Source organism: Nocardia barduliensis (assembly GCF_013315795.1).
GTDB lineage: Bacteria > Actinomycetota > Actinomycetes > Mycobacteriales > Mycobacteriaceae > Nocardia > Nocardia barduliensis.
In genome coordinates this window covers 1-110,640 of record NZ_JABLTE010000010.1, presented here as the reverse complement: position 1 = coordinate 110,640, position 110,640 = coordinate 1, and the positions used below count along the sequence as shown (strand labels likewise).

Below are 110,640 nucleotides of genomic sequence, written 5' to 3'. Positions count from 1 at the left end.
CTCCGGTGGCGACGCCCCGTGGACCAGGGACACGGGCACGATCATCTTCTCCGCCACCAAAGGTATCGCCGCCACCGTCGTGCACCGCCTCGCCGACCGCGGCCTGCTCGACTATTCCGCCCCGGTCTCCGAGTACTGGCCGGAATTCGGCTTCAACGGCAAGCGCAAGATCACGGTGCGTCAGCTGCTGACCCATCGGGCGGGGCTGTCCGCGCTGGCACCCATCGCCACCGGCGGACTGGCCGACGTGCTCGACCACGAGCTCATGGAGCAGCGGTTGGCCGCGGCGAAGCCCGACCGCCTGCTCGGCGTGCCCACCTACCACGCGTTGACCTTCGGCTGGCTGATCGGCGGCCTGACTCGCGCGATCACCGGCATCGGCCTGAGCGAACTGATCCGCACCGAGGTGGCCGAGCCGCTCGGCATCGAGGGCCTGCACCTGGGCAGGCCGCCCGCCGACGCGCCGATCACCTACGCGCCGCTGGCGGGCACCCAGCTGAGCATGCTGGGCAAGCCGCTGGGCGCCGCGGTGCTGGGTCGCAGCCACCGGATTCCCGGCGCGCTCGGCGCGGCCACGCGCTGCCTGTTCCTGCCCGGTCTGGAAGCCATTCTGGAGGGCGTCAGCCCGCCGATCCTGGACACCGAGCTCGGCGCGGGCAACGGTGTGTGCACCGCGCCCGCCCTGGCCCAGATGTACGGCGTTCTCGCCAATGACGGCATGGTGGCCGACCGCAGGTATCTCGGCGGCCACACCATGAAGGCACTGCGCCGCGTCGAGACCTATCAGCCCGATCGCGCGCTGTTCTACCTGCCGATGATGTGGCGGCTGGGCTACCACTCCCTGCCGATGCCGGGCGCCCACGCCGGGTTCGGGCACATCGGCCTCGGCGGCTCCTTCGGCTGGGCCGAACCCCGGCTCGGCCTGTCGGTCGGATTCGTGCACAACCGGCTGTCGGCCGCTCAGCTCAGCTACGACCAGTCGGCGGCGTTCTGGCTGCTGCCGCTGATGCTGAACTGCCTGCGCGCGAACCGGCGCCGGGTACCGGCCACGGCCACGCCCAAGGCCGCCTGACGCGGGGAACCGGCTTCAGATCTAGTCACACTAGATTCTCAAGCGATGCTATGGTCGGTCTATGACGACCCAGGCGCGACGAGAACGGGAACGTGCCGAACGGCACCGGCTGATCATCGACACCGCTCGGGAGCTGGCCGAGTCGCAGGGCTGGGACGCGGTGACCGTGCGCAGGCTGGCGGAGCGGATCGAATACAGCCAGCCTGTGCTGTATTCGCACTTCGCGGGCAAGGACGAGATCGTCACGGCGGTCGCCGAGGAAGGCATCGCGGAGATGGCCGCGTGGAGCCGCGCGGCGCTGGAGTCCGCGGGCGGCGAGCCGCGCGCGGCATTGGCGGCGGTGGCGCGGTCCTATCTCGACTTCGCGACCGCGCGGCCCGCGCTCTACGACGCGATGTTCCTGATGAAGGTGAACCTCGCGTTCGGCGAGAATGCCTCGCAGCCGCTGCGGGACGCGTTCGCCGTCATGTTCGCCGCCTTCTCGCCGTTCGCGGGCGAGCACGATCCGGAGACCTTCACCGAGGTCGGCTGGAGCGCCCTGCACGGGCTGGCGACCCTGGATCGCGGTGGACGGCTGCGGCCGGCTCAGCGGGACGCCCGCCTGGCGGTGTTGATCGACCAGTGGACCAGGTAGGCCGAAGATCTGCCAGCAGTGGGTGACCGGTTCGCTCGCGACTGCGTCTGCTCGGCCGAACGGGCAGGTGCGGCTTGCTGATCCGAGTGCGATCCCGCGGTGGCGGTCTGAATCTAGCAAAGCTAGACAAGATAGCGGACGACTGCTACCTTTGCTCTAGTTGCTAACAATGCTAGAAATTCGGGAATGGAGCCGAAATGCTCGTTGTCACCGGCCAGATCATCGCCGCCGCCGCGGTTCTCTCCAATGCCGTCGTCTACGGCACCGACGTCTGCGGGGCGGTGATCACCCGGTCCGTGTACCGCAAGCTCGATGACGCGACCGTGACCATGAGTGCGGGATGGGGGCACTACTACGGCGACAGGCGCATGCCGATCGTCGGTGTGGGCGGGGTGGTCACCGCGGTGCTCACACTGCTGATCGCACTGTGGGCCGGGCAGATCGGTGCCGCTGTCGCGGCCGGGGTCACGGTGGCGGCGCTGCTGACTTGGCTCGCCTTCTACGTCCGCGTCGCCAAGCCGATCAATTCCCGGCAGACGGCCGCCGCGCAAAGCGGCATCATTCCGGCTGATGCCCGTGCGTTGCAGGACAAGTGGGACAGCATTCTGAAGTACCGGGTCACCCTCCAGTTCATCGCCATTGCCGGACTGTGCGCCGCACTCATCCTGTTCTGATCAGGCGGTGCCGCGCGTGCCTCGGTGGTCGGCGCACCAGCAGAAACAGGCGCTCGCTTCTCTCGACAACCTCCGGCGATCGCCGGGGACACACCTGATACCGAAGTCACCCAGGAGTAGCTGACATGACCTTCACCAGCAACGAACAGAAGTTTCTCGCCGAGGCCGGGATCGGCCGGCTGGCCACGGTGTCGCCCGACGGCGTTGTGCAGAACAACCCGACCAGCTATCGGGTGAACGCCGACGGCACGATCGACATCGGGGGCATGCGGATGCGTGCCAGTCGAAAGTACCGCAATGTCGAGGCGGGCAGCCGGGTCTCGTTCGTCGTCGACCAACAGGTTTCCATGGAGCCGTACGTGATTCGCGGCATCGAGGTACGCGGCACGGCCGAGGCGCTCGAGGACGAGGAGCCACCGTTCCCACCCCAGGAACGCGCGGTCATCCGCATTCACCCCGAACGGATCATCTCCTGGGGAATCGACGGCGGATCCTTCGACTTCACCAGTCGCCGCGCCGAGTAGCGCGGAGATCCGGTGCAGCTCAGGAGCCCGACCCGGTTCGAGGCGCGAGAATCCGGCTGGGGTCAGGAGCCCGAGCCGGTCCGACACGCGAGAATCCACGAGGTCAGGAGTCCGGGGCTGCTGGCGCACCGGAGATCCGGACTCAGGTCAGGTAGCGGTACGCCGGGGAATCCGGCTCGAGGCGCTCGCACTGGATCGGGGAATGCCGCATGCGTTCCAGCAGCGGGCCCAGCCCGTCCGGCGCGCCGAGTTCGATGCCGACCAGCGCCGCGCCCGTCTCCCGATTGTTGCGCTTGACGTACTCGAACAGCGTGATGTCGTCGTCGGGGCCGAGCACCTCGTTGAGGAAACGGCGCAGCGCGCCGGGTTCCTGCGGGAAATCCACCAGGAAATAGTGCTTGAGGCCGCGATGGACCAGGGAGCGCTCGATGATCTCGCCGTAGCGCGACACGTCGTTGTTGCCGCCGGACACCAGGCACACCACCGTCGAACCCGGCTCCACGGTGATCTCCGCGAGCGCCGTGGTGGTGAGCGCGCCCGCGGGCTCGGCGATGATGCCCTCGTTCTGGTACAGATCGAGCATGGTCGTGCAGATCGCGCCCTCGTCCACCTGCATCATCTGGAACGCGCCAGCACCCCGGGGAGATTCGGTGGTGGTGAGCAACGGCAGCGAGGCGTGCGAGACCACCCGCCCGCCGAATCCGGACACCGCGGCATACGGCACGGCGCCGATCCGGCGCACCGCGGCGCCGTCCACGAACGGGTCGATCTCCGGCAGCGTCACCGGACCGCCCGCCACCAGGGCCGCGGTCATCGAGGCCGCGCCAGCGGGCTCCACGCCGAGGATGGCGGTGCGCGGGGACCGCGTGCGGAAGTAGGTGCCGATCCCGGCCAGGCAGCCGCCACCGCCCACCGGCACGATCACCAAGTCGGGCGTGGTGTCGAGCTGCTCCAGGATCTCCGCGGCGATGGTGCCCTGACCGGCCGCGGTGCGCGCGTCGTCGAACGGCGGGACCATGGTCGCGCCGGTGCGCTCGACGTCGCCCGTGGCCGCCGCGGCGGCGGCGTCGTAGGTCTCGCCGACCGCGATCAGCTCGACGAACTCGCCGCCGTGCACCCGGATGCGGTCGCGCTTCTGCTTCGGAGTGGTGGTCGGCACGTAGATGCGGCCTTTGATCCCCATCGCCTGACAGGCGAACGCGACGCCCTGCGCGTGGTTGCCCGCGCTGGCCGCGACCACGCCCGCGGCGCGTTCGTCCTCGGTCAGCTGCACCACCAGGTTGTAGGCGCCGCGCAGCTTGTAGGAGCGGACCGCGCTGAGATCCTCGCGCTTGAGGTAGACGTTCGCCCCGGTCAGTCTGGACAGCCGCTCGCTGCGCTGTAGCGGGGTCGGATCGATGACGTCGGCAATTCGCTTGGCGGCAGCATCGATCTCGTCCGCGGTGAGCGCGGGACGAGAAGCGGACAGTGCGTCGAGGACCTCGAGCGGATTGGACACCCGAAATATGCTGCCACCTGCCGCGGCGGCGAGCTGCGGCGGGTGGCGGTGACACGCGGGCCACCTGCGTAGGAGCTACCTCGGGGTGAGGACGAAGACCGGGATCTGTCGGTCGGTCCTGGTCTGGTAGTCCGCGTAATCCGGCCACACCTGGACGGCGCGCTCCCACCATCGCGCCTTCTCCTCGCCGAAGACCTCGCGCGCGGTGTAGTCCTTGTTGACCGTGCCGTCACGCAACTCGACGTGCGGCTCGGCCTTGATGTTGTAGTACCAGACCGGATGCTTCGGCGCGCCGCCCAGCGAGGCGACCACCGCGTATTCGCCGTTGTGCTCCACCCGCATCAGCGGCGTCTTGCGCAGCTTGCCGGACTTCGCGCCTTTGGTGGTGAGCAGGATGATGGGCTTGCCCTGCAAGGTCGTTCCCTGGGTGCCGCCGGAGTTCTCGTACTCCTCGGCTTGCTCGCGGGCCCAGTCGGATGTGCTCGGTTCGTATTCACCTGTCAGTGGCATGTCTGCGGCAACACCCTGCCGATCCGCTGTGTTCCCGGCGACAAAAAGTTCGCTGGCCCGAACTTACGATTCCGACTACCCTGAGGAGATGGCAGTGGTCCATCCCCCGGCTCGCAGCGCCACCATCGACATCGCGGGCAGCGCGTGGCCGGTCTACAAGCTCGACGCACTGCTCGTCGGGCTGGCAACCTGCCTCGTCCTGGCCCTGATCACGGGGTCGCTGCAGTTCGCGGTGCTCGTCGCGGCCGCGCTCGCCGCGGCGCGCTGGCTGATCGGGTTCGGCTTCGTGCGGCGCGCTGATCCGGGCCGGCGGCGCGCGTAGCGATCCGGGGTTGCCAGCCGCACTAGGTCGCGCTGCCGTATGCGATTACCCGCATCCTGTTCGTGTAGTCGGCGTCGAAGTGCCCCGCTCGGTGCGTCGACTCGCGTATTTCAGCCGGGCCATTAACGCTGTCCGGTCTGTTCGGCGATGAATCGAGTAGTCGAATACGCGGGTTTCGGTGGGATACCAGCGGGAGGATCAGCGCATGAAACGCCTGGTTGTATGTTGTGACGGCACCTGGAAGGCCGAGTCGAGCGACACGGTCTCGAACATCGTCAAGATCGCGCAGACGATCCGGTTCGACGCGCCGGGACCGGCGGGGGAGACGATCCAGCAGTGGGTCACCTACGTCTCCGGTCCGGGCGCCCGCGGCTTCATCAGCGATCGTCTGATGGGCGGCGCGTTCGGACTCGGACTCGAGGCGAACCTGTCCTCCGCGTACTGGCACCTGGCCCTGAACTGGGAAAAGGGCGACGAGATCTACATCTTCGGCTTCAGTCGCGGCGCCTTCACCGCGCGCAGCCTGGCCGGTCTGATCAGCCGTATCGGGATCATGACCCCGGAAGCGATGATCGCGGGCAAGTACCCGGAGGCCCTGCGGATCTACCGCCAGCGCCCGCCCGCGCCGACGCCGGAGAACCCGGACCCGGCCGAGCCCGAGCAGTGGCGGGAGTTCCGCCGCAAGAACTGCCGGCGAGCGAAGATCGATTTCCTCGGCGTGTTCGACACCGTGGGCGCGCTGGGCGTGCCGGGCGTCACCTCGCTGCGGCACCGGTTCCACGACGTCAAACTCTCCCGCCACGTGCACTGCGCCCGCCAAGCGCTGGCCATCGACGAGCGGCGGCGCAACTTCGAACCGTCCGTGTGGGAGGTGCCGGTCGAACCGACCGTGAAGTACCGCCGTGGGTTCGAGCGGGTCAAGCAGGTGTGGTTCCCCGGCGTGCACAGCGACATCGGCGGCGGCTACGCCGAATGCGGCCTGTCCGACGCGACGTTGCAGTGGATGGTGCGCGAGGCGGAGTCGGTCGGGCTGGCCTTCGATCGCGATCGGCTGGCCAAGCTGTCCGAACGCTGCGACACCACGAACGGGGACCACATGCGGCTGCACGATTCGCTGAGCATCGGCTACCGCATCCTGAACGTGGTTCGCACCCTGCGCAATCCGCGCAGCCCCCGCTTCCACTGGGATTCCTGGCGCCGGGTGTCCACGCCCACCGACCAAGGGGTCCGGTTGGCCTCCAGCACGCAGGACGCGCTGGACTACCATCCCGCGAACCTGCGGCGCTGGCGCGAGGAACTCGGCGGCGTGCTCCCCGAGGACACGTTCGAGCAGGTCCGCGGTGTGTTCGCCAAAGAGCTCGTGCGAGCGCCGGCGATGGCCGACGCGCCCGCGCTCGAGCTGTCAGCGCACCAGTAGCGCGACGGGCAGCCGGGCGAACATCTTCTCCAGCCTGGCCCGGCCCTGGAAGGTGTGGCCGGTCAGCCGGTCGGTCCAGCTACCCGCGGGCAGGTCGAGGAACGTGTCGCCCCATCCGGTCTCGGCCAGGCCCACGCTGTGGCGGGTGGCGGCGACGATGACCTCGGGCGCCTCGCCGGTGCGGCCGCGCGCGTAGGACACCACCTTGGCCGCGTGGTCGCCGGTGGCGAACAGCGGCCGGTAGGCGCCGCCGACGAAGCAGTCGGGACGTTCGCGGCGCAACCACAGCGCGTAGGCGACGATCCACATCTTCGCCGCGCCGGTGGTGTCCAGCGCCGGTGTGCCGGTGAGCGATTGCAGCATGCCCGCGCGGGCGGCGAAATCCACCGGCCTGCGATTGTCGGGGTCGACGAGAGAGTCCTCCCACAGCTCGCAGCCCTGGTAGACGTCCGGGATGCCCGGACCACACAGTTGCAGGAGTTTCTGCGACAGCGCGTCCGACCACGCGTGCGGCGCCAGCTCGTGCACCAGGTCGCCGAGTTCGGAGCCCACCGGCCCGTCGATCACCGTGTCCAGCCACGCGTGCACGGCGGCCTCGAATTCGGTGTCGGGCTCCTCCCAGGAAGTCTTGGTGTTCGCCTCCCGCATCGCTTTCTCGGCGAACGCGTGCAGGCGCTCGCGCAGACCCGGCACCGACGCGGCCGGTCGGCCGTCCGCGGGCCACACACCGAACATGTTCTGTAGCAGGAACAGGGCCGTCGCGCCGTCCGGCGCCGGAGCGGTCTCCAACCAGGAGTCGACATTGCGCGCCCAGGTCTCCGCGGCCTGGGACAGCACGCCGATGCGGGCGCGCACGTCCTCGCCGCGCTTGGTGTCGTGCGTGGACAGCGTCGTCATGGTCGCGGGCCAGAGCTGCGCGCGCTGGCTGTTGGACAGGTGGAACTCGTTGAGCGAGTGGCCGAACCGCGCCGGATTGCCGCCCACCTCCTGCAACGAGACCAGCCGCGCGGCCTGATAGAACATGGTGTCCTCGACCGCCTTCGCGGTCACCGCGCCGCAGACCTGGCTGAAGCGCACCGCCGCGGGTCCGTCGGCGGCCAGCGCCGCGACCAGCACCGCCAGCGGCGCGGTGAGCTCGCTGTTGCGCTTCTCCACCTCGGCGATCACCGCGCCCGCCATCCCGGCCAGCGGCGCGTAGTCGGCCCGGTACACCGGCATGAACGCCAGCACCTCGATGGTGGCGTTGGTCAGCGCCATGGTGTCGAAACTCTCGGCGTTCGCGTCCTGTTTGATCGCGGCCACCAGCCGCCGGACCTCCGGCGCCAGCACGCTTTCCGCGACCGCGCGCTTGATCCGGTGCTCGGTCTCGCCGATCCAGGCCCGGTCGCTGCCGTGCCCGGCGACCCGACGCGACAGCTCGGTGAGCGCGTGTTCGCCACGCGGATCGATCAGCACGCCGCCGAAGTCGGCCAGTGCCTCGTAACCGGTGGTGCCGTCGATCGGCAGCGTCGCGTCCAGCGGCTCCCGGTTGGCCAGGATCTTCTCCACCAGCAGCAGCCGGTGCGGGCCGATCAGCCTGCGCAGCCGGACGAGGTAGCCCGCGGGATCGGACAGGCCGTCCGGGTGATCGACCCGCACACCGTCGATCAGGTCGTGCTCGCACCACGCGGCCAGTTCGCGGTGGGTGACATCGAAGACCTCGGTGTTCTCCTGCCGTATCCCGGCCAGGCTGCTGACGGCGAAGAAACGCCGGTAGGTGCACAGCCCGGCCTTCCAGCTCACCAAGCGGTAGTGCTGCTTGTCATGGATGCGCAGCGCGTTGTCCCCGTCGGTGCCAGGCGCGATCGGGAAACGCAGGTCGTGCAGCGCGAGCATGGGTTCGGCGCCGGAGCGGTCGACGGTCAGGGCGGCCGGGTCGTTCTCGCTCTGCAGCACCGGCAGCGCCAGGCGGCCGCCCGCGCCGTTGCCCGGGCTCCAGTCGATGTCGAAGTACGGCGCGAACCTCGACTCCTGGCCGTTCCGCAGGACGTCCCACCACCAGGCGTTCTGCCGCGGATCGGCGACCCCGACGTGGTTGGGCACCAGGTCGACGATCAGTCCCATGCCGCGGCTGCGCACCTCGTCGGCGAGGGCCTTGAGCCCGAGCGGCCCGCCGAGCGCGGCGGAGACCGTGGTCGGATCGGTGACGTCGTATCCGTGCGTCGAGCCGTGCGCCGCGGTCAGGATCGGCGAGAGGTACAGGTGGGAGATGCCCAGCTGCTGGAGGTATTCCGCGATGGCGCGCGCTTCGGCGAAGGTCAGCGCGTCCGGGCGCAGCTGTAGCCGGTAGGTGCTGCGGATCGTGGTCTGGCGGGCGGGCTTGCGTCGGAGGGACACCGGGTCGGTCACGTGTATCTCGGAGGAGTCGGGTGCGTTCATCGGCATTCGGGTCAGGTGGCCTGGCGGAGGACGAGGAGACAGCGAGCTTCGACGGTGACGCTCGCGCCACCGGCGTAACCGGCGTCGGCCAGGCCGGTCGGCGCCGAGCAATCCAGTGCCACCGACCATTCCGTGCCGTCGCCGGTGCGGGGTAGCACGAAGTCGATAGCCGCGTCGTGGGCGTTGAAACACAGCAGGAACGAATCGTCGGTGATCCGCTCGCCGCGCGGTCCCGGCTCCGGAATCGCCTCGCCGTTGAGGTACACCGCCAGCGACTTGCCGAACCCGCTGTCCCAGTCCGCTTCGGTCATCTCATCGCCGGAAGGGGTGAGCCAGGCGATCTCGCGGGCGTCCTGCGCGGAACGGATCGGGCCGCGCGCCAGGAAGCGGCGGCGCCGGAATACCGGGTGCTCGGTGCGCAACGCGATCACCGCGCGGGTGAATTCGAGCAGATCGGCGTTCTCTTCGCGCAGCGACCAGTCCATCCAGGCCAGCGGCGAGTCCTGGCAGTAGACGTTGTTGTTGCCGTGCTGGGTACGGCCCATCTCGTCACCGTGCGCGAGCATCGGCACACCCTGGCTGAGCATCAGTGTCGCCAGCAGGTTGCGGCTCTGGCGGGCGCGCAGCGCGAGGATCTCCGGGTCGTCGGTCGGCCCTTCGACACCGCAGTTCCACGAGCGGTTCCAGCTCTCGCCGTCCCGGTTGTCCTCGCCGTTGGCCTCGTTGTGCTTCTCGTTGTAGGACACCAGGTCCCGCAGGGTGAACCCGTCGTGCGCGGTGACGAAGTTGATGCTCGCGCTCGGCCTGCGCCCGGTGGCCTCGTACAGGTCGGAGGAGCCGGTGAGCCGAGAAGCGAACTCGCCGAGGGTCGCCGGTTCGCCGCGCCAGTAATCGCGTACGGTGTCGCGGAACTGGCCGTTCCATTCCGTCCACAGGCCGGGGAAATTTCCCACCTGGTAGCCGCCCTCGCCGACGTCCCACGGTTCGGCGATCAGCTTGACCTGGCTCACCACCGGATCCTGCTGCACCAGGTCGAAGAACGTCGACAGCCGGTCCACGTCGTGCAGTTCCCGCGCCAGCGTCGCGGCCAGATCGAAACGGAATCCGTCGACGTGCATCTCCAGGATCCAGTACCGCAGCGAGTCCATGATCAGCTGCAAGGTGTGCGGATGGCGCACGTTCAGGCTGTTGCCGGTGCCCGTGTAATCCATGTAGAGGGAGGGATCGTCGTCGACCAAGCGGTAGTAGGCGGCGTTGTCGATGCCGCGGAAGCCGATCGTGGGGCCGCGGTGGTTGCCCTCGGCGGTGTGGTTGTAGACCACGTCGAGGATCACCTCGATGCCCTCGGCGTGCAGCGCGCGCACCATCGCCTTGAATTCGGTGACCGCCGATCCGGCGCGGTCCATCGCCGCGTACCCGTTGTGCGGCGCGAGGTAGCCGAAGCTGTTGTAGCCCCAGTAGTTCCGCAGCCCTTGGTCGAGCAGCACGCGGTCGTGCAGGAATTGGTGCACCGGCATCAGCTCGATCGCGGTGACACCCAATCCCTTCAGATGCTCGACGATCGCCGGGTGCGCGATGCCGGAGTAGGTGCCGCGCAATTCCTCCGGCACCTCGGGGTGGGTCATCGTCATGCCCTTGACGTGCGCCTCGTAGATGACGGTCTCGTGGTAGGGCCGGTTCGGCGCGCGGTCGGTGCCCCAGTCGAAGTAGGGGTTGATCACCACGCCGGTCATGGTGTGGCCGAGTGAGTCCAGTCCGTAGGTGTGCAGCGAGGGGTGCGCGTCGAAATTGCCGTCGAAGGCTTTGCCGTACGGGTCGAGCAGCAACTTGCTCGGGTCGCAGCGCAATCCGCGATCGGGGTCGTAGGGGCCGTGCACCCGGAATCCGTAGCGCTGACCAGGGTCGACCGCGGGAAGGTACGCATGCCAGACATAGCCGTCCACCTCGTCGAGCGCGATCCGGGTCTCGGCGCCGTCGCCGTCGACGAGGCAGAGCTCGACCGCGTCGGCAACCTCCGAGAACACCGAGAAATTCGTGCCAGCGCCGTCGTAGGTGGCCCCGAGGGGATAGGCGGTGCCGGGCCAGACACCCAGTGGTGTCGCGTCGCCGGGCGCTGCGTCGGGCTGAGCCATGGCAACGACAGTAGCGGCAGCCCGGCCTGCGGCGGTGCGGGTGGTTGTGACCGAGTTGATCAGGCGAGGTCGGAGCGGTTTTCCAGCCAGCGGCGGCGGTAGCCGAGAAGTACCGCGGCGCGCGCGAGACCGCCGAGCACAGCCCGTTGCAGGAAGGCCGGGACACCCGCCAGATAACCGTCTTGATAGTCCCAGAGCAGCGCGAGGGCGAGCGGATCACGGGGTACCCCCGCCGCGGTGGTCTTTCCCGCGCGATCCAGGTTGTGCCAGAGCCGGAACATGTCCCAATGCCGCAGCGGCGGCCGGATCTCGTGATCGATCACGGTCCCGGGGAGCACGCTGTGGAACTCGTGCACCGTGCCCGCCTGCGCCCGCACCGTGTCGCCGGGATGGGCGACGATCTCCGCGCCGTCGATCCGGAATCGGAGCTGTCCCTGACGCACCGTCCACCGCTCGGTGAGCACCGGGTGCCAATGCGGGCCTGCCTGGCGCCCGGCTTGCGGTAATACGTGCTCCAACCGCAGGTAGGGGCCGTGTTCGTCGGCGCTCTGCGCGATAAGGGTGACACGGTGCCCGTTGCGGAAGGTGAGAGTGCGTGCTGGCATCTCTCAGATATAAAGGTAACCTTCGTATTGTGTCAATGGGAGAACCGACGCTGCTGAAGTTGCTCAGCCAGGCCACCGCCGCTTACGAACGCGCGCTGAACGACGAGTTGCGCGCGCGGCTGGACGAACAGTTGCGGCCGGCGCACTACGCGGTGTTTCGCTACTTGGACCCGAACGGATCGCGGATCACCGAGCTGGCGGAAGCGGCCGGGATGACACAGCAGTCGATGGGGGAGCTGGTCACACACCTGGAGCGCCGTGGGTTGGTGGTGCGCCAGGTGGACCCGGCCGACCGCCGGGCGCGCACGGTGATGCTGACGGAGGCCGGGCGCGCGGCGCTGGAAGTGGCGGCGGAGCGCATCCGAGACATCGAGCGGACGGTGGAGCGCGCGGTGGGGCAGCGCACGCTCGCGGAGTTGCGCGCGACGCTCGGGCAGGTGGGTGCGGCATTGACCGAGCGGGTGCACGGCGGGTGAGCGAAGTCGTCGCCGGGAGAATGGTTCAGTCGCCGGGGGTCAGGGCGCGCCGCCAGGTCTGGCCGACCAGGTCGTGGCCCCAGCTGTGATGCGGGCTCTGCTCGACCAGTTCGAATCCGGCGCGCTGGTAGACGCGCCGCGCGGCGGTGAGCACGTCGTTGGTCCACAGCACGATCTCGCGGTATCCCGCCGCGGTGGCGAAGCGCAGGCATTCGTCCACCAGCGCCGCGCCGACGCCGAGGCCGCGGGCGGTGGGTTCGACCAGCAGTAACCGCAGGCGCGCGGTGGTGTCGTCCTCCCGGACGCAGAAGACGCTGCCCACGGGGCGTCCGTCGGCCTCCGCGATCCAGGCGCGCTCGCGCTGCTCGTCACGGGAAGTCAGGTAGTCCGCCACAATCCGCACGATCAGCTCCTCGTAGGTGGCGTCCCAGCCGTATTCGTCGCCGTAGAGTTCCGCGTGCCGTTGGATCACCCAGCCGTACTCGCCGGGGCGGGGCGCGCGCACGACGAACGCGGGCGCGTCGGCGGGCTGGTCCAGGATCTGCTGGATGGTCCGCATCGCGGTGAGCAGCCGCGCCCGGGTCGCGGGCGGCCGCGCGTCGAGCAGCGCGCCGACCTCGTCGCTGGAGCGCTGGTCGAGCGTCGCGAAGACCTCCCTGCCGCGGTCGGTCAGCCGGACCTCCTGCCGGCGGCCGTCGCTGCCGGAGCGATTGCGCCGCACCAGACCGGACTGTTCGAACCGGGCCAGGATGCGGCTGAGGTAGCCAGCGTCCAGCTCGAGGGCATGCCGCAGGGCGACCACCTCGGTCGCGTCGGCGGCCGCCAGCTCGAACAGGACGCGCGCTTCGGTGAGCGAGTACCGGCTGTCGTGTAGTCCCTCCCGCAGCACGCCGATCACCCGGGTGTAGTGGCGGTTGAATTCGCGGACGGCGGCGATATCGGCGGCGGCAACGGTCACGGGCGGCTCCAATCTTTGACTTTGTCAAAGAATATCCGCCGGTGCGATCGTCCGGGCCCGGAACGCCGAACTGTTCAGGGCGATCTGCGGGACCCGCAGCTCGAGTGCTAACTTGAACGGCGTTCAAGCCGCCCCGGCGGGCCGGGGCCGTGACGCGAGGATTCCTGTGGCACTGACCCCCGACGAGATCACCGCCCTCGACGCCGAGCATGTCTGGCATCCCTACGGCGGCTTTCCCGCGACGACCGAACCGCTGGTGGTGGCCGGCGCCACGGGGACCAGGCTCACCCTGGCCGACGGGCGCGAACTGGTCGACGGCATGAGCTCCTGGTGGGCGGCCATCCACGGCTACCGGCATCCGGCGCTCGACGCCGCGCTGGTCGCCCAGTCGCGGCGGATGAGTCACGTGATGTTCGGCGGGCTCACCCACGAGCCCGCGGCGCGGCTGGCCGAACTGCTGGTCGAATCGACTCCTGCCGGGCTGGACAAGGTGTTCCTGTGCGACTCCGGCTCGGTGTCGGTCGAGGTCGCCGTGAAGATGTGCCTGCAATACTGGCGTTCGGTGGGCAAGCCGCAGAAGCGGCGGCTGCTCACCTGGCGCGGCGGGTATCACGGCGACACGTTCACGCCGATGAGCGTGTGCGACCCCGACGGCGGCATGCACTCGCTGTGGACCGACGTGCTGGCGAACCAGGTGTTCGCCCCGGTGCCGCCGAGCGAGTACCGGCCGGAGTACGTCGCGGAACTGGGGAGCATCGTCGCCGCGCACGCGGGTGAACTCGCGGCGGTCATCGTGGAGCCGGTCGTCCAAGGCGCGGGCGGGATGCGCTGGCACCACCCCGGCTATCTGACCGACCTGCGCAGGCTGTGCGACGAACACGGCGTGCTGCTGGTCTTCGACGAGATCGCGACCGGATTCGGCCGCACCGGAACGCTTTTCGCGGCCGAACAGGCCGGGGTGAGTCCGGACGTGATGTGTGTCGGCAAAGCGCTGACCGGCGGCTATCTCACCCTCGCCGCCGCGCTGTGCACCGCGCGGATCGCCGAGACGATCAGCGCGGCGCACGGCGGGCTCATGCACGGGCCGACGTTCATGGGCAACCCGCTGGCCTGCGCGGTGGCCGTCGCGTCCATCGAGCTGCTGCGCTCGCGCGACTGGCGCGGCGAAGTGACCCGCATTGAGTCGGAGTTGACGGCGGGCCTGGACGCGGTGCGCGGTCTGCCGGGCGTGGTCGAGGCGCGGGTGCTCGGGGCGATCGGCGTGATCGAGCTGGACCGTCCGGTGGACATGCGCGCCGCGACCGACGCCGCCGTCGCGGCGGGGGTGTGGCTGCGTCCGTTCCGCAACTTGGTGTACACCATGCCGCCGTTCGTCAGCACCTCCGGCGACATCGCGACGATCACCGCGGGGATGCGCGCCGCGGTGGCCGCGCAGGCCGATCGCTGACCGGTCAGGCGATCCACGGCGGGACGATGGTGCCGTCGCTGTCCGGCCGTCCGGCTCGGGCGCCCGCCGGTGCGGTCACGATGGCGGTGAAGCCGCCGCCGGTGCGCACCTGCCGCAGGACGTTCGGCGGGAGGATCACCGTATCCCCTTCGGCGGCAGACACTTCCGTGCCGTCGACGGCGATGTCGATCTGCCCGGCGAGCACGGTCCAGATCTGTTCGGCGTCGATGAAGTGCAGCGGACCGGTGGTGTCGGCGGGCACGTCGACCCGCCACAGCGCGAGTCCGGAACCGCCCTGGGTGGGCGAGGCGAGCGTGGTCATGACACCGCCGGGGGTTTCGGTGCGGCGGGTGTCGGAGTGCCGGATGACGGTCATGGGGCTACCACCTCTAGAATGGACAACATGGTTGTCCATATAGTCAACGAGGTTGTCCATCATGTCAAGTGACGCGGGCGGCTACGAGTTGCCGCTGCGCATGCTGCTCGGCTTCCGCGCCGTGGTGGACGAGGTGCACGCCGAACTGGCCGAGCACGGTCATGCCGAGCTGCGCCCCCTGCACGGCTTCGTCTTTCAGGCGGTCGGCCGGTGCGGTGGCCCCCACGGCTGCACGGCCGCCGACCTCGGGCGCGCGCTCGGCGTCTCGAAACAGGCCGCGGGCAAGCACATCGAGGCACTGGAGCGGCTGGGCTATCTGCGCCGGGGGCACGATCCGACCGACGCGCGGCGCAAGGTCTACACGCTGACCGGTCGCGCCGAAGACGTGCTGACCCGGTCGGCGCGCGCCTTCGACCGCATCCACGCTCGCTGGGCGGATCTGCTCGGCGCCGACCGGCTCGCCGAGCTGGAGCGCGACCTGCGCGTGCTCACGCCGGGTGAAGTGTTCCGGCTCGATACGCCGAATTGGTTCAACGGTCCGTGAGCCGGCCGGGCGAGCGGCGCGTGTCGGCCTCCGGACGGTCGCTGTCGGACATGATCTCCCAGACGCGGAAGAGGCAGTGGTAATCGTCCGACCAGCCGCGCACCATCAGCATGTAGGTGTCGCCGTCGCGCAGGACGATGCGGCGGCCGCGCAGTTTGGGATGCTCCGGAGTGTAGGTGGGCAGCACGCCGGCCAGCTTCGCCAGTGCCTGTGCGCGCGTGCCGACCACCTCCGCGAGAATCCGGGGTGACCAGCGCTTGTGCTCCCCCGAGCCCGTAGTTTCCTCGACGACTATCGCCCACCGCGGCATCCGGCCGTGTTCCTCCCCGGTGAAGCTTTGTCACCGCAGGCCGGTGACACCACCAACGATGGCTCAACGGTACCAGCGGGCCGGTGGGCGGGTGCATTGAACGGTGTTCAAGTATGCTGCGGAGCTGTGACTACCGATCCGTTGAGCTGGTTGGACGAGCGCGCGACCGCGCGGGTGGCCGCAGGACTGCGCCGTGAGCTGCGCCCGCGCGCCGCGCAGTCCGCCTCGATCGATCTCGCCTCCAACGACTACCTGGGTCTGGTGCGCCACCCCGAGGTGATCGAGGGCGCGATCGAGGCGGTGCGCCGGTGGGGCGCGGGATCGACCGGGTCGCGCCTGGTCACCGGCACCACCGCCGAGCACGAGCTGCTGGAAGCCGAGCTGGCCGAATTCGTCGGCGCCGAGGCCGGACTCGTGTTCGCCTCCGGGTACGCGGCCAACCTCGGCGCGGTGACCGCCCTCGCCGGGCGCGGCTCGCTCGTGGTCTCCGACGCGGGCAGCCACGCGTCGCTGGTGGACGCCTGCCGGCTCTCCCGCGCCCGGGTGGAGGTCGCGCCGCACCGCGACGTCGCGGCGGTGGACCGGCTGCTGTCGCAACGCACCGAGGAACGGGCGCTGGTGCTGACCGATTCGGTGTTCAGCGCCGACGGCGATCTCGCGCCGCTGACCGAACTGCACCGGGTGACCAGGGCCAACGCGGCGGTGCTCGTGGTGGACGAGGCGCACGGGCTCGGCGTGCGCGGCGCGGGCGGGCGCGGGCTGGTGCACGAGTCGGGCCTGGCCGGGGCGCCGGACCTGGTGATCACCGCGACGCTGTCGAAATCCCTTGCCGCGCAGGGCGGAGTGGTGCTGGCCAGTGCGCGGGTGCGCGCGCACCTGATCGACGCCGCGCGCACGTTCATCTTCGACACCGGGCTCGCGCCCGCCGCCGTCGGCGCCGCGCGGGCCGCGTTGCGCCTGTTGCGCTCCGAACCCGAGCTGGCCGGGCGGGTGCTCGAGCGCGCCGCCGACATCGCGCGGATGGCCGGAGTGCCCGCGCCGCCTTCGGCGGTGGTCTCGGTCGTGCTCGGCCCGGCGCAGGTGGCCTTCGACGCCGCGCAGGCGTGCCGGGCGCGGGGACTGGACGTGGGCTGCTTCCGTCCGCCGACGGTTCCGGAGGGCACCTCGCGCCTGCGGCTGACCGCGCGGGCGAACCTCACCGCGGCCGAACTCGACGCCATCGCAACGGTGCTGGGTGAGGTCCTGGCCGAGGCGCGAGGCGCGGTGCCCGCATGAGCGTCCTGCTGATCACCGGAACCTCCACCGACGTCGGCAAGACCGTCGTCACCGCCGCCGTGGCCGCCGTGGCGCTGGCCGGGGGGCATTCGGTGGCGGTGTGCAAGCCGGGCCAAACCGGTGTCGCGGTCGGCGAACCCGGTGACCTCGCGGAGATACAGCGCCTGTCCGGCGTCGCCCGGACGGTCGAACTCGCCCGCTACCCGGACCCGTTGGCGCCCGACACCGCCGCCCGCCGCGCGGGCCTGCCGGAGCTGACGCTCGCCGAAACCGCCGCCGCCGTCGACGCCCTGGCGGACGCCGACCTCGTTCTGGTCGAGGGCGCGGGCGGATTGCTGGTGCGCCTGGGCGATTTCACCTTGCTCGACCTCGCCCAGAAACTCGGCGCGCCCGTCCTGGTGGTCACCGCCGCCGGGCTGGGAACGCTCAACCACACGGAATTGACCACCCGCACACTGCAAGCCGCGGAAGTGCGGTGCGCGGGCCTGGTGATCGGCGCGTGGCCCGCCGCGCCGGACCTCGCCGCCGAGTGCAACCGCACCGATCTGCCGCGCGTCACCGGCGTCGACTTGGTGGGCTCGGTGCCGGAAGGCGCGGGCGGCTGGGATCGTGCGCGGTTCACCGCCGCCGCTCAGGGCTGGTTCGATCCCGCCTGGTCACCTTTATCCTGACGAGCCGGGCCACCGGCCGAACCGCGGTCGGGCACGGACGACGAGCCCACCGGCGCGGGCAAGCCCACCGGCACGAGGAAGGTCATCGCGCACAGTGACACCCGCCACGGCCGGTTCGCTCGGCTCGTCCAAGACGAGCAGGGGGTACAGCTCAGCGAGTTCGAGACCGCCGACCCCGCGGTGACCGGCGAGCAAACCACCACCCGCACCCTTCACGCCGCCGAGACCGGCACCGACGTCGACGCGATGCACGACGGGCTATCGGACGTGACAGCGCCCGAGGACAACGAACCGGGCCTGCGGATATCGCCGACCGGGCTAGCGGCCATGGCCCAGGCGGCACGCTGATCGGTAGCGGGTTCATGGCGACCATCCGCGGCCGTGCCTACAGTGGGATGGATGTCGCCGATGGACGCCCGGCACCCGTCCACCGTCTCCGACTGGGACGACGCGCGACGCCGAGCTCGGCTGCGGGACACGAGCCCGGGGCACGGGTGGAAGACGTTGCGCCGCACCAAGGTGACGCTGCTTCGGGTAGCCGCACTGCTGCTGGCCGGACTCGTGCTGTTCGCGCAGTACTGGAGATACGATGTCGCGCCGGAACAGGCGCGGCTGGCGCGCACCGAGCCGGCCATCCTGCCCGTCGCCCCGCCACTGGACCAGCAGAACTGGGACACCGTCGTGGTGGACCTGGTCGGCCTCGGTGGGCTCGACGCCAGGGAAACCGCCACCGCGCTGCCCGCCCTGCGCAGGATGGGCATGGTGTGGGCGATCCGCTACGACAACCAAGGTCTCGATACGAAGGTGATCGCCGACCTCGTCGTCCGCGCCGCCGAGCTGTCCGGGCTGCGCAATATCGTGCTCGTCGGGCACAGCATGGGCGGTGTGATCGCGCTCGAGGTGGCCGAGCACATCCATCGCGACAGCGACCGGCGGTTGGTCGGGGTGGTGCTGGACTGCACGCCGGTGGACCTGAACGCGGTGCGCCCGGAGAGCCGCGGCCGCGGCCAGGACATGCTGCGCTGGATGGGCTGGCTGCCCGGCGCCAGGGAGAGCCGCGCGCTGCGGCTGGCCGTGGAGACCTACGCCCGCCGCGACCAGTTCCTCGATCGCGGCGCCGGGCTGCCCGGTATCCGGTTCGGCAAGCTGGGCGCGGTGCTGGCGCAGGTGATGCGGGAGAAGATCGTCTCGCGCGACGCCGCGAGCAACGGACTGATCGAGTCGCAATTCACCGCCATCGTGGCCGGTGGCGCGGCGGACGATCTGCGCACCCTGGCCCATCCGGTGGCCGGGAAACCACGCCCCGCCATCGTTTTCATCCGGCCGCGCGACGCGAGCGCCGACCGCGTGGTCGACGTCGAGTACTCCCACCGGGCGCTGATCGAGCGGTCCGGCGGAGTGGAGGGCACGCTGCTGGTGGTGCTCGCGCGAAACACCGGCCACGCCAACCCGATGCAGCGCCCCCGGGAGTACAACACGGTGATCGAGCAGCAGATTCTGCCGTTCGTGCAGCGCTATCAGCAGCAGGTCCGCTCGATGACGGTGGCCGCGCCGTCCCGGTGACGGGGTTCGAACCAGGCTGAGACAAACCGTATCCCGGTGGGTCGGGACTTGCTTGAATTCGCCTATGTTCCGACCCAGTACGTTCCGGTCCGGCCTCCGCGGCCGCACGACCGCCGCATTGCTCGCCGTGGCAACCGTTGCGACTCTCGGACTCACCGGCTGCGCGAAGGACGACGAGCCGGTCGGTCGCACCGCCGACGGACCACTGCCGACCGAGATTCCCGCCGGAACCACCCTGGTGGCGGCCGACCAGTCCGAGCGCCTGCAGTCCGTGCTGCGCCTCTCCGGTGAACTCGACAAACTCCCGTTCAAGGTGGAGTTCGCCAACTTCGTCGGCGGGCCCGCCATCCTGGAGGCGTTCCGCGCGGGCGCCGCCGACGTCGCCCAGGTCGGCGACGTCCCGCCGATCCACGCGCTGGTGGCCGGGCAGGACGTGCCGATCGTCGCGGCCTACCAGACCAGCACCACCGCCCTGAAGCTCGCGGTGGCGCCGGGCAGATCGGTGCCGAAGCTGGCGGATCTGAAGGGCAAGAAGATCGCCTACGCCGAGGGCACGGCCCAGCAGGCGGCCGTGCTGCGCGCCATCGACAAGGCCGGGCTCACCACCTCCGACGTGCAGTTGATCCGGCTGCAACTGGCCGAATTCCCCGACGCGGTGCGCACCGGACAGGTCGATGTCGCGCCGCTGATCGAACCGAACGTCACCCGGTTCCTGCGCACGCCGGGCACCTCGCTGGTGCCGGACACCGAGACCGCGGGGATCTATGGCGGCCTCGCCTACCTCTACGCCCGCCGCGCCGTGGTGCAGGACCCGGCCAAGGCCGCGGCCACCCGCGCGTTGGTCGGCGCGTTCGTGCGGGCCTACCAGTGGGCCAACACCCACCCGGAGGAGTGGGCGCGCCGGTACTACGTGGAGAACCAGAAGGTCAGCGCCGATGACGCGAAGCGCATCGTGGACTCGCTGGGCGCCTACGACTTCCCGCATCTGGACCAGCAGCTCATCGACCGTCAGCAGGCCACCATCGACGCCATCGCCGAGGCAGGCGAACTGCCGAAGAAGGTGCGGGCGGCCGACGGCTTCGACCTGCGCTTCGACGCCGCGGTCACCGAGGCCGTCACCGCGAGCGGCGCGTCGTTCGAGCCGAAGGCACGCTGATGGCGACGCTCGACGCCGCGGTGCTGCGCCGCATCGGCCTCGGCCGTTCCGCACCGGAGCCGGTACTGGCCAGGCGTAGACCGGCCCGGCCGCGCCTTGGTCCGGGCCGCCCGATCCCGTTCGGCATCGCGCTGGGGCCGACGTTGCTGATCGCCGCGTGGGTGGCCGGGTCGGCCTCGGGCGCCCTGGATCCGGAAACCCTCCCCGCGCCATGGACGGTCGCCGAGACCGCCGGTGACCTGCTCGCCGACGGCCGTTTGCAGAGCAACCTGCTGACCTCGGTGCAGCGCGCCGGGATCGGGCTCGGGCTCGGTGTCGCGATCGGCTTGGTGCTCGCGCTGCTGGCCGGGCTGAGCCGGATCGGCGAAGCCCTGGTGGACGGGCCGATCCAGATCAAGCGCGCCATTCCGACGCTCGCGCTGATCCCGCTGTTCATCGTGTGGTTCGGCATCGGCGAGGAAATGAAGCTGCTGGTGATCACCACCAGCGTGGCCGTGCCGATCTACTTGAACACGCACGCGCACCTGCGCAGCGTGGACGCCAGATACGTGGAACTCGCCCAGACGGTGGGGCTGTCGCGATGGGGATTCGTCCGGCGGATCGCGCTGCCCGGATCGCTGCCCGGCTTCTGCACCGGCCTGCGGCTCGCGGTCACCATCTCGTGGCTTGCGCTGGTCGTGGTGGAGCAGGTCAACGCCACCAGCGGCATCGGGTATCTGATGACCCAGGCCCGCACTTACGGCCAGATCGACATCATCGTGGTCGGCCTGGTGATCTACGGCCTGCTCGGCCTGTTCGGCGACATCCTGGTGCGCGCCGCGGAAAGAAAGGCGCTGTCATGGCGGCAGACACTCGCGGACTGAACGTCGTGCGCGCCCGGCGGCTGCGCCGCGGCTTCGGCGACCGGGTCGTGCTGCGCAACCTCGACCTCGACATCGCCCGCGGCGAATTCGTCGCGCTGCTCGGCCGCAGCGGTTCGGGCAAGAGCACGCTGCTGCGGGCGCTGGCCGAATTGGACTACGACGTGCCGGGATCCGGTGAACTGAGCGTGCCCGCCGAGCGCTCGGTGGTGTTCCAGGACTCCCGGCTGCTGCCCTGGGTACGCGTGCTGGAGAACGTGACGCTCGGCCTCGGCGGTTCGGACGCGGCCGGTCGCGGTCGCGCGGCGCTGGCCGAGGTCGGGCTCGCCGGACGGGAGCGAGCCTGGCCCAAGGAGCTTTCCGGCGGCGAGCAACAGCGGGTGGCCCTGGCGCGTTCGCTGGTCCGCGAGCCCGAACTGCTGCTGGCCGACGAGCCGTTCGGCGCGCTGGACGCGCTGACCCGGATCAAGATGCACGCGCTGCTGGAGGACCTGTGCGCGAAGCACCGGCCCGCCGTCCTGCTGGTGACCCACGACGTGGACGAGGCGGTGCTGCTCGCCGACCGCGTCCTGGTGCTCGACGACGGGCGCGTCGCGGTGGACCAGCGCATCGATGTGGAACGTCCCCGCCGCCATGGCGACCCCGCGCTCCTGCGGCACCGATCCCTGCTGCTGGCCAGCCTGGGCGTCGAGGTCGCGGACGCACCCACCGACGAGAAGAAAGCCTCATGACCGCACCGCGTCAACTCAGTCTCAACGCCTTCATCTATCCCTCCGGCCACCACGAGGCCGCCTGGCGGCATCCGTGGAGCAGCCCGGAGCGGATCTACGACGTCGCCTACTACCAGGAGATCGGCCGCACCGCCGAAGCCGCCAAGCTGGACGCGGTGTTCTTCGCCGACGGCCCGGCCCTGCGTACCAACGTCGAGCACAACGCGGCCTCCGGCCTGGAGCCCATCACCCTGCTCACCGCGATCGCCACGGCCACGACGCATCTCGGCCTCATCGCCACCGCGTCGACCACCTACTACGAGCCCTACAACCTGGCGAGGCTGTTCTCCACGCTGGACCACATCTCCGGCGGCCGCGCGGGCTGGAACATCGTCACCACCGGCACCGATCTCGCCGCGGCGAACTTCGGCCTGGACAAGCATCCCGACCACGCCGAACGCTACGCGCGGGCCAGGGAATTCGTCGACGCCGTGATCGCGCTGTGGGACAGCTGGGAGGACGACGCCATCGTCCTGGACCAGGCCTCGGGCGTGTACGCCGACCCGGAGAAGATCCACCCGATCGACTTCGCGGGCGAGTACCTGCGGGTGCGCGGGCCGTTCAACGCGCCGCGCACGCCGCAGGGCTACCCCGTGCTGGTGCAGGCGGGCGCGTCGAACGACGGCCGGGCTTTCGCGGGCAGGTACGCCGAGGCGATTTTCACCGCGCATCAGCGGCTCAGCGACGCGCAGGCCTTCTACGCCGACATCAAACAGCGGGCGCGCGGATTCGGACGCGATCCCGAGCACGTCAAGATCCTGCCCGGGATCAGCCCGTTCATCGCCGACACCGAGGCGGCGGCCAAGCGGCTGGAACGGGAATTCAACGAACTCACCGTGCCGGAATACGGATTGGCACAGCTGGAGGGCATCGTCGGCATCAGTCTGCGGCACCTGCCGCTGGACGAGCCGATCCCGGTCGAATTGTTCGACGCGGCAGGCGATGTCACCGACAACGGGCAGAGCCGGTTGCAGGTCGTGGCGGGCATCGTGCAGCGGGAACGGCCGACCGTGCGCGGCTTGCTGCACCGCCTCGCCGGTGCGCGCGGGCACCGGGTGTTCGCCGGAGCCCCCGAGCAGGTCGCCGACACCATCGAGGAATGGTTCCGCAGCGGCGCCGCCGACGGCTTCAACGTGATGCCGCCGTACTACCCGGGCGGACTGGAGGTGTTCACCGAGACGGTCGTCCCGATCCTGCAGGAGCGCGGCCTGTTCCGCACCGAGTACACCGGCACCACCCTGCGCGACCACTTCGGCCTGCCCCGCCCGGCCGGCCGTTGCGCCCAGCAGCCCGCATTGACCCGGTGAGCGGCGCCGCCGAGACCGACTGTCGCACCGGATAGCGGATCGGGTCAGCGGACGCCGGTGCCGAGCAGGTGGCGCACGCCCGCGACGAACAGTTGCAGACCGAAGTCGAATCGGGCGGTGGCGTCCGGGGTTTCGATCAGCGGCGACGCGTCGTCGGGCAGGGCGCCCGCCGAATCCATCTGCATCCTGGACTGTTCGTCCACGGTCTCACCGAGGACGTAGTAGAGCAGGGTGAACGCCGCCAGTTCGGCTTCTCGGCGCGGCATGCCCGCGCGAATCGTCGCGCTCACCAACCGTTCTCGGCCCTTGCTCGTGGTCAGCCGGGAAGCGTAGGTGGCCGAGACCAATTCGGCGCCGTCGCGATAGGCCAGCAGGCAGTCGCGCAGCCGGTGGGCCAATTCGGCGATCTGCCCGGACCATTCCTCGGCCTGGATCGGGTCTTCCATGGGCGCGAGGATCTTGTCCGCCACCGCGCCCAGCAGCGCCTGCTTGTTGGGGAAGTGCCAGTACAGCGCGCCGGGCTGGACCTGGAGCGAGCCGGCCAGCCTGCGCATGGTGAGGTCGGCAAGGCCGTATCGGTCGAGAATCGCGATGGCGCCGTCGACCACGTCCGCCCGGTGCAGCTGCACTCGATGTCCTTCCCGTCGTGCTTTGACTCACTCTTACCGCTACCCTAGCCTGAACACCGTTCAAGTTGCACGGCCACCTCGGCCGGAAGAAGGGATTCGCGCAGTGACCCAGGCACCGGTAGACACCGGCATTCTGTCGATCGCCCGCGAGCAGGTGCTCGAGCGCGGCGAGGGGCTGAACCAGGAGCAGACCCTCGAGGTGCTACGCCTCGGCGACGACCGGCTGGAGGAGTTGCTCGCCCTGGCCCACGAGGTGCGCATGAAGTGGTGCGGCCCCGAAGTCGAGGTCGAGGGCATCATCAGCCTGAAAACCGGTGGCTGCCCCGAGGACTGCCACTTCTGCTCCCAGTCGGGCCTGTTCCAGTCCCCCGTGCGCGCCGCGTGGCTGGACATCCCGAGCCTGGTCGAGGCCGCCAAGCAGACCGCGAAGACCGGCGCCACCGAGTTCTGCATCGTGGCCGCCGTGCGCGGCCCGGACGAGCGCCTGATGGCCCAGGTGGCCGCGGGCGTCGAGGCGATCCGCAACGAGGTCGACATCCAGGTCGCCTGCTCGCTGGGCATGCTCACCCAGGAGCAGGTCGACCAGCTGGCCGCCATGGGCGTGCACCGCTACAACCACAACCTGGAGACCTCCCGCTCCTACTTCCCCAACGTGGTCACCACGCACAGCTGGGAAGAGCGCTGGGACACCCTGCGCATGGTCCGCGAAGCGGGCATGGAGGTCTGCTGCGGCGGCATCCTCGGCATGGGCGAGACGCTGGAGCAGCGCGCCGAGTTCGCGGCGAACCTGGCCGAACTCGAACCCGACGAGGTTCCGCTGAACTTCCTCAACCCGCGGCCGGGCACCCCGTTCGGCGACCTCGAGGTGCTGCCTGCCGCCGACGCGTTGCGCGCCGTCGCCGCGTTCCGGCTCGCGCTGCCGCGCACCATGCTGCGGTTCGCGGGCGGCCGCGAGATCACGCTGGGTGATCTGGGCGCCAAGCAGGGCATCCTGGGCGGCATCAACGCCGTCATCGTGGGCAACTACCTGACCACCCTCGGCCGCCCGGCCGAACAGGACCTGGATCTGCTCGGCGAGCTGAAGATGCCGATCAAGGCGCTCAACGAAACACTCTGACCGGCTCGGTTGCGACGATGAGGCAGGCGAGCATGGGTACTGTCATGAACATGGACGAGCGCTACAACCCGTTCACCGGCAAGCGAATCGTGCCGGGCCTCGACGACGCGGTCCCGGCCGCCGCCGCGCTCGGCCTGGAGCCGCCGCGATTCTGCGAACAGTGCGGCCGCCGCATGATCGTGCAGGTGAGCCCGGACGGCTGGTGGGCCAAGTGCTCCCGCCACGGCGTCATCGACTCGGCCGAACTGGAGCGCCGCTAGTGGCCTGGCCGTCCCGGGACGAGGTGCGGGCGGTGGCGCTGGCCGCCGTCGCCGTGGTGGTGGTCAGCGCGATCGCAGGCGCCGGATGGGGCCTGCTCTCGCCGACCGAACGGCTGCTGGTGGTCGAGCCGGGGCGCGGAGTCGCGTTGACCGGTGAGAGCGCGCATCAGTTCGACGCGCTGGCGCTGTTCGTGCTCGTGGGGGCGGTGCTCGGGCTGCTCTCGGCGCTGGCCGTCTGGCGGTGGCGGTCGGCGCGCGGGCCGCTGCTGCAACTCGGCTTGCTGTTCGGCTCCGTCGTGGGCGCGGTGGTGATGGCGGGCGCGGGGGAGCAGGTCGCCGCATGGCTGCATCCGCGTCCGCACGATCCGCCGGTCGGGCAGATCGTCGCGTTGCCGATCGAGCTGGGCAGTTCGCTCGCGCTGATCGTGCAGCCGCTGTTCGCCTCGTTCGTCATGCTGTTCCTCGCCGCGCTCAGTACGTCGGAGGATCTCGGCAGCGGCCGCGGCACCGCCCGGCGCGACGAAGCGGCGTTCGACACCCAGGGCTCCTTCGCGCCCTACGGTGCGGCTGCGAGCGGGGGAGAGCTGCCCTATCGTGGCTACGAGCCTGCCGCGGAAGGGTATTCGGTGCCCGAATACCGCCAACGGCGCTGACGCGCCTGCGCGGCCGGAAGGCATCCCGAACCACCCCGTGGTCGGGAAACGCGGAGCGCGGGAAGGAATGGGACGTGGCCTTTGTGGGTGGCGGTCCGGTCGTCGAAGAACTCGACGCCAAGTTCTGGCGGGTGACCGAACCGCTCGTCTATCGCGGCGCGACCGAGGAATTCGTGGTTCCCGCCGGTTTCCGTACCGATTTCGCCTCGGTGCCGCGCGCACTGGTCTGGCTGATTCCCCGGTACGGCGTCTACACCCGCGCCGCGATCCTGCACGACTATTTGCTCAGCTCGGACGCGGTCAGTGTGGCCGACGCCGACGGCATCTTCCGCCGGAGCCTGCACGAACTCGGGGTGTCCCTGCCACGGCGCTGGATGATGTGGGCGGCCGTGCGCGCGGCCCACCGGTTGCGCGGCGCGAGTGCGGGCGAGATCGCCCTGTTCGTCGTCGTCGCCGTCCCCTCGGTGCTCTTCCTGGCCGTCCCCGTGACCGTGGTGACGGTGTTCCTCGTGCTGTTCTGGCTGGTGGAACTGATCTTCTGGGCCGGATCGCGACTAGCGCGGCGAACCGATGCCCCGCCGCCCGACCCGCAGATGAAGACCGCCTGACCGGTCCCGCCGGAGGGCGCAATGGTGTGCCGTCGATACCGATTTCCCGACGGCGATCGGCCACGTAGCGTTTGGGGTATGGCGGAGCTGGTTCTGGGGCCGGTGTTGCGGCACGTCGACGCGACCTCGGCGACCGTCTGGGTGGAAACCGATGGCGCGTGCGAGGTAGACGTTCTGGGGCGGCGCGCTCGTACGTTCCAGGTGGGGGAGCAGCACTTCGCGCTGGTCTCGATCGACGGACTGGAACCCGGCGCATCGATTCCCTACCGGGTACGGCTGGACGGGACGCCCGTGTGGCCCGAGCCGGGATCCGATCTGCCGCCCTGCCGGATTCGCACGCGGCCGGTCGAGAAAATCCTGTTCGGATCGTGCCGGGCGGCCAAGGCCACGCCCGGCGTGCTGGACGCCGACAAGCTGGGGGTGGACGCGCTGGACGCGTACGCCCTGCGCATGATGCGCTCGCCCGAGCGGGAATGGCCGGACGCACTGCTGCTGCTCGGTGACCAGGTCTACGCCGACGAGCCGACACCGCGGATGGCGGAGTGGCTGGCGCGGCGGCGCGGTGGGCAGGAGCCGCGCGGCGAGGTCGTGTCGTTCCGCGAGTACGCCGAGCTCTACCACGAGTCCTGGGCGGACCCGGAGATCCGCTGGCTGATGTCGACCGTGCCCACGTCGATGATCTTCGACGACCACGATGTGCGCGACGACTGGAACACCTCGCGCGCTTGGCGCGAGCAGATGGCGGCGAAGCCGTGGTGGCGCAGCCGCGTCCGCGCCGGGCTCGCGTCCTACTGGGTGTACCAGCACATCGGCAATCTCGGCCCGGACGAGTTGGCGCGTGACCCGCTCTACCGACAGGTCACCGAGGCGGGCGAGGACGTGCAGGAACTGCTGGAGGATTTCGCCGAGCAGGCCGACAAGGAGGTCGACGGCCGCAAACCCGCGCGCTGGAGCTACCGCCGCGACTTCGGCCGGATCCGGCTGCTGGTGATCGACACCCGTGGCGGCAGAATCCTGGACGGGCAGCGGCTGATGGTCGGGCCGGAGGAATTCGACTGGATCGAGCGCAACGCCGAGGGCGACTTCGACCACCTGTTGATCGGATCGTCGCTGCCGTGGCTGATGCCGCCCGCGCTGAGCCACTTCCAATCGCTCAACGAGCGCGCGGCCGATCTGCCGGGATGGCGCGGTCGGCTCGGCGAGAAAGTCAGGCAGGCAGCGGATCTGGAGCACTGGCCCGCGTTCCGCGCGTCCTTCGAACGGTTGGCGCGGCTGATCCATCGGCTGGGCAGTGCGCCCGGCGCACCCGGCACGATCTGCGTGCTGTCCGGGGACGTGCACCACAGCTACGTCGCCGACGCCACCTACCCGCGGCCGACGAAATCCCGTGTGTTGCAACTGGTGTGCTCGCCCGTGCACAACGAACCGCCCAAGCTGTTCCATCCGGCGTTCGCGTTGTCGTGGGCGGCGCCGGTCGCGTCGGCGCTGCGCCGGCTCGCGGATCGGCGGGGGATCTCACCCGATCCGGTCCGATGGCGCAAGATCAGCGGCCCGCATTTCGGCAACTCGATCGCCTCCCTCGTCGTCCAGGGGCGCTCCGCCCGGTTCACGCTGGAGACCGCCCGGCCAGGAGAGGGGCTGGTCGAGGTAGCCGATCTGGTGCTCGACGGAGCGCCATGAGTCCGGCCCGGACACGCAAAAGCCCCGCACCGTCATGGTGCGGGGCTCCTACCTGACTACGTCGATCAGATCGCGCGGACGTCCTGAGCCTGCGGGCCCTTCTGTCCTTGGCCGATCTCGAACTCCACGCGCTGCCCCTCTTCAAGGGACTTGAATCCCGAGCCGGACACGGCGGAGTAATGAACGAAGACGTCGGCGCCGCCACCGTCTTGCGCGATGAAGCCGAAGCCCTTTTCGCTGTTAAACCACTTCACACTGCCTTGAGCCATTGCTTTACTTCAATCTTTTCTGTAGATGAGCCAGGTCGAATCACATTGATAACCCGATCTCAGTGGTCCAGCCTGCCATGGATCGGCCCTCGCCGATACCGCTCACCCCTGTTTGTGAGCCAACCGACACGAGCCTTCCCCGTCGATCACGCAGCGTGACCCGCTCGATCGGGCCCTGACGGCGGCCGACGCGCTTACTCCGGCGGTTGCGGGCCGCCGGTGGACCGAGCCGTGATGCCGGCCTGCGATGCACGGACGACATCGAGATTGTCCCTCGGTGTGAACGCGGCGTATCCGACCCGCCGTCGAGCAAGCCGCGGCGGCGACCTCCGCTGGCGTCCGCGCGAAAACAAGTGGAGGCGGGACGGTGGCGGGGATATGGTGAGCGGCCGAAGCAGCCGAGCACGTGTCGAAAGGAGGCCGGCGATGCATCGAGATCGAGCGGTGGCCGAGGCGCCTCCTGCTGCGCGAGACCGCGCGGATCTGGCGGCCTGGCGGCGGCGGGATGCCTTGCGGCGCAGCAACTCCGCGCGCCCGATACCGAGCAAGCGGCAGTATCGCCGCCGCTCCAAGCATCGTAAAGCGGACACCGCCTACTGACCCCGCCGCCGCAGCCGTGCCGCGGGCTCCCGGGTTCGTCTCGCGCGTCAGCGGCATTCGCCGACGGTGCGGAGGCGAGTGGTGGGGTCCGCCCCTGCGCTGGAGGTTCAGGAAGGGCCGGGCGGGCGCAGCGCCGCGAATTCGTCGGTCACTCGCAGGCCGGAGTCGGTGAAGCGGTAGACCGCCGCGGGGCGGCCGCCCGCGCGGCCCGGGGCGGCGGTGGCTCCGGTGGGCGTGATCACCTTGCGGCGGGAGAGAACGCGCTGGAGATTCGTCGTGTCGACGTCGTATCCGAGTGCCGCGCAGTAGATTTCGCGCAAGGTGGACATGGTGAACCGGTCCGGCGCGAGGGCGAAGGCGATATTGGTGTAGGACAGCTTCGCGGCCAGGCGGGTGCGCGCGTGATCGACCACCGTGCGGTGATCGAAGGACATGTCCGGCAGCGCCGAGACCGGATGCCAGGCGGTGTCCGAGGGCAGCCGCGGGTCGGCGGTCAACGGCACCAGGCCGAGGTAGGCCGAGGCGATGCGCCGGGGGCTCGGCACCCGGTCGGGAGCGCTGAACACCGAGAGCTGTTCCAGATGGCTCAGCTCGCGCACGTCCACCTTCTCGGCGAGCTGGCGGCGCGCGGAGGTGTCGAGGTCCTCGTCGTCGCGCAGCCGGCCGCCGGGGAGCGACCAGGTGCCCTTCTGCGGGTCGAGCGCGCGTTCCCACAGCAACACCGCCAGTTCGGTCCGCTGGTCGGGCGGGCAACGCCGCAGCATCCCTTCTTTCGGGTCCGCTGCGCCCTGACCTGCGCCGATGGCCTTCGGGAAGCGGCGAACCTGGAACACCGCGGTGAGCGATTCGTGGATGGTGCTACTATGGGCCACGTTTTCGATTGTAAGTCGAAAACCTGGTTTGGTGCGAATCGGCGCGTGGCCGGCCGCACGAGGAAGGGAGCCATCCATGGCGACGACGGGTGCGAAACTGGCGCCCCCGCTGATGGGGCAGGTGTTCGACGGGCCCTCCGGGTTCGCGGGTGTCGAGGCATCGCCGGAGTGGGCACAGGAAGTCAAGCGGTTGGCCCGGGAGCGCAACGCGACGATTCTGGCGCACAACTATCAGTTGCCCGCGATCCAGGACGTGGCCGACCACGTCGGCGATTCGCTGGCGCTGTCGCGGATCGCGGCCGAGGCGCCCGAGGACACCATCGTGTTCTGCGGCGTGCACTTCATGGCCGAGACCGCCAAGATCCTGAGCCCGGCGAAAACCGTGCTCATCCCGGATCAGCGCGCCGGATGCTCGCTCGCCGACTCGATCACGGCCGACGAACTGCGCGCCTGGAAGGCCGAGCACCCCGACGCGGTGGTCGTGTCCTACGTGAACACCACCGCCGAGGTGAAGGCGCTCACCGACATCTGCTGCACGTCGTCCAACGCGGTCGACGTGGTGGCCTCGATCGACCAGGACCGCGAGGTACTGTTCCTGCCCGACCAGTTCCTCGGCGCGCACGTCAAGCGGGTCACCGGCCGGGCGAACATGCACATCTGGGCCGGTGAGTGCCACGTGCACGCGGGCATCAACGGCGACGAGCTGACCGAGCAGGCGCGCACGCACCCCGACGCGGAACTGTTCGTGCACCCGGAATGCGGCTGCGCCACCTCGGCGCTGTACCTGGCGGGCGAGGGCGCGTTCCCGGCCGACCGGGTGCACATCCTGTCGACCGGCGGCATGATCGACGCGGCCAAGGCGGCGAAGTCGAATCAGGTGCTGGTGGCCACCGAGGTCGGCATGCTGCACCAGTTGCGCAAGGCCGCCCCCGGCATCGACTTCCAGGCCGTCAACGACCGGGCGTCGTGCAAGTACATGAAGATGATCACCCCGGCGGCGCTGCTGCGCTGCCTGGTCGAAGGCCGCGACGAAGTGCACGTCGATCCGGAGACCGCCGCACTCGGCCGTAATTCGGTGCAGCGGATGATCGCGATCGGCAACCCCGGCGGCGGTGAATGAGTTCGACCCCACCGGGTCGTCCTCCGGCGGAGCGCGGTGTCACCAGCGGCAGCGCTGAGCACCGCGCTCGCGCCGGGAGCACCGACGCCAGCGCGAGACAGGGAGGCGCGGGCCGATGACATCCCGGATTTCGATCGACTGGGAGGCCGAGGCCGACTTGGTCGTGATCGGCGGCGGCGTCGCCGGCTTGACCGCGGCGCGCACCGCGTCACTGCACGGGCTGCGGGTGCTCACGCTCAGCAAAGGCGGGCCCACCGACACGTCAACCCAGTACGCCCAAGGCGGCATCGCCGTGGTGGCGCCGCACGGTGACTCGGTGCAATCGCACGTGCACGACACGGTGGAGGCGGGCGCCGGACTGTGCGACGTGGCGGCCGTGCGCTCCATCGTCGAGGGCGGGCAGGCCGCGGTGGCCGCGCTGACCGACCTGGGCGCGGTGTTCGACCTCGGCCGCGACGGCCAGATCTCGCGGACCCGCGAGGGCGGGCACAGCACCCGCCGGATCATCCACGCCGGTGGCGACGCCACGGGCGCGGAGGTGCAGCGAGCGCTGAACGAGGCCGGTCTGCCGGTGCTGTTCGGCGCCGCGGCCGGTGAGATCGTCACCGGGCCGAACGGTGTGCGGGGCGTGGTCGCGGTGTCGGACAAGGGATTCGGCGTCGTCCACGCACCCGCCGTACTCCTGGCCACCGGTGGGCTCGGCCAGTTGTACGCGCTGAGCACCAATCCGCCGGGCGCCACCGCGGACGGCGTCGCGCTCGGGTTGCGGGCCGGAGCGTCAGTCGCCGATCTCGAGTTCGTGCAGTTCCACCCGACCGTGCTCTACACCCCGGGCGGCGTCGGGCGCAGGCCGCTGATCAGCGAAGCGGTGCGCGGCGAAGGCGCGACGCTGGTGGACACCGCGGGCGATCCGGTGACCGCGGGAGTGCATCCGCGCGGCGACCTCGCACCTCGTGACGTGGTCTCCCGTGCCATCGCCGCGCGCATGCGGGCGCTCGGCGCCGAGCACGTCTACCTCGACGCGCGCTCGATCGACGGCTTCTGGCAACGTTTTCCGACGATCACCGCCTCGTGTCTGGCGGCGGGCATCGACCCGCGCACGGATCTGATCCCGGTCGCACCGGCCGCGCACTACCAGTGCGGGGGCGTGGTCACCGACACCCACGGCCGTACCGGAGTGCCCGGCTTGTACGCGGCCGGTGAGGTCGCGCGCACCGGTCTGCACGGGGCGAACCGGCTGGCTTCCAACAGCCTGCTGGAGGGACTGGTGGTCGGCGAGCGGGCCGGGGCCGCCGCCGTCGAGCGACTCGGTGAGCGGGCCGGGGTGAGCGAGATTCCCGCTCGCGCCGCCGAATACGCCCCCCGTGACGTGGTGCAGGCGCTGATGACGACGCACGCGTCGGTGGTCCGCGACCGCGCCGGTCTGGCCGAAGCGCTCAAGCGGCTCGACGACGTGGTCACCCGGCGCGACACGCGCACCGCCGCCGCCCACCCGATCGCCGGAATCGAGGACGCCGCGCTCACCCTCGCGGCACGCACCCTGCTGCTGGCCGCGCTCGCCCGCACCGAGAGCCGCGGCTGCCACACCCGGTCGGATCACCCGGACGCCGTGCGCGAACTCCGCCACAGTCTTCCGATCCGGCTGAACGACGACGGCGTCCCCGAGTACGCCCCCATCTCCTGACCACAGCGCCGAGCAGGGCCGCCGTCCACCGGCCCCGCTCGGCGAGAGAGGAACACTTCGATGGCTTTGGATGCCGCCCTTGATCGCGACGAGGTGCTGCGGCTCATCCGCGCGGCGCTGGCGGAGGACCTGCGTTACGGGCCGGACGTCACCACGATGGCCACCGTGCCCGCCGACGCGGTGATCAAGGCGTCGGTGGTCGCGCGGGAGCCGGGGACCGTCGCCGGGCTCGACGCCGGATTGCTGGTGCTCGACGAGGTGATCGGCGCGAACGGCTACGAGCTCACCGATCGCGTGGCCGACGGCACCCGGGTGTCGCCGGGGCAGTCCGTGCTGGGCCTGATCGCCCCGACCCGGGACCTGCTGACCGCGGAGCGCACCATGCTCAACCTGGTGTGCCATCTGTCCGGCATCGCCACGGCGACCGCCGCCTGGGTGGACGCCGTGGCGGGCACCCACTGCCGCATCCGGGACAGTCGCAAGACACTGCCCGGACTGCGCGCGCTGCAGAAATACGCCGTGCGCGTCGGCGGCGGTGTCAACCACCGCATGGGTCTCGGTGACGCCGCGCTGATCAAGGACAACCACGTGGTCGCCGCGGGGTCGGTGGTCGAGGCGCTGCGCGCGGTCCGCGCCGCCGCTCCCGACATCGCCTGCGAGGTCGAGGTCGACAGCCTCGAACAGCTCGACGCCGTGCTGGCCGAGGACGTGGAACTCGTCCTGCTGGACAACTTCCCGCTCTGGCAGACGCAGGCGGCCGTGCAGCGCCGCGATGCCGCGTCCCCGCGGACGAAACTGGAGTCCTCCGGCGGCCTGCGCCTCGACGTCGCCGCCGACTACGCCCGCACCGGCGTCGACTACCTCGCGGTGGGCGCCCTCACCCACTCGGTCCGGGTGCTCGACCTCGGGCTGGACATGTAGTCAGCCTGCGCGCACCATCGTGCGCTGGTGCACCCGGCGGCCGCGGTAGCGCAGGCCGGGAACCAGGGGTTCGGCGCCGTGGGCGGTGAAGCCCATGCGCTCGAAGAACCGGACCGCGCGGACGTTCTCGACCAGTGTCTGCAAATGGCAGCCGGGTGATCCGGCTTCGGCCAGCCGCTCGAACCAGCGGACCATCAGCCGATCGGCGGCGCCGGTGCCCCTGGCCCGCGGCGCGACATTGATATGCAGGTGGCTCGGCCAGCGCTCGTCGCGGAAATCACCCGCCGTCGGGGCCCGGCGGATCCCCGCACCGGCGGCGTCGGCGATGCTGCGTGCGAAGAACCCGGCCGAGGCGCGGCGGAACACCAGGTGATAGCGGCGGATCGCCTGATCGATCCGCTCGCTCTCGCTGGGGAAGGCCGCGCTGTTCACGCAGCCCGTCAGGTACCCGACCAGCTCGCCCTCGGCCTCCGCGACGAACAGCGACTCCGGTTCCAGATCCATATACGGTTCCAGGTAGACAGCCGCCTCCGACGCCGCATGCCCCCACAGCGACTCGGTCGGCGAATCCGCCCCGGCCCGAACGAACAAGTCGCGCAGAGCGGGCCGATCCCCCTCCGCGAACCCGCGAATCTCCATGGCCCACAAGCTACCCGGTGCGGGCGGGTCGCACGCGCGCTCGATCAGGCGGTGAGTTCGCGTTCCAGGGGGGTGCGGAACCGGGGAATGGCGCGGACTTCGCCGAACCATTCGGTGGTTCGCTGCGCTTGCGCGGTGATCAGCGCTTCGGCGTCCGCGCCCACGTCTTCGAGGAGGCGGTAGACGATCTCGCCGTCTTTGCGCTGTGCCCAGCCGCCGACGATTCGTCCGTCCCACCAGACGGTGGGGCCGATGTTGCCGTTGCGATCGAACAACTTCGGGGCGTGCGGACCGAGGTACCACTCGCGGGCCTGCCAGCCCATCGGCGTCGGATCGAGAGCGGGGAGCAAAGCCGCCCAGGGCTCCGGGGCGGCGACCGGCTCCACGTCGTCGGCCAGCAGTACGCCGGTCACGCCGTTCAGGTCGACCTCGACCAGATCGAGCGCGCCGAGCGCCGCGCGCACTTCGCCGAGCGTCCACCCGGTCCACCACTTCACGTCGGACACCGGCGCGGGACCGAACGCGCGCAACCAGAGGCGGACCAGCTCGGCGCGCGCTTCGGCGGCGGGAAGGGCGGGAAGGCCGCCGGGCAACCACGATTCGACCGGCGACCAGGTGTACTGACTGCTGGCCCAGCTGCCGTTCGGCCGTCCGCGCACGATGCGGCCTTCGCATCCGAGCGTCACCAGCACCCAGGTGGTGATGTTCGTCGGCTTCGAGTACGCCTTGTCCGGCGCGGTGTTCACCTGGGTGCGCAACCGGGGGACGTCCTTGCTCAGCTGCGCGCCGGTCGCCGCGCCGCGGGCCAGCAGCGCTTTGTGGGTCTCCGCTTCCACCTCGGCCCACCAGCCCGGCGTGTCGCCGTCCCCGATGCCGGCCTGCGCCAGATATTTGCCATAGGTGCGCCGTTGCTTGTGGGCCAGCGCGTCCGCGCACGAGGCTTGCAGAACCGGGACCAGCTCGACCGGCACGACGAACATGGTGCGGCGCATGGCGAGCATCCGCAGCAGCGAACGGTCCTCGTAGAGCGCCTGTTCGACATCCGAGGGCCGCAGGTTCTCGGCGCGGGCCGCGACCGAGAGGAACACGGTCGCCGGATCGGTCGCGTGCAGGGCCACCATCGAGCGGGCGATGTCGGCGACCCGCCCGGACCGCTCCGGCGCGGCCAAACGGTGCCGCACCGCGAGCCGAGCGCGCCGCTCGGCGGCATCAATCGAACGCATAGGCGAATCGTAGCGGTCACCGCCGGGGCTCAGAGGCCGAAGCGCTCCGGCGCCAAGCGCAGCGTCCGGCAGGCGTCCCGAACGGCTTCGACCGCCGCGGGACCGCCCACGCCGGACGCGCTGCCGGTCAGGATGCCGATCCGGATCACCGCGTCCGCTTCCACCGGCTTGCCCCCGGCCTTGGCGATCTGCCGCAGCACGTGGGCGCAGCCGTGAACCGGGTGGTTCGCCAGCCGATTGCAGTTGTCCTCGAACAGGGCGCGCAAGTCGTCGACCGGGAAATTCCGCAGGACCGGGTCGGTGGTGACGAGTTCGGCGACGGTGGCGCGGTCGGCCGCCTGGGTCGCGCCGTCGCCCATGGCGACCAGCGCGCACAGGGCGACGGCCGCGTCGCGGAACGACCCGCCGCGCAGAGCGTTCCGCTCGGCCAGCAATTGGGCGCGCCATGTCGCGGCGTTCTCCGCCAGCGTGCTGATCAGGGTCGCGTCGGGAGTGAGGCGGGGTACGTAGGCCATGGCGGACTCCATGAGAAGACGTCCGAACGCGCGGACCCGTGCCGTCCGGACTCGAAATGAATACTCGGACCGTAACAGGGCCCGCACGCCGGGTCCTGCCCCCAAAAATCGGGATCGGTCCTCCGGTCTCCCGGCCGCGCGCCAGGCCGGGCACGTGACATCATCCGAGGATGCGACGGGCGTATCCGATACTCGTACTGTGCTGCGCGCTGGTCGGCGCGCTCGTGACGGGCGGGGTTGCCGCGCCGCGGGTTTCGGCCGATCCGGCGTGCGCCGGCGGTGTGGCGGTGCGCCCGGTCTCGCTGACCGTGGACGGTGAGGAGGCGACCGGGCGGGTGTACGAACCGTACCGATGCGCCGCGGGCGACACGCCCGCCGAAGCGCTCGTGGTCGCGGTGCACGGGCACGACGGGTCGTCGGCGGATTTCGCCGGCTACCTCGACTCGATCGCGCGGCGCACCGCCACCCCGATCCTGGCGATGGATCTGCGTTCCGCGCAGAGTGTGTGGCGCACCGGAGAGTGGAATCTGTGGGCGGGCTGGCGCGACATCGTCGCCGCGACCGCCTGGTACCGGGCCGCCAACCCGGCGATCGCCCGCACGGTGCTGTGGGGCTGGAGCCAGGGCGGCATCACCAGCGGTCTCGCGGTGGCGCACGGTCCGCGCGGGATGTTCGACTACTGGGTCGACAACTACGGCCCCGCCGACGATTTCACGATGTGGCTGGGCGCGGCGGCGGTGGATCCGGCGCTGCCCGCGCAGATCGAGCGCGACGCGGGTGGTTGCCCGCCCACCGCCTGTCCACTGGCCTACGTCGAACGCTCGCCCGCCCTGCTGGCCGCCCGGATGGACGTCCGACGCGCGTTTCTCGTCCACGGCACCGCCGACGACGTGGTGCCCTATGCCACCAGCGTCGAGATGCGCGCGGGCCTGCGCGCCGCGGGACGGCCCACCTCGATGTACACCGTCGTCACCGGGCGCGACCTGAACGGACGGGTGGTGCCGGGCGACCACAGCGTCGGCCCGGCCTTCTTCGAGGGCGGTTGCGTCGTCGAACGCCTGCTGCTCGGCGCGGAACCGGTCGACGGCCCGGACCGCGACTACCTGGTCGACGTCGCGCACGGCGTCGTCGCCGCACCGCCGGCCCCACCGGGCGCGAAGTGCGCGGCCTGAGCAGGGGGCGGGAACACGATCGTGGTCGCGCGCGGTTGACCGAGGAAACCGACGACGAAGCGAGGACGCGATGAGCAAGCCGGCCGACCCGGCCTACCACTGGAACGGTGCCGAACTCGACCTGGACGCCTATCTGGCCCGGATCGGTTTCGACGGCGAGCGCGCCCCCACCCTCCGGACGCTGCGCGAGCTGGTGCGCGCGCACACCACCGCAATCCCGTTCGAGAACCTGGAGATCATCCTGGGCCGGTCGATTCCCTTGGATCTGCCGAGCTTGCAGGACAAACTCGTCCGCCGCAAGCGCGGCGGTTACTGCTACGAGAACGTCGGGCTGTTCGCGGCCGCGCTGGAGCGGCTCGGATTCGGCGTCACCGGCCTCAGCGCGCGCGTGAGCATGGGCGCGGGCACGGCACTGCGTCCGGCCACCCACGCTCTGCTGCGCGTGACCACCGCCGACGACGATCGGGTCTGGCTGGCCGACGTCGGCTTCGGGGCCGGACCGCTCGCCCCGTTCGAACTGTCCGCCGAGACCGGTGAATTCGCCGCGGGCGAGTGGAAGTTCCGGCTGGAGAGCACGCGCGGTGAACTGGATTCCGAACTGTGGGTGCTGCACCAGTTCGGCCGCGACGGGTGGGTCGACCGGCACAGTTTCACCCTGAATCCGCAGTACCGCATCGACTACGCGGTCGGCAACCACTTCGTGTCGACCTCGCCGCGATCCCCGTTCACCACCCGGCCGTACGCGCAGCGCTTCCGCCCCGACGTGCACCACGTGCTGGACGGCGCCACGCTGATCACCGAGTACCCCGACGGCACGAGCGATACCCGGGAACTGGAACCCGCCGAGTTGCCCAAGGTCCTCGCCGAGGTGTTCGACATCGAGCTCGCCGACGCCGACGCCGCCGCACTGGCGGAGGCCGCGTGGTCGCGCGAGTGACCTGATGCTCCGCGCGGCGCCGTCGCGGCCGGATAGGGTCGTCGGCGTGCGTACCAACCGGAAGTCCCTCGTCCTGTTCGCCGCACCGATGCTCGTGCTCGCCGCCTGCTCGTCCGGACCCGACCAGCCCGACACCGTCGCCGGACAGTTCGCCGAGGCGCTCAACCGCGACGACATCGCCGCGGCGGCCGCGCTCACCGACAACCCGGCCGCGGCCGCGGAAACCCTCGGCACGCTCTACGAAGGGCTCGGCAAGGACGTGCTCTTCGAGGTCCGCTCGGCCGAGGAGAACGGTTTCGCGCTGGCGGCCACCTGGAAGCTGGGCGCGGACGGCAAGTCCGAGTGGACCTACACCACCGAAGGCGCCGCGCGCGACGACGGAACGGGGTGGCGGGTGAAGTGGGATCCCGCCACGGTCGCCCCCGGGCTGGCCGCGGGACCGCTGAGCTACAGCAGGGTCTATCCGAAACCGGCCCGCATCCTCGACTCCGCCGGTGGCGAACTGATGACCGAGCAGATCGTCACGCTGGTGAACGTCGGCGCCGACGCCGATATCGCCGCCGTCGCGGACCTGCTCGGTCCGCTCGCGCCCGGTCTCACCGTGCCGTCGCTGCAAGCGGAACTGGCCGCAGCGCAAGGGAAACCGATCACCGCCATCACCCTGCGCGAGACGGATCTCGCCCCGATCCGAGATCGCCTGAGCGCGCTGCCCGGCGTCACCCTGGCGCCGCAGACCCGGTTGCTGACCACCGACAAGGCCCTGGCGGCGCCGACCCTGTCCGGTCTGGCCGAGCTGTGGCAGGAATCCGCCGACGCGAACGCGGGGTGGGCGGTGCGCGCCCAGACGCCGGAGGGCACCCAGCGCGTCGCCGGGACGGACCCGAAACCCACCGCCGACATCGCGACCACGCTCGACCTCGGCTTGCAGCGTGCCGCGGAGGCCGCGCTCGCACCGGTCGCCCAGCCCGCCGCGATCGTCGCCCTGCGGCCCTCGACCGGCGAGGTCGTCACGATCGCGCAGAACGCCGCCGCCGACGCGCAGGGCCCGATCGCGCTGACCGGGCTCTACCCGCCGGGTTCGACGTTCAAGACGGTCACCGTCTCCGCCGCGTTGCAGGCGGGGACGGTGACGCCCGACACCGTGCTGCCCTGCCCCGGCACCGCGAACATCGAAGGCCGCCGCATCCCCAACGACCACAACTTCGATCTGGGCTCGGTCCCGCTGCACACTGCGTTCGCCCGTTCCTGCAACACCACCATGGGCGCCCTCGCCGTGCAATTGCCCGCCGACGCCTTGACGAAAGCGGCCGCACAACTCGGACTCGGGATCGACTACGTCACACCGGGCCTGACAACTGTCACCGGGAAGGTGCCGCCGGCCGACACCTCCGCGCTGCGGGTGGAGTCGGCGATCGGTCAAGGGCAGGTGACAGCGTCACCGTTCGGCATGGCCCTGGTCGCCGCCTCCATCGCCCGTGGCGCCGCGCCCGCGCCCACCCTCGTCGCGGGCAAGCCGGGCACCAAGGACCGCACTGCCGACGCGTTGCCGCCGCAGGTCGATGACCAGCTGAAAGCCATGATGCGCGAGACGATCACCGACGGCACCGCGACGCAATTGCGCGACCTGCCAGGGCTGCTCGGCAAGACCGGCACCGCGGAGTACATCGATGACACGCACGCCCACGGCTGGTTCGTCGGCATCGACGGTGACCTGGCATTTGCCGTGTTCATCAGCGACGCGAGCAGTTCGGCGCCCGCGGTGGAGGCCGCGGGCCGGATGCTGCGTGCCCGTGGATAGTCCGTTTCGGGCGATTCCGGCCCGCCGTGCGGCCCGGCTGGCGCGTGCGAGCCTCCGGGAGCCCGCTACACTCATCCCCGGGACCGCGTGAGTAATCAATATGCGGGATGTCACGATTTCGAGAAGGTTCGGAGTAGGCGCCATCGATACCGGTCAGTTGATCGCGGAGCATTACCGCCTGGTCGAGCGGATTGGTAGCGGCGGCACGGGCGTGGTCTGGCGTGCCGTCGACGAACGCCTCCAGCGCTCCGTGGCCGTCAAGCAGATCCACATCCAGCCGAGCCTGCCGGAGGCCGAGCGCGTCGTGGTGCGCCAGCGCGCGATCCGAGAGGCGCGCAACGCGGCCCGATTCCAGCATCCGAACGCGATCGTCGTGTTCGACATCACCGAGCACGAGGGCGATCCCTGCCTGGTGATGGAGTACCTGAAGTCCAAGAGCCTCGCCGCGGTGATCGGCGCCCAGGGCACCTTGCCGCTGACCCAGGTCGCCCGGATCGGCGAGCAGGTCGCCTCGGCGCTGATCGCCGCGCACCAGGCGGGCATCGTGCACCGTGACGTGAAACCGGGCAACATCCTGCTCGACGATCACGGAACGGTGAAGATCACCGACTTCGGCATCTCCCGCGCGACCGGCGACGTCACGCTCACCGAGACCGGGCTGATCTGCGGCACCGCCGCCTACCTGGCACCCGAGGTCGCCCGCGGCTCCGATCCCACTCCGGCGTCCGACGTGTTCGCGCTGGGCGCCACGCTGTTCCACGCGCTGGAGGGCGAACCGCCCTACGGCGCGGGCTCCAATCCGCTCGCGGTGCTCTACGCCGCCGCCAACGGCCAGCTGAGCGAACCGCGCAACGCGGGCCCCGCGACCGATTTCCTGCTCGACCTGCTCAGCCCGGAGCCGTCCGAGCGCCCGAGCATGCGGGCGGCGCGCGATCATCTCGCCGCGTTCGCCGATGCCGGTCCCGCGCCGGTGGCCGTGGGGTTCGTGCCCGCCAGCGAAGCGTTCGCGCGGCCGCGAGCGGGCGAATCGGAATCGGCGACCCGCGCGCTGCGGCCCTCGGCGATGGCCTCGGCGCCTTACACGCCCACCGAGCGTCAGCCGCGTCCCCGCCCCGCGCCCGCGCGGCCGGTCCACCAGGACACCGCGGCGCATCCCCGCACCATGTCGCAGCCGCGCCCGGCGCAGAGGCAAGCAGCGGCAGGCAAGCGCCGCGCGGTGCTGATCGGCGCGGTGGTCGGGGCGATCGCGGCCGTGTCGGCGCTGTTGATCAGCGCGTTCAGCCAGTCCGGCTCGGATTCGCCGAGTCCGCAGGCCAGCCCGCCGTCGGTGAGTGCGACCACGAAGGCCGGGACCACCTCGACCGCCGCGGCCCAACTCGGCCAGACCCCCAGCTCGGGAGAGCGGGTCGACATCGGGGCGGCGGGTCAGCTGGTGGAGCAGTTCTACACCAACCCGTCGGGATCGTGGTCGCTGCTGACACCGGCCGCGCAGCAGGCATACGGCGGCGAACAGGGTTTCCGTCAGTACTGGGGCGCCAGGACCATCGACGACTTCAACACGATCGAGGCGGCGAAGCGGACCAACAACGACGACGGCTCGGTCGACATGCGACTGGCCAGCATCACCGTCGAGGGCCAGACCAAGAGCATGACGCTGCGCGTGATCAGCTCCGGTGGGCGTCTGCTCATCGACAGCGACACCAAGTAACCCCGTCGGAAGGGCACATCCGCCGGGTAGCCGCTGCTTCCGCTCAGGTCCTCGGGCGAGACCGGCGCCACACCGCAGGTGCGCTGAGCAGCGCCTCGGCGGCCTGACCTGGGCGAGCGCGGCGCGGCAGCGGCCCGGCCGCCCGGACCACGCGGATAACGGCTGGTGTTCGCCCATTAGGCTGGGAGCTGCAACTTTCCCGTTGCGGAATCCGCTGGAGACAAGGACCGACACCACATGACAACCCGCATCGAGCTCGCCCGCGTCGATCTGCGCGGTCGTACTCCCTCCGTCGCCGAGCTGCGCGCCGCGCTGCCGCGTGGGGGAGTCGACGTGGACTCGGTGCTGCATCAGGTGCGGCCGGTGGTGGAGGCGATCCGCGATCATGGGGTGTCGGCGGCCCTGGAATTCAGCGAGCGCTTCGACGGCGTGATCCCGCCGACGGTGCGGGTGCCCGCGGCCGAGCTGGAAGCCGCACTGGAGCGCCTCGACCCCGCGGTGCGCGCGGCGCTGGAGGAATCCATCGCCAGGGCGCGCACGGTGCACGCCGATCAGCGGCGCACCGACAAGACCACCGAGGTGGTGCCGGGCGGCACGGTCACCGAGCGCTGGGTGCCCGTCGAGCGGGTCGGCCTGTACGTGCCGGGCGGAAACGCCGTCTACCCGTCCAGCGTCGTGATGAACGTGGTGCCCGCGCAGACCGCGGGTGTCGGCTCGCTGGTGGTGGCCTCGCCGCCGCAGGCGCGGTTCGGTGGGCTGCCGCACCCGACCATCCTGGCCGCCGCCCGGCTGCTCGAAGTCGACGAGGTGTGGGCGGTCGGCGGTGCGCAGGGCATCGCGCTGCTGTCCTACGGCGGCGTCGACACCGACGGCGCGCAGCTGGAGCCGGTCGACCTGATCACCGGGCCGGGCAACATCTACGTCACCGCGGCGAAGCGGCTGTGCCGCGGCCTGGTCGGCATCGACGCCGAGGCCGGGCCCACCGAGATCGCCATCCTCGCCGACGCGACCGCCGACCCGGTGCACGTCGCCGCCGACCTGATCAGCCAGGCCGAGCACGACGTGCTGGCCGCCAGCGTGCTGGTCACCGACAGCGAGCAACTGGCCGACGCGGTGGACGCCGCGCTGACCACGCAACTGACCGTGGTCAAGCACGCCCACCGGGTCACCGAGGCGCTGCGCGGCAAGCAGTCCGGCACCGTGCTGGTCGACGGCATCGAGCAGGGCTTGCGCGTGGTGAACGCCTACGCCGCCGAGCACCTGGAGATCCAGACCGCCGACGCGCCCGCGGTCGCGGCCCGGGTGCGCAGCGCCGGAGCGGTGTTCGTCGGGGCGTACGCGCCGGTCAGCCTGGGCGACTATTGCGCGGGCTCCAACCACGTGCTGCCCACGGCGGGCTGCGCGCGGCACTCGTCGGGCCTGAGCGTGCAGACCTTCCTGCGCGGGATTCACGTCGTGGAGTACACCGAAGCGGCGCTGAAGGATGTCGCGGGTCATGTGGTCGCGCTGGCGAACGCGGAAGACCTGCCCGCGCACGGCCAGGCCGTGCAGGCGCGTTTCGAGGCGCTGTCGTGACGCGCGCGGTGAGCGCCCCCGGCGCGGACCTGACCTTGGACGAATTGCCGCTGCGGGAGAGTCTGCGGGGCAAGAAGCCCTACGGCGCACCGCAATTGACGGTCCCCGTGCAGTTGAACACCAACGAGAACCCGCACCCGCCGAGCCGGGCCCTGATCGATGACGTGGCCGAGTCGATCCGCGCGGCCGCCGCGGACCTGCACCGCTACCCCGACCGCGACGCCGTCGCGCTGCGCACCGACCTGGCGCGGTATCTCACGGCGCAGACCGGCATCGCGCTGGACACCGGCAACGTCTGGGCGGCCAACGGCTCCAACGAGATCTTGCAGCAGCTGTTGCAGGCATTCGGCGGACCGGGCCGCAGCGCACTGGGTTTCGTGCCCTCCTATTCGATGCACCCGATCATCTCCGAGGGCATCGACACCGAGTGGATCGAGGCCGAGCGTGACGCGGACTTCTCTCTCGACATCGATCACGCGCTGGCCGCCATCGCCGAGCGCAGGCCCGACGTGGTGTTCGTGACCAGTCCGAACAACCCCACCGGGCACAGCGTCCCGCAGCACGACCTCGCGCGCATCCTCGCGGCGGCGCCCGGCATCGTGGTCGTCGACGAGGCATACGGCGAGTTCTCGGCGCAGCCCAGCGCCATCGGGCTGATCGGGGAGTTCCCGGCCAAACTCGTGGTGACCAGGACGATGAGCAAGGCGTTCGCGTTCGCGGGCGGGCGGCTGGGCTACCTGGCCGCCGCGCCCGCGGTGATCGACGCGATGTTGCTGGTGCGGCTGCCCTACCACCTGTCGGTGGTCACCCAGGCCGCCGCGCGCGCGGCCCTGCGGCACGCCGACGAGACCCTCGGCAGCGTCGCCGAACTCGCCGCGCAGCGCGATCGGGTGGCGGCGGCGCTGCGCGAGCAGGGTTACGACGTGATCCCCAGCGACGCCAACTTCCTGCTGTTCGGCCGCTTCGCCGACGCCGCGCGCACCTGGCAGCGCTATCTCGACCACGGCGTGCTGATCCGCGACGTCGGCATCCCCGGCTACCTGCGCACCACCATCGGCCTCGCCGCCGAGAACGACGAATTGCTGCGGGTCAGCGCCCTGCTGGCGGGCACCGAGCGCGCACCGCGATGAACCAGCGCCGGGACGCCCCCGGCCGACTCCGATTGGACGTGAGCATGAGCAGGACCGCCCGGGTGGAGCGGGTCACCAAGGAATCCAGCATCGTCGTCGAGCTGGATCTGGACGGCACCGGCAAGACCGAGATCGCCACCGGCGTGCCGTTCTACGACCACATGCTGACCGCGCTCGGCGCGCACGCGAGCTTCGACCTCACCGTGCGCGCGGAGGGCGACATCGAGATCGAGGCGCATCACACCGTCGAGGACACCGCGATCGTGTTCGGTCAGGCGCTCGGCAAGGCGCTGGGCGACAAGGCGGGCATCCGCCGGTTCGGCGACGCCTACATCCCGATGGACGAGACGCTGGCGCACGCCGCGGTCGACGTGTCCGGCCGCCCCTACTGCGTGCACACCGGCGAGCCGGATCATCTGGTGCACACGGTGATCCCCGGCTCCGGTCCCGGCGCGCCGTATTCCACCGTGCTCAACCGCCACGTGTTCGAGTCGATCGCGCTGAACGCGCGCATCGCCCTGCACGTCCGGGTGCTCTACGGCCGCGATCAGCACCACGTCACCGAGGCCGAATTCAAAGCGGTGGCGCGCGCCCTGCGCGCCGCGGTGGAACCCGACCCGCGCGTGAGCGGGGTCCCGTCGACGAAGGGAACGCTGTGAGCGCGAAATCCGTGGCGCTGCTGGACTACGGCTCCGGCAACCTGCACTCGGCGGAACGGGCGCTGGCCAGGGCGGGCGCTCGCGTCGAGGTGACCGCCGACCCGGAGATCGTGCTGGCCGCCGACGGTCTGGTGGTGCCCGGCGTCGGGGCGTTCGCCGCGTGCATGGCGGGACTGCGCGGAGTGCGGGGCGAGCGCCTCATCGGTCAGCGGTTGGCCGGCGGGCGTCCGGTGCTCGGCATCTGCGTCGGCATGCAGATCCTCTTCGAGCGGGGTGTGGAGTTCGGTGTGCGGACCGACGGGTGCGCCGAATGGCCCGGCACGGTCGAACGGCTGTCCGCACCGGTGCTGCCGCACATGGGCTGGAACACCGTCTCCGCCCCGTCCGACAGCGTCCTGTTCGCGGGCCTGGACACCGACACCCGTTTCTACTTCGTGCATTCCTACGCCGCGCAGACCTGGGACCTGCCGCCGAACGAGCACTTCGCCGCGCCCAAACTGACCTGGGCCGAGCACGGGGTGCCGTTCCTGGCCGCGGTGGAGAACGGCGCGCTGTCGGCGACCCAGTTCCACCCGGAGAAGTCCGGCGACGCGGGCGCGCACCTGCTGCGCAACTGGGTGAACTCGCTGTAGGACGAATCCCGCGCGCCAGGGCGCGCGGGATCGCCCGCCGGGTCAGCGCGAGCGGACCTTGCTGACCAGCCAGCGTCCGTCGACGTTGTCCACCGTCACGGTCATCGCCATGCGGCTGGTCTGCGGGAGACCGTCGGTCTCGTCGCTGGTCACCGTGCGGACCACGTCGACGTCCACCTCGGCCCGGTTGTCGTCACCGGAGACGACGCGGCAGTCGGCGGAGTTGGCTTCGGCGCGGATGTGCGCGGCCTCCGCGCTCGCCTGGATATTGCCGCGGAAGTTCTCGAACTCGGCCCGGAATTCCCCGGTGCTGAGGTCGAGCATCCGGCGGGCGTGGTCGCCGAACCGCGCGTAGTCGTATGTCGCCGCGGCGGAGCCGAATTCGCATCCCGCCAGGCGCGCCTCCTCGGGCGGTGCGGCGGTGGCGGCGGGTGCGGCGATGACGGCCGCGGAGCAGGCGGCTGCCGAAAGCATCAGGGCAGCAGCTGTTTTGGAGCGTGACATGCACTTCCTCGGTGCGAGGTGGAAACGGCGACCGGGGGTGATCGCCGCGCGGAGACGATACCGCCCGAACGCCGGTCCCGCGGTGGTCTCACAGGTCCGCCGGTGTGAGCCCCTCGGTAGTCCGGTTACACCAGTTCCGGGTAGACCCTGATTCGGCTATGGGGGCTCGCTCCGGATCCGCGAGCGGCGAATCGGGCCTACGGTCGACGCGAGGAGGCTGGTATGAGAAGCGTCACTGTTCCGCTGACCGTGATCACCGGTTACGCGGTGGTCGCGTGCTTCGCGTTCGGTACGACCGCCGCGGAGACACTGCTGCTGTATCCCAACATCTTTCGCGACATCCCCGAATCGCTGGAGCTCACCGAGCAATTCATGACCGTCGTCGCCGTCGGTGACATCATGCGCCCGCTCGGCGCGGTGCTGACGCTGTGCGCGTTGAGCGCGGGCGCGGTATCGCTGGCCTACCGGGTCGGCCGTCGATGGCTGGGCTTGTCCCTGGCCGCTCTGCTCAGCGGGCAGTTCCTGCTGTCGATCCTCTACTTGTGGCCGCGCGCGTCGATTCTGTTCGACGACCGGCACGCGCACACGCTCGCCGAGATCGAACGCGCGGCCACCGAGTTCCAGTTCGGGCACGGCCTGCGGATCGCGGCCGCCGCGGTGACGGCACTGTGCGCGGTGCTCGCCGCCCTGGCCTGCTACCGCGCACGTGTGCTCGCCACCCGCTGATCACGGCCGGGTGCCGGTGGACCAGATCGGGGTGGTCCGCACCCGGGACAGGCGCCAGCCTTCGCCGGTACGCACCGCGTCGAAGCGGTAGACCTCGCCCAAGGTGTACTGCGGCTGCGGAATCGTCCCGTCGGAAGAGGCGGGCGCGAAAGTGGCGATCAGGTTGGCCCGGACATCGGCCGCGTCGCCGCGCAGATCGATCAGCACATTGCCGATGACGTGCTGGATGCGCTTGTCGCCGCTGTGGTTGCGGCTCGCCTGGGCGATCAGCGCCTCGCGGCCTTCCGCCGTGCCGCCCGGTGTCTTCGCGGTCGCGTCGGGGGTGTAGATCGCCCGCAGGTCCTCGAAGCGGCCCTCGTCCAAGGCGCGGCCGAGCCGATCGACCAGATCGGTGATCCGCTGACGGTCGAGCAGCTCGCGCACCTCCGGCGGCTGGGTGCCGGAGGTGGAGGCACAGGCGGCGGTCAAGGCGGCCAAGGGGAGGACCAGCAAGGGCAGGACGGAGCGAATCCGGAGCATCGGAGTTGCCTTTCGAACGAAACATTGGTCAATCCAACGTTGGTTGTGCCAACGTAACAGATCGTGGGTGTTGCCAACAAGTCTTGTTACAGTGACCGCATGGACATCGCGCACGAAGACGCCGCGGGACGGCTCCGGGTGCTGCCCAGCAGGCTGGTCAATCAGGTCGCGCTGGTGGCCAATCGGGCGACCGAGCGAGCGCTGGAACCCACCGGCTCCCGGCGGTACCACTACGCGCTGCTGGCCACGCTCGGGGAATTCGGACCGGCCAGCCAGGCCGAGTTGGGCAGGCGCACCCGCATCGACCGCAGCGACGTGGTCGCGGTGGTGAACGATCTCGCCGCGCGCGGCTTGGTCGAACGCAGTCCCGATGCCGCCGACCGGCGCCGCAACATCGTCACCCTCACCGCCGCGGGCGTCCGGCACCTGGACGAGCTGCACGAGCGTCTCGCGGTCGCCCAGGACGAGTTGCTCGCGGGCTTCTCCGCGGCGGATCGGCACACCCTGGTCACCCTGCTGACCCGCATCCTGGACGCCCACCACGGCTGACCCGCACCGGTGATCGAGGTCCCATCCGCCCAGGCCCTGCGCCCGGACGCGGGCGGGTAACCACTAGGCTGCTCTCGTGAGTCTTGTGCTGCTACCCGCCGTCGATGTCGCCAACGGAGAGGCCGTGCGCCTCGTGCAAGGAGAGGCCGGAAGCGAAACCAGCTACGGCTCGCCTCGCGAGGCGGCGCTGGCCTGGCAGGAAGCCGGCGCGGAGTGGGTACATCTGGTCGACCTGGACGCGGCGTTCGGGCGCGGCTCGAACCGGGAGCTGCTCGCGGGCGTCGTCGGCGAACTCGACGTCAAGGTGGAACTGTCCGGCGGCATCCGCGACGACGAGAGCCTGGAAGCGGCGCTGGCCACCGGCTGCGCCCGGGTCAACCTCGGCACCGCCGCGCTGGAGGACCCGGTGTGGTGCGCGAAGGCCATCGCCCGGCACGGCGAGCGCATCGCCGTCGGCCTGGACGTGCGCATCATCGACGGCGAATACCGGCTGCGCGGCCGCGGCTGGGTCAGCGACGGCGGTGACCTGTGGGAGGTGCTCGAACGCCTGGAACGGGACGGCTGCTCGCGGTACGTGGTGACCGACGTGACCAAGGACGGCACGCTCACCGGCCCGAACCTGGACCTGCTGCGTGAGGTCTGCGCGGCCACCGACGCCCCGGTCATCGCCTCCGGCGGCGTCTCCACCATCGCGGACCTGGTCGCGATCGCCGAACTGGTGCCCGAAGGCGTCGAGGGATCGATCGTCGGCAAGGCGCTGTACGCGGGCCGGTTCACCCTGCCCGAGGCGCTGGCCGCGGTGAGATGACCGAGGAGCTGTCGCGCCTGCTCGCCGAGGCGAGCGAGGTCCTGGACTCGGTGCGCCCGCGGTTCGTCGAGGGCATCGGCGCGCCCAGCGCGGTCGCGAAGGGCCGCAACGATTTCGCCACCGAACTCGACCTGGAGCTGGAGCGCACCGTCTCCGCCGAATTGCTGCGGCGCACCGGCATCGAGGTGCACGGTGAGGAGTTCGGCGGTCCGCAGCTCACTTCCGGCACCGCGTGGGTGCTCGACCCGATCGACGGCACCTTCAACTACTCCTCGGGGCACCCGCTCTCGGGCATGCTGCTCGCGCTGGTCCGCGACGGGGAGCCGGTGCTCGGCCTGACCTGGCTGCCGCTGCTCGGGCGCCGCTACGCGGCCATGGCGGGAGGCCCGGTGCTGCTGGACGGGCGGCCGCTGCCCCCGCTGCCGCGCGGCAAGCTGGCCGAGGCCATGATCGGTTTCGGCGCGTTCAACGTCGACGCGCACGGCCGCATCCCCGGCCAGTTCCGCTTCGACCTGCTCGGCCCGCTGAGCAGGCTGTCCTCCCGGGTGCGCATGCACGGCTCGACCGGCATCGACCTGGCGTTCACCGCCTCCGGCGTGCTCGGCGGCGCGATCGTGTTCGGGCACCATCCCTGGGACAACGCGGCGGGCGTGGCCCTGGTGCGCGCGGCGGGCGGGGTGGTGACCGACCTGGCCGGCCGGCCGTGGACCATCACCTCCGGCTCCGTGCTCGCCGCCGCGCCCGGTGTGCACGAAGAACTGCTCGACATGATCTGCACGGTCGCCGACCCGGCGGCCGCGGAGGAAGGGTGAGGCAATGACGTTGGCCGTACGAGTGATCCCGTGCCTGGACGTCGACGCGGGGCGGGTGGTCAAAGGCGTCAACTTCGAAAACCTGCGCGACGCGGGTGATCCGGTCGAACTGGCCGCCCTCTACGACGCGCAGGGCGCCGACGAGCTGACCTTCCTGGACGTGACCGCCTCCACCGGCGACCGCGGCACCATGATCGACGTGGTGACCCGCACCGCCGAGCAGATCTTCATCCCGCTCACCGTCGGCGGCGGGGTGCGCACCGTCGAGGACGTGGACCGCCTGCTGCGCGCGGGCGCGGACAAGGTCTCGGTGAACACCGCCGCGATCGCGCGGCCGGAGGTGCTGCGCGAGATGTCCGAGCGATTCGGCTCCCAGTGCATCGTGCTGTCGGTGGACGCGCGCACCGTGCCGGACGGGCAGCCGAGCACCCCCTCCGGCTGGGAGGTGACCACGCACGGCGGCAAACGCGGCACCGGCATCGACGCCGTCGAATGGGCGGTGCGCGGCGCCGAACTCGGGGTCGGCGAGATCCTGCTCAATTCGATGGACGCCGACGGCACCAAGGCCGGTTTCGACCTGCCGATGATCCGCGCGGTGCGGGCGGCCGTCACGGTTCCGGTGATCGCCAGCGGGGGAGCGGGCGCGGTGGAGCACTTCGCCCCGGCCGTGCACGCGGGCGCCGACGCGGTGCTCGCGGCCAGCGTGTTCCACTTCGGTGACCTCACCATCGGCCAGGTCAAGGAGTCGATGCGGGCGGAGAAGATCGTCATCCGGTAGCGATCGGCGGGACTCCGCCGAGCCGGAAGGCGGATCGGACCGGGCCGGCGCTCGGCGAACTCCAGCGCTCCCGTGCGCGCCGACCGCGCACTCCGGGCGATCCGGCCCCCTGTTATAACGGTGCCATGAGTCTCGATCCCGCTATCGCCGCCCGTCTCAAGCGCAACGACGCCGGGCTGGTATCGGCCGTCGCGCAGGAACGCGCCACCGGTGACGTGCTGATGGTCGCGTGGATGGACGACGAAGCGCTGGCGCGCACGCTGGAAACCCGTAAGGCGACGTACTATTCGCGCTCCCGTCAGCAGTACTGGGTCAAAGGGGAGACCTCCGGTCATACCCAGTACGTGCACGAAGTGCGGCTCGACTGCGACGGTGACACGATCCTGCTGGTCGTCGATCAGGAGGGCGCGGCCTGCCACACCGGCACGCACACCTGCTTCGACTCGGACGTGCTCTTGGCCGCGCGATCGGTGGACCGGGACTAGCCGCCGTTCGGGCGATGGTCGTCCCGGTTCGCCGGGGCGAGTCCGCCGAGCTGGTCCAGCGCGTCGGCCAGGCGCCCGGCCAGCAGCTCACCGAGCTCGGCGACCTGGGCCTTCTGCGCGTCGTCCAGACCGTCGAAGACCAGATGCCGCACGGCCTGCAGATATCCCGGCGCGGCCTCGACGACCTTCAGGTACCCGTCGTCGGTGAGCACGGCGTGCACGCCGCGCCGTCCGGCCGTCGCCGAGCGCTCGGCCCAGCCCATGCGTTCCAGTTTGGACACCACGTGCGACAACCGCGATAACGATGCATTTGCCTTGTGGGCAAGCTCACTCATCTGCAGTCGGTGCCCCGGTTCCTCCGACAGCAGGGTCAACACCCAGTACTCGAAATGCGTCACGCCGGACTCGCGCTGGAGCTGTGTGTCCAAGGCTCCTGGCAGCCGCGTCATCAGCGCTACGATCGCGCGCCAAGCTCGTTGTTCGACCGGGTCGAGCCACTTCGTCACTGTGTGCCTTCTTTCAAGCCAAGTGACGTGGTCTTGTCCGTAGTCCTAGTGATTGCCGAAAAATTTGTGCACAGTCACCCGCGACATCGAGTTTGCCACGACTTCGCTCGACCGGCACAAAGATGCTGCGTGAGGTGAGTTCACTCACACGCCGGGTGACGGGGTGTCCGCGGTCCGCGCGTCTGCCGGGTGCGTGCGCCGCCACCCGCGCAGCAGCAACAGCGCGATGGCGAGGAGCAACAGCAGCGCGGCGATCACCGCGCCGGTCAGCGCGGCGCCGCGGAAGGCGGGCGCGTCGACATCCAGGATGCGCTCGCCCGCGTGGGCGGCGTTGCTGTTGCCGAGCACGATGGTCAGCGTCATCAGGTTGGGGATCGCGAACAGGATCGCGACGACCGCGGCGGCGCCCGCGAGGAACCTGCCACCCTTGCGCCGCCATACCCGCACGGCGAACAGCAGCAGGAAAAGTGTGACGAGGGTGCAGATTCCGCCGTAGAACAAACCCCATCCGATGCCCTTGGCGAAGCTGCCGTGCACCGCCGACCCGATCCGCTGCGCCCACCAGCGCGGAATGAACGCGGACAGGATGAAGTAGAGGACGACGAGGACGGCCAGGAGTGCGGCACCGCCGATGATCCGGTTACGCCAGACGGCTGCCGGGGGTTTGCGCCCGCCCGGCTGAACCTCGGTCGAAGTCATGATTCCAGCCTAGGCCGCGCTCTGGCCCGGCAGCGGCTGCGCGGCAGCGGCGCGTCGCGCCCTATCTGGTGCGCAGGTAGCGCAGTGCTTCGTCGGCGTGTACCGCCGCGCGCAACTCGCCGGTGATGACCTTGCGGATGGTGCGGTCGGTGTCGATGACGAACGTTTGCCGCTTCACCGGCGCGAGTTTGCCGAGCAGGCCGCGCCGGACGCCGAACCGCGCAGCCACGGCGCCGTCGGCGTCGGAGAGCAACGGATAGCCGAGGCGCTGTTTCTCGGCGAAGCCCGCCTGCGTGTCCACGTTGTCGGTGCTGATGCCGACGCAGGTGGCGCCGACCGCGGCGAATTCGGCGGCGAGGTCACGAAAATGACAGGCCTCGGCCGTGCACACGGGCGTATTGGCCGCCGGGTAGAAGAAGAGAACCAGTGGGCCGTCCGCCAGCAGCGCGTCGAGCGAGCGGGGAGTACCGGACTGGTCGGGAAGCTCGAAATCGGGGGCGAGCTGTCCTTGCTGCATACCCGGGCACACTACCGGGCGCTTGGTCGAATCGGGTATCCCGCTCGGAGCGGTGGCGGTCACAGAAAACGCGCTCCATTGCTCGTGCCCGTCGATGCGTCGCGGGCGATCGGATCGCCGCGTCGGTGGCCGGGCACGAGCCGAGGGTGCGGCTACGCGCCGATGAGTGCCGCGACCTCAGGGTTCTTGATCGCCATCACATCGAGGATGCCGTGGGCGCGCAGGAACGGCTTCAACTCCTTGATGCGGTCGCTGTGGACGGCGTATTCGTCGGGGAAGTGGTTCTTGTCCAGGGACTCCAATGCTTTGACGTAGGTGACGAAGGACGCGAGCGCGTTACTCGGCGAGCCCTGGTGGGCCGCGGGATTCGGGCCCGCCGCCCGGGGTGCGTGGCGGTGCGGGACGCTGTGGTTCGGGATGTGCCGAGGACCCTCGGGCGCTACCGATTGCGAGGGGTACATCAGTTGTCTCCTCTCGAGATGGATACCGCATGCGACGTGGAACGGGCGCGAGTGTAGTGAGCGCCGCCACACCGCACGCGGGTGCGTGGGAACCGGACGGTCGACCTGATTTGTCTGGTTTGTCGCGTCCGTCGCCGTGTCACCGGCACCGCTCACCGATCGATCGGCCCGGCCTGGGATGATGAGTGCATGCCAGGCACGTCCACGCCCACCACGACCACCCGCGAGCAGTTCCATCAGCTGGCCGCGGAGCACCGGGTGGTCCCGGTGACCCGAAAAGTGCTGGCGGACTCGGAAACTCCGCTGTCGGCCTACCGCAAGCTCGGGGGTGACCGGGCGGGCACCTTCCTGTTCGAGTCCGCGGAGAACGGGCGGTCGTGGTCGCGCTGGTCGTTCATCGGCGCGGGCAGCCCCTCGGCGCTGACCGTCGTCGACGGCGCGGCGGCCTGGCTGGGCCACATCCCGGCCGACGCGCCCTCCGGCGGCGATCCGCTGGTCGCGCTGCGCGAGACGCTGGAGCTGCTGCGCACCGAGCGCCTGCCCGGACTGCCGCCGCTGACCGGCGGCATGGTCGGCTACCTCGGCTACGACGCGGTCCGCCGGATCGAGCGGCTGCCCAGCCTGGCGCTGGACGACCTGCGGCTGCCGGAGATGGTGTTGCTGCTGGCCACCGACCTGGCCGCGTTCGACCATCACGAGGGCGCCATCACGCTGATCGCCAACGCGGTGAACTGGAACGGCACCGCCGAGCGCGCCGACGAGGCCTACGACGACGCGGTGGCCCGGCTGGACCGGATGACCGCCGCGCTCGGCGCGCCCGCCGATTCCACCGTCTCGGTGTTCGACCAGCCCGAGCCACGGTACCGGCGCAGGCGCACCACCGAGGAGTTCGGCGCGGGCGTGCGCCGCCTGGTCAAGGAGATCGAGGCGGGCGAGGCGTTCCAGGTGGTGCTGTCGCAGCGTTTCGAGATGGACTACGACGGGGCGCCGATCGACCTGTACCGGATGCTGCGCGCGTCCAATCCCAGCCCCTACATGTACCTGCTGCACATTCCCGACGGCGAGGGCGGCACCGCGTTCTCCATCGTCGGCTCCAGCCCCGAATCGCTGGTGACCGTGCAGGACGGTGTGGCGACGACCCATCCGATCGCGGGCACCCGCTGGCGGGGCGGCACCGAGGAGGAGGACCTGCTCCTGGAGAAGGGCCTGCTCGCCGACGAGAAGGAGAACGCCGAGCACCTCATGCTCGTCGACCTCGGCCGCAACGACCTGGGCCGGGTGTGCGAGCCGGGAACCGTGCGGGTCACCGAGTACCGGCACATCGAGCGCTACAGCCATGTCATGCACCTGGTGTCGACCGTGTCGGGCCGGTTGGCGCCCGGCCGGATCGCGCTGGACGCGGTGCGGGCATGCTTCCCGGCGGGCACGCTGTCGGGTGCGCCCAAGGTGCGCGCGATGGAGCTGATCGAGGAACTCGAACCGACCCGCCGCGGCGTCTACGGCGGCGTCGTCGGATACCTGGACTTCGCCGGTGACGCCGATACCGCCATCGCCATCCGTACCGCGCTGCTGAAGGACGGCACGGCCTACGTGCAGGCGGGCGCGGGCGTCGTCGCGGACTCCGATCCGGAGTACGAGGACGTGGAATCGCGCAACAAGGCGATGGCGGTGCTCAAGGCGATCGCGGCGGCCCGAACCGTGCGGGCCTACGGCACGGAGCCGGGTGCGGCGAACGGCGGGCCGCTATGACCGCTGCCGACCCCGCAGACGAACCGGACCGGGCGCGGGAGCCCGCCGCGGACACCAGCGCCACCGCGAAGCCGGAACCCGCTGCCACTGCGGAGGATTCCGCCGCGTCTCCCGCCGAGGAAGACACCACCGGGCGCAAGTACCCCGTCGGCTCGGTCGTGTTGCTCGCCGTGGCCGCCGCCGCGCTGTGGGCGTCGTCCCGGATGACTTGGGTGACGGTCTCCTCGTCGGACGGGCTCACCCAGCCACGCACCGATCACCTGAACGGCGGGGTGTGGTTCGGCGCGTTGACGCCGCTGGCGCTGGTGCTGCTCGCCTCGATCGCGGCGGTGCTGGCCACCAGGAACTGGTTGCGCCGGGTGGTCGGCGTGCTGATCGCGCTGGTCGCCGCGGTGGCCGCGGTACCGGCGTTCGCCCTGCTGACCGGCTCCGGCAAGACCGCGGAGCGGGCCGCGAAACTCGCCGAACTCCCGGCGCGCGCCCAGGTCGAGACGGCGACAACGGCGGCGTTCCCGGCCGTGCTCGCGCTACTCGGCGCGATCGCCGCGTTCGGCGCCGGCGCGCTGCTGGCGCGCATGCCCGCCGAGACGGCGCGGCTGTCCGGCAAGTACGACAATCCGGTCTTCCGGCGCGCCGACGCCACGGCGGAGGTCACCCAGCGGCGCGCGGAGTCCCCGTCCGCGCCGCAGCTGTCCGAGCGTGTGCTGTGGGACGCGCTGGACGCGGGCACCGACCCGACCGAGGAAGCCGGCCGGCCGTCGGACGATCCGGATCGCGGTGAGGCGGGCCGACATGGCCGCTGAGCAGTTCCCGCGCGGGGATTGTGGCCTCTGCCACCTTGCGCCGAGCCCTTCCGCGTGGTTCAACTCCAGCCCCGGCGCGAACGCGCCCGGTAGGTCCATTTATTCTTTGTCAGCATCGGTGAGACAGCGCCTGGGGGGATTCTCAGGTAGCAAGTCCGTCTCCCCAGAAAGGATTCGAGCCAGATGACGGTACTCGACTCGATTCTCGACGGGGTCCGCGCGGATGTGGCCGCTCGGGAAGCCCTTCTCGACTTCCAGGCGGTCAAGGCCGCCGCCGCGGCCGCGCCCGCGGCGCTGGACGCCCGCGCGGCGCTGCTCGAGGACGGCATCGGCGTGATCGCGGAGGTCAAGCGGGCAAGTCCGTCCAAGGGCGAGCTGGCGGACATCCCGGACCCGGCGAGCCTGGCCAAGGCCTACGAGGACGGTGGCGCCCGGATCATCAGCGTGCTCACCGAGGGCCGCCGCTTCAACGGGTCGCTCGACGACCTGGACGCGGTCCGCGCCACGGTGAACATCCCGATCCTGCGCAAGGACTTCGTCGTCGGTCCCTACCAGATCCACGAGGCGCGCGCGCACGGCGCGGACGTCATCCTGCTGATCGTCGCGGCGCTGGAGCAGGACGTGCTGTCCTCCCTGATCGACCGTACCGAGTCGCTGGGGATGACCGCGCTGGTGGAAGTGCACACCGAGGAGGAGGCCGACCGCGCGCTGGAGGCGGGCGCGTCGGTGATCGGCGTGAACGCCCGCAACCTCAAGACGCTCGAGGTCGATCGCGACGTGTTCGCGCGGATCGCGCCCGGACTGCCCACCGAGGTGATCCGGATCGCCGAGTCCGGCATTCGCGGCACCGCCGACCTGCTGGCCTACGCGGGTGCGGGCGCGGACGCCGTCCTCGTCGGCGAGGGACTGGTGACCAGTGGCGATCCCCGCGCGGCGGTCTCCGAGCTGGTGACCGCGGGCACCCACCCGTCCTGCCCGAAGCCCGCGCGGCGGGGCCGGTGACGGACGTGGCGGCACTACCGAGGGCCAGCGACGGCGTCGCCCAGCGCAGCGGCCACGAGCCGGACGCGGGCGGTCACTTCGGCGTCTACGGCGGCAGGCACGTCCCCGAGGCGCTGATGGCCGTGATCGAGGAGGTCACCGCCGAATACGAGAAGTCGCGGTTGGACGAGTCCTTCCTCAACGAACTCGACCGGCTCCAGCGTGACTACACCGGCCGTCCGTCGCCGGTGTTCGAGTGCACGCGCCTGTCGGAGCACGCGGGCGGCGCCCGCATCCTGCTCAAGCGCGAGGACCTGAACCACACCGGTTCGCACAAGATCAACAACGTACTCGGCCAAGCGCTGCTCGCCAAGCGAATGGGCAAGACCAGGGTGATCGCCGAGACCGGCGCAGGCCAGCACGGCGTGGCCACCGCGACCGCCTGCGCGCTGCTCGGCCTGGACTGCGTCATCTACATGGGCGCGGTCGACACCGCGCGCCAAGCGCTCAACGTGGCGCGCATGCGCCTGCTCGGCGCCGAGGTGATCTCGGTGACCTCCGGCTCGCAGACCCTCAAGGACGCCATCAACGAGGCGCTGCGCGACTGGGTGACCAACGCCGAGGACACCTACTACTGCTTCGGCACGGCCGCGGGCCCGCACCCGTTCCCCATGCTGGTGCGCGATTTCCAGCGCATCGTCGGCATGGAGGCCCGCGCCCAGGTCCAGGCATCGACCGGCCGGTTGCCCGACGCGGTCGTCGCCTGTGTCGGCGGCGGTTCCAACGCCATCGGCATCTTCCACGCGTTCCTCGACGACGCCGACGTCCGCCTGATCGGCTACGAGGCGGCCGGTGACGGTGTCGACACCGGACGGCACGCGGCCACGTTCGCCGGCGGTACGCCGGGCGCGTTCCAGGGCGCCTACTCGTACCTGTTGCAGGACGAGGACGGCCAGACCATCGAGTCGCACTCGATCTCGGCGGGCCTGGACTACCCCGGCGTCGGCCCGGAGCACGCCTACCTCAAGGATGTCGGCCGCGCCGAGTACCGGCCGGTCACCGACACCGAGGCGATGGACGCGCTGCTGCTGCTCAGCCGCACCGAGGGCATCATCCCGGCGATCGAGTCGGCGCACGCGGTGGCGGGCGCGCTGCGGCTGGGCAAGGAACTCGGCCCCGACGCGATCATCCTGGTGAACCTCTCCGGCCGGGGCGACAAGGACATGGACACGGCAGCGCGGTGGTTCGGGCTGTTCGACACCGAGCCGCAGGAGGCCGACCAGTGAGCCAGCAGTCCCGTCTGGCGAACACCTTCGCCGCCTGCCGCGCGGAGGGCCGGGCGGCGCTGATCGGCTACCTGCCCGCGGGCTACCCCGACCTGGCCGGTTCGATCGAGGTCGTGCGCGCGATGGTGGAAGCCGGTTGCGACATCGTCGAAGTCGGCGTCGCGTACTCCGATCCCGTGATGGACGGCCCGACCATCCAGGCCGCGGCCGAACAGGCGCTGCGCGGCGGCGTGCGCGTGCGTGACGTGTTCTCCGTGGTCGAGGCGATCAACGCGGCGGGCGGCAAGGCCGTCGTGATGAGCTACTGGAACCCGGTGCTCAAGTACGGCGTCGACAGCTTCGCGCGGGATCTGGCCGCCGCGGGCGGCGCGGGTGTCATCACCCCGAACCTGATCCCCGAGGAGGCCGACGACTGGTTCGTCGCCTCCGCCACGCACAATCTGGACCGCATCTTCCTGGTCGCGCCGTCGTCCACCGAAGAACGGCTGGTGAAGACGCTCGAAGCCAGCCGCGGGTTCGTCTACGCGGCCTCCACCATGGGCGTCACCGGCGCCCGGGACGCGGTGTCCTCGGCCGCGCCCGCGCTGTGCGCGCGCATCCGGGCGCACTCCGACATCCCGATCGGCGTCGGCCTCGGGGTCCGCTCGGGCGCGCAGGCCGCCGAGATCGCCTCCTACGCCGACGGCGTCATCGTCGGCTCCGCGCTGGTGAGCGCGGCGGGGCAGGGACTGGACGCGGTGCGGGCACTCACGGCCGAACTCGCCGACGGCGTGCGCTCGGCGACCGTCGCCTCGTAACCAACCGGTTCGCCGCGCTGAGATCTGACGGCCCGCGCCGTCCAGCCGGAGGCGACGGTACCCACCTCCTGATCGCCCGATCCGCGTGCTCCGGCTGTCCGCCTGGTGCTCCGCGTGTTCCGCGAACCTGACCTGAGCGAGCGCGTTCGGCCCGGGTGGTGGGGCGGTTGTCCGCCAATCGCCGACTTGCGTGCGTCCGGCGGTGATGGTGAGCCTGCGACAGGGGCGGTGCGGTGGTGGCGGGACCCCCGGGCATCTCCGCTACGGTGGCCCCGTGACCTTACGAGTCCTCGCAGACAGTGTCCTGGCCGACGGCGGCGTAAGCGGCGCCGTGCTGGCCTACATCCCCAGTCCCGCGCGGGGCGTGTGGCAGCTCGGGCCGTTCCCGCTGCGGGCGTATGCCCTGTGCATCATCCTCGGCATCATCGTCGCGATCTGGTGGGGCGAACGGCGCTGGCGCGCTCGCGGCGGCAAGCCAGGCGCGATACTGGACGTCGCGATGTTCGCGGTGCCGTTCGGCCTGGTCGGCGGCAGGCTCTATCACGTGGCCACCGACTGGCAGAAGTACTTCGGCGCGGACGGCAATCCGGTCGACGCGCTGAAGATCTACCAGGGCGGACTGGGCATCTGGGGCGCGGTGCTGCTGGGCGGCGTCGGTGCGTGGATCGGCTGCCGGGTGTACAAGATCCCGCTGCCCGCCCTGGGTGACGCGGTCGCCCCGCCGATCCTGCTCGCCCAGGCCATCGGCAGGCTCGGCAACTACTTCAACCAGGAACTGTACGGGCGGGAGACCGACCTGCCGTGGGGCCTGGAGATCTACCGGCGGGTGGGCGACGACGGCCGGCTCGACATGATGAACGGCGCCTCCACCGGCGTGGTCGACAAGATCGTGCACCCCACCTTCCTGTACGAGCTGCTGTGGAACGTGCTCGTCGTCGTGCTGCTGGTGTACGTGGACAAGCGATTCCGGATCGGCCACGGGCGACTGTTCGCGCTGTACGTCGCCGGCTACTGCTTCGGCCGGTTCTTCATCGAGCTGATGCGCGCGGACGAGGCGACGAAGATCGCGGGCATCCGGATCAACTCGTTCACCTCCGCCGTCGTGTTCCTCGGCGCGATCGCCTACTTCGTGTTCGCGACGAAGGGCCGCGAGACGCCGGAGCAGTTGCATCCCGGCGCGAGTCCGCGTCCATGGCCGTGGCAGATCCGTGCGCTGCGTGCGGCGGGCGCGGCGTCGGCCGAGAAGTCTCCGGCGGCCGACGCCTCCGAGACCGGTACCGATGCTCCCGAGACCGGCGCAGACGCCGCCTCGACCGAGGGCACGGCGTCCGATGTCGCGTCCCGTGCGCCCGAATCCGGTGGGCGGTCCGAAGCCGAGGCCGCGGGGACCGGGGGCGACTCCGCCGGGACCGCCACGGACAAGACGGATTCGGGAAAGTCCGCCACGGACAAGAGCTGACCGCCGGATCCCGTCCGCCGCCACCGATCGCGAATGCCGTTCGGTGGCAACGATCGGGCGATCCGCCGCGATAACTACTCGCAGGACCGCATGCTCCTGGGGCGACAACCCGGTCGATCCCGGTGACAATGACTCGTGATCGTCGCGAGCGGCAATTCGGCGATCCAGCAAGGCCGGGGGCCGACAAGAGGGTGCCCGCACTAATGAGGAGGACATGAGTGACCGACCCTTACCAGCAGAATCCGGGCCAGGGGGGACCGCAGTACGGCCCGCCCGGCACCGGTCCGGATCTGACCAAGCCGCTGGAGGCGCAGAGCCAGCCGCAGTCCAGCCCGCCGTCGGACCCCTACGGCCAGCCCCAATACGGTCAGCCCGGCGACCCGTACGGTCAGCCCCACTACGGCCAGCCTGTCGACCCGTACGGTCAGCAGCCGGGCGGCTACCCGCCCGCGCCCTACCCGGGCGGGCCGCAGGGCTACAACCCGAACGACCCGGAGGCGCCGTGGGGCCGTGACCCCTTCGGCGTGCCGCTGTCGGACAAGCAGAAACTCATCGCGGGCCTGCTGCAGATCTTCCTCGGTAGCTTCGGCGTCGGCCGTTTCTACCTCGGATACACCGGCCTGGGCATCGCTCAGCTGGTGGTCACGATTCTGACCTGCGGCCTCGGCGGTATCTGGGGTCTGATCGACGGCATCATGATCCTGGTCGGCAAGGTCCCCGACGCGCAGGGGCGCCCGCTGCGCGACTGAGCGCGGCGTTATTCGGCAGAACTCGGAGGCGGGCACGAAGGTGCCCGCCTCTTGGCGTCCGCGGACGCGATCGGCGAGCGCAACTGTTTCGCGCACCATGAACGCGATGCTGTCGCGCGGGCAACCCCGGGCGTAGCATGACCGGATTCGCGTGCCGTGTGTGGAGCTCCACGCACCGAGGAGAGGGATTCCGTGCGCCGTAAGCTGTTCGCCGCCGCCATGCTCGCCATCGTCGCCGCCACCGGACCGACCGCGTGCGGCGGCAGCGACCCGAACGTGCTGAAGGTCGGCACCGAGGGCACCTACGCGCCGTTCAGCTTCCAGGGCTCCGACGGCAAGCTCACCGGCTACGACGTGGAGGTGATCCAGGCCGTCGGCGACAAACTCGGCAAGCGGGTCGAGTTCGTGCAGACGCCATGGGACGCCATCTTCGCGGGCCTGGAGTCCAAGCGTTTCGACCTGGTGGCGAACCAGGTGACCGTGAGCGACGAGCGCGCGGTGAAGTACGCGCTGTCCTCGCCCTACACCACGTCGGCGGGCGTGATCGTCACCCGCGCCGACAACAACGCCATCACCCGCCTGGCCGACCTCGCGGGCAAGACCTGCGCGCAGTCGGCCACCAGCAACTGGAGCAAGGTCGCCACCGAGGCGGGCGCGAAGGTCGAGGCCGTGGAGGGCTTCGTGCAAGCCGTCCAGCTGTTGAAGAGCGGCCGCGTGGACGCCACCGTCAACGACAACCTTGCCGTCGCGGAATACACCAAGAAGACCGGCGACACCAGCGTGAAGATCGCGGGGCGCACCGGATCGGAGAGCAAGCAGGCGTTCGCCGCGCGCAAGGGCGACGCGCTGATCACCGACGTGGACAACGCGCTGAACCAGCTGCGTGCCGACGGCACCCTGGCGAAGATCTCCGAGAAGTATTTCGGCACCGACGTCAGCCGGTAGCCGGCCTCGTTCATGGACGCCGCCACCCGGGAACTCATCTGGCACAACCTGTGGCCGATGCTGCAGGCCACCGTCACCAAGACCCTCCCGCTCACCGCGATCAGCTTCGCCATCGGACTGGTACTGGCGCTGTTCGTCGCGCTGGCCAGGATGTCGGCGGTGTGGCCGTTGTCGGCCGCGGCCCGCTGCTATATCTCGATCATTCGCGGCACGCCACTGCTGGTGCAGCTGTTCATCGTGTTCTACGCGCTGCCGCAGTTCGATGTCGTCATCGACCCGTTTCCCGCCGCGGTGATCGCGTTCAGCCTCAACGTCGGCGGCTACGCGGCCGAAGTGGTGCGCGCCGCCATCCTCAGCGTCGCGACCGGCCAGTGGGAGGCGGCGCAGGCGCTCGGCCTGTCGTACTCGATGATGCTGCGGCTGATCATCCTGCCGCAGGCGGCGCGGATCGCCGTGCCGCCGCTGTCGAACACGCTGATCTCGCTGGTGAAGGACACCTCGCTGGCCTCGACCATCCTGGTGACCGAACTGCTGCGCGTCGCCCAGCTCGCGGCCGCGCCGACCTTCGACTTCTTCGCGCTCTACGGGGTCGCGGCGCTGTACTACTGGGTGATCTGCCTCATCCTCGGGTTCGGGCAGACCCGGCTGGAGACGAGATTGGCCCGTCATGTCGCCCGCTGAGTATCCGTTTGTCCCTGTTCTGAGCCGTCGTGCATTTTTTTCACCAAGGATTCACCGTGGCCACGGCGGGACCTGCGTACCGACCGGGACTAGGCTCTACCCGTGATGCGACGGACGAAGATTGTGTGCACGCTCGGCCCGGCCACTGCCACCGAGGACCGTATCCGCGAACTCGTCGAGAGCGGGATGGACGTAGCTCGGCTGAACTTCAGTCACGGCGAGCACTCCGACCACGCCGAGAACTACAAGAAGGTGCGTCAGGCTTCCGACCACCTCGGCCGAGCGGTCGGCATTCTCGCCGACCTGCAGGGTCCCAAGATCCGCCTCGGTCGCTTCCTGGAAGGCAAAACCGTCTGGGCGACGGGCGAAGAGGTCCGCATCACCGTCGAGGACGTCGACGGTACCCACGATCGCGTGTCCACCACGTACAAGGAACTGGCGCAGGACGCCAAGCCCGGTGACCGGCTGCTGGTCGACGACGGCAAGGTCGGTCTCATCGTGACCGGCGTCGACGGCAACGACGTGGTCTGCCGGGTCACCGAGGGCGGTCCGGTCTCCAACAACAAGGGTGTCTCGCTGCCTGGCATGGACGTGTCGGTTCCCGCGCTGTCGGAGAAGGACATCGAGGACCTGGAGTTCGCGCTGAAGCTCGGCGTGGACTTCATCGCGCTGTCGTTCGTGCGGTCCCCGTCCGATGTCGAGCTGGTGCACGACGTGATGGACCGGGTGGGCCGGCGGGTGCCGGTGATCGGCAAGCTGGAGAAGCCGGAGGCGATCGACAACCTGGAGGCCGTGGTCCTGGCCTTCGACGCGGTGATGGTCGCGCGCGGCGATCTGGGCGTCGAGCTCCCGCTCGAGCAGGTGCCGATCGTGCAGAAGCGCGCCATCCAGATGGCTCGCGAGAACGCCAAACCGGTCATCGTCGCCACGCAGATGCTGGAGTCGATGATCGAGAACTCCCGCCCCACCCGCGCGGAGGCATCGGACGTGGCGAACGCCGTGCTCGACGGCGCCGACGCGGTGATGCTCTCGGGCGAGACCTCGGTGGGCAGGTACCCGATCGAGACGGTGCGCACGATGGCGCGCATCGTGCACGCGGTGGAGACCGAGTCCACCCGGGTGCCGCCACTGACCCACGTGCCGCGCACCAAGCGCGGCGTGATCTCCTATGCCGCCCGCGACATCGGCGAGCGGCTCAACGCCAAGGCGCTGGTGGCGTTCACCCAGTCGGGCGACACGGTGCGCCGCCTGGCCCGGCTGCACACGCCGCTGCCGTTGCTGGCGTTCACGCCGCTGCCGGAGGTGCGCAGCCAGCTGGCCCTGACCTGGGGCACCGAGACCTTCATCGTGCCGACCGTCGACAGCACCGACGCGATGATCCACCAGGTGGATGTAGCACTTCTGTCGATGGACCGATACCAGAAGGGTGACCTGGTGGTCATCGTGGCCGGGTCCCCGCCCGGTACCGTCGGTTCCACCAACCTGATCCACGTTCACCGTATCGGTGAGGAGGACCATTAGTGAGTGCTTCGCTGAGCAGCCCCGTCGACGTCGCGGAACCGCGCACGCACCGCTCCGACCTGGACGTGCTGCTGGGTCTGCTCGATCTCGAGCAGATGGACGAGGACGTGTTCGTCGGCCAGCACCCGGAGAAGGTGTGGAGCCGGACCTTCGGCGGCCAGCTCGTCTCACAGGCCATCATCGCGGCGGGCCGGACGGTCGGTGACCGTCCGGTGCACGCGGTCAACGCGCATTTCGTGCGCGGCGGCGACGTGAAGAAGCCGATCGAATACCGGGTGGACCGTCATCGCGACGGTCGTGCGTTCGCCAACCGCACGGTCACCGCCAGCCAGGACGGTCAGGAGCTGTTCGTGATGCTGGCCGCGTTCCAGGATTGGGGCACCGGCCTCGAGCACGCGCACGCCCAGCCCGAGGTGCCGGACCCGGAGACGCTGCCGCGGGTGGAGGAGAGCTTCGAAGGCTTGGAGGACAAGCTGGAGATGTTCGTCAAGGCCCCGCATCCGATCGACATGCGGTACACCAACGACCCGGCGTGGATCCTGAAGGGCACGGGGGAGCGGCTCAACCACAACCGCGTGTGGATGCGCGCGGACGGCAGGCTGCCCGACGATCCGCTGATCCACGTGGCGACACTGGGCTATTCGTCCGACACCACGGTGCTGGACTCGATCATCACCACGCACGGGCTGTCGTGGGGCCTGGATCGCATCGTCGCGGCCACGGTCAACCACTCGATCTGGTTCCACCGCCCGTTCCGTTTCGACGAGTGGGCGCTGTACTGCACCGAGTCGCCGGTGGCCGCGGGTTCCCGTGGTCTGGCGACCGGGCGTTTCTACTCCCGCAGCGGCGATCTGCTGGCCACCACGGTGCAAGAGGGACTCATTCGCCACTTCCCCCCGCGGCGCTGAAGCTACAGCAGTTCGCGGTGGCGTTCGATGTCGAGATCGACGTCGGAGCGTTGCGAGGCGCGGATCGAGACCGGGATGCCGCGTCCCGGCTCGGTTCGCGCCAGCCCGGAGATCCGGTGCAGCAGTTGCCGTTCCAGCGCTGCCATGTGGTCGTCGGTGAGCTGATCCGGCGCCCCGACCAGACTGAGCGCGATCTCGTAGGTGCCGCGGTCGTCCTGGGCATCGCAGGGCCGCTCGGTACGGCAGCGGCTCGCGAGAGCCGTGTGGGCCGGGTCGTCGGCGTCGACCGGCAAGGTGAAACGCCAGGCGAAGACGTCACGGTCGGTGAGGTGGTCGTCGACCACCGCGCGCACGGTGTCGACGACGCGTTCGAGGGTTTCCGGTGTCACATAAACATGGAGCGAAACATCCGAAATGCGTTTCGGCATGTCTGATTCCTGTCCTGTGTCGAACCAGCAACGGCGCAGAGAGTTGTTCCGGCGGGAGTTTAGTGCGTCCGAGGCGGAAAAGGACATAGCCGGGTGGTAACAGGTTGACGCGTGATGTGCCGGAGCGCGTCACCCCGTGCGGTGGTTCGCAGGAGCGCGGGCGCTCAGCGGGTGCGTTGCGCGGCGAGGAAAGTCGCCAGCGGTGCGGGCGCGCCGCCGGGGCGGATCACCAGTCCCCGGCGCTCGTCGTGCGGCCAGCGCGGCTGCTCGTGCGGTGCGAGCGCCAGCAGCAGCGGCACCAGCGCCTCGGCGATCCGATCGCCGACTTCGCAGAACGCCTGGGCGGACAACCCGACCGGGTCGGCGATGTTCTCCCGGCCGACCAGTGACAGATCATTGCGCGCCCGGTGCAATTCGGCGACCGTGCGCGCGCCGGTGACGTGGGCGATGCGGTGGGCCTCCAGCAAGGTGAACGTGCGCGAGCCCGCGCCGAAGGCCATATCGATCACTTGGTCGCGAATCTGCTCGGTCATCGTGAGGACCAGGTCGGCCTTGTCGATCATTTCCGGCTTCAAGCGGCGGGCCCGGAAGTTGCCCGGGTCGGCGCCGAGCCCGGCGATGGTCTGCGCGGCGAGCGGTTCGACCGGAAATCCGACCAGCGCACGGGTTCCCGCGCTTTCCGCGGTGAGGTAGGGGAGATCGTATTCGACCGCGAGGGCGCGCGTGAGCCGCTCGGCGATCACCGAACGGCAAACGTTGCCGTTGCAGACGAACAGGACGTGCATACAGAACACGATAAGGGGAGCGAAGGCTACCAGACGGTCCCAAGTCGTTAGTCCCACATGTGGGAACAACATATTCATCTGTTGGTAGCGCGCCGTACACGAAGCTCGCCGCTTTCGGCCCCTGGCCTGCGACGTACGTCACTGCGAGCAGTGGTGCTGTTCGATTCTCTTCTCGTCAGTACCCGGAAGCGCGCGTATTGAAACGCTGCACTGTGATTACACCGTGATATGACGGCGTGCGCAGACTACTCGGATTCGCCGCCGCGGTACAGGGTTTCGGGCCGATCTCGTCGGTCTGCCCCCGGACCCCGGCCCCGGTGGCGACCGCTCACCGCGAGGCGACGAGGGGCGCGAACCGGGCGAGCATGTCGTCATACGGCACCGAAGCCGCCACAGTCAAAGTGCGCGTCGTACCAGAACCCACCGCCAGAATCCGGCCGAACCTCTCGGTGCGGTGCGGTGCGGTGCGGTGCGGTGCGGTGCGAAGCAAAGCCATCCAGAGGAGCGACCAGTTGGAGCACCCCCACGAGAGCCCGTGTCGATCACTATCCCGGCAGGTGCCGCGACGACCCAGCCAAGGGTTCAATTCGAATCGCACCATCCCCACCCAACGCAACCACCCACCTCGGGGGGTTCGGGGGGCGAAGCCCCGCCGAGCGGGGCCTGGGGGTTGCACCCCCAGAACAATGACGAGCGCCCCCGCAAGCGCTCTCCGCGAGCAGGGGACACCAAAAGCGAGTGCCGAGTGTGGGACTCGAACCCACACGTCCTTTCGGACAACGGTTTTTGAGACCGTCGCGTCTGCCAGTTCCGCCAACCCGGCGCACCGAGTGGCAACTATAGCGGGTCGGGTGGCGCGGAAGCGAACGGGTTGGGCGTTGCGGCGCGACCGCGCGGTTTGCGCAGGGTATATGCGTTCTATGCCGAAGTGAAAGGTACTCTTTACATCACTCGACAGCCCGAAGGTCGGCCGAAGGTCGCCCGGTGCGATCGCTGCTTTCCTTCGGTTCGGTCGGGTACAGGGCATCGGAACCAGAGGGGTCTACCTATGAGCACAGCAGCTGGGGGCGCCGGCACCAAACGGGACGCCGGGGCGAAGCGGGTCGTCGTCGCCGAAGACGAAGCGCTCATTCGCATGGATCTGGTCGAGATGCTGACCGAAGAGGGCTATCAGGTGGTCGGCGAGGCCGGTGACGGTCAGCAGGCGGTCGATCTCGCCGTGGAGCACCGGCCGGACCTGGTCATCATGGACGTGAAGATGCCGCGCCGCGACGGTATCGATGCGGCGGCCGAGATCGCGTCGAAACGCGTTGCGCCCGTGGTGATCCTGACCGCGTTCAGTCAGCGTGACCTGGTGGAGCGGGCGCGCGACGCCGGTGCGATGGCCTATCTGGTGAAGCCGTTCACGAAATCGGATCTGGTGCCCGCCATCGAATTGGCGGCCAGCCGGTTCCACGAGATCACCGCGCTGGAGAGCGAGGTCGCGAATCTGGCCGACCGGCTGGAGACGCGCAAGCTGGTCGAGCGCGCCAAAGGCGTTCTGATGCAGACCCAGGGCCTTTCGGAGCCACAGGCGTTCAAGTGGATTCAGCGCACCGCAATGGACCGCCGCACCACGATGAAGGCGGTCGCGGAGGTCGTGTTGGAGAACCTGACGCCGAAGTGACCGCAACGGCGGGAAAATTTACGCAGACGAAACGTCATCGTGAACAAGAATTCGAAACGATGTCGCGAGCATGATCCGAATGTGATGCGGAACTAACGTACCGACGCTATGTTCTGACCGGGCTGACATGGTCGGCCTCCTCGGTGACCCCGGGGGAGCACAGAACTTAGATGAGGTGAAACGTGCTTAGTTCGACATGGCGCAGTCGCTCGACGCTCGGTGTCCTGGCAGTCGGCGCCGCCGCCGCGCTGGTGCTGACCGGTTGTAGCGACAAATCCACCAGCAGCGGTTCGGATTCCTCGGGCACCAACGGCGCGGGTGGCCTGTCCATCCAGCCGGTCTTGCAGGTCGACCAGCAGGGCAAGGAGGTGCCGAAGGCCGACGCGTCCACGGCGGCCGATCCGGCGGGCGACGGCAAGGCGACCTGCGCGCCGGGAACGGCGGTCGCGATGGCCGGTGCGCTGACGGGGCCGGACGCAGCGCTCGGCATCAACATCGTCAACGGGGTCAAGCTCGCCCTCGACAAGCACAACAAGGCCAATCCCGGTTGCAAGATCGAGCTCAAGCAGTTCGACACCGAGGGCGACCCGCAGAAGGCCACCCAGGTGATCCCGCAGATCGTCAACGACCGGTCGATCATCGGCCTGGTCGGTCCGGCGTTCTCCGGGGAGACGAAGGCCACCGGCAAGATCCTCAGCGACGCCGGGCTGGTCTCGGTCACCTCCTCGGCGACCAACGCGACGCTCACCCAGAACGGCTGGACCACCTTCTTCCGCGGTCTGGCCAACGACGACGTGCAGGGCCCCTCGGTGGCGAAGTACCTGGTCAACAGCGCGGGCTACAAGAAGGTCTGCGTCATCCAGGACAACACCGACTACGGCACCGGCCTGGCGAAGTCGATCACCGAGGGGCTCGGCGCCGCCGCCGACCCGGCGTGCGCCGCCAGCATCAAGAAGGGCGACAAGGACTTCTCCGCGACGGTCACCAAGGTGGCGGCCGCGAACCCGGACGCCATCTTCTACTCCGGTTACTACTCCGAGGGCGCGCCGCTGGCCCAGCAGTTGAAGTCCGGTGGCGTGAAGGCGGTCTTCGTCTCCGCCGACGGCACCAACGACCCGCAGTTCGTCGCCCAGGCGGGCAGCGCCGCCAAGGGCGCGAAGCTGTCGTGCCCGTGCGGTCCCGCCCCGGAGCAGTTCGCCAAGGACTACGAGGCGCTCAACGGGCAGGCGCCCGGGGTCTACTCGGTCGAGGCGTACGACCTGACCACGATCCTGGCCAAGGGCATCGACAGCGGTAAGGTCACCCGCCCGGACCTGCTCGACTATGTGCGGACGTACGACGGTGCCGGCCTCGCGCGTCAGTACAAGTGGAACCCGAACGGTGAGCTGTCGAACGCACTGATCTGGGTGTACGAGGTCAAGTAACCCCGGTTCCCGGGCGCACGGCACGTACGGGGGTTCATCCGAATCCCCGTACGTGCCGTTGTTCGGTGGGCGAAAGGATGAGGGCAGAAATAAATGAAACAAACGCTATTGGCCGGAGGGACACAACTCACCGCCGGTTCGATCGACTTCAACTACGAAGGGTTGGTCGATAGTTTCTGGCGACTGACCGTCGACGGCGTGACCTACGGCGCCATCTATGCCTTGGTCGCCGTGGGCTACACGTTGGTCTACGGCGTATTGCGGCTGATCAATTTCGCCCATTCGGAAATTTTCATGCTCGGGTTGTTCGGGCAATTGATCGGGTTGATGATCTTCGGATTCGTGGCCAGCCCGGACGTTTACACCCAGGGTGTGGTGCTCACCGTCGTCTATCTGGGTTTGGCGATGGTCGTCGGCATGGTCGTATCCGGCGGCGCGGCGGTCGGTTTGGAGCGGGTGGCCTACCGGCCCCTGCGCAAACGGGGCGCGAAACCGCTGGCCTTCCTGATCACGGCGATCGGCATGTCGTTCGTGCTGCAGGAACTGGTGCACTTCGTGCTGCCGAAGATCCGCCCCGATCTCGGCGGCACCAACGCCCAGCAGCCGATCCGGCTGGTCGAGCCCACCGTGCAGTTCAGTTTCGGCGGCGCGGACGTCACCAACATCATGCTGCTCATCGTGCTGGCCGCGGTGGTGCTGGCGATCGCCACCGAGGTGCTGATCAACCGGACGAAGTTCGGCAGGGGCATCCGGGCCGTGGCCCAGGACCCGGACACCGCGACGCTGATGGGTGTGTCGCGCGAGCGGGTCATCATGCTGACCTTCCTCATCGGCGGCGTGCTCGCGGGCGCGGCGGCGATGCTGTTCACGCTGAAGATCCCGAACGGGATCATCTACTCCGGCGGGTTCGTGCTCGGCATCAAGGCGTTCAGTGCCGCGGTGCTCGGCGGCATCGGCAACCTGCGCGGCGCGCTGCTCGGCGGCCTGCTGCTCGGTGTGGTGGAGCAGTACGGCCAGATCCTCTTCGGCACCGAGTGGCGCGACGTGGTCGCGTTCGTGGTGCTGGTTCTTGTGCTGATGGTTCGCCCGACCGGCATCCTCGGCGAGAGTCTCGGAAGGGCGCGCGCATGACCGACACGACCAAGACGGCGTCCGCGCCGGAGACCCCGCGCCGTGGCGTCGGCGACGCGATCCGCACCTGGTGGGACGGCCTGAGCAGGCCGGCGCAGTGGGGCGTCGGCGTTCCCGTCCTCATCCTGCTGGCACTGCTGCCCCTGTTCCCGCCGCCGCTGCTGAACACTCCCTCCTACAACTTCGGCCTGGTGATGGCACAGGTGGCGATGTACGCGCTGCTGGCCATCGGCCTCAACGTGGTGGTCGGCCAGGCGGGCCTGCTCGACCTCGGCTACGTCGGTTTCTACGCGGTCGGCGCCTACACCGTCGGCCTGCTCACCAGCCCGAACAGTCCGTGGAACCAGACCGACGGCGGCTGGCTCGATCCGGAGTGGGCGTGGCTGGCCTGCCTGCCGATCGCGGTCGCGGTGACCGCGGTCTCCGGCCTGATCCTCGGTTCGCCCACGCTGCGCCTGCGCGGTGACTACCTGGCGATCGTGACGCTCGGCTTCGGTGAGATCGTCCGGTTGCTCGCCGAGAACCTCACCGAGATCACCAACGGCAGCCTCGGGCTGTCGGGTGTGGCCTACCCGCACGTCGGCGCCTCCGAGAGCAAACCGGAGGGCGTGTTCTCCGGCGGCAACAGCGGCGACCCCGACAGCGCGAACCTCCTCGACCGCGCCAGCTACGGCACCTATTGGTACTGGTTCGGCATGGCGCTGGTGGTCGTCGTGCTGCTGGTGGTCGGCAATCTGGAGCGCAGCCGGGTCGGCCGTGCCTGGGTGGCCATTCGCGAAGACGAGGACGCGGCCGAGATCATGGGCGTGCCGACGTTCAAGTTCAAGCTGTGGGCGTTCATGATCGGCGCGGCGGTGGGCGGCATGTCCGGGGCGATCTACGCCGGGCAGGTGCAGTTCATCAACCCCACCGGCTTCAACATCATCAACTCGATGCTGTTCCTGTGCGCGGTGGTCATCGGCGGCCAGGGCAACAAACTGGGAGTGATCTTCGGCGCGTTCGTCATCGCCTATCTGCCCGCCCGGCTGCAGTCGGTGAACCTGGTGAGCAACGAGTCGACCGGGTACGTGCTGCTGGCGATCGATGTCGCGGCGTTCGTCGCCCTGATCGTCGCCTGGCGGGTGTGGGCCGCCCGGCTGGGCGTGTGGGCGCGCCGCGGTGTGATCACGGGCATGGTGACGACCGGCGTGCTGGCGTTGCTGCTGCTCGGCAGTGTGCTGCTGTTCCGCAAGGGCGGAGCGCAGTCGCTGGGCGACCTCAAGTATCTGTATTTCGGTATTGCGTTGGTGGTGATGATGATTCTGCGTCCGCAGGGTCTGTTCCCGGTGCGGCAGAAACTGCTCACCTACGGCAGGCAGGTGTACCAGGCCGTGCGCAGACCGGCCGCCGCCAAGCCGATCGGAGCGGGACGATGACGGGGCCGGGCGCGGGTGACGCGCTGTTCGACAACGAGGACATGGCCGCGGGCTACGCGGCCGAGCCGCAGGCCGAGTCCGCGGGCACGGTCGATGTGACCCAGGTGATCCCCGACCTCGCGGACGCCGAGACCGTCGCGGAGGTCGTCGCCCCGCACCGGGAGATCGAGACCGCGGTGGGCGAACCGCTGTTGCGCACCGAGGGCCTCACGGTGAAGTTCGGCGGTCTCACCGCCCTGGACCAGGTGAGCTTCGAGATCCGCCGCGGTGAGATCCTCGGTCTCATCGGGCCCAACGGCGCGGGCAAGACCACCTGCTTCAACGCGATCACCGGTGTCTACCAGCCCGCCTCCGGACTGGTTTCCTTCGACGGCAAGCCGCTGACCAAGACCAAGCGCAACGCGATCACCCGGCTCGGCATCGCCCGGACGTTCCAGAACGTGCGGCTCTTCGGCGAGATGACCGCGCTGGAGAACGTGGTGGTCGGCACCGACGCCCGGCACCGGACCTCGGTGCCGGGCGCGGTGTTCCGGTCGCCGCGGCACCGGCGCGAGGAACGCGACGCGATCGAGCGCGGCATGGCGCTGCTGGAGTTCGTCGGCATCGCGCCGCGGGCGGTGGAGAAGGCGCGCAACCTCTCCTACGGTGACCAGCGTCGCTTGGAAATCGCCCGTGCGCTGGCCACCGAACCGAAGCTGCTGTGCCTGGACGAGCCCGCGGCCGGGTTCAATCCCAGCGAGAAGTCCGCGCTCATGGACCTGATCCGCAAGATCCGCGACGACGGGTTCACGGTGCTGCTGATCGAGCACGACATGCGGCTGGTCATGGGCGTGACCGACCGGATCGTGGTGCTGGAGTTCGGCCGTAAGATCGCCGACGGGCTGCCCGCGGACATCAGGGACAACCCCGCCGTGATCGCCGCGTACCTCGGCGTGCCGGATTCCGGCGCGGTCGAATCGCGCGGCGCGGCAGGCGAATCGGCCGGAACGGACGCGCAGGCCGGTTCGGAGCCCGGTGCGGTGCCGCTCGGCAAGCCCGCGGTCACCCCGCCGGCGCCGGAAACCGCCGACGTGGGCGCTCCGCTGCTCGAAGTGCAGGACATGGTCGTCAACTACGGCAGAATCCAAGCGCTGCACGGCATCTCGCTCACCGTCGCCGAGGGTGAACTGGTCACCCTGCTCGGCGCCAACGGCGCGGGCAAGACGACCACCATGCGCGCGATGTCCGGGCTGCTGCCGCTGACCCGTGGCCGCATCCTGTTCGAGGGCCGCGACATCACCCGGATGAAGGCGCACGAGCGGGTGACCCACGGGTTGATCCAGGCGCCGGAGGGCCGGGGTGTGTTCCCCGGCATGACGGTGCAGGAGAACCTCGACATGGGTTGCTACGGGCGAGGTTTCAAGCAGAAGGCGGAGTACGACCGGACGCTGGAGTGGGTGTTCGAACTGTTCCCCCGTTTGCTCGAACGGCGCAAACAGGTCGGCGGCACGCTCTCCGGCGGCGAGCAGCAGATGCTGGCCATCGCCCGCGCGCTGATGGCGCGGCCGCGGCTGCTGCTGCTCGACGAGCCGTCGATGGGCTTGGCGCCCATGGTGATCCAGCAGATCTTCCGGATCATCAGCGAGATCAACCAGCAGGGCACCACGGTGCTGCTGGTGGAGCAGAACGCGCAGCAGGCACTGGCCCGCAGCGACCGCGCCTACATCATGGAGACCGGCGAGGTCACCAAGACCGGCCGTGGCGCGCAGCTGCTCACCGATCCCGCGGTGAAATCGGCGTACCTCGGCGTGGGTTAGGCGGCTGCCGGGCGGCCCGGCTCGAGGCATGATCGTCACCATGGATGGTCACGACGAGCTGATGAGCCTGGCCGAGCGGTATTGGGACAGTGTGCTCGAGGCGGCGCCGAGCGAGGCGACCCTGCTCGGCGACCGCCGCTTCGACGATCGGATCGAGGATCTGTCCGTCGACGCGGAACAGCGGTTGCTGTCGACCTGGCGCGCGTTGCTGCGCACGGTCGACGCGCTCGACACCGAGCGGTTGAATCCCACCGACCGCATCACCCGCAGCCTGCTGCGCACCGAGCTGAGCGGCGCGATCGAGCACCTGGACTGGCGGCCGGTCGAGCTGGCCAGCGACCAGATGAACGGCGTGCACGCAGGCGTGCTGATGGTGGCGCCGCAGACGAACGCGCCGCGCCCGGAGCACGCGCTCGCGCTGGTGCGCCGGTACCGGCAGTTCGGTGACATGCTCGGGCAGGCCGTGGAACGGTTCCGGGCGGGCCTGGCCGCCGGACGCGCGCCCGCGCGGATAGCCATCGAGCGCTCGCTCAACCAGCTCGACGGCTACCTGGATTCCGACATCGCCGCCGACCCGTTCGTCACCTTCTCCGGGCCGGAGGGCTGGGACGGCGAGTCCGCATGGCGGTCCGAATTGGCCGATGTGGCCAGGGATGTCATCCGGCCCGCGTTCCAGGTCTACCGCGACGCGCTGTACGACGAACTGCTGCCCGCCGCCCGTCCCGACGACCAGCCGGGCCTGTGCTGGCTCGGCGCCGACGGCGAGGACATCTACCGGCGGCTGCTGCGCCACCACACGACGCTGCCCGATCTCGGCGCCGAGGAGATCCACGAATTGGGCCTGGCCGAGCTGGCGAAGCTGCGCGAAGAGTACGCGACGGTGGGCGCCCGCCTGTTCGGCACCGGCGACCTCGGCGAGATCTTCGCCCGGCTGCGCGACGATCCCGCGCTGTGCTACGACGACGCCGAGCAGATCATGTTCGACGCTCGCCGGGCGCTGGCCCTGGCCTCCGCCGAGATGGGGAATTGGTTCGGGCGCCTGCCGAAGCAATCCTGCGACATCGTCGCGGTGCCCGAGTTCCTGGCCGCGGACGCCCCTGCGGCGTACTACTTCCCGCCCGCCGCCGACGGGTCGCGGCCGGGCACGTACTTCGTCAATCAGCACCATCCCACGGGTCGCGGCCGCTACGAGACCGCGGCGGTGGCCTACCACGAGGCGATCCCGGGCCATCATCTCCAGCTGACCATCGCCAACGAACTCGACCATCTGCCGCGCTTCCAGCGCCAGTCCTTCGCCAACACCGCATTCGTCGAGGGCTGGGCGCTCTACACCGAGCGTCTGGCCGACGAGATGGGTTTGTACGAGGACGATCTCGGCAGGCTGGGCATGCTGGCCGGCGACTCGTGGCGCTCCTGCCGCCTGGTGGTCGACACCGGCCTGCACGCGAAGGGATGGAGCAGGCAGCAGGCCATCGACTTCATGGTGGCCAACGCGCCGGTCGGGCTGGCCGAGATCACCGTGGAGGTGGACCGCTACATCGCCATGCCGGGGCAGGCGGTCGGCTACAAGGTCGGCCAGCTGGAGATCCTGCGCCAGCGGGTGGCGGCCACCGAGCGGCTCGGCGCGGACTTCGACATCAAGTCCTTCCACGATGTGGTGCTCGGTTCGGGTTCGGTGAGCCTGCCGGTGCTGCGGGAACTGGTCGCCACGCTGTGAGCGCGGGTGGGGCGTGGTCACCGCCCGCGCCCGCCCGCCGGAAAGCCAGGCACCCAGCGGCCTCCGGCTGCTGGGTGTCGGCGTATCGCCTTGTCGGTGCCGGTCCCTAGACTCTGGTGCGTGAGTTCACCCACGACCGCTCCGCGTCCCGCCCCCGCGTCCGGCTCCAGCGATCCCGGCTCGGGAGACCGGCCGACGCTGCTGTTGCTGGACGGGCATTCGATCGCCTACCGCGCGTTCTTCGCGCTACCGGCGGAGAACTTCAAGACGGTCACCGGGCAGACCACCAACGCCGTCTACGGCTTCACCGCGATGCTGATCAACCTGCTGCGCGACGAGAAGCCGACGCACGTGGCCGCGGCGTTCGACGTGTCGCGCCAGACCTTCCGCGCCGAGGCGTATCCGGAGTACAAGGCCAACCGCACCACCACGCCGGACGAGTTCCGCGGGCAGGTGGAGCTCACCAAGGACGTGCTCGGCGCGCTCGGCATCCCGGTGATGGCGATCGAGGGCTTCGAAGCCGACGACATCATCGCCACGCTCACCACCCAGGCCACGGCCGCGGGTTTCCGGGTGCTCATCGTCACGGGTGACCGCGATGCCATCCAGCTGGTCGACGAGAACGTCACCGTGCTGTACCCGCGCAAGGGCGTCTCCGACCTGACCCGGTTCGACCCCGAGGAAGTGATGGCCAAGTACGGCCTCACACCGAGCCAATACCCGGACTACGCGGCGCTGCGCGGCGATCCGAGCGACAACCTTCCCGGTATCCCCGGCGTCGGGGAGAAGACCGCCGCCAAGTGGATCCGGGAATACGGTGACCTGAACACGCTGGTCGAGAAGGTCGATCAGGTGAAGGGCAAGGTCGGCGACGCGCTGCGGGCGAATCTGAGCAGCGTGGTGCTCAACCGGCAGCTCACCGAGCTGATGCGGGAGGTGCCGCTGCCGTACACCCCCGACCAGCTGGCGCAGGGGCCGTGGGACCGAACCAAGATCCACCAGCTGTTCGACGATCTCGAGTTCCGCGTGCTGCGCGACCGGCTGTTCGAGACGCTGGCGCCGCCGGAGCCGGAGGCGGAGGCGGGTTTCGAGATCAGCGGCGGCGCGCTGGAGATCGGCGCGGTCGCGTCCTGGCTGGCCGAGCACGCGAAAGCCGGTGTGCGGCACGGTGTCTCGATTCTCGGCACGGGATCGCCTGCCGGTGGGGACGTGCGCGCGCTGGCGATCGCGGCGGGCGACGGCGAGAGCGGCTACATCGATGTCACGGTGCTCACCCCGGAGGACGAGACCGCGCTGGGCGCCTGGCTCGCCGACCCGGCCGTGCCGAAGGCGCTGCACGAGGCCAAGGCCGCCGTGCACGCGCTGCGCGGCCGCGGCTGGACGCTCGGCGGACTGACCAGCGACACCGCGCTGGCCGCGTATCTGGTGCGTCCCGGCCAGCGCACCTTCAACCTCGACGACCTCTCGCTGCGCTACCTGCACCGGGAGTTGCGCGCCGAGACCGGCGATACCGCGCAGCTGTCGCTGCTCGACGAGGAGGACGCCGTCGACGCCGAGCTGGCGCGGGCGCAGATGCTGCGCGCGCGGGCCGTCGCCGACCTGGCCGACGCGCTCGACGGGGAACTGGCTCAGATCGAGTCCACCCCGCTGCTGGCGGACATGGAGCTGCCGCTGCTCGGCGTGCTGTCCACGCTCGAGCAGGCGGGCATCGCGGTGGACACCGACCAGCTGTCGATGCTGCAGCGCCAGTTCGCCGACCGGGTCGCCGAGGCGGCCGAGGCGGCCTACGACGTGATCGGCAAGCAGATCAACCTGGGCTCGCCGAAACAGTTGCAGGTGGTGCTGTTCGACGAGCTGGACATGCCGAAGACCAAGCGCACCAAGACCGGTTACACCACCGACGCGGACGCGCTGGAGTCGCTGTACGAGAAGACCCAGCACGCGTTCCTGGAACATCTGCTCGCCCACCGCGACGCCACCCGCCTGAAGGTCACCGTCGACGGCCTGCTCAAGTGTGTCGCCGAGGACGGCCGCATCCACACCACGTTCAACCAGACGATCGCGGCGACCGGGCGGTTGTCCTCGACCGAACCGAACCTGCAGAACATCCCGATCCGCACCGACACCGGCAGGCAGATTCGCGACACCTTCGTGGTCGGTCCCGGTTACCAGTCGCTGATGACCGCGGACTACAGCCAGATCGAGATGCGGATCATGGCGCATCTGTCCGGGGACGAGGGCCTGATCGAGGCGTTCAACTCCGGGGAGGACCTGCACAGCTTCGTGGCGTCGAAAGCGTTCGACATCCCGATCTCGGAGGTGAGCCCGGAGCTGCGCCGCCGGATCAAGGCGATGTCCTACGGCTTGGCCTACGGGCTGAGCTCCTACGGCCTGTCGGCGCAGCTGAAGATCAGCACCACCGAGGCGAAGGAGCAGATGGAGGTCTACTTCGCCCGCTTCGGCCGCATCCGCGACTATCTGTACGAGGTGGTGGAGCAGGCGCGCAAGGTCGGCTACACCCAGACGCTGTTCGGCCGCCGCCGCTACCTGCCCGATCTGGATTCCAGCAACCGGCAGCGCCGGGAATCGGCCGAGCGGATGGCGCTCAACGCCCCGATCCAGGGCACCGCGGCCGACATCATCAAGGTGGCGATGATCAACGTGCACCGGGCGATGCGCGAGGCGGGCTTGCGCTCCAGGATGCTGTTGCAGATACACGACGAACTGCTGTTCGAGGTCGCCGACGGGGAACGGGAGGCGCTCGAGGCGCTGGCGCGCGAACAGATGTCCGCGGCGATCGCCCTGTCGGTGCCGCTGGAGGTCTCCGTCGGCGTCGGCCGCAGCTGGGACTCCGCCGCGCACTGACCGGCGCTCCAGGAGGACATGCCGGGCCCGACCGCAGGGGCCCGGTCTCCGGCATCCGGAGAGCTACCATCGGGCCGCCGCGTGCAAGTAAACGAATCACGGTGAACGGGACCGCTGTTTCGTCCTGCGCGGTCACCTACTTTGGGGCTGATCACACATAGGGATTCACGCATACCGAGCGCAGGGGATGGCCCATGACTGTCACCGATGAGTACCTGGCGAACAACGCGGCCTACGCGAGTACCTTCCGAGGCCCGTTGCCGCTGCCGCCCGCGAAGGGTGTCGCCGTGATCGCGTGCATGGACGCGCGGCTCAATGTCTACGGCGCGCTCGGCCTGGCCGAGGGCGAGGCGCACGTCATCCGGAACGCGGGTGGCGTGGTCACCGCCGACGAGATCCGTTCGCTGGCCATCAGTCAGCGGTTGCTCGGGACCAGGGAGATCATCCTGATCCACCACACCGATTGCGGCATGCTCACCTTCACCGACGACGACTTCAAGGCGAGCATCCAGGAGGAGACCGGGATCAAGCCGGACTGGTCGGCCGAGGCGTTCCCGGATCTGGAAACCGATGTGCGCCAGTCGATCGCGCGCATCGTCGCCAATCCGTTCGTGCCGCACAAGGACTCGGTTCGCGGCTTCGTCTTCGACGTCGCCACCGGCAAGCTGAACGAGGTACTTCCCCGCTGACGCGAGAGGCATTCCGCACCGGCGCGGTGCGGTCGCTTCACGAAAGCCGGTGCACCAGGCGCGCCGAACCGGCGGTGAGATCCACCTCGTCGCGGGGCGGCGCGCCGTCGGACGGGTTCTCGCGGTGCATCAGCGTCGTCATCCGCTGCTCGAACTCGTGGTGCTTGCCGCCCTGGAAAACCGCGGTGACTTCTTCGAAGCCCGCGGCCGCGACCGGGCGGCCGCGCCGCTTGCGGGTCCAGGGCAGTGCACGGCTGCCGGTGAGCCGGTTCCAGACCACTTCGGCGAAGGCGAACAGGATGAGCAGCAGCGCCAGACCCGGGATGGTCATGGCGACGAGGAGACCCATGTCACCGACGCTACCCTCGTCCCGCTCGCAACGTCCTGAACTGCGCGGATGGTACTCGCCAGTAGACAAATCGGGCACCGGATGTGGTTGCTATTGCGTCGTGATGTCCCTATTCTCGATGCCGTGCCGAATCCCGCCGACCGCCGCAGTGCAGCGCTCCATGTCGCAGACCGCGACAGCGCTCTGCTTTCGGCGTCGCTCACCGGGCCCTCCGTGGTGACGCAGGCTACCGCCTTCGAGCCCGAGGTTCGCGCCGAGCTACTTCCGCTCACCGCGATGGTGGCGCCGCGTCCCCGAGTTCTCGTAGTACCCCGCCGTAGCGGGGTCTGATTCGGACCGGCCCCCTCGCTGCGGGCTGATTTGACTTGTTAGTGCTGGTCCCCTCTGTCAACTGAGCCACGACATTCTCCGGGAAGACCTACTTTCAATGACCATCCTGACTCTTGATACCGACATGTTCCACGCCGCCGCTCCCAAGAGCCTCCGTGCCGAAGCCGCCGGGCTGACCTCGGCGCAGTTCCACAGCCGCTACTGCGCGCACGGCGGTCCGATCCGCCTCGGCGAGTGGTCGCCCGCGGGCAGCCGCACCGCGGAGTTCACCGCCACGCTCGAATTCTCCGGCCATTTGCGGACCGTCGTCGCCACCGGTAGCCCGGTCGCGGCGATGACCTCGGCTCTCTACGAGGAGGGCTACCCGGTGGAGATCCTGCAGTTCCATCAGCGGCGCACCGCGGACGGCACCGCCACGTTCGTGCGGTGCGAATGCAACGGCAGGCGCGGCTGGGGCGCGGCGATCGCGGATGACAGCGCCGAATCGACGGTGCGCGCCATGATCGCGGGCGTCAACCTGCTCGGCGCGTCCTGATCGCGGGCGTCCGACCGCGGGAGGCGGTGCGCCGACCCGTGGCCGGACGCACCCGCGCCGGAATCGGAACACGGGCCCGGACGCGGACCGCCGCTGCGGCGGTGTCCGAGTCCGGGCCCGGGTGAATTCTGCTGCGGCGCAGCGGTTCCCGATCGGCGCGCCTACTGTTCCGGCTGCCCGGCGGCCTGCTGCTCGGCGAGCTGCTTGCGTACCTCGTCCATATCCAGCGCCTTGACCTGGGTCACCAGATCCTCGAGCGCGGCGGGCGGCAGCGCGCCGGGCTGCGCGAACACCAGCACGCCCTCCCGGAAAGCCATGATGGTCGGGATGGAGCGGATGTTGGCGGCCGCCGCCAGGCCCTGCTCGGATTCGGTGTCCACCTTCCCGTGCACCACGTCGGGGTGCTTGTCGGAGGAGGCCTCGAAAGTCGGTGCGAAACTCTTGCACGGACCGCACCAATCGGCCCAGAAGTCGACGAGTACCACGTCGTTTCCGGTGACGATCTCATCGAAATTGTGCTGGGTCAGCGTCTGGGTGGCCATGACGTCCTCTCGTTTCGGTGTGCCTGCTATAACGCGGGCTGTTCCGGTTATCTTCCACGGCGGACCCGGCCGACCGGCCACTCGCGCCGCTGATCCCCGTCCCATCGACGGATACCCAGCACGGTCGCCGGAAAATCCCGGTCCCTGGCGACGGCGTGAATCGCCTCGCCGAGTTGTTGCGGCGGCACCCGCCTGGCCAGGGTGATGTGCGGGGTCCAGGCATCCGGATGCACGTTGGCCGGAACGCCGGGGCACGGGGAGATCGTGTGGAAGATCCGGTGGTGCAGGGCGAGCAGCGCCTCGGACGGGACCACCAGCCGCACCAGGATGGGACGGCGCGCACCGAAGACCACCAGACCGCCCAGCCGCACGGGAATCGGCGAGAAGGTCTGCTCGTCCAGTGCCTGCTCGATCCGCGGCCAGATCTGCCTGGCCACCGCGGCGGTGATGTGCGGGCGGTTGGACTCGTCGGTGCGCGCGGCGAGGCTCGGCACGCCGGCCTCCGCGAGCAGCTGCCACTGGCGGCGGATCTCGACGTCGGCGGCCTCGTCGAGAAGTAGTTCGACCGACTGCACCATGATCCCCGAAGGTAACCGCAAACGGCGGGTCCGCGGGCCGGTTCCGGTGGCCGGGCACGTCGGCGGGAGGATGTCCGGGTGAACGACGCGAACCAGATCCGGTCCGACCAGGCACTGCGGCTCGGCCTGATCGACGGCGACGGCATAGGTCCCGAGGTGGTGCGGGCGGCCCGGCAGGTGGTGGACGAGGCGCTGTCCGCGGCGGGCGCCGCGCCGGTCGAGTGGGTGCCGCTGGCCATGGGGCATCGTGCCATCGCCGAGTTCGGCACCCCGCTGCCCGAGCGGACGCTCGAGGAACTCGCCGGAGTCGACGCGTGGATTCTCGGCCCGCACGACAACGCGTCCTATCCGGCCGAACATCGCGTCGCGCCGGGCGGAGTCATCCGCAAGCGCTTCGACCTCTACGCCAACATTCGTCCCGCGCGGGCCTTCGCCGGTGTGCACGCGGTGGCGCCGGATATCGATCTGGTGATCGTCCGGGAGAACAGCGAAGGTTTCTACGCCGACCGCAATATGTTCGCCGGCTCCGGGGAGTTCCGGCCGACGCCGGATATCGCGCTGTCGGTAGGCCTGGTGACCCGCGCCGCGTGCGAGCGGATCGCGCATCAGGCGTTCCGGCTGGCCGCGACGCGCCGCAAGCGGGTGACCATCGTCCATAAAGCGAACGTGCTGCCGATGACCATGGGACTGTTCCGCGACGTCTGCCAGGAGGTCGCCCAGGAGTACCCGGGGGTCGAGGTGGACGACGAACACGTCGACGCGGCGGCCGCGCACCTGGTCCGCGCCGCCGCCGACTACGACGTACTGGTCACCGAGAATCTGTTCGGCGACATCCTGTCCGACCTGGCCGGGGAGCTGAGCGGCTCGCTCGGGCTGGCAGCCTCGCTCAACTGCTCGGCCACCACGGCGATGGCCCAGGCGGTGCACGGCGCCGCGCCGTCGCTCGCCGGCCACAACCGCGCGAACCCGACGGCGTCGCTGCTGTCGTCGGCGATGCTGCTGCGCTGGCTGGCGGCCCGGGACGCCGACGCGACCGTGGCGCGGGCCGGTGCGCGGATCGAACGGGCTGTCGCGGCGACCTTCGAGGCGGGCATCGCCACCGCCGATCTTGGCGGACTGGCCTCGACCAGCGAATTCACCGAGCAGGTTTGCGCCAGGGTGCATCGCAGATGATCCTGACCGGGTGCGCGCGGGCTCGGGGCGAGGCCCGTCTCCGACCTCGCGGGGTTGCTCGGCCCGGTCGGAAGATCGAGAAGCGGGCAGGTAGGGTGTTGCGCCGGTGTACCGGCACACGGCGGCGCGGGAGCGCGGGGAAGTTCGTGTTGCTGTTGCATTACTGTCCAGCGCGCAGCGTCCCGGTCGCTTAAATTGCCAAACGGGTGATGACGCCCGGGTTGCGTGGATCCAAAATGTGGAGGACTGCTGTGTCTGATCGTTCGTTTCTCGGCAGGCGCGCCGTGCGAGCCGCCATGGGCGCGCTCGCCGCGGGCGCGCTGGTGCTGACCGGCTGTGCCACCAACACCGAGGAAACCGGCCCTTCGGCGGCCAAAGTGCAGGTGGACAAGGTCGATGAGATCGCAGCGCAACTCCCCGACAAGATCAAGCAATCCGGCAAGCTCGTCGTCGGCGTGAACGTCCCCTATCAGCCGAACGAGTACAAGGACGCCACCGGCCGGATCGTCGGCTTCGACGTGGACCTGATGGACGCGGTGGCCTCGGTGCTCGGCGTGAAGGCCGAGTACGTCGAGTCCGCCTTCGAGAAGATCATCCCCTCGATCCAGGCCGGTACCTACGACGTGGGCATGTCATCGATCACCGACTCCAAGGAACGCGAGCAGCAGGTCGACTTCACCACCTACTTCAACGCCGGTATCCAATGGGCGCAGCAGAAGGGCAAGCCGATCGACCCGGAGAACGCCTGCGGCAAGAAGGTCGCCGTGCAGGCCACCACCGTGGAGCACACCGACGAGGTGCCCGCCAAGAGCGCCAAGTGCGTCGCCGAGGGCAAACCGGCCATCGACATCAAACCGTTCGACGAGCAGAGCGCCGCGACCAACGCGCTGGTGCTCGGCCAGGTCGACGCCATGTCGGCCGACTCCCCGGTGACGGCGTACGCCATCAAGCAGAGCAACGGCAAGATCGAGACCGCTGGGCCGGTGTTCGACTCCGCGCCCTACGGCTGGGCGGTGCCCAAGGGCGCGCCGCTGGCCGCCGTGTTGCAGAAGGCGGTCCAGCACCTGATCGACAACGGCAAGTACCTCGAGATCACGAAGAACTGGGGCGTCCAGGAAGGCGCCATCACCAAGTCCGTCGTCAACGGCGCCGTGAGCTGATCGATGGCCGACGACGACACTCGGCCGGCGCCCGGTGATCCCGGGTCCGGCGGAGCGGACCCGGCGCGGGAGCCGGAGCCGATCGAAGCGGTTCCGCTGCGCAGGCCAGGACGCTGGATAGCGGCGGCGGTCATCCTCGGGCTGGTGGCGCTGTTCGTCTACGGCGCCGCGACGAACCCGGCCTATCGCTGGGACACCTACGGGAAATACCTGTTCGACAGCCGGATCACCGCGGGCGCCATCGTGACGCTGGAACTGACCGTGTGCGCGATGGCGATCGCGGTCGGGCTCGGGACGATGCTGGCCGTCATGCGGCTGTCGCCGAATCCGGTGTTGCGGAGCACGGCGTGGGTGTACCTCTGGATCTTCCGCGGCACCCCGGTGTTCGTGCAATTGGTGTTCTGGGGGCTGGTCCCCTCGCTGTACAGCCAGATCCACCTGGGCGTTCCGTTCGGGCCGCAGTTCTTCCAGCTCGACGTGCAGCAGTTGCAGGCGGCGTTCGCCTTCGCCGTGCTCGGCCTCGGGCTCAACGAGGCCGCCTACATGGCCGAGATCGTCCGGGCCGGGATCAACTCCGTCGGCGAGGGACAGCGCGAAGCGTCGTTCGCGCTCGGCATGTCCTGGAGCCAGACCATGCGCCGGACGGTGCTGCCGCAGGCCATGCGCGTGATCATCCCGCCGACCGGCAACGAGCTCATCGGCATGCTGAAGACCACCTCGCTGGTCACCGGCATCCCGCTGAGCACCGACCTGTTCGGCCGGGCGCGCGACATCTACGGCGTGAACTTCCAGCCGATTCCGCTGCTGCTGGTCGCCGCCACCTGGTACCTGGCGATCACGAGCGTGCTCATGGTCGGGCAGTACTACTTGGAGCGCTACTACTCGCGCGGCGTCTCCCGCAGCCTGACCGCCAAGCAGCTGCAGGAACTCGCCGACGCCCAGCAGGGGGAGAAGGCGAAATGAGCGTGGACGTCGAGAAGGCCACCACCGCTGCGATGGTCGTCGCGGACCGGGTCTGCAAGAACTTCGGCGCGCTGCAAGTGCTCAAGGGCGTTTCACTGGAGGTGGGGCGCGGCGAGGTGCTGTGCTTGATCGGGCCGTCGGGCTCGGGCAAGTCCACCTTCCTGCGCTGCATCAACCACCTGGAGCAGGTGAACGCGGGCCGGCTCTACGTCGACGGCGAGATCGTCGGCTACCGGGAGAAGAACGGCAAGCTCTACGAGATGCACCCGCGCGAGGCGGCCAAGCAGCGTCGCGAGATCGGCATGGTTTTCCAGCACTTCAATCTGTTCCCGCACCGGACCGCGCTGGAGAATGTCATCGAGGCGCCCACCCAGGTCAAGAAACTGCGCAAGGCGGACGCCCTGACCAGGGCGCGGGAACTGCTGGACCGGGTCGGTCTGGCGGACAAGGCGAACGCCTACCCGGCGCAGCTGTCCGGCGGTCAGCAGCAGCGCGTGGCGATCGCCCGCGCCCTGGCGATGGACCCCAAGCTCATGCTGTTCGACGAGCCGACTTCCGCGCTGGATCCTGAGCTGGTCGGCGAGGTCCTCACGGTCATGCGAGAGCTCGCGCGGTCGGGTATGACGATGGTCGTGGTGACCCATGAGATGGGGTTCGCGCGCGAGGTCGCCGACCAGCTGGTGTTCATGGACGGCGGCGTCGTCGTGGAGGCGGGACCGCCCCGCGAGCTGCTGGCCGATCCGCGGCACGAGCGCACCAAGGCGTTCCTCTCGCGACTGCTCTGATTTCCGCTCGGAATTTTCTGGGCCACGAGCCCAGCCGACGTGGTGTGCGGGAGCCACCCCGGCGGCCCGGTCGGATCATTCGTCGGCGCGCAGGGCGATGCGCAGCTGACCGAGCAGCACTTTGGCCGCCGGGCTCGCGGGCCGGTCGGTGCGCCAGACCAGCGCGAGGCGTCCGCGCAGTTCCGGTTCGACGATGCGCATCGTCCGCACGCCGAAGGCGGCCGACTCCTCGGCGGTGAGCTCGGGCACGACGGCGACGCCGAGACCGCGTGCGGCCAGGCGCAGCAGTAGCGCGGGCGCTGCCGCCTCGTAGGCGACGCCGGGTCGGAATCCCGCCGCGGCGCAGGCGCGCTCGAAGACGCCGCGGATGCCGGTGCCCGGCGGCAGGCAGATCAGCGGCCGGTCGCGCAGCGCGGTGAGCGGCATCTCGGCGTCGTCTCCGGAGTCGCCCGCCGCGACCGCGGCCACCACAGCGGTCTCCAGCACCACTTCGATGCCGATGCCGGGATCGAGTGGCGCGCCGGTCATCCCGATCAGGGCCATATCCAGCTCACCCCGGCCGAGCGCCGCCAGCATCCGCTCGGAAGTGTCCTCGGTGAGACTGATGCCGACCTGCGGGTGGTCGTGGTGGAAATCGGCGAGCACGGCGGCGACGTCGAATTCCTCGACCGCGGCCCCCGAGATGAGACCGACCCGTACCTGACCCCGCAGCAATCCGGCGAACTCGTCGACCGTGTGGGTGATCCGCTCGGCGGCGGCCAGCGCGGCCTGCGCCAGCGGCAGGACGGCGGCGCCGACTTCGGTGAGCGTCACGGTGCGGCCGCCGCGGTCGAGCAGCGGGTGGCCGAGTTCGCGCTCCAATTGCCGGATCTGCGCGCTGAGCCCGGGTTGGGCCAAGTGCAGCCGAGCCGCCGCGCGGGTGAAGCTCGCTTCCCGCGCGACGGTGACGAAGTAGCGCAGCTGCCGCAGTTCCATAAGCGATCATTCTAGCTATCAGAAGAACTATCTGTTTTACTTCTTCCTGTAGGCACAGCAAGGTCGAAGGCATGGGAAAAAACGCCGCACCGACCGACCAGGACATCGACATCTTCACCGGCCCGGTCTTCCGCCCCGGCGACAACGGCTACGACGCCGAGATCGCCGGCTTCCAAACCGCCTACACGCATCGGCCCGCGCTGATCGTCGGCGCCGTGCACACCGAGGACGTGCGCGCCGCCGTGGAGTACGCCGCGCGCCACGATCTGCCGGTCGCCGTGCAGGCCACCGGCCACGGACTGTCCGTCGCCACGGACGGCGGCGTGCTGATCGGCACGCGGCGCATGACGGCCATCCGGATCGATCCGGATCGCCGGACCGCGCACGTCGGCGCGGGTGTGCGCGCGGGCGCGCTGGTCGAAGCGGCGGCCGAGCACGGGCTGGCGCCGCTGAACGGTTCGTCGCCGTCGGTCGGCATCGTGGGCTATCTGCTCGGCGGCGGCGTGGGGCTGCTCGCCCGCCGGTTCGGGTACGCGGCCGAGCACGTGCGGGCGATCGAGCTGGTCACCGCCGACGGGCGGGTGCGCACGCTGACGCCGGGCGACGAGCTGTTCGGTGCAGTGCTCGGCACCGGCGGCAATTTCGGTGTCGTGACCGCAATGGAAGTGGGCCTGGTCCCGGTCGCCACGGTGTACGGCGGCCAGCTGGTGTTCGACACGCCGCTGGTGGAGCGGGCGCTGGAGGCGTGGCGAGAGTGGACCGCGACCGTGCCGGAGGAAGTGACATCGACGCTCGCCATGCTCGCGTACCCGGATATCCCGCAGCTGCCCGAGCCGCTGCGCGGCCGGTACGTCGCGTCGATCCGGATCGCCTACAGCGGTCCGGCCGAGGAAGGGGAACGGCTGGTCGCCCCGCTGCGCGCGATCGGCGAACGACTGCGCGACGATCTGCGCGCGCTGCCGTACACCGAGTCGCACACCATCCACAGCGACCCGGACCATCCGCATGCCTATGCCGCCACCAACGCGCTGCTCGGCGAGTTCACCGCGGAAACGGCGGCGGCACTGCTGGCCGCCGCGGGTCCGGATTCCGGCGCCGAGGCGGTCGTCGACGTCCGTCATCTCGGCGGCGCGCTGGCCCGCGCGGGCGCGGCCGGTATCGCGGTGGATCACCGCGAGGCCGATTACCTCGTGCGGATCATCACCGGTCCGGAAGGCGCCTCGGCCCGCGCCGATATTCGGGCCGCACTGAGCCCGTGGACCCTCGGGCACAGTCTCAACTTCCTCTACGGCGCGGGTGCGGAAGCGGACGAGGCGCAGACCCGCGCGGGTTATCGGCCGGACACCTACACCCGGTTGGCCGCACTCAAGGCACAGCACGACCCGCGCAACCTGTTCCGCTTCAACCGCAATATCCGACCGGACGCCGGGTGACCGCGCCGTGGCGTGACGCGACGGCGCCATGCTATCTTCGTGATATCACTCTGATATTGGGAGGATGTCATGCAGTTTCGACCTGCGTTCCGCGTCAACGGCTTTCTGGTGCTGCTGGGGTGGTTCGTGCTCACTGTCCTGTTCGGTGGCGGCGCGGCATTCGGCTTCGTCGCGGGCGCCCGGCACGGCAACACCCTCGCGGTGGTCGGCGCGGTGGCGGCGATCGTCGTGGTCGTCGTCCTGCTGTTGCTGGCGACCGGGTTGACCGTGGTAAACCCGAACGAGGCCAAGGTGGTGCAGTTCTTCGGCCGCTACATCGGCTCGGTGAGCGAACCGGGCTTCTTCTCTGTGCTCCCGCTCACCGATCGCAAGAGCATCTCGCTGCGCGTGCGCAACTTCGAGACGCAGAAGCTCAAGGTCAACGACGCCGACGGCAATCCGGTGGAGATCGCCGCGGTGGTCGTCTACCGGGTGGTGGACAGCTTCAAGGCCGCCTTCGCCGTGGACGACTACGAGGAGTACGTGGAGACCCAGTCCGAGGCGGCCGTCCGTCATCTGGCCACGACGCACCCCTACGACGCGCACGAGGCCGACCGCACCAGCCTGCGCGACGGCGCGGAGGTCGCCGAGGAGCTGACCGTCGAACTGCGTGAGCGCACCGAGATGGCGGGCATCGAGGTGCTGGAGGCGCGCATCACCCACCTCGCCTACGCGCCCGAGATCGCCCAGGCCATGCTGGTTCGCCAGCAGGCGAACCAGGTGGTCGCCGCGCGCACCCGGATCGTGGAGGGCGCGGTCGGCATGGTCGGCCTCGCGCTGGAGCGGCTGGCCCAGGAGGGCATGGTGGAGCTGGACGAGGAGCGCAAGGCGGCCATGGTGTCCAACCTGCTCGTCGTGCTCTGCGGTGACCGTCCGACCCAGCCCGTCGTCAACGCCGGTTCGCTCTACTCCTGAGGCGGCGGCCCGTGGCTGAGCGCAAGAAACTGCTGCTACGCCTGGACCCGGCCGTCCACGACGCCATCGCGAAGTGGGCGGCCGACGACCTGCGCAGTGTCAACGCCCAGATCGAGTACGCGCTGCGCCTGGCGCTGGAGCAGGCCGGGCGCAAACCGAAGTCGCAGTGACGCGACCTCGATACCGATCAGAGATGGTGCCCCGGCCCGAGGGCGCGAAGACTGGCAAGTGGTCAGCGACCGTCCGATCGAGTCCGCACCGAAAGGGGCAATGATGACCACGACAGTGCACATCGACAACATCGTGCGCGACTACAACGCGTGGAAGCCGACGTTCGACGGTCTCGCGCAATACTTCGCGGAGGCCGGAGCCCGCAACTGCCGGGTGGAACGATTCACGCACAACCCGAATCGGGTGCTGGTGGAGCTGGACTTCGACACGGCGTCGGCGGCGGAGGCGTTCCGCGACGGCTTGCACGAACTCACCGACCAACCGCGGGCGCAGATGTTGCTGGTCACCCATGAGGTCTCGCTGCTCGAGCTGGTCGACGACTATCGCCTCACGCTCAAGGCTTCCTCGTGACGAAGATCGCCGTGCCGGGGAACAGCTCACCGCGCAGCGGGCTCCACTGCCCCCATTCGCGGTCGAGCCATTCCGGCCATTCCGGTTCCACGATGTCCGCCACCAGCAGTCCCGCCGCGACGATCTCCCGTACCCGGTCGCCGATGGTCCGGTGGTGCTCGACGTAGGTGGGCACGTTGTCGGCGTCGACCTCGACGTAAGGGGTGCGGTCGAAGTACGGGACGGTGGCGGTGAGCCCCGCCGGACTGGGATCGTCCGGGAAGATCCAGCGCATCGGATGGTTCACCGAGAAGACCCAGCGCCCGCCCGGGCGCAGCACCCGCGCCACCTCGCGCATCACCAGCGCCGAATCGGCGACGAACGGCACCGCGCCGAACGCCGAGCAGGCCAGATCGAACGACGCGTCGGGGAACGGGAGGGCCTCCGCGTCCGCCTGCACCAGCGGCACCCGCGGCCCACCGCGCGCCATGACCGCCTGGCCCCGCTCCAGCATGCCGCGCGACAGGTCGAGCCCGACCGGCCGCGCGCCCTGCCCGGCCAGCCAGCGCGAGCACGGGGCCGAGCCGCAGCCGATCTCCAGCACCCGCTTGCCGGTGACGTCGCCGAGGAATCGCATGTCCCCTTCGTGCAGACCCTCCGGGCACCAGACGAACTCGCCGCCGGGGGAGTCGACGCCGAGGAACTCCGCGTGCGTCTCGTGGTATTGGGCGGCATCGGCGTCCCACCACCGCCGGCTGGCCACCCTGCTGGCCGCCGATCCGATCCGGGTCCGCGCCGTGCCCGTGGTTCCGAGCAGTGCGTTTGCTTGCGCATGGCGATCTTCCGACACGCCGATCAGACTATCGGCGTGGCGACCTGACCGGTTTGCCCGCCCGGACCGAGGTCGCGTACGCTGAACGCGCGAGTGTCTTCCGTACAGCCGTACCGGAGTTCACACCGTGCTGCGTTTCACGCGCGTCGCGTGCGGTACGTTCCTAGTGTCCGTCTTCACACCTCGCGGTGAGATCGCAGCGTACCGAAAGTTCCAATGTCCGCAACCGACCACAATCCGTCCGGAGCAAACCGACATATGCCCACCACCGTCACCTCGCCGCAGGTAGCCGTCAACGACATCGGCTCCGCCGAGGATTTCCTCGCCGCCATCGACGCCACGATCAAGTACTTCAACGACGGCGACATCGTCGAAGGAACCATCGTCAAGGTCGATCGCGACGAGGTCCTGCTCGACATCGGTTACAAGACCGAAGGCGTCATCCCCTCTCGTGAGCTCTCCATCAAGCACGACGTCGACCCCAACGAGGTCGTTTCCGTGGGCGATGAGGTCGAGGCTCTTGTTCTCACCAAGGAGGACAAGGAAGGCCGCCTGATCCTGTCGAAGAAGCGGGCGCAGTACGAGCGTGCGTGGGGCACCATCGAGGAGCTCAAGGAGAAGGACGAGGCCGTCAAGGGCACCGTCATCGAGGTCGTCAAGGGCGGCCTGATCCTCGACATCGGCCTGCGCGGCTTCCTGCCCGCCTCGCTCGTCGAGATGCGGCGGGTCCGCGATCTCCAGCCGTACGTCGGCAAGGAGATCGAGGCCAAGATCATCGAGCTGGACAAGAACCGCAACAACGTGGTGCTGTCGCGCCGCGCCTGGCTGGAGCAGACCCAGTCCGAGGTCCGCAGCGAGTTCCTGCACCAGCTGCAGAAGGGCCAGGTCCGCAAGGGTGTGGTCTCCTCGATCGTCAACTTCGGCGCGTTCGTCGACCTGGGCGGCGTGGACGGTCTGGTGCACGTCTCCGAGCTGTCCTGGAAGCACATCGACCACCCGTCCGAGGTCGTCGAGGTCGGCAACGAGGTCACCGTCGAGGTGCTCGACGTCGACCTGGACCGCGAGCGCGTCTCGCTGTCGCTCAAGGCGACCCAGGAAGACCCGTGGCGTCAGTTCGCCCGCACCCACGCGATCGGCCAGATCGTGCCGGGCAAGGTCACCAAGCTGGTTCCGTTCGGCGCGTTCGTTCGCGTCGAGGAGGGCATCGAGGGCCTGGTGCACATCTCCGAGCTGGCCGAGCGCCACGTCGAGGTGCCGGACCAGGTCGTGACCGTCGGCGACGACGCGATGGTCAAGGTCATCGACATCGACCTGGAGCGTCGCCGGATCTCGCTGAGCCTCAAGCAGGCCAACGAGGACTACCACGCCGAGTTCGACCCGTCGAAGTACGGCATGGCCGACAGCTACGACGAGCAGGGCAACTACATCTTCCCCGAGGGCTTCGATCCCGACACCAACGAGTGGCTCGAGGGCTTCGACAAGCAGCGCGAAGAGTGGGAAGGCCGCTACGCCGAGGCGGAGCGTCGCCACAAGATGCACACCGCGCAGATGGAGAAGATGGCGGCCGACGCCGCGGCCGAGGCCGCGAACGGCGGCGGCGCGTCGAACTACTCCTCCGAGAGCGGTGCGCAGTCCTCCGCCAGCCAGGCCGAGCCCGCTGGCGGTTCGCTGGCCAGCGACGCGCAGCTGGCGGCTCTGCGCGAGAAGCTGTCCGGCAACGCCTGATCGGCAATAGCTAGCACGACTGTGCCCCAACCGGAATCCGGTTGGGGCACAGTCGTTTCGAAGAGCCCTCAGACGGTCTCGCGTCGCGAGGGTTTCGTGGTGCCGTGCGTGACCTGTGGCGTTTTCGCGGGCCGCCGTGCCGCCTCGTGTGGCGCCACCATCTGGGCTGTGGTGAGCGCGACGACCTGGATTTGCTCGAGCCGCAACTCGAGCTGGGCCAGCCGGGCGATGACGCCCAGCCGATGCTCCGGCAAACCGGGGCGGATCGCCAGCGGGTCCCCGTCCGGACGATTCACGACATAGCTGCGGCGTCCGGCGTCGTACCGCACGGGTACGCCGTCCCGGATGGCCCGGTAGGCGTCCAGGTCCAGCGCGCTGTGCCGGATGGGGTCGATCATCAGCGACGCGATGAACTGCTCCGCCTGTCGCAGCCACGGCTCCTGGTCCGACGGGTCCAAGTGCTCGACCCGCTCGGCCACGCGCCGCCGATAGTCCTCCGCGGCAGGACGCAGCAGAGCTCGGTGCCGCTCGATCTCCGCCGCCAAGGCCACGAGGTCTTCGTGGGTCTCGGCGACCTGGTCGGGCGTCGAAGCTTGAACGTCGGGCATGGTGACCCCTATCTGTCGGGTTGCGGATTACTTTGTGTGGCAACCAGATCGACGTCCGACACTTCGTATTGTGCCGGAGGGGTCCGACAGAAACGGCGCGTGCGGCACTCCCGGGGGGCGCTCAGTACCCGACGGTGAAGCGGCGCTGGACGAAGCGGGGCTGTTCGGCTTCGTCGAGCAGGGCGACCGCCACGTCCTCGGCGGAGATGTCCGCACCGCCGACCAGCAGCTGATCGCCGCCGATCCGGAAGCGACCGGTGCGCTCGCCCGGGTTGATCCGCCCCGAGGACGGGCTCAGGTAGGTCCAATAGCGGTTGGACAGCCGATAGATGTCCAAGGCGTCGCGTAAGGCGCGCACCACCCGGGCGTACTCCGTCGGGACCTCGAGCACTTCGGTGAGGGTGCGAGTGAACTCGTCCCCGGTGTCCAGCAGTTGCACGCCGGGTGCTACCTCCAGACTGCCCGCCCCGCCCACCGCGATCAGCCGGACTCGCGGCTGCCGGTCGAGCGCGGCGACCATCGCCCGCGCACCCGCTACGAAATCGTCCGCCTTGGCGATGGTGTCGGCGATGCCGTGCCCGGCGTTCACCGCACTCACGACGACGTCGAGACCGGTGATGGCCCGAGCGATGCTGTCGGTATCCAGCCAGTCGGCGACCGCCCAGCTCTCCTCGCCGCGTTCGGCGGGAAAACGCCCCGCGTCGCGCGTGAAGGCGGTGACCCGGTGGCTCCGCCGCAGTGCTTCGGCGACGACCCGCGACCCGATGACGCCGGTCGCTCCGAAAACTCCGATGTCCACGACTACTCCTATGCGGTGTTCATTTACTACACGGCGTTCAGTAACAACACGTGGGATAGTAGTCAAACGCTGTAGAGTGTCAACCGTGGCCGAGATCGTCAGGAGTCGCCGAGAGCGCCTGCGTGCGCAGGCGCTGGAGGACATCAAGACAATCGCCATGCGGTTGCTCGCCGAGGGCGGCCCGGACGCGATCTCCCTACGCGCCATCGCGCGCGAGATGGGGATGACGGCGGGCGCGATCTACGGCTACTACGCCACCCGCGACGAATTGATCTCCACGCTCATCTCGGACGTCTACACCGCCTTGGTCGACCGGCTCGAGGCGGCACGCGACGCGGTGGACGATCCCGCCGGGCGCATCGTGGCGTGGGCCGGGGCCGTGCGCGAGTGGGCGGTCGAACGGCCCGCCGAATTCCGGCTCATCTACGGCGACCCGGTGCCCGGCTATCAGCCGCCACCGGGTGGACCTGCCGCGGCGGCCGAATTACGCGCCTGTACCGGTCTGGTCGGTCTCGCGGCCGCAGCGTGGCCGCGCGCCGCGGCTACACAGACCACCGGTGACTGCGCGTGGTCGGATTTCGACGCGGGGTTGGCCGGGCATGTGCGGTCCGACTTCCCCGATCTGCCTCCGGATGCGCTCGCCCTCGCCCTGCGCATGTGGGGCCGGATGCACGGACTGATCGCGCTCGAGGTGTACGGCCATCTGCGCCCGCAATCTCAGGACCCGGCGAAGCTTTTCCGCGCCGAGATGCGCGATCTCGTCCGTTCACTCGGCCTCTGATCCACGCGGTGTCGAAACCGCCGGCCGAGCCTCGGCTCCGCGGCCGCGGTCGTGCTCGGATTTCGCGGTGCTGACCTCTGTCTCGTAGACCTGCCGGACGGCCGAGCGGAAGATTGCCAGTGATACGCCACGCCGAAAGACGGCAATGTCCGGCGGCGTGAATGCACGCGCTATCTCGATTCCGCGCATACCGTCGCCATCACCGTCACTTGTTTCCGGTCCATTCGCGGAATGGGTTCGTTCGGCACTGGTCCGTCGTCCGCTATCTCGCGGATTCTGCCGGGATCAACGCGCGTGTCGGTCCTCGTCGCCCGCCGCGACAGCCCGCTGCGGAAAGGCCGGAATTATCGAAGAACGCGGGTACGCATTCCTGCGGGTGGCGAGGGCGAGCGCCATCACCGGGTTCGGTGACCGAAGTCCGAGCGAGGAATTTCGCACCACCGAAGGGCCTACACGGGAGAAGCGCGGTTCCGCCTGGCGCGCTCGGGGTGACTGTTCTTGCATCTGTACTTACATTTCGCGCCGACCGAGAGCGGCGGAACTATCCCATTGGCTCGTGCACCGAACCGATCGACTTGCGGCGCAACGAATCCGGGCCGGGGCACGCAGAACAGTGGCCCAGCCTTGGCGAGAGGCTGGGCCACTTCGAACTCGGGTTCAGCTTGCGGTAGCAGGTACCCACCGGACCGCGGGTGCGGCCGGACGGTTCCGCATGGCAGCGAAACTGTGCCGCGCGGGACTGATGAACGCGGTGAACCAAGAGCGGCGGTGCTCCGCGAGCGCCGCCGCGACAGCAGGGATCTGAATGCAGTGCACTCGCCCCGCCATACCCAGGCGGTGGCGACCCGTCTGGTTGATTCTGGTGCCCAATGGTGTTCCTTTGCTTCGCTGGTGTCGGCCTGGATCGCCACGGCGAAGATTAGCGGAACGAAAGTGCTCGGCCGAGTATTTTGCGCGAGTAATTGCTTCGGCGTGTCGGAAAGTCGGGGCGGCTCAACCGTAAACATCCGGAATTGTTGCGAAACGGTCTCGGCGCAGTCACGGATCGGGCAAATGGACGGGCAAGTGGTGGAATGCGCGAGCGAATCGGGTAATCGGCTGGATTGCCCCCTGTGCCGGGCCGGTTCGCCGCCGATCCGCCGCAGGTGACGCGGCGGCGGGGGCCTCGGGGCGGCGGACGCGTGCGCCGCTTCCGGATGCGAGACTGGTCGAATGTTACGAATCGGCCTCACCGGAGGCATGGGAGCGGGCAAGTCGACGGTGGCTCGGGCGCTCGCCGAACTCGGCGCGGTGATCATCGACTCCGACCTGATCGCCAGGGAGGTCGTCGAGCCGGGCACCGAGGGCTTGGCCGCGCTGGTGGCGGCGTTCGGCGCCGACATCCTCGCCGCGGACGGCAGCCTGGATCGGCCCGCGCTGGCGGCCAAGGCATTCGGTGACGACGCGGCACGCGCGAAACTCAATTCCATCACGCATCCGCTGGTCGGAAAGCGCACCGCGGAATTGATCGCCGCCGCCCCCGCGGATGCGATAGTCGTACAGGATATTCCGCTTCTGGTGGAAAATGGTCTCGCGCCGTTGATGCATCTCGTGCTCATCGTCGACGTGGACGCCGAAACACGAATTCGGCGCCTGGTGGAATTCCGTGGCGTCCTCGAAGCCGATGCGCGGGCGCGTATTTCGGCGCAGGCCACCGACGAACAGCGGCGAGCCGTTGCCGATGTGTTGCTGGATAACAGTGGCGCGCCGGGTTCGGTCGAAGCCGAGGTGCGCCGCCTGTGGGCCGAGCGTCTGGTGCCGTTCGAGCGCAACCTGCGGACCGGCACGCCCGCGCGCCGCCAGGAGATCCGGCTGGTGCCCGCCGATCCCGGCTGGCCCGCGCAGGCGCAACGGTTGATCGCCCGGCTCCGGGTGGCCTGCGGCACTGCCGCGTCTCGTATCGACCACGTCGGCTCCACCTCGGTGCCCGGGTTGCCCGCCAAGGACGTGATCGATCTCCAGATCACGGTCGCCGACCTGCACGCCGCCCACGGCCTGCGCGACGCGCTCGGCGCCGCGGGGTTCCCGGTGCGGCCGGAGTCCACCCAGGACAACCCCAAGCCGACGCCGCAGGACCCCGCGGGCGCCGATACCGCGCTGTGGGTCAAGCGTTTCCATCAGAACGCCGACCCGGGGCGGTTGGCCAATGTGCACGTGCGAGTGGAGGGTTCGCCCGGCCAGCAGTACGCGCTGCTGCTGCGGGACTGGCTGCGCGCCGACGCGGACGCGCGCGCGGAGTACCTCGCGGTGAAACGCGAGGGCGAGGCCAAGGCGGCGGGGCTCACCGGCGCGGAGGCGACCTCGGCCTACCTCGAGGTCAAGGAGCCGTGGTTCGACGCCGCCTACCCCAGGGCGCTGGCTTGGCGGGACTCGTCGGCTTCCTAGCGGCCCGCGGGGGCGCGTCGGGTTCGCGAGCGCTTCGAGGGCGCGAAGCCGGTCACATCCACTTCGCCGTCCAGGCGGGACGGTGGTAGGCGGGATCTGCGGCCGAACCCGGCGCGTGGGATGCTTCGCGGCGACTGGATGCTGAGCGGGCGTGGATCGGAGCGCTACTCGCGGGGACTACAACCAGGTCAGCGTGATGTCCATGGTGTCCAACCAGCCCTCCAGGGTGTGCCCGTTGGCGGCGATGCCGTCGATGGCCGCGGTGGCGTGCTGGACGGCGGCCTCGGCGTCGGCGAGCGTGATCAGCCCGGCGGCGTGCGCGGCGATCAGCTCGTCGACGTCCAGCAACTGCGTGTCGCGCGAGGAGCGCACGATGATGTCGAGGTAGTGATCGACGGCCTTCCACTTCTTCGGGGCGACCACGGTGAAGTCACCGATGTCGAGGTAGTAGTCCTGGTCGCGCCGGTGCGCGGGCAAGTAGTGGAAGATCGTCGCGCGCAGGTGCAGCTTCGGCAGCAGCCAGGACTCGATGTAGTGGAACTGCGGATGATCCGAGGTGCGTGCCATGTACAGGCCCCACGGCTCGACGCGGTACTTCTCGACCGGGCGTACGAAGCCTTTCGGATCCGTATTCGTCAGGTCCGCGATGCTGAAGTACTCGACTTTGGGCCGGTGCACGTCGACGATGGGTGCCTGCGTCATGCCTCAAGAATCTACCGTCGCGCCCGATGCGTCGAGTCGGGCGCGGTAACCGGTGAGCTACATCCAGGTGAGCGTGATGCCGTGCATGGCCAGCCAGTCCGGCCCGGTCCGGGGTGTGCGGATGCTGTAGCGCACGCGGCTGGACGCCTCCCGGTAGGTATGCCGCGACTCGCGGCTACCGTGCGCACTCGTCCGGCCGGGACCGTCCGCCGTCCCCGGGAATCTGTCGGTGGCTCGGCCTAGGCTGGTGAGCATGGCATTCGCAACCGAGATTCCGGCGGAGGGCTTCGAGGACAGGGCGGCCGAGCAGCCGCTCGCGCACTCGGAGTTCCGCCCGGTCGGCGAGATCCAGCGCGTCGGCGGCCGGTTCGAGGTGGTCAGCGACCATCAGCCGGCGGGAGACCAGCCGGCCGCGATCGCCGAGCTGGAACGCAGGATCAGAGCGGGGGAGCGCGACGTGGTGCTGCTCGGCGCCACCGGCACGGGAAAGTCGGCCACCACGGCCTGGCTGATCGAGCGGTTGCAGCGGCCGACGCTGGTGATGGCGCCGAACAAGACCCTCGCCGCCCAGCTGGCCAACGAACTGCGCGAGATGCTCCCGCACAACGCCGTGGAGTACTTCGTCTCCTACTACGACTACTACCAACCCGAGGCGTACATCGCCCAGACCGACACCTACATCGAGAAGGACAGCTCGATCAACGACGATGTCGAGCGGCTGCGCCATTCGGCGACCTCCAGCCTGCTGTCCCGGCGCGACGTGGTGGTGGTCGCCTCGGTGTCGTGTATCTACGGCCTCGGCACGCCGCAGTCATACCTGGACCGGTCGGTGCAGCTGCAAGTGGGCGCGGAGATCGATCGCGACGCGCTGCTGCGCCTGCTGGTCGACGTGCAGTACACCCGCAACGACATGGCGTTCACCCGCGGCTCGTTCCGGGTGCGCGGCGACACCGTGGAGATCATCCCCTCCTACGAGGAGCTCGCCGTCCGCATCGAGTTCTTCGGCGACGAGATCGAGGCGCTGTACTACCTGCACCCGCTCACCGGAGACGTGGTCCGCCAGGTGGACACGCTGCGGATCTTCCCCGCCACCCACTACGTGGCGGGACCGGAGCGCATGGAGCGCGCGGTGCGCGACATCGAAGCCGAGCTGGAGCAGCGGCTGGCCGAGCTGGAACGCCAGGGCAAGCTGCTGGAGGCGCAGCGGCTGCGCATGCGCACCCAGTACGACCTGGAGATGATCCGCCAGGTCGGGTTCTGCTCCGGCATCGAGAACTATTCGCGGCACATCGACGGCCGCCCGGCCGGGTCGGCGCCCGCGACCCTGCTGGACTACTTCCCCGAGGACTTCCTGCTCGTCATCGACGAGTCGCACAACACGGTCCCGCAGATCGGGGGCATGTACGAAGGTGACATGTCGCGCAAGCGCAACCTGGTCGAATACGGCTTCCGGTTGCCCTCCGCGGTGGACAACCGACCGCTGACCTGGGAGGAATTCGCCGACCGCATCGGGCAGACGGTCTACCTCTCGGCCACGCCCGGCCCGTACGAACTCGGGCAGACCGGCGGCGAGGTGGTCGAGCAGGTGATCCGGCCGACCGGCTTGGTCGATCCCAAGGTCGTGGTGAAGCCGACCAAGGGGCAGATCGACGACCTGATCCACGAGATCAGGCAGCGCACCGAGCGCGACGAGCGCGTCCTGGTCACCACGCTGACCAAGAAGATGGCCGAGGACCTCACCGACTACCTGCTCGGGCTGGGGGTTCGGGTGCGCTATCTGCACTCCGAGATCGACACGCTGCGCCGCGTCGAGTTGCTGCGCCAGCTGCGCCTCGGCGAATACGACGTGCTGGTGGGCATCAACCTGCTGCGCGAGGGGCTCGACCTGCCCGAGGTGTCACTGGTTGCGATCCTCGACGCGGACAAGGAAGGGTTCCTGCGCAGCACCACCGCGCTGATCCAGACGATCGGCCGCGCGGCGCGCAACGTCTCCGGCGAAGTGCACATGTACGCGGACAAGGTCACCGACTCCATGCAGTTCGCCATCGACGAGACCGAGCGCCGCCGCGCCAAACAGGTCGCCTACAACGAAGCGATGGGCATCGATCCGCAGCCGCTGCGCAAGAAGATCGCCGACATTCTCGACCAGGTGTACCGGGAGGCCGAGGAGACCGAGGTAGAGGTCGGCGGCTCCGGGCGCAATGCCAGCCGTGGCAGGCGCGCGCAAGGCGAGCCCGGCCGCGCGGTGAGCGCGGGCGTGTACGAAGGCCGCGACGTCAAATCGATGCCGCGTGCCGAACTCGCCGATCTCGTCAAGGAACTCACCGCGCAGATGATGAACGCGGCGCGGGAGCTGCAGTTCGAGCTCGCCGGGCGGTTGCGCGACGAGATCGCGGACCTGAAGAAGGAACTGCGCGGCATGGACGCCGCCGGATTGAGTTGAGCGCCGAACCGGCGCTGCCGCCGCGGACCGGGAACCCGGTCGCCGCGGCGGCAGCCGGAGCGTCAGGACTGGGTCGCCATCCATTCGTTCACCCGGCGCTCGGCCTCTTCGCGCGGCACGTCCTCGACCTTGGTGAGCACCGCCCAGCGGTGGCCGAACGGATCGATCACGACGCCGAAGCGGTCACCGGTCACGAAAGTCTGCGGCTCTTCGACGCTGCGGGCGCCGTTCTCGACCGCGCGGCGCACGACCGCGTCGACATCGGGGCAGTAATGCACGATCGAGGTGTGCACCCATTCGCCGTTCGGCGCCAGCAAGCCGTTGTCCGGGATGGGCATTCCCATCTGCAGGGTCGAGTCGCCGATCTTCAACTCGGCGTGCGCGGGCTGACCGTCGGGCAGATCATTGCGACTGATCACCTCGGCGCCGAAGACGGCGGTGTAGAAATCGATGGCCTTGTTGCCGTCGCCGACCGCGAGAAAACAAGTGATCGAGTGGTAGCCGTCGGCAATGGGATTCACTGTGTTCGTCATGGGCACAACTCTCGCCCGTGGCGGCCGATAGGTCTTGTAAGAAAGCGACACCGTGCCCGATAGCGCCGAATCGTCGTCCGGCGAGCCGCCGCGGGCTCGCAATCCGCTGATGCCCACCGACACCAAGGGAATCCTGCACCCCGACGAACAGGCGAAGCATCGTTCGCTGGTCCGGTTGCCGCCGGGCCCTGCGGTGGACCGCTACGTCGAGTGGTACTGGGCGGTGCGCTGGGATCTGCGCGGCAGACCGCCGTACCGGGCGGAGGTGCTGTCGTATCCGAGCGTGAACGTCACCTTCGAGAGATCCGACGAACGCACCGGCGGCTTCGTCACCGGCGTGACCACCACGAAATTTATCCGCGAACTCGGCGGGCTCGGTGAGACATTCGGCGTCCGTTTCCGCGCGGGCGGGTTCGGCGCGTTCACCGGTCTCGATGTCGGCTCGCTACGCGATCGCGCCGTCCCCATCGCCGACGTGCTGCCCGACGCCGCGGGCCTGACCGAACGGGTGCTCGGCGCGCCGACTGTCGAGCAACGCTGCCGCATCGTCGAGGACTACCTCGCGGAACGTCCCGCGACCGTGGATCCGACCTACCGGTTGGTGCTGCGCATCGTGGCGGCGATGGCCACCGACCAAGAACTCACCAGGGTCGATCAGGTCGCCGCGCGGTTCGACGTGCCCGCCCGAACGCTACAGCGCATGTTCCGCCGGTATGTCGGCGCCGGGCCGAAATGGGTGCTGCGGCGCTACCGGTTGCAGGACGGCGCGGACCTGCTCGCGAAAGGCCGTACCGACGATCTCGCCGCCTTGGCCGCGGAACTGGGCTATTTCGACCAGGCGCATTTCTCGCGTGAGTTCACCGCGGAAGTGGGTATGGCTCCCCTCGAATATGCCAAGAATTCGCTCCGATTCCGCAACGAAGTCACCGCCAAGGTCATGCCGACGCGGGGATAGTTGCCGGACCGCCGACGAGGAGCCGGACATGGATATCGTGGTGTTGCTCGGACGGGTGTTGTTCGCGGCGCTGTTCCTGACCTCCGCTCTGGGACATTTCACTCGGACCGAAGCGATGGCGGGGTATGCGCAGAGCAAGCATGTCCCGATGGCGAAAGCCGCCGTGCTCGGCTCGGGTCTCCTGTTCGGCCTCGGCGGCCTGAGCGTGCTGCTGGGTGTCTGGGCCGACCTCGGTGCGCTGCTGCTCGTGCTCGCGCTGCTGCCGACCGCGGTCGTGATGCATCCGTTCTGGCGGGAGACCGACCAGCAGACCGAACAGACCGAGATGATCCAGTTCAACAAGGACATGGCGCTGGCGGGCGCGGCCCTGATGCTGTTCGCGTTCTTCGCCCATGTCGACGAACTCGGATTGACTCTCACCGGCCCGCTTTTCGACCTGTAGTCCGGGTCCGCGCGCTAATATTGCGCGTCCTTTTACTGCAGGAAGAGGAAGCCATGGACATCATCGGAGCGATTCTCGGCATATTCTGGGCAAACTATCGGCAGTGGCCGTAGCGGGAGGGCTGTCCGGGCCCGATCGGCCCGTCACGGCGGGTGATTCACGCGGGCGGGCGGGCCGATCTTCCTGTGACGGACCTGGCTCTGTGACGAATATCCCAGGGCCGCAACAACGTTGGTAGCGGTTGTGGCACATCACAGGTTTGGTTCCGCTGAATTGAGTCTGCGCTGGTTGGAAAGGCCTTTCCGGCATTCCCTGGCGAATCCGCGGCGGGAATGGCGGAACACCCCGAGTGTGATGTCTTGCGATTTCTGAAATTTCCGTACCGTTTGCCGCTATGGTCGAGCCCAGTCGCCGCGCCGACGCCCCGTCCAGGCAGGACGACACCGCGCGCGGCACCGGACCCACCGCATAGTTGGAGGAGAGCATGACCGCCTACCGGACCATTGTCGTCGGTACCGATGGCTCGGACTCGTCGTATGTCGCCGTCGAGAAGGCCGGGGCTCTGGCCGGCGTCTCCGGCGCGACCCTGGTCGTGGCCTGCGCGTACTACCCGACCGACGACCGCGACGTCGCCGCCGCTGCCGACGTGCTCAAGGAGGAGGCCTACCAGGTACGCGGTTCGGCGCCCACCAACGAGATCCTGCGCATCGCCAGGGACAAGGCGATCGCCGCGGGCGCGGCCGACATCGTCGAGCGCGCCATCGTCGGCGAGCCGGTGGAATCGCTGCTGGCGCTGATGAAGGAGGTCGACGCCGACCTGCTGGTCGTCGGTAACCGGGGCCTGAACACCCTGGCCGGACGGCTGCTCGGTTCGGTGCCCTCCGACGTGGCGCGCAAGTCCCGCTCGGACGTGCTGATCGTGCACACCGTGCGCTGAGTTTCCGCCGGTCCGAAAGGCTCCGTCCCCGTCGCGAACCGCGATGCGCGGGCGGAGCCTTTCGTCGTGCTCGTGGCGGAGCCGATCGCGACCGGCTCAGCGCAGCCGATCGAGCACGCCGGGCAGCTGCGCGCTGTGCACGACGCCCAGCCGCTGGGTGGCCCGGGTCAGCGCGACGTAGAGGTCGTTGAGCCCGCGCGGCGATTCGTCGATGATGTCCTGCGGTTCCACCAGGTAGACCGCGTCGAACTCCAGGCCTTTCACCTCGTGCACGGTCAGTACCCGCACCGACTCGGCCGCGAGGTCGGCCAGCGGCGCCATCAGGGCGTGCGGCACGATCACCGCCGTGGTGCCCGGCCCCGTCTCGGTGGCGACCAGCCGGGCGGTCTCCGCGCGCACGTCGCCCGGCTCGACCCGGTAGGCACGCGGCGCGACGCCGGTCTCGCGGACCGAGCGCGGCGCGGTGGCCGCCGGATCGATGGCCGCGAGGACGTCGGCCGCGAGGTCCATGATCTCCGCGGGCGTGCGGTAGTTGACGGTGAGTTCGGTGAGCTTCCACCGGGACGCGACGTAGGGCTCCAGCATCCGCTGCCACGACGAGGCGCCCGCCGGGTCGCCGGTCTGCGCGACGTCGCCGACCACGGTGACCCACCGGTTCGGGATGCGCCGCATCACCATGCGCCAGGCCATCTCCGACAGCTCCTGCGCCTCGTCCACGATGACGTGGCCGTAGGTCCAGGTCCGATCGCCCGCCGCGCGCTCCGCGGTCGTCTGGCGGGTGCGGAAGTCCTGGCGTTCGGCCAGCTGGCTCGCGTCGATCAGGTCGTAGGCCATCAGGATCTCCGGGTCGAGTTCGTCCTCCAGATCCTGCGGCGCCGAGCCGGTGAGGATGTCGAGCGCGTCCTGCGCCTCGGCGATCTGGGCGCGCCAGCGGCGCCGGGCGCGCTCGCGCTCCTCGGCGTCGTCCACGCCGAGCAATTCGGCCAGTTCGTCCAGCAGCGGCGCGTCCGCGGCGCTGAACTGCCCGTCGTCCGAGCGCAGCAGCTCGGCGCGGTCGGCCGGGTCCAGCGAGCTCGCGGCCCGGTCCAGCCGCTCGGGGTCGGCGAGCAGGTCGGCCAGGACGTCTTGCGGAGACAGGATCGGCCACAGCCCGGCGATCGCGGCCTGGATCTGCGGGTCGGCCCGCATCTCGTCGCGGATTTCGGTGAGGTCGGCCGAGCTGAGCAGACTGGGACCGCCGGAGAGGTCGGCGCCCATGGTCGCGGCGAGCTGGTCGGTCAGCGCGTCGACCACCGAGCTCGCGAAGATCGGCCGGGCCAGGTTGTGCGGCCTGCGCGAGGAACGGGCCCGGCCGCGGGCCTTGGTGGCGATCTTGCGGTCCAAGACGACCGGGTATCCGTCGAAGCTCAGCCGGATCGGTTCGGCGGGCACCTCCTGACGGTCGCGCACCGCCTGCTTGAGCACCTCGAGAATGCTCAGCGATCCCTTGATCTCGCCCGCCCGCAGCGAGTCCTCCCTGGCCGCCCGCACGCCCGGGTACAGGTCGCCGATGGTGGACAGCAGGACACCGGTCTCGCCGAGCGAGGGCAGCACTTGGCCGATGTAGTCCAGGAAGGTGGCGTTCGGCCCGATGATCAACACGCCGCTCTTGGCCAACTGCTGGCGGTAGGTGTAGAGCAGATAGGCCGCGCGGTGCAGCGCGACGGCGGTCTTGCCGGTGCCAGGCCCGCCCTGCACGACGAGCACGCTCTTGTGCTCGGAGCGGATGATCGCGTCCTGCTCGTGCTGGATGGTCTCGACGATGTCGTTCATGTGGCCGGTGCGGGCGGCATTGAGCGCCGACAGCAGCGCGCTCTCGCTGCCCACGCCGCCGTCGGCGTCGGTGACGCCGGCCCGGCGCGCGGCCGCCAGGTCGAGATACTCGTCGTTGATCGCGGTGACCTTGCGGTTGCGCGAGCGGATGTGCCTGCGCCGGGTGACGCCGTCCGGCGCGGCGGTGGTGGCCAGATAGAACGGCCGCGCCAGCGGGGCCCGCCAGTCCAGCAGCAGGCTCTCGTAGTCGTCCTTCTCGTCGAGAATCCCGATCCTGCCGATGTAGCGGTATTCCTCCTGCGCACCGTCGAGATCGATGCGGCCGAAGCACAGGCCGTGCTCCGCGGCGTCGTATTTCGCCAGGTCCTCGGAGTAGAGCTGGGTGAAGGACTCCCGTTCGCTGCGGGCCTGCGGGGTGCCGCCGGTCTCCAGCAGCACGGTGCGCAACCGGTTGCGCGCGTAGTCGCGCATCTCGTCGAGCCGCTCGTACAGCACCGACAGGTACGCCTGTTCCTGGTCGGTCTCGCGGGTCCGCTCGGGGGCGCCGTCGTGGGCGGCACGATCCTGAGTGAGGTCGGGCAAATGAACTCCTTGTCACCGCGAACAACCGCGAGCACACTACCCGGCCGGGTAGGTGAACGCTCGGAAAGCAGAGTTGTCGAGTTTACCGGGGTTGCGGAGGGCTCGCGTCAACCGCAGGTCAGGGCCCCGGCGGGAGGGCAGGGGGGAGCGGCACCGGCGTGAAGTGCTCCACCACCGGGAACGGGTCGTAGAAGTGATGCAACAGATCCTTCCAGCGCTGGTATTCCGGCGAACCGCGGAATCCGACGACGTGATCGTCGAGACGGTCCCATTCCACCCGGAGCAGATAGCTGCCCGGCGACTCGACGCCGCGCGACAGCGACAGCGACCGGAAGCCCGGCATGCTCGCGATGAGCGGGCGCGCCGCGGCGAAGGCGGCTTCGAACTCGGCGGCGCGCTCGGGGCGAACCGGCAGCAGGGCGTGTTCGACGATCATGCGGGCCCGGTCAGGACGCGTGGGTGCTGTTCGGCCTGCGGCCCTTGGTGATGGCGCCTTCCCGGCGCCCGGGCGGCTTGGCGCGGTACATCGCCAGGTCGGCGTCGTGCAGCACGGCTTCCGGGCTGCGCCGGTCGCCGACGCCGAGTTCGGTGACACCGATCGAGGCGTTCACCTCGATCCGGTGCCCGCGCGCGATGATCGGCTCGGCCATGGTCGAGCGCAGTCTGCTCACCAGCGCGTCGATGTCGACGCGGCGGGTCCGCCCGGACAGCAAAACCAGGAACTCGTCGCCGCCGAGCCTGCCGACGATGTCGTCGCCGCGCAGCGCGCGTTGCAGCCGCTGGGCGACGATCTGGAGCACGGTGTCGCCGATGGCGTGCCCGAGGGTGTCGTTGATCGCCTTGAACCCGTCCAGATCGATGAACAGCACGGTGGACACCGGCAGCAGTTCCTCGGTGCTGGCCAGCGCGGCGGCCAGTTGGGACAGGATCAGCGAGCGGTTGGCCAGCCCGGTGAGCGAGTCGTGCGTGGCCTGGTACTCCAGTTGCCGCCTGCTGGCGCGGAATTCGGTGATGTCGGCGAAGGAGGAGACCGCCGACGAACGCGGGTCGCCCGGGTTGAGCAGGCGGCTGCTGCCCGACAACCAGCGACGCTGACCGTCCACCCGGTCGACGCCGAAGATGTAGCCGGTGATGGTCTCGCCCGTGGCCAGCGTGCGCGCCACCGGATGGCGGCTGGGCGGCAGCGGCTGGGCGTTGGCGTCCAGCAGCACCAGCGGCAGCGACTGGATGGTGCGGCCGATGACCTGGCCGTCGGGCCCCTCGGTGCCGAAGATGCGCTTGGCCGCCGGGTTCATCGACTCGATCCGGCCCTCCGGATCGATCACCACGACGCCCTCCTCCAACTGGGAGACGACCGTGGTGAAGTAGTGCTCGGCTCTGCGCTGCGCGGCCTCGGCGTGGCGCTGGGCGGTGAGGTCGTGGATCACCACCTGGTAGGCCAGGCGATCGTGCCAGGCGGTCAGCACCGACACCGTCTCCACCGGAACGGTGCCGCCGTCCACCCGCAGCAGCGTCATCTCGGTGGGTATCGAGGCGGCGCCCGCGGTGCTGAGGGTGGCGATGCGGTCGAGCATCGCGGGGACCGACGCCGGGTGGACGAAATCGGTCAGCGGACGGCCGACGATCTCCTCGGCGTTCTCGGCGGCCAGCAGCCGGACGGTGGCCGGGTTGACGTAGACGACGAGGCCGCGCTCGTGCACGCAGATCCCGTCCGGGGTGTGCTCGACCAGGGAGCGGTAGCGCGCGGCCAGCTGTTCGGCGGCGTCGACCGCGGCGGCCAGCTTGTCGTCACCCACTCGAACCCCCGATCATCGACCCGATTATGGCCATTGGAACACGGGATCATTCTGGTATCGACGTGTACAAGATCACATCCTCCACGGTATTGCTTCGATCACACTAGCGGCACGTTCCCGGGCCGGATCCGGCGATCATTGTGGAACCGGTTTCTGCGTCGAGATAGGGCAGACCGCTCGGTCGGCCCGGGGAGCCGGCGAAGGAGCGATACATGCCGGGTGCCGACCCGAACACCGCCGTGCGGTCGCGATTCGATCCGCCGCGGCATCGAGATCATATGACCATCGCCGGGATCGGCGCGATCACCGGATACGGATGGGGACGGGAACGGCTGTGGGACGGCTTGCTCAGCGGCAAGTCGGCGGCGGCTCTGCAATCCGGCTACGGGCCGGGCCGTGACGAGGACGCGTGGGTGGCGCTGGTGCCCGAGGGCGGGGACCCCGAGTTGCGGGCCGACCGTTACGGGCGCGCCGTGCACGAGGCGGCGCGGGAGGCCGTCGCCGACGCCGAGGAGCGCGGCTGGCGGCCCGGCCGCACCGTCGGCCTGCTGCACGCCATCGTGCTCGGTGATGTGGTGGACTGGCGCGAGTTCTACCTCGCCGACGGGGGCCACCGCCGTTCCAGGGATTACCTGCGGCTGCTGCCGTCCACGCCGGTGTCGATGCTGATGCAGGAGTTCGGCTTCCACGGTCCGGCGATGAACGTCTCCGCCGCGTGCAGTTCCGCCAACGCGGCCCTCATCACCGCGAAGCTCTGGCTGGACGCCGGCATGGCCGACGACGTGATCTTCGTCGCGACCGATCTGTCCGCCACCCCGGAGATGGTGGAACACTTCGTGCGCCTCGGCGCCGCGGTGACCGACGCCGAACCGCTGGACGCGTGCAGGCCCTTCCAGCAGGGCAGCCGCGGGTTCAGCATGGGCGAGGCGTCGGTGGCGTTCGTCCTCACCCGTGCGGCGCGGCGGCCCTATGCCGCGGTACTCGGCGGGGCGATGTCCAACGACGCCTATCACGTGGTGTCGGTGGACCCCGCGCACGAGCGGATCCTCGACTGCGTGCGCCGCGCGCTCGACGGCGCCGGAATCGCCGCCGCGGAGGTGAGTTATTTCAACGCGCACGGCACCGGGACGCGGCAGTGCGACGCGGCCGAACACCAGCTGTTGAAGGACGTGTTCGCCGATCGCCCGCATATCTACGCGCTGAAGCCGCTGGCCGGCCACTGCCAGGGCGCGGCGGCCGCGGTCGAGGTGGCGGCGGCCGCCCTCGGCTACGACCGCGGCATCGTGCCCGCCGCGCCGATCGTCGCTCCCGCACATCCCCGGCTGCTGGAGGGCCCCTCGGCGTTCGAGGGCGGGATCACCGCGAAGCTCTCCCTCGGCATGGGCGGCAACAACTCCGTGGTATTGCTCGGAGCCGCCTGATCGGGCCTACCACAATCCTTTTCGCCGCTGGGGACTTTCGGCCCTGTTCGCGGCACCGGCCTGGTGCTGGCATGGGAGCGGGGACGGATCGATCTGGAAGCGGGGCAATACAGATGGTCATTTCGCAGCCGCGATTCGCGGCGGAACAATGGACGACGGCCGCGGGGCCGGAAGTGGCGGTGATCACGCGCGGAGACGTGGGCGCCATCGACGTGACGCGGGCGGTGCGAGCCATCGGCCGCGTGCTGCGCAGGCACCATCTCGACGCCCCCGCCCGGGTACGTCTCACCGCACCGCCCGACGCGGAGCAGCCCACGGTGGTGCAGATCGATGTCCACCACCGCGACGTCGTCATCCGGGTCCAGGTCAGCGGGCCGCGCGGATTCGCGGTGACCTTCGCCGCCGAACGCTTGGACCGCAGGCTGGCCCGCCTGGCCGGGGGCGAACCGCGCATCTGGCCGGATCCGGCCCGCCCTCCGCTGGCCTGGGTCGGCGAGCCGGCTCCGATCGTCCGCCGCAAGCAGGTCGCCCTGTCCACCTGTACGCCGGACGAGGCGGTCGCGGTCCTGGACGCCATGGACTACGGCGCCCACCTGTTCACCGACGCCCACACCGGCGCGGACGCGGTGGTGCACTGGGCGTGCCATGGCGTGCGACTGATCCGCCAGCGGGCGAGCCATCCGCCGATCCGGTCGCCGGAAATGGTCCATGGCACCCCGTCGATCGTGGTCGACGCCGAACCGGCCGCGTGCCTGGACTCGGCCGACGCGGCGAACATGCTGTGCCGCAAAGGATTGCCGTTCCTGTTCTACACCGACCCGGACAGCGGCCGCGGCGGGCTGCTCTACCGGCGGCACGACCGCGACCTTGCCCTGGTGTCGCCCGCCTGATCGCTACGGCTAGGCCAGCGGCGCGGACCAGTGCACCCTGGTGCCGCCGTGCTCGGCGCGCCGCACCGTACAGCGGCCGTCGGACATGGTCGCGCGCTGCGCGAGGTTGGCCAGTCCGCTCGGCTCCACGTCCGCGGGCATGCCCTTGCCGTTGTCCTCGACCAGAACCGTCAGCTCGTCGCCCACGGTGATCTCGACGGCGAGCCGGTTGCCGCCGGAATGGCGCACCGCGTTGCTCACCGATTCGCGCACCACGGCTTCCGCGTGGTCGGCGAGCGCGTCGCCCACCACCGAGAGCGGTCCGGAGAACCGCACGCTCGTCCGGAACGCGCCGTCGGCGGTCTGCTGGCGGATCGCGTCCTCGAGCCGTCGCCGCAGCGGGTCGCCGCCGTGCAGGTCGAAGATCGACGTGCGGATCTCCTGCACGACCTCCTGCAACCCGTCCATCTCCGCCGAAAGACGTTGCCGCAGTTCCGGATCGTCGGTGCGGGCCGCGGTGGCCCGCAGCCCGAGCCCGACCGCGAACAGCCGTTGCACGACATGGTCGTGCAGATCGCGCGCGATGCGGTCGCGGTCGGCGAGGACGTCGAGTTCGCGCATCCTGCGCTGGGTCTCGGCCAGTTGCATGGCCAGCGCCGCCTGGTCGGTGAACGCGGCGGTCAGCTCGATCAGTTCGCCGGGATACGGGAGGCTGCCGGGTGGGCGGACGACGATCAGCACGCCGAGCACGAGATCGGCGGTCTGCAACGGCAGCACCAGCGCGGGCCCCGCCGAGCCGACCGCGGCGCCGAGATCGACCGCCGCGGCGTCGGTCACCCGCACCGGCGCACGCTCGGTGAACGCCGTGCCGGTGGCGGTACCCGCGATCCGCACCCGCTCCGGACCGGGGCCGGGGCCGAACCATTGCACCACAACGAGTTCGGTGGCTTCGTCCGGCGGCGTCGCGGGCGCGACCACGGCCAGCAGCGCCTGCTGCGAGCCGGTCAGCGCGCGGGCGCGCGCGACCACCTGCGCGAGCACCAGGTCCGGCGCCGTGCCCGCGAGGAACTCGGTCGCGATGTCGCGGGTGGCCTCGATCCACGCCTGCCTGGTCCGGGCGGACTCGTACAGCCTGGCGTTCTCGATGGCGATGCCCGCCGCGGCGGCCAGCGCCAGGACGACGGCCTCGTCGTCGTCGGTGAACGGTCGCCCGCCCGCCTTCTCGGTGAGGTAGAGATTGCCGAAGATCTCCTCGCCGATCCGCACCGGGACGCCGAGGAAGCTGCCCATCGGCGGATGATTGGCCGGAAAGCCCACGGAGGCGGGATGTTTCGACAGATCGTCCAGCCGGATCGGCTCCGGGTGCAGGAACAACAGCCCCAGGACGCCATGCCCCTCGGGAGAGCGGCCGATGTGGGCGGGCATGGTGTCGTCGACGCCCTGGAAGATGAATTCGACCAGTTCGTGATCGTCTCCGCGGACGCCGAGCGCGCCGTAGCGGGCGTCGACCAGGCGGGTGGCCGCCCGTACGAGGGCGCGCAGCGTGTCGAGCACCGTTGACG

General features: G+C 69.7%; 113 protein-coding genes, 1 tRNA gene and 1 pseudogene (1 of these 115 only partly in view). 78 read left to right on the top strand and 37 right to left on the bottom strand.

Going from position 1 to position 110,640, the window contains the following annotated elements:
- From HOV91_RS07310 to HOV91_RS07295, 4 genes are all read left to right on the top strand, one after another.
- Positions 1-1,072, top strand: partial view of a serine hydrolase domain-containing protein gene (locus HOV91_RS07310; RefSeq protein WP_174184681.1) — the 3' portion only. It extends 179 nt beyond the left edge of the window; 1,072 of the gene's 1,251 nt are visible here — the last part of the coding sequence; its start codon lies beyond the left edge, outside the window; its stop codon occupies positions 1,070-1,072.
- Positions 1,073-1,133: 61 nt separating this feature from the next.
- Positions 1,134-1,706, top strand: a complete 573-nt coding sequence (locus HOV91_RS07305; protein WP_174184680.1) for a TetR/AcrR family transcriptional regulator — start codon at positions 1,134-1,136, stop codon at positions 1,704-1,706.
- A 197-nt stretch (positions 1,707-1,903) separates the two neighbouring features.
- Positions 1,904-2,380, top strand: a complete 477-nt coding sequence (locus HOV91_RS07300) for a DUF1772 domain-containing protein (RefSeq protein ID WP_174184679.1) — start codon at positions 1,904-1,906, stop codon at positions 2,378-2,380.
- A 125-nt stretch (positions 2,381-2,505) separates the two neighbouring features.
- Positions 2,506-2,904, top strand: coding sequence for a PPOX class F420-dependent oxidoreductase (locus tag HOV91_RS07295; protein WP_174184678.1), 399 nt, complete (start codon positions 2,506-2,508; stop codon positions 2,902-2,904).
- Positions 2,905-3,046: 142 nt separating this feature from the next.
- Here the strand turns inward: HOV91_RS07295 and ilvA are convergent, their stop codons facing one another.
- Complete coding sequence (gene ilvA, locus HOV91_RS07290) at positions 3,047-4,402, bottom strand: threonine ammonia-lyase IlvA (protein WP_174184677.1); 1,356 nt, start codon at positions 4,400-4,402, stop codon at positions 3,047-3,049.
- Positions 4,403-4,477: 75 nt separating this feature from the next.
- Positions 4,478-4,912 (bottom strand): nitroreductase family deazaflavin-dependent oxidoreductase, encoded by a 435-nt coding sequence (locus HOV91_RS07285; RefSeq protein ID WP_174184676.1) that lies wholly within the window; start codon positions 4,910-4,912, stop codon positions 4,478-4,480.
- A gap of 88 nt (positions 4,913-5,000) precedes the next feature.
- Here HOV91_RS07285 and HOV91_RS07280 point away from each other — a divergent pair, with 88 nt between their 5' ends.
- Together HOV91_RS07280 and HOV91_RS07275 are read left to right on the top strand one after the other, a co-directional pair.
- Positions 5,001-5,234, top strand: coding sequence for a hypothetical protein (locus tag HOV91_RS07280; RefSeq protein WP_174184675.1), 234 nt, complete (start codon positions 5,001-5,003; stop codon positions 5,232-5,234).
- A gap of 205 nt (positions 5,235-5,439) precedes the next feature.
- Entirely contained in the window at positions 5,440-6,651 is a 1,212-nt protein-coding gene (locus tag HOV91_RS07275) for a T6SS phospholipase effector Tle1-like catalytic domain-containing protein (RefSeq protein WP_174184674.1), read from the top strand.
- On the opposite strand, the gene treY is transcribed toward HOV91_RS07275, so the two are convergent.
- The 3 genes from treY to HOV91_RS07260 are packed head-to-tail and all read right to left on the bottom strand — an operon-like array spanning position 6,637 to position 11,806.
- Positions 6,637-9,069, bottom strand: a complete 2,433-nt coding sequence (gene treY / locus HOV91_RS07270) for a malto-oligosyltrehalose synthase (protein WP_174184673.1) — start codon at positions 9,067-9,069, stop codon at positions 6,637-6,639. The two genes, HOV91_RS07275 and treY, sit on opposite strands and share 15 nt — an antisense overlap.
- An 11-nt stretch (positions 9,070-9,080) precedes the next feature.
- The gene (glgX, locus tag HOV91_RS07265) at positions 9,081-11,201 is read right to left on the bottom strand and encodes a glycogen debranching protein GlgX (protein WP_174184672.1); all 2,121 of its coding nucleotides are present in this window, start codon (positions 11,199-11,201) and stop codon (positions 9,081-9,083) included.
- A gap of 59 nt (positions 11,202-11,260) precedes the next feature.
- Entirely contained in the window at positions 11,261-11,806 is a 546-nt protein-coding gene (locus tag HOV91_RS07260; RefSeq protein ID WP_174184671.1) for a cupin domain-containing protein, read from the bottom strand.
- 35 nt (positions 11,807-11,841) lie between these two features.
- Here HOV91_RS07260 and HOV91_RS07255 point away from each other — a divergent pair, with 35 nt between their 5' ends.
- A complete protein-coding gene (locus HOV91_RS07255; protein WP_174184670.1) occupies positions 11,842-12,282 on the top strand; it encodes a MarR family winged helix-turn-helix transcriptional regulator in 441 nt (146 codons plus the stop codon).
- Positions 12,283-12,307: 25 nt separating this feature from the next.
- Here the strand turns inward: HOV91_RS07255 and HOV91_RS07250 are convergent, their stop codons facing one another.
- Complete coding sequence (locus tag HOV91_RS07250) at positions 12,308-13,240, bottom strand: bifunctional helix-turn-helix transcriptional regulator/GNAT family N-acetyltransferase (protein WP_174184669.1); 933 nt, start codon at positions 13,238-13,240, stop codon at positions 12,308-12,310.
- A 166-nt stretch (positions 13,241-13,406) separates the two neighbouring features.
- Between HOV91_RS07250 and HOV91_RS07245 the strand changes: the two genes are divergently transcribed.
- On the top strand, positions 13,407-14,687 hold the full coding sequence (locus tag HOV91_RS07245; RefSeq protein ID WP_174184668.1) for an adenosylmethionine--8-amino-7-oxononanoate transaminase: 1,281 nt from the start codon (positions 13,407-13,409) through the stop codon (positions 14,685-14,687).
- A gap of 4 nt (positions 14,688-14,691) precedes the next feature.
- Here HOV91_RS07245 and HOV91_RS07240 read toward each other — a convergent pair whose 3' ends face one another.
- Positions 14,692-15,063, bottom strand: a complete 372-nt coding sequence (locus HOV91_RS07240; protein WP_174184667.1) for a cupin domain-containing protein — start codon at positions 15,061-15,063, stop codon at positions 14,692-14,694.
- A gap of 61 nt (positions 15,064-15,124) precedes the next feature.
- On the opposite strand from HOV91_RS07240, the gene HOV91_RS07235 reads away from it, so the two are divergent.
- Positions 15,125-15,607 carry a MarR family winged helix-turn-helix transcriptional regulator gene (locus tag HOV91_RS07235; protein ID WP_174184666.1) on the top strand — a complete coding sequence of 161 codons (483 nt, stop codon included), beginning with the start codon at positions 15,125-15,127 and terminating at the stop codon, positions 15,605-15,607.
- Here the strand turns inward: HOV91_RS07235 and HOV91_RS07230 are convergent.
- Entirely contained in the window at positions 15,594-15,917 is a 324-nt protein-coding gene (locus HOV91_RS07230) for a hypothetical protein (RefSeq protein ID WP_174184665.1), read from the bottom strand. The genes HOV91_RS07235 and HOV91_RS07230 overlap by 14 nt on opposite strands.
- Positions 15,918-16,043: 126 nt before the next feature.
- Here HOV91_RS07230 and HOV91_RS07225 point away from each other — a divergent pair, with 126 nt between their 5' ends.
- The 8 genes from HOV91_RS07225 to HOV91_RS07190 all read left to right on the top strand — a co-directional run bounded on the left by HOV91_RS07225 (position 16,044) and on the right by HOV91_RS07190 (position 23,519).
- Positions 16,044-17,192, top strand: coding sequence for an 8-amino-7-oxononanoate synthase (locus HOV91_RS07225; protein ID WP_174184664.1), 1,149 nt, complete (start codon positions 16,044-16,046; stop codon positions 17,190-17,192).
- A complete protein-coding gene (gene bioD / locus HOV91_RS07220) occupies positions 17,189-17,863 on the top strand; it encodes a dethiobiotin synthase (RefSeq protein WP_174184663.1) in 675 nt (224 codons plus the stop codon). The genes HOV91_RS07225 and bioD overlap by 4 nt, the downstream gene beginning before the upstream one ends.
- A 180-nt stretch (positions 17,864-18,043) precedes the next feature.
- Positions 18,044-18,211: an SRPBCC family protein gene (locus tag HOV91_RS07215; protein WP_174184662.1), complete on the top strand. Its 168-nt coding sequence runs from the start codon at positions 18,044-18,046 to the stop codon at positions 18,209-18,211.
- A gap of 51 nt (positions 18,212-18,262) precedes the next feature.
- Positions 18,263-19,426 (top strand): alpha/beta fold hydrolase, encoded by a 1,164-nt coding sequence (locus HOV91_RS07210; protein WP_174184661.1) that lies wholly within the window; start codon positions 18,263-18,265, stop codon positions 19,424-19,426.
- A gap of 64 nt (positions 19,427-19,490) precedes the next feature.
- A complete protein-coding gene (locus tag HOV91_RS07205; protein ID WP_174184660.1) occupies positions 19,491-20,582 on the top strand; it encodes an ABC transporter substrate-binding protein in 1,092 nt (363 codons plus the stop codon).
- Positions 20,582-21,445: an ABC transporter permease gene (locus HOV91_RS07200; RefSeq protein WP_174184659.1), complete on the top strand. Its 864-nt coding sequence runs from the start codon at positions 20,582-20,584 to the stop codon at positions 21,443-21,445. Before HOV91_RS07205 ends, HOV91_RS07200 begins: the two co-directional genes overlap by 1 nt.
- A complete protein-coding gene (locus tag HOV91_RS07195; protein WP_174184658.1) occupies positions 21,421-22,173 on the top strand; it encodes an ABC transporter ATP-binding protein in 753 nt (250 codons plus the stop codon). Before HOV91_RS07200 ends, HOV91_RS07195 begins: the two co-directional genes overlap by 25 nt.
- Entirely contained in the window at positions 22,170-23,519 is a 1,350-nt protein-coding gene (locus tag HOV91_RS07190; protein WP_174184657.1) for an LLM class flavin-dependent oxidoreductase, read from the top strand. Before HOV91_RS07195 ends, HOV91_RS07190 begins: the two co-directional genes overlap by 4 nt.
- Positions 23,520-23,563: 44 nt before the next feature.
- Here HOV91_RS07190 and HOV91_RS07185 read toward each other — a convergent pair whose 3' ends face one another.
- A complete protein-coding gene (locus HOV91_RS07185; protein WP_174184656.1) occupies positions 23,564-24,148 on the bottom strand; it encodes a TetR/AcrR family transcriptional regulator C-terminal domain-containing protein in 585 nt (194 codons plus the stop codon).
- Between the two features lie 103 nt (positions 24,149-24,251).
- Between HOV91_RS07185 and bioB the strand changes: the two genes are divergently transcribed.
- The 5 genes from bioB to HOV91_RS07160 all read left to right on the top strand — a co-directional run bounded on the left by bioB (position 24,252) and on the right by HOV91_RS07160 (position 28,466).
- Positions 24,252-25,265 carry a biotin synthase BioB gene (gene bioB / locus HOV91_RS07180; RefSeq protein WP_174184655.1) on the top strand — a complete coding sequence of 338 codons (1,014 nt, stop codon included), beginning with the start codon at positions 24,252-24,254 and terminating at the stop codon, positions 25,263-25,265.
- A gap of 32 nt (positions 25,266-25,297) precedes the next feature.
- Positions 25,298-25,525, top strand: a complete 228-nt coding sequence (gene bsaP, locus HOV91_RS07175; RefSeq protein ID WP_246349892.1) for a biotin synthase auxiliary protein BsaP — start codon at positions 25,298-25,300, stop codon at positions 25,523-25,525.
- Positions 25,525-26,178, top strand: a complete 654-nt coding sequence (locus HOV91_RS07170; protein WP_174184654.1) for a DUF2567 domain-containing protein — start codon at positions 25,525-25,527, stop codon at positions 26,176-26,178. The genes bsaP and HOV91_RS07170 overlap by 1 nt, the downstream gene beginning before the upstream one ends.
- A 74-nt stretch (positions 26,179-26,252) precedes the next feature.
- Positions 26,253-26,786, top strand: a complete 534-nt coding sequence (locus HOV91_RS07165) for a DUF1353 domain-containing protein (protein ID WP_174184653.1) — start codon at positions 26,253-26,255, stop codon at positions 26,784-26,786.
- 78 nt (positions 26,787-26,864) lie between these two features.
- Positions 26,865-28,466, top strand: coding sequence for an alkaline phosphatase D family protein (locus HOV91_RS07160; RefSeq protein WP_174184652.1), 1,602 nt, complete (start codon positions 26,865-26,867; stop codon positions 28,464-28,466).
- 65 nt (positions 28,467-28,531) lie between these two features.
- Here the strand turns inward: HOV91_RS07160 and HOV91_RS07155 are convergent, their stop codons facing one another.
- Entirely contained in the window at positions 28,532-28,735 is a 204-nt protein-coding gene (locus tag HOV91_RS07155) for a cold-shock protein (protein ID WP_040741190.1), read from the bottom strand.
- Positions 28,736-29,161: 426 nt separating this feature from the next.
- Between HOV91_RS07155 and HOV91_RS07150 the strand changes: the two genes are divergently transcribed.
- A complete protein-coding gene (locus HOV91_RS07150; RefSeq protein WP_174184651.1) occupies positions 29,162-29,335 on the top strand; it encodes a hypothetical protein in 174 nt (57 codons plus the stop codon).
- Positions 29,336-29,442: 107 nt separating this feature from the next.
- On the opposite strand, the gene HOV91_RS07145 is transcribed toward HOV91_RS07150, so the two are convergent.
- Positions 29,443-30,207: an NUDIX hydrolase gene (locus HOV91_RS07145; protein WP_312884507.1), complete on the bottom strand. Its 765-nt coding sequence runs from the start codon at positions 30,205-30,207 to the stop codon at positions 29,443-29,445.
- 76 nt (positions 30,208-30,283) lie between these two features.
- Here HOV91_RS07145 and nadA point away from each other — a divergent pair, with 76 nt between their 5' ends.
- The 3 genes from nadA to nadC all read left to right on the top strand — a co-directional run bounded on the left by nadA (position 30,284) and on the right by nadC (position 33,932).
- Entirely contained in the window at positions 30,284-31,327 is a 1,044-nt protein-coding gene (gene nadA, locus HOV91_RS07140) for a quinolinate synthase NadA (protein ID WP_174184650.1), read from the top strand.
- Positions 31,328-31,442: 115 nt separating this feature from the next.
- Positions 31,443-33,011, top strand: coding sequence for an L-aspartate oxidase (locus HOV91_RS07135; RefSeq protein WP_174184649.1), 1,569 nt, complete (start codon positions 31,443-31,445; stop codon positions 33,009-33,011).
- Positions 33,012-33,071: 60 nt separating this feature from the next.
- The gene (gene nadC / locus HOV91_RS07130) at positions 33,072-33,932 is read left to right on the top strand and encodes a carboxylating nicotinate-nucleotide diphosphorylase (RefSeq protein WP_174184648.1); all 861 of its coding nucleotides are present in this window, start codon (positions 33,072-33,074) and stop codon (positions 33,930-33,932) included.
- Here the strand turns inward: nadC and HOV91_RS07125 are convergent, their stop codons facing one another.
- From HOV91_RS07125 to HOV91_RS07115, 3 genes are read right to left on the bottom strand one after another with little or no spacing between them, the layout of a single operon-like run.
- Positions 33,933-34,571, bottom strand: a complete 639-nt coding sequence (locus HOV91_RS07125; RefSeq protein WP_174184647.1) for a GNAT family N-acetyltransferase — start codon at positions 34,569-34,571, stop codon at positions 33,933-33,935.
- A 44-nt stretch (positions 34,572-34,615) separates the two neighbouring features.
- Entirely contained in the window at positions 34,616-35,794 is a 1,179-nt protein-coding gene (locus HOV91_RS07120; RefSeq protein ID WP_174184646.1) for a winged helix DNA-binding domain-containing protein, read from the bottom strand.
- Between the two features lie 29 nt (positions 35,795-35,823).
- Positions 35,824-36,309: a TerB family tellurite resistance protein gene (locus HOV91_RS07115; protein WP_174184645.1), complete on the bottom strand. Its 486-nt coding sequence runs from the start codon at positions 36,307-36,309 to the stop codon at positions 35,824-35,826.
- Between the two features lie 170 nt (positions 36,310-36,479).
- Here HOV91_RS07115 and HOV91_RS07110 point away from each other — a divergent pair, with 170 nt between their 5' ends.
- The 8 genes from HOV91_RS07110 (at position 36,480) to hisH (ending at position 45,920) form a co-directional block, all read left to right on the top strand.
- A complete protein-coding gene (locus HOV91_RS07110; RefSeq protein ID WP_174184644.1) occupies positions 36,480-37,481 on the top strand; it encodes an alpha/beta hydrolase family protein in 1,002 nt (333 codons plus the stop codon).
- Between the two features lie 70 nt (positions 37,482-37,551).
- Complete coding sequence (locus HOV91_RS07105; protein ID WP_174184643.1) at positions 37,552-38,418, top strand: arylamine N-acetyltransferase family protein; 867 nt, start codon at positions 37,552-37,554, stop codon at positions 38,416-38,418.
- Positions 38,419-38,422: 4 nt separating this feature from the next.
- Positions 38,423-40,216 (top strand): penicillin-binding transpeptidase domain-containing protein, encoded by a 1,794-nt coding sequence (locus HOV91_RS07100; RefSeq protein ID WP_174184642.1) that lies wholly within the window; start codon positions 38,423-38,425, stop codon positions 40,214-40,216.
- Between the two features lie 157 nt (positions 40,217-40,373).
- Positions 40,374-41,924, top strand: coding sequence for a serine/threonine-protein kinase (locus tag HOV91_RS07095; protein ID WP_438822641.1), 1,551 nt, complete (start codon positions 40,374-40,376; stop codon positions 41,922-41,924).
- Positions 41,925-42,161: 237 nt separating this feature from the next.
- Entirely contained in the window at positions 42,162-43,499 is a 1,338-nt protein-coding gene (gene hisD, locus HOV91_RS07090; RefSeq protein ID WP_174184640.1) for a histidinol dehydrogenase, read from the top strand.
- On the top strand, positions 43,496-44,629 hold the full coding sequence (locus HOV91_RS07085) for a histidinol-phosphate transaminase (RefSeq protein ID WP_174184639.1): 1,134 nt from the start codon (positions 43,496-43,498) through the stop codon (positions 44,627-44,629). The genes hisD and HOV91_RS07085 overlap by 4 nt, the downstream gene beginning before the upstream one ends.
- A 44-nt stretch (positions 44,630-44,673) precedes the next feature.
- Complete coding sequence (hisB, locus tag HOV91_RS07080) at positions 44,674-45,288, top strand: imidazoleglycerol-phosphate dehydratase HisB (RefSeq protein WP_174184638.1); 615 nt, start codon at positions 44,674-44,676, stop codon at positions 45,286-45,288.
- Positions 45,285-45,920, top strand: a complete 636-nt coding sequence (hisH, locus tag HOV91_RS07075; protein ID WP_174184637.1) for an imidazole glycerol phosphate synthase subunit HisH — start codon at positions 45,285-45,287, stop codon at positions 45,918-45,920. The genes hisB and hisH overlap by 4 nt, the downstream gene beginning before the upstream one ends.
- Positions 45,921-45,962: 42 nt before the next feature.
- Here hisH and HOV91_RS07070 read toward each other — a convergent pair whose 3' ends face one another.
- Positions 45,963-46,424 (bottom strand): Rv1363c family protein, encoded by a 462-nt coding sequence (locus HOV91_RS07070; RefSeq protein WP_174184636.1) that lies wholly within the window; start codon positions 46,422-46,424, stop codon positions 45,963-45,965.
- A gap of 222 nt (positions 46,425-46,646) precedes the next feature.
- Between HOV91_RS07070 and HOV91_RS07065 the strand changes: the two genes are divergently transcribed.
- Entirely contained in the window at positions 46,647-47,150 is a 504-nt protein-coding gene (locus HOV91_RS07065; protein ID WP_174184635.1) for a hypothetical protein, read from the top strand.
- Here HOV91_RS07065 and HOV91_RS07060 read toward each other — a convergent pair whose 3' ends face one another.
- Positions 47,151-47,669: a nuclear transport factor 2 family protein gene (locus tag HOV91_RS07060; RefSeq protein ID WP_174184634.1), complete on the bottom strand. Its 519-nt coding sequence runs from the start codon at positions 47,667-47,669 to the stop codon at positions 47,151-47,153.
- Between the two features lie 99 nt (positions 47,670-47,768).
- Here HOV91_RS07060 and HOV91_RS07055 point away from each other — a divergent pair, with 99 nt between their 5' ends.
- The 5 genes from HOV91_RS07055 to hisI all read left to right on the top strand — a co-directional run bounded on the left by HOV91_RS07055 (position 47,769) and on the right by hisI (position 51,101).
- Positions 47,769-48,218: a MarR family winged helix-turn-helix transcriptional regulator gene (locus HOV91_RS07055; protein ID WP_174184633.1), complete on the top strand. Its 450-nt coding sequence runs from the start codon at positions 47,769-47,771 to the stop codon at positions 48,216-48,218.
- Positions 48,219-48,294: 76 nt separating this feature from the next.
- On the top strand, positions 48,295-49,026 hold the full coding sequence (gene priA / locus HOV91_RS07050; RefSeq protein WP_174184632.1) for a bifunctional 1-(5-phosphoribosyl)-5-((5-phosphoribosylamino)methylideneamino)imidazole-4-carboxamide isomerase/phosphoribosylanthranilate isomerase PriA: 732 nt from the start codon (positions 48,295-48,297) through the stop codon (positions 49,024-49,026).
- Positions 49,023-49,838, top strand: coding sequence for an inositol monophosphatase family protein (locus tag HOV91_RS07045; protein WP_174184631.1), 816 nt, complete (start codon positions 49,023-49,025; stop codon positions 49,836-49,838). The genes priA and HOV91_RS07045 overlap by 4 nt, the downstream gene beginning before the upstream one ends.
- 4 nt (positions 49,839-49,842) lie before the next feature.
- On the top strand, positions 49,843-50,616 hold the full coding sequence (gene hisF / locus HOV91_RS07040) for an imidazole glycerol phosphate synthase subunit HisF (protein WP_174184630.1): 774 nt from the start codon (positions 49,843-49,845) through the stop codon (positions 50,614-50,616).
- Positions 50,617-50,741: 125 nt separating this feature from the next.
- Entirely contained in the window at positions 50,742-51,101 is a 360-nt protein-coding gene (hisI, locus tag HOV91_RS07035; RefSeq protein WP_174184629.1) for a phosphoribosyl-AMP cyclohydrolase, read from the top strand.
- Here the strand turns inward: hisI and HOV91_RS07030 are convergent.
- The 4 genes from HOV91_RS07030 to HOV91_RS07015 form a co-directional block, all read right to left on the bottom strand.
- Positions 51,098-51,550: a MarR family winged helix-turn-helix transcriptional regulator gene (locus HOV91_RS07030; protein WP_174184701.1), complete on the bottom strand. Its 453-nt coding sequence runs from the start codon at positions 51,548-51,550 to the stop codon at positions 51,098-51,100. The two genes, hisI and HOV91_RS07030, sit on opposite strands and share 4 nt — an antisense overlap.
- A gap of 201 nt (positions 51,551-51,751) precedes the next feature.
- A complete protein-coding gene (locus HOV91_RS07025) occupies positions 51,752-52,309 on the bottom strand; it encodes a permease (RefSeq protein WP_438822642.1) in 558 nt (185 codons plus the stop codon).
- A gap of 58 nt (positions 52,310-52,367) precedes the next feature.
- Positions 52,368-52,823, bottom strand: a complete 456-nt coding sequence (locus HOV91_RS07020) for a peroxiredoxin (RefSeq protein WP_174184627.1) — start codon at positions 52,821-52,823, stop codon at positions 52,368-52,370.
- A gap of 152 nt (positions 52,824-52,975) precedes the next feature.
- The gene (locus tag HOV91_RS07015) at positions 52,976-53,284 is read right to left on the bottom strand and encodes a hypothetical protein (protein WP_174184626.1); all 309 of its coding nucleotides are present in this window, start codon (positions 53,282-53,284) and stop codon (positions 52,976-52,978) included.
- A gap of 189 nt (positions 53,285-53,473) precedes the next feature.
- Here HOV91_RS07015 and HOV91_RS07010 point away from each other — a divergent pair, with 189 nt between their 5' ends.
- The 11 genes from HOV91_RS07010 (at position 53,474) to HOV91_RS06960 (ending at position 65,163) form a co-directional block, all read left to right on the top strand.
- Positions 53,474-55,033 (top strand): anthranilate synthase component I, encoded by a 1,560-nt coding sequence (locus HOV91_RS07010; protein ID WP_174184625.1) that lies wholly within the window; start codon positions 53,474-53,476, stop codon positions 55,031-55,033.
- Positions 55,030-55,836 carry a TIGR02234 family membrane protein gene (locus tag HOV91_RS07005; RefSeq protein ID WP_174184624.1) on the top strand — a complete coding sequence of 269 codons (807 nt, stop codon included), beginning with the start codon at positions 55,030-55,032 and terminating at the stop codon, positions 55,834-55,836. The genes HOV91_RS07010 and HOV91_RS07005 overlap by 4 nt, the downstream gene beginning before the upstream one ends.
- Positions 55,837-56,019: 183 nt before the next feature.
- On the top strand, positions 56,020-56,838 hold the full coding sequence (gene trpC / locus HOV91_RS07000) for an indole-3-glycerol phosphate synthase TrpC (RefSeq protein ID WP_174184623.1): 819 nt from the start codon (positions 56,020-56,022) through the stop codon (positions 56,836-56,838).
- Complete coding sequence (gene trpB, locus HOV91_RS06995) at positions 56,835-58,103, top strand: tryptophan synthase subunit beta (RefSeq protein WP_174184622.1); 1,269 nt, start codon at positions 56,835-56,837, stop codon at positions 58,101-58,103. Before trpC ends, trpB begins: the two co-directional genes overlap by 4 nt.
- Positions 58,100-58,900 (top strand): tryptophan synthase subunit alpha, encoded by an 801-nt coding sequence (gene trpA / locus HOV91_RS06990; protein ID WP_174184621.1) that lies wholly within the window; start codon positions 58,100-58,102, stop codon positions 58,898-58,900. Before trpB ends, trpA begins: the two co-directional genes overlap by 4 nt.
- Positions 58,901-59,174: 274 nt before the next feature.
- Positions 59,175-60,359, top strand: coding sequence for a prolipoprotein diacylglyceryl transferase (lgt, locus tag HOV91_RS06985; protein WP_312884505.1), 1,185 nt, complete (start codon positions 59,175-59,177; stop codon positions 60,357-60,359).
- A gap of 218 nt (positions 60,360-60,577) precedes the next feature.
- Positions 60,578-61,108 (top strand): TM2 domain-containing protein, encoded by a 531-nt coding sequence (locus tag HOV91_RS06980; RefSeq protein WP_174184619.1) that lies wholly within the window; start codon positions 60,578-60,580, stop codon positions 61,106-61,108.
- 219 nt (positions 61,109-61,327) lie between these two features.
- Positions 61,328-62,053, top strand: coding sequence for an amino acid ABC transporter substrate-binding protein (locus HOV91_RS39770; RefSeq protein ID WP_246349898.1), 726 nt, complete (start codon positions 61,328-61,330; stop codon positions 62,051-62,053).
- Between the two features lie 12 nt (positions 62,054-62,065).
- Positions 62,066-62,734 carry an amino acid ABC transporter permease gene (locus HOV91_RS39765; protein WP_174184617.1) on the top strand — a complete coding sequence of 223 codons (669 nt, stop codon included), beginning with the start codon at positions 62,066-62,068 and terminating at the stop codon, positions 62,732-62,734.
- Between the two features lie 102 nt (positions 62,735-62,836).
- A complete protein-coding gene (pyk, locus tag HOV91_RS06965) occupies positions 62,837-64,255 on the top strand; it encodes a pyruvate kinase (protein WP_174184616.1) in 1,419 nt (472 codons plus the stop codon).
- A gap of 95 nt (positions 64,256-64,350) precedes the next feature.
- Complete coding sequence (locus HOV91_RS06960) at positions 64,351-65,163, top strand: acyl-CoA thioesterase (protein ID WP_228828297.1); 813 nt, start codon at positions 64,351-64,353, stop codon at positions 65,161-65,163.
- Between the two features lie 2 nt (positions 65,164-65,165).
- On the opposite strand, the gene HOV91_RS06955 is transcribed toward HOV91_RS06960, so the two are convergent.
- From HOV91_RS06955 to HOV91_RS06945, 3 genes are all read right to left on the bottom strand, one after another.
- The gene (locus tag HOV91_RS06955) at positions 65,166-65,591 is read right to left on the bottom strand and encodes a hypothetical protein (protein ID WP_174184615.1); all 426 of its coding nucleotides are present in this window, start codon (positions 65,589-65,591) and stop codon (positions 65,166-65,168) included.
- A 164-nt stretch (positions 65,592-65,755) separates the two neighbouring features.
- Positions 65,756-66,376 carry an arsenate reductase/protein-tyrosine-phosphatase family protein gene (locus HOV91_RS06950; RefSeq protein ID WP_174184614.1) on the bottom strand — a complete coding sequence of 207 codons (621 nt, stop codon included), beginning with the start codon at positions 66,374-66,376 and terminating at the stop codon, positions 65,756-65,758.
- 739 nt (positions 66,377-67,115) lie between these two features.
- Positions 67,116-67,199 (bottom strand) — tRNA-Leu (locus HOV91_RS06945).
- Positions 67,200-67,424: 225 nt separating this feature from the next.
- Between HOV91_RS06945 and HOV91_RS06940 the strand changes: the two genes are divergently transcribed.
- The 9 genes and pseudogenes from HOV91_RS06940 to HOV91_RS06905 all read left to right on the top strand — a co-directional run bounded on the left by HOV91_RS06940 (position 67,425) and on the right by HOV91_RS06905 (position 79,079).
- The gene (locus HOV91_RS06940) at positions 67,425-68,042 is read left to right on the top strand and encodes an ANTAR domain-containing response regulator (protein WP_040777220.1); all 618 of its coding nucleotides are present in this window, start codon (positions 67,425-67,427) and stop codon (positions 68,040-68,042) included.
- Between the two features lie 182 nt (positions 68,043-68,224).
- On the top strand, positions 68,225-69,466 hold the full coding sequence (locus HOV91_RS06935; RefSeq protein ID WP_438822640.1) for a branched-chain amino acid ABC transporter substrate-binding protein: 1,242 nt from the start codon (positions 68,225-68,227) through the stop codon (positions 69,464-69,466).
- 93 nt (positions 69,467-69,559) lie between these two features.
- Positions 69,560-70,597: a branched-chain amino acid ABC transporter permease gene (locus tag HOV91_RS06930; protein ID WP_174184613.1), complete on the top strand. Its 1,038-nt coding sequence runs from the start codon at positions 69,560-69,562 to the stop codon at positions 70,595-70,597.
- A complete protein-coding gene (locus HOV91_RS06925; RefSeq protein ID WP_174184612.1) occupies positions 70,594-72,012 on the top strand; it encodes a branched-chain amino acid ABC transporter permease in 1,419 nt (472 codons plus the stop codon). The genes HOV91_RS06930 and HOV91_RS06925 overlap by 4 nt, the downstream gene beginning before the upstream one ends.
- Positions 72,009-72,953 (top strand): annotated as a pseudogene (locus tag HOV91_RS39760) (ABC transporter ATP-binding protein); the annotation flags it as partial. The gene HOV91_RS06925 and the pseudogene HOV91_RS39760, both read left to right, overlap by 4 nt.
- A 159-nt stretch (positions 72,954-73,112) precedes the next feature.
- The gene (locus HOV91_RS39755; protein ID WP_246349897.1) at positions 73,113-73,808 is read left to right on the top strand and encodes an ABC transporter ATP-binding protein; all 696 of its coding nucleotides are present in this window, start codon (positions 73,113-73,115) and stop codon (positions 73,806-73,808) included.
- A 28-nt stretch (positions 73,809-73,836) separates the two neighbouring features.
- Positions 73,837-75,525: a DUF885 domain-containing protein gene (locus HOV91_RS06915; protein WP_174184610.1), complete on the top strand. Its 1,689-nt coding sequence runs from the start codon at positions 73,837-73,839 to the stop codon at positions 75,523-75,525.
- A 120-nt stretch (positions 75,526-75,645) separates the two neighbouring features.
- Positions 75,646-78,390 (top strand): DNA polymerase I, encoded by a 2,745-nt coding sequence (gene polA / locus HOV91_RS06910; RefSeq protein ID WP_174184609.1) that lies wholly within the window; start codon positions 75,646-75,648, stop codon positions 78,388-78,390.
- 194 nt (positions 78,391-78,584) lie between these two features.
- Entirely contained in the window at positions 78,585-79,079 is a 495-nt protein-coding gene (locus HOV91_RS06905; RefSeq protein ID WP_174184608.1) for a beta-class carbonic anhydrase, read from the top strand.
- Between the two features lie 37 nt (positions 79,080-79,116).
- On the opposite strand, the gene HOV91_RS06900 is transcribed toward HOV91_RS06905, so the two are convergent.
- Positions 79,117-79,428 carry a DUF6191 domain-containing protein gene (locus tag HOV91_RS06900; RefSeq protein ID WP_174184607.1) on the bottom strand — a complete coding sequence of 104 codons (312 nt, stop codon included), beginning with the start codon at positions 79,426-79,428 and terminating at the stop codon, positions 79,117-79,119.
- A 427-nt stretch (positions 79,429-79,855) separates the two neighbouring features.
- Between HOV91_RS06900 and HOV91_RS06895 the strand changes: the two genes are divergently transcribed.
- Positions 79,856-80,293: a 2-isopropylmalate synthase gene (locus HOV91_RS06895; RefSeq protein WP_174184606.1), complete on the top strand. Its 438-nt coding sequence runs from the start codon at positions 79,856-79,858 to the stop codon at positions 80,291-80,293.
- Between the two features lie 161 nt (positions 80,294-80,454).
- On the opposite strand, the gene trxA is transcribed toward HOV91_RS06895, so the two are convergent.
- On the bottom strand, positions 80,455-80,835 hold the full coding sequence (gene trxA / locus HOV91_RS06890; protein ID WP_043723327.1) for a thioredoxin: 381 nt from the start codon (positions 80,833-80,835) through the stop codon (positions 80,455-80,457).
- 47 nt (positions 80,836-80,882) lie between these two features.
- Positions 80,883-81,413: a 2'-5' RNA ligase family protein gene (locus HOV91_RS06885; RefSeq protein WP_174184605.1), complete on the bottom strand. Its 531-nt coding sequence runs from the start codon at positions 81,411-81,413 to the stop codon at positions 80,883-80,885.
- A gap of 78 nt (positions 81,414-81,491) precedes the next feature.
- Between HOV91_RS06885 and HOV91_RS06880 the strand changes: the two genes are divergently transcribed.
- The 4 genes from HOV91_RS06880 (at position 81,492) to HOV91_RS06865 (ending at position 85,494) form a co-directional block, all read left to right on the top strand.
- A complete protein-coding gene (locus tag HOV91_RS06880; RefSeq protein WP_174184604.1) occupies positions 81,492-82,586 on the top strand; it encodes an isocitrate/isopropylmalate dehydrogenase family protein in 1,095 nt (364 codons plus the stop codon).
- A gap of 296 nt (positions 82,587-82,882) precedes the next feature.
- A complete protein-coding gene (locus tag HOV91_RS06875) occupies positions 82,883-83,746 on the top strand; it encodes an ABC transporter substrate-binding protein (protein ID WP_246349896.1) in 864 nt (287 codons plus the stop codon).
- A 3-nt stretch (positions 83,747-83,749) separates the two neighbouring features.
- Positions 83,750-84,709, top strand: coding sequence for an amino acid ABC transporter permease (locus HOV91_RS06870; RefSeq protein ID WP_174184602.1), 960 nt, complete (start codon positions 83,750-83,752; stop codon positions 84,707-84,709).
- Between the two features lie 32 nt (positions 84,710-84,741).
- Positions 84,742-85,494 (top strand): amino acid ABC transporter ATP-binding protein, encoded by a 753-nt coding sequence (locus HOV91_RS06865; protein ID WP_174184698.1) that lies wholly within the window; start codon positions 84,742-84,744, stop codon positions 85,492-85,494.
- Between the two features lie 75 nt (positions 85,495-85,569).
- Here the strand turns inward: HOV91_RS06865 and HOV91_RS06860 are convergent, their stop codons facing one another.
- A complete protein-coding gene (locus HOV91_RS06860) occupies positions 85,570-86,469 on the bottom strand; it encodes a LysR family transcriptional regulator (RefSeq protein ID WP_174184601.1) in 900 nt (299 codons plus the stop codon).
- Between the two features lie 71 nt (positions 86,470-86,540).
- On the opposite strand from HOV91_RS06860, the gene HOV91_RS06855 reads away from it, so the two are divergent.
- From HOV91_RS06855 to HOV91_RS06840, 4 genes are all read left to right on the top strand, one after another.
- A complete protein-coding gene (locus tag HOV91_RS06855; RefSeq protein ID WP_174184600.1) occupies positions 86,541-87,902 on the top strand; it encodes an FAD-binding oxidoreductase in 1,362 nt (453 codons plus the stop codon).
- Positions 87,903-87,971: 69 nt separating this feature from the next.
- A complete protein-coding gene (locus tag HOV91_RS06850) occupies positions 87,972-88,856 on the top strand; it encodes an SPFH domain-containing protein (protein ID WP_174184599.1) in 885 nt (294 codons plus the stop codon).
- A gap of 11 nt (positions 88,857-88,867) precedes the next feature.
- Positions 88,868-89,026, top strand: coding sequence for a type II toxin-antitoxin system antitoxin (locus HOV91_RS06845; protein ID WP_169334500.1), 159 nt, complete (start codon positions 88,868-88,870; stop codon positions 89,024-89,026).
- 103 nt (positions 89,027-89,129) lie between these two features.
- Positions 89,130-89,438, top strand: a complete 309-nt coding sequence (locus HOV91_RS06840) for a hypothetical protein (protein ID WP_174184598.1) — start codon at positions 89,130-89,132, stop codon at positions 89,436-89,438.
- Here the strand turns inward: HOV91_RS06840 and HOV91_RS06835 are convergent.
- Positions 89,422-90,267 carry a class I SAM-dependent methyltransferase gene (locus HOV91_RS06835; RefSeq protein WP_174184597.1) on the bottom strand — a complete coding sequence of 282 codons (846 nt, stop codon included), beginning with the start codon at positions 90,265-90,267 and terminating at the stop codon, positions 89,422-89,424. The genes HOV91_RS06840 and HOV91_RS06835 overlap by 17 nt on opposite strands.
- Before the next feature lie 240 nt (positions 90,268-90,507).
- On the opposite strand from HOV91_RS06835, the gene rpsA reads away from it, so the two are divergent.
- Positions 90,508-91,974 (top strand): 30S ribosomal protein S1, encoded by a 1,467-nt coding sequence (rpsA, locus tag HOV91_RS06830; protein ID WP_043723371.1) that lies wholly within the window; start codon positions 90,508-90,510, stop codon positions 91,972-91,974.
- A gap of 68 nt (positions 91,975-92,042) precedes the next feature.
- Here rpsA and HOV91_RS06825 read toward each other — a convergent pair whose 3' ends face one another.
- The gene (locus HOV91_RS06825; protein WP_174184596.1) at positions 92,043-92,582 is read right to left on the bottom strand and encodes a hypothetical protein; all 540 of its coding nucleotides are present in this window, start codon (positions 92,580-92,582) and stop codon (positions 92,043-92,045) included.
- Positions 92,583-92,703: 121 nt separating this feature from the next.
- Positions 92,704-93,381 carry an NAD(P)-dependent oxidoreductase gene (locus HOV91_RS06820; protein WP_174184595.1) on the bottom strand — a complete coding sequence of 226 codons (678 nt, stop codon included), beginning with the start codon at positions 93,379-93,381 and terminating at the stop codon, positions 92,704-92,706.
- 85 nt (positions 93,382-93,466) lie between these two features.
- Here HOV91_RS06820 and HOV91_RS06815 point away from each other — a divergent pair, with 85 nt between their 5' ends.
- Both HOV91_RS06815 and coaE read left to right on the top strand, forming a co-directional pair.
- Entirely contained in the window at positions 93,467-94,162 is a 696-nt protein-coding gene (locus tag HOV91_RS06815; RefSeq protein ID WP_217439796.1) for a TetR/AcrR family transcriptional regulator, read from the top strand.
- Positions 94,163-95,374: 1,212 nt separating this feature from the next.
- Positions 95,375-96,586 (top strand): dephospho-CoA kinase, encoded by a 1,212-nt coding sequence (coaE, locus tag HOV91_RS06810; protein WP_174184594.1) that lies wholly within the window; start codon positions 95,375-95,377, stop codon positions 96,584-96,586.
- 177 nt (positions 96,587-96,763) lie between these two features.
- Here the strand turns inward: coaE and HOV91_RS06805 are convergent, their stop codons facing one another.
- Together HOV91_RS06805 and HOV91_RS06800 are read right to left on the bottom strand one after the other, a co-directional pair.
- Complete coding sequence (locus tag HOV91_RS06805) at positions 96,764-97,288, bottom strand: ribonuclease FAU-1 family protein (RefSeq protein WP_174184593.1); 525 nt, start codon at positions 97,286-97,288, stop codon at positions 96,764-96,766.
- 57 nt (positions 97,289-97,345) lie between these two features.
- Positions 97,346-97,543 (bottom strand): hypothetical protein, encoded by a 198-nt coding sequence (locus HOV91_RS06800; RefSeq protein WP_174184592.1) that lies wholly within the window; start codon positions 97,541-97,543, stop codon positions 97,346-97,348.
- On the opposite strand from HOV91_RS06800, the gene uvrB reads away from it, so the two are divergent.
- Positions 97,542-99,731: an excinuclease ABC subunit UvrB gene (gene uvrB / locus HOV91_RS06795; protein ID WP_217439744.1), complete on the top strand. Its 2,190-nt coding sequence runs from the start codon at positions 97,542-97,544 to the stop codon at positions 99,729-99,731. The genes HOV91_RS06800 and uvrB overlap by 2 nt on opposite strands.
- 62 nt (positions 99,732-99,793) lie before the next feature.
- Here the strand turns inward: uvrB and HOV91_RS06790 are convergent, their stop codons facing one another.
- A complete protein-coding gene (locus HOV91_RS06790; RefSeq protein WP_174184591.1) occupies positions 99,794-100,264 on the bottom strand; it encodes a VOC family protein in 471 nt (156 codons plus the stop codon).
- 52 nt (positions 100,265-100,316) lie between these two features.
- Between HOV91_RS06790 and HOV91_RS06785 the strand changes: the two genes are divergently transcribed.
- The 3 genes from HOV91_RS06785 (at position 100,317) to HOV91_RS06775 (ending at position 102,598) form a co-directional block, all read left to right on the top strand.
- Complete coding sequence (locus HOV91_RS06785; RefSeq protein WP_312884502.1) at positions 100,317-101,219, top strand: DUF6597 domain-containing transcriptional factor; 903 nt, start codon at positions 100,317-100,319, stop codon at positions 101,217-101,219.
- Between the two features lie 28 nt (positions 101,220-101,247).
- A complete protein-coding gene (locus HOV91_RS06780) occupies positions 101,248-101,661 on the top strand; it encodes a DoxX family membrane protein (protein ID WP_174184590.1) in 414 nt (137 codons plus the stop codon).
- A 484-nt stretch (positions 101,662-102,145) separates the two neighbouring features.
- Positions 102,146-102,598, top strand: coding sequence for a universal stress protein (locus HOV91_RS06775; RefSeq protein WP_043723394.1), 453 nt, complete (start codon positions 102,146-102,148; stop codon positions 102,596-102,598).
- Between the two features lie 96 nt (positions 102,599-102,694).
- On the opposite strand, the gene HOV91_RS06770 is transcribed toward HOV91_RS06775, so the two are convergent.
- From HOV91_RS06770 to HOV91_RS06760, 3 genes are all read right to left on the bottom strand, one after another.
- Entirely contained in the window at positions 102,695-104,992 is a 2,298-nt protein-coding gene (locus HOV91_RS06770) for a HelD family protein (protein ID WP_438822639.1), read from the bottom strand.
- A 118-nt stretch (positions 104,993-105,110) separates the two neighbouring features.
- On the bottom strand, positions 105,111-105,428 hold the full coding sequence (locus HOV91_RS06765; protein WP_174184589.1) for an antibiotic biosynthesis monooxygenase family protein: 318 nt from the start codon (positions 105,426-105,428) through the stop codon (positions 105,111-105,113).
- Positions 105,429-105,438: 10 nt separating this feature from the next.
- Positions 105,439-106,788 (bottom strand): diguanylate cyclase domain-containing protein, encoded by a 1,350-nt coding sequence (locus tag HOV91_RS06760; RefSeq protein ID WP_174184588.1) that lies wholly within the window; start codon positions 106,786-106,788, stop codon positions 105,439-105,441.
- A 278-nt stretch (positions 106,789-107,066) separates the two neighbouring features.
- Between HOV91_RS06760 and HOV91_RS06755 the strand changes: the two genes are divergently transcribed.
- Together HOV91_RS06755 and HOV91_RS06750 are read left to right on the top strand one after the other, a co-directional pair.
- The gene (locus tag HOV91_RS06755) at positions 107,067-108,209 is read left to right on the top strand and encodes a beta-ketoacyl synthase N-terminal-like domain-containing protein (RefSeq protein ID WP_174184693.1); all 1,143 of its coding nucleotides are present in this window, start codon (positions 107,067-107,069) and stop codon (positions 108,207-108,209) included.
- A 113-nt stretch (positions 108,210-108,322) separates the two neighbouring features.
- On the top strand, positions 108,323-109,099 hold the full coding sequence (locus tag HOV91_RS06750; protein WP_174184587.1) for a sigma 54 modulation/S30EA ribosomal C-terminal domain-containing protein: 777 nt from the start codon (positions 108,323-108,325) through the stop codon (positions 109,097-109,099).
- A 9-nt stretch (positions 109,100-109,108) separates the two neighbouring features.
- Here the strand turns inward: HOV91_RS06750 and HOV91_RS06745 are convergent.
- Positions 109,109-110,640 (bottom strand): sensor histidine kinase (locus HOV91_RS06745; RefSeq protein WP_174184586.1); only part of this gene is annotated, 1,532 nt, incomplete at its 5' end.

Coding starts and splice junctions, on each gene's coding strand:
- HOV91_RS06940 (WP_040777220.1), top strand. CDS start 67,425: ATGAGCACAGCAGCTGGGGGCGCCGGCACCAAACGGGACGCCGGGGCG.
- HOV91_RS06870 (WP_174184602.1), top strand. CDS start 83,750: ATGGCCGACGACGACACTCGGCCGGCGCCCGGTGATCCCGGGTCCGGC.
- HOV91_RS06765 (WP_174184589.1), bottom strand. CDS start 105,428: ATGATCGTCGAACACGCCCTGCTGCCGGTTCGCCCCGAGCGCGCCGCC.
- HOV91_RS07305 (WP_174184680.1), top strand. CDS start 1,134: ATGACGACCCAGGCGCGACGAGAACGGGAACGTGCCGAACGGCACCGG.
- HOV91_RS39770 (WP_246349898.1), top strand. CDS start 61,328: ATGCTCGCCATCGTCGCCGCCACCGGACCGACCGCGTGCGGCGGCAGC.
- HOV91_RS06905 (WP_174184608.1), top strand. CDS start 78,585: ATGACTGTCACCGATGAGTACCTGGCGAACAACGCGGCCTACGCGAGT.
- HOV91_RS07045 (WP_174184631.1), top strand. CDS start 49,023: ATGACCGAGGAGCTGTCGCGCCTGCTCGCCGAGGCGAGCGAGGTCCTG.
- HOV91_RS07015 (WP_174184626.1), bottom strand. CDS start 53,284: ATGTACCCCTCGCAATCGGTAGCGCCCGAGGGTCCTCGGCACATCCCG.
- HOV91_RS07295 (WP_174184678.1), top strand. CDS start 2,506: ATGACCTTCACCAGCAACGAACAGAAGTTTCTCGCCGAGGCCGGGATC.
- HOV91_RS06955 (WP_174184615.1), bottom strand. CDS start 65,591: ATGCCGAAACGCATTTCGGATGTTTCGCTCCATGTTTATGTGACACCG.
- HOV91_RS07150 (WP_174184651.1), top strand. CDS start 29,162: ATGCATCGAGATCGAGCGGTGGCCGAGGCGCCTCCTGCTGCGCGAGAC.
- HOV91_RS07120 (WP_174184646.1), bottom strand. CDS start 35,794: ATGCGTTCGATTGATGCCGCCGAGCGGCGCGCTCGGCTCGCGGTGCGG.
- HOV91_RS06855 (WP_174184600.1), top strand. CDS start 86,541: ATGGGAAAAAACGCCGCACCGACCGACCAGGACATCGACATCTTCACC.
- HOV91_RS07300 (WP_174184679.1), top strand. CDS start 1,904: ATGCTCGTTGTCACCGGCCAGATCATCGCCGCCGCCGCGGTTCTCTCC.
- HOV91_RS06925 (WP_174184612.1), top strand. CDS start 70,594: ATGACCGACACGACCAAGACGGCGTCCGCGCCGGAGACCCCGCGCCGT.
- HOV91_RS06755 (WP_174184693.1), top strand. CDS start 107,067: ATGACCATCGCCGGGATCGGCGCGATCACCGGATACGGATGGGGACGG.
- trpC (WP_174184623.1), top strand. CDS start 56,020: ATGACGGTACTCGACTCGATTCTCGACGGGGTCCGCGCGGATGTGGCC.
- hisI (WP_174184629.1), top strand. CDS start 50,742: ATGAGTCTCGATCCCGCTATCGCCGCCCGTCTCAAGCGCAACGACGCC.
- HOV91_RS07255 (WP_174184670.1), top strand. CDS start 11,842: ATGGGAGAACCGACGCTGCTGAAGTTGCTCAGCCAGGCCACCGCCGCT.
- treY (WP_174184673.1), bottom strand. CDS start 9,069: ATGAACGCACCCGACTCCTCCGAGATACACGTGACCGACCCGGTGTCC.
- HOV91_RS07065 (WP_174184635.1), top strand. CDS start 46,647: ATGAGAAGCGTCACTGTTCCGCTGACCGTGATCACCGGTTACGCGGTG.
- HOV91_RS07125 (WP_174184647.1), bottom strand. CDS start 34,571: ATGGAGATTCGCGGGTTCGCGGAGGGGGATCGGCCCGCTCTGCGCGAC.
- rpsA (WP_043723371.1), top strand. CDS start 90,508: ATGCCCACCACCGTCACCTCGCCGCAGGTAGCCGTCAACGACATCGGC.
- HOV91_RS07285 (WP_174184676.1), bottom strand. CDS start 4,912: ATGCCACTGACAGGTGAATACGAACCGAGCACATCCGACTGGGCCCGC.
- hisD (WP_174184640.1), top strand. CDS start 42,162: ATGACAACCCGCATCGAGCTCGCCCGCGTCGATCTGCGCGGTCGTACT.
- coaE (WP_174184594.1), top strand. CDS start 95,375: ATGTTACGAATCGGCCTCACCGGAGGCATGGGAGCGGGCAAGTCGACG.
- HOV91_RS07275 (WP_174184674.1), top strand. CDS start 5,440: ATGAAACGCCTGGTTGTATGTTGTGACGGCACCTGGAAGGCCGAGTCG.
- nadA (WP_174184650.1), top strand. CDS start 30,284: ATGGCGACGACGGGTGCGAAACTGGCGCCCCCGCTGATGGGGCAGGTG.
- HOV91_RS06930 (WP_174184613.1), top strand. CDS start 69,560: ATGAAACAAACGCTATTGGCCGGAGGGACACAACTCACCGCCGGTTCG.
- HOV91_RS07200 (WP_174184659.1), top strand. CDS start 20,582: ATGGCGACGCTCGACGCCGCGGTGCTGCGCCGCATCGGCCTCGGCCGT.
- HOV91_RS06950 (WP_174184614.1), bottom strand. CDS start 66,376: ATGCACGTCCTGTTCGTCTGCAACGGCAACGTTTGCCGTTCGGTGATC.
- HOV91_RS07190 (WP_174184657.1), top strand. CDS start 22,170: ATGACCGCACCGCGTCAACTCAGTCTCAACGCCTTCATCTATCCCTCC.
- HOV91_RS07135 (WP_174184649.1), top strand. CDS start 31,443: ATGACATCCCGGATTTCGATCGACTGGGAGGCCGAGGCCGACTTGGTC.
- HOV91_RS06885 (WP_174184605.1), bottom strand. CDS start 81,413: ATGGTGCAGTCGGTCGAACTACTTCTCGACGAGGCCGCCGACGTCGAG.
- HOV91_RS06850 (WP_174184599.1), top strand. CDS start 87,972: ATGCAGTTTCGACCTGCGTTCCGCGTCAACGGCTTTCTGGTGCTGCTG.
- glgX (WP_174184672.1), bottom strand. CDS start 11,201: ATGGCTCAGCCCGACGCAGCGCCCGGCGACGCGACACCACTGGGTGTC.
- HOV91_RS06860 (WP_174184601.1), bottom strand. CDS start 86,469: ATGGAACTGCGGCAGCTGCGCTACTTCGTCACCGTCGCGCGGGAAGCG.
- HOV91_RS06805 (WP_174184593.1), bottom strand. CDS start 97,288: ATGACGCAGGCACCCATCGTCGACGTGCACCGGCCCAAAGTCGAGTAC.
- HOV91_RS07210 (WP_174184661.1), top strand. CDS start 18,263: ATGTCGCCGATGGACGCCCGGCACCCGTCCACCGTCTCCGACTGGGAC.
- HOV91_RS06875 (WP_246349896.1), top strand. CDS start 82,883: ATGGGCGCGCTCGCCGCGGGCGCGCTGGTGCTGACCGGCTGTGCCACC.
- HOV91_RS07260 (WP_174184671.1), bottom strand. CDS start 11,806: ATGCCAGCACGCACTCTCACCTTCCGCAACGGGCACCGTGTCACCCTT.
- HOV91_RS07100 (WP_174184642.1), top strand. CDS start 38,423: ATGCTCCGCGCGGCGCCGTCGCGGCCGGATAGGGTCGTCGGCGTGCGT.
- nadC (WP_174184648.1), top strand. CDS start 33,072: ATGGCTTTGGATGCCGCCCTTGATCGCGACGAGGTGCTGCGGCTCATC.
- HOV91_RS06780 (WP_174184590.1), top strand. CDS start 101,248: ATGGATATCGTGGTGTTGCTCGGACGGGTGTTGTTCGCGGCGCTGTTC.
- HOV91_RS07005 (WP_174184624.1), top strand. CDS start 55,030: ATGACCGCTGCCGACCCCGCAGACGAACCGGACCGGGCGCGGGAGCCC.
- bioD (WP_174184663.1), top strand. CDS start 17,189: ATGAGCGTCCTGCTGATCACCGGAACCTCCACCGACGTCGGCAAGACC.
- HOV91_RS06790 (WP_174184591.1), bottom strand. CDS start 100,264: ATGACGAACACAGTGAATCCCATTGCCGACGGCTACCACTCGATCACT.
- HOV91_RS06825 (WP_174184596.1), bottom strand. CDS start 92,582: ATGCCCGACGTTCAAGCTTCGACGCCCGACCAGGTCGCCGAGACCCAC.
- HOV91_RS07105 (WP_174184643.1), top strand. CDS start 37,552: ATGAGCAAGCCGGCCGACCCGGCCTACCACTGGAACGGTGCCGAACTC.
- HOV91_RS07115 (WP_174184645.1), bottom strand. CDS start 36,309: ATGGCCTACGTACCCCGCCTCACTCCCGACGCGACCCTGATCAGCACG.
- HOV91_RS07030 (WP_174184701.1), bottom strand. CDS start 51,550: ATGACGCGGCTGCCAGGAGCCTTGGACACACAGCTCCAGCGCGAGTCC.
- HOV91_RS06840 (WP_174184598.1), top strand. CDS start 89,130: ATGACCACGACAGTGCACATCGACAACATCGTGCGCGACTACAACGCG.
- HOV91_RS07070 (WP_174184636.1), bottom strand. CDS start 46,424: ATGTCACGCTCCAAAACAGCTGCTGCCCTGATGCTTTCGGCAGCCGCC.
- HOV91_RS07230 (WP_174184665.1), bottom strand. CDS start 15,917: ATGCCGCGGTGGGCGATAGTCGTCGAGGAAACTACGGGCTCGGGGGAG.
- HOV91_RS39755 (WP_246349897.1), top strand. CDS start 73,113: ATGGTCGTCAACTACGGCAGAATCCAAGCGCTGCACGGCATCTCGCTC.
- HOV91_RS06915 (WP_174184610.1), top strand. CDS start 73,837: ATGATCGTCACCATGGATGGTCACGACGAGCTGATGAGCCTGGCCGAG.
- HOV91_RS06895 (WP_174184606.1), top strand. CDS start 79,856: ATGACCATCCTGACTCTTGATACCGACATGTTCCACGCCGCCGCTCCC.
- hisB (WP_174184638.1), top strand. CDS start 44,674: ATGAGCAGGACCGCCCGGGTGGAGCGGGTCACCAAGGAATCCAGCATC.
- HOV91_RS07110 (WP_174184644.1), top strand. CDS start 36,480: ATGCGACGGGCGTATCCGATACTCGTACTGTGCTGCGCGCTGGTCGGC.
- HOV91_RS07280 (WP_174184675.1), top strand. CDS start 5,001: ATGGCAGTGGTCCATCCCCCGGCTCGCAGCGCCACCATCGACATCGCG.
- HOV91_RS07020 (WP_174184627.1), bottom strand. CDS start 52,823: ATGCAGCAAGGACAGCTCGCCCCCGATTTCGAGCTTCCCGACCAGTCC.
- HOV91_RS06900 (WP_174184607.1), bottom strand. CDS start 79,428: ATGGGTCTCCTCGTCGCCATGACCATCCCGGGTCTGGCGCTGCTGCTC.
- HOV91_RS07060 (WP_174184634.1), bottom strand. CDS start 47,669: ATGCTCCGGATTCGCTCCGTCCTGCCCTTGCTGGTCCTCCCCTTGGCC.
- HOV91_RS06960 (WP_228828297.1), top strand. CDS start 64,351: ATGGACGAGGACGTGTTCGTCGGCCAGCACCCGGAGAAGGTGTGGAGC.
- HOV91_RS06865 (WP_174184698.1), top strand. CDS start 84,742: ATGGTCGTCGCGGACCGGGTCTGCAAGAACTTCGGCGCGCTGCAAGTG.
- HOV91_RS07235 (WP_174184666.1), top strand. CDS start 15,125: ATGTCAAGTGACGCGGGCGGCTACGAGTTGCCGCTGCGCATGCTGCTC.
- HOV91_RS07055 (WP_174184633.1), top strand. CDS start 47,769: ATGGACATCGCGCACGAAGACGCCGCGGGACGGCTCCGGGTGCTGCCC.
- HOV91_RS07195 (WP_174184658.1), top strand. CDS start 21,421: ATGGCGGCAGACACTCGCGGACTGAACGTCGTGCGCGCCCGGCGGCTG.
- HOV91_RS39765 (WP_174184617.1), top strand. CDS start 62,066: ATGGACGCCGCCACCCGGGAACTCATCTGGCACAACCTGTGGCCGATG.
- HOV91_RS07160 (WP_174184652.1), top strand. CDS start 26,865: ATGGCGGAGCTGGTTCTGGGGCCGGTGTTGCGGCACGTCGACGCGACC.
- bsaP (WP_246349892.1), top strand. CDS start 25,298: ATGGGTACTGTCATGAACATGGACGAGCGCTACAACCCGTTCACCGGC.
- HOV91_RS07155 (WP_040741190.1), bottom strand. CDS start 28,735: ATGGCTCAAGGCAGTGTGAAGTGGTTTAACAGCGAAAAGGGCTTCGGC.
- HOV91_RS06800 (WP_174184592.1), bottom strand. CDS start 97,543: ATGCTCACCAGCCTAGGCCGAGCCACCGACAGATTCCCGGGGACGGCG.
- hisF (WP_174184630.1), top strand. CDS start 49,843: ATGACGTTGGCCGTACGAGTGATCCCGTGCCTGGACGTCGACGCGGGG.
- HOV91_RS07240 (WP_174184667.1), bottom strand. CDS start 15,063: ATGACCGTCATCCGGCACTCCGACACCCGCCGCACCGAAACCCCCGGC.
- HOV91_RS07205 (WP_174184660.1), top strand. CDS start 19,491: ATGTTCCGACCCAGTACGTTCCGGTCCGGCCTCCGCGGCCGCACGACC.
- HOV91_RS07010 (WP_174184625.1), top strand. CDS start 53,474: ATGCCAGGCACGTCCACGCCCACCACGACCACCCGCGAGCAGTTCCAT.
- trxA (WP_043723327.1), bottom strand. CDS start 80,835: ATGGCCACCCAGACGCTGACCCAGCACAATTTCGATGAGATCGTCACC.
- HOV91_RS06775 (WP_043723394.1), top strand. CDS start 102,146: ATGACCGCCTACCGGACCATTGTCGTCGGTACCGATGGCTCGGACTCG.
- HOV91_RS06750 (WP_174184587.1), top strand. CDS start 108,323: ATGGTCATTTCGCAGCCGCGATTCGCGGCGGAACAATGGACGACGGCC.
- uvrB (WP_217439744.1), top strand. CDS start 97,542: ATGGCATTCGCAACCGAGATTCCGGCGGAGGGCTTCGAGGACAGGGCG.